Source organism: Ensifer sp. ENS09, from assembly GCF_014852425.1.
Lineage (GTDB): Bacteria > Pseudomonadota > Alphaproteobacteria > Rhizobiales > Rhizobiaceae > Ensifer.
On the sequence record NZ_JACVBP010000004.1, the window covers coordinates 286428 to 401770 of the forward strand.

A 115343-nucleotide genomic window follows, 5' to 3' on the forward strand; every position below is an offset into this window, starting at 1 on the left:
AAGGAGGGCGCTTGATGCTCAGGCGCCTCGTTCTCCCAGCCCTCTTGCTTGCGAGCCTTGCAACCGGCGTGTCGGCGCAGCCGTCGCCTTTCGACATGTCCGGCGAGCGCCCGGCGGATGCTCCGATCCTGCAGCCGCCGGCAGACACCGGAAGCAACGCCGGGCCGGCAGAGCCCATCGTCACGCTCAAGCCGCCGGACGACTTCAAGCGCTTCATCATCCCGTTCAGCGCACTGTCGCTGACCGGCGAGGTCGATGAACGCACCTGGTCCGTCTATCTGACGCCGGCGCAGGCGCAATCTGCCGCCTCGCTTAATTTCGCCTATCAGAACGCGATCGTCGTTGCGCCGGAAGCGTCGACACTGTCGATCTTCGTCAACGGCGAGCTGGCGGGCGAAAAGGCGATCGGCTCGGCGGAGGCGGCCACGCCGCTGAGCTACGACCTGAAGCCCGGGCTGCTGCGTGCCGGCTCAAACGACATTCGCGTCAAGGTTCGCCAGCGCCACCGCACGGACTGCACGGTCGAATCGACCTACGAGCTGTGGACCGAGATCGCGCCGGAATCGGCCTTCATCCGCTTTGCCTCCGGCGATAGCGCGACGCTTTCCAGCCTCGACGACGTACGCGCCGTCGGGCTCGATGCGCGCGGCCGGACACAGTTCAACCTGGTCGTTCCCGGCCTCCAGCAGCCGAGCCGAACGGCAGCGCTGATGCGGCTTGCGCAAGGTTTGGCGCTGCGCGGCCAGATGCCCGCCCAGGAGTTCGCCCTCAGCGAGACCATGCCTGAACTCGCAAAACCCGGGCAAATGACTGCGCTCGTCGGCACCGCGGAGGAAGTGGCGCCGTTCCTCGATCGACTGCCGGAAGGTGCGTCGAGCGGCCCTGTCGCCATGTTCGTGCGCGACGGCAAGACGAAGTCGTCGGTGCTGGTTATCAGCGGTCCAGACTGGTCCGCCGTTCAGGAGGCGATCGAGGGGATCACGCAGCCCATGGACCGCCCGAGCAACGTGCCGCGCGACGTCATCGCCACCGGGCGTTGGCAGCTGCCGGAGACGCCGCTGGTCGTGACGAATGCGCGCCTGCGCTTCTCCGAACTCGGGGTGGAGACCAGCGAATTTACGGGCCGGCGCTTTCGCACGCGTTTCTCCGTCGCCGTGCCGTCGGATTTCTATGCCGACGCCTATGGTGACGCGACGCTTCTGCTCGACGCCGCCTATACGGATGCCGTGCTTCCGGGCAGCCACATCGACATCTACATCAACGGCAACATCGCATCGACGATCCCGCTGAATTCGGCCACGGGCGACATTCTGCGCCACCTGCCGATCAAGGTAACGATGCGGCATTTCAAACCCGGCCCGAACCTGATCGAGGTCGAGGCTGTGCTCTCCGCCGAGCCGGACAAGGCCTGCGCGCCGGGAACGCCTGCTTCCAACGATCCGCGCTTCGCGCTCTTCGATACGTCCGAATTGCGGATGCCGGATTTCGCGCGCATCGGCCGCCGGCCGAATATCGCCGCGATTTCGGGCGCCGCCGCCCCCTATCGCAGCGATAGCGCCGCCGTTCCGCTTTTCCTCGATCGCGCCGACGAAGACACGCTGTCGGCCGCCGCGACCTTCCTTGCCCGCCTGGCCGTTGCCGGCGGCAGGCCGCTGCTGCTGGAGGTCATCACATCGCCGCTTGCAGCCGGCAGCCGCAACGCGATCTTCATCGGCGCCATGCCGCAGTTGCCGAAGACGGTGCTGACACAGGTCGGTATCGACCCCGCCAGGCAGATGTCCTGGGGCAATGCGGAGGACACCGGCCGTCCTGACGATACGCAGAAAGCCATCGACGAGTGGCGCACGCGCCTGAGCGGCGGCGCCTGGCGCAACCAGGTCACGGGGTTCCAGACCTGGGTGAAGCAGGAGTTCGACATTTCGCTGAGTTCGCTGCGTATCCTGCCCGAAGCGCAAGCCGCCTATGTTCCGCCGGAAAGCGCCGGCCTGGTGATCGCGCAAGGGGCCAACCCGAGCGACGACGCGACCTGGACGCTGCTGACTGCGCCAACCGGCAAGCGCCTGCGCGAGGGCACGGCGGCGATCGCCGACGTCACGCGCTGGCAGCAGCTTGCCGGACGGGTCTCGGCCTATGAGCCGGCGACGGACAAGATCGAGGCGACGCCGGTCGCCGGCTTCGATTTCGTCCAGACGCAGCCGCCGTCGCTCACCAACTACCGTCTGATCTTTGCCAACTGGCTGTCCAGCAACATCATGGTCTATGCTCTGCTCTTGATCGTGCTGTCGGTGCTTTTGGGGCTGGCGACATCTTCGATGCTGACCCGCCTGGGGCGGCGCCAATGAGGTGGCGGGCCGCGCTTCTCGCCGGATTGTTTGCGCTGCTGCTGCCGATGGCAGCCGGCGCCGACGAACAGGGGGGCTCGGTGAAGGCTGGCGAATGGGATCAGTACAAGGCGCGGTTCCTCGATTCCGGCGGCCGGATCATCGACGACGCCAATGGCAATGTCAGCCATAGCGAGGGTCAGGGCTATGGCCTCCTACTCGCCGTGCTTGCCGAAAACCCGGCCGACTTCGCGCTGATCTGGTCGTTCACGCGCCGCGAGCTGTTGCTGCGGGACGATGGACTGGCGGCCTGGAAGTGGAGTGCCACCGAGACACCGCACATTATCGACATCAACAATGCCACCGACGGCGATATCCTGATCGCCTATGCGCTGGTGCTTGCCGGTGAACGCTGGAAGCGACAAGACTATCTGCAGGCGGCGTCGCGGATCGCCAAGGCTATCCTCGACAACACCCTGCTCGATCATGGCGGGCGAACGCTGCTGTTGCCCGGCGTTACGGGCTTCGGCACGACCGATCGCCCGGATGGCCCGGTGGTCAATCCGTCCTACTGGATCTTCGAGGCTTTTCCCGCACTTGATCGGGTAGCGCCGTCGCCGCGCTGGAAGGCGCTCTCGGATGACGGCCTGGCCTTGCTCAATGCCCTGCAATCAGGCCCGAGAAAACTGCCGGCCGACTGGGTCAGCCTGCGTGCGATGCCGAAGCCAGCCCAGGGCTTTCCCGCCGAGTTCGGCTATAACGCTTTGCGGATCCCGCTCTACCTCGCCCGGGCGGACATGGGTGGCCGCGATCTGATGGCGCGGCTGCGGGCGGGAATGGCCGGCGACAACGACGCATTGGTCCTCAGCGACGCCTCCACGGGGGCGGTTCAAACCAGCCTCACGGACCCCGGTTATCGATTTGTTAACCATATTCTGGCCTGTGTCTTGGACAGGGTTCCGATACCCGACAGCGTCAAGGTGTTCAGCCCGACGCAATATTACCCTTCCACGCTGCACCTGTTGGGGTTGTCTTACGTGAGGGAGAAGCGTCCGGAGTGTCTATGAAGTCCTCAATCGTTGCCATTGCCGCTGTGATGACTACGGCGATCGGGGTTGCCGGACTGACCGATGGCGGCTTCTTGCGCCAGGACAACAAGAAACTCGGCAGCTTGGCCGGCGAGAGCCAGGAGGCGCCCGCCGTCGGCAGCAGCGCCGGCCAGGGCGCGCGCGGTGCCGCGCCGCAATTTACCGAGGTGGCCCAGGCCGACAGGCCGTCAGAGGCAACGCAAAGCGCAAGCAAGCCGCAGCCGGTCGTCGACGAATCGGCGCTTCGCTACTTTGCAGCCAAGGGCGACACGGCGCGCCTGCAGGCGGAAATCTCGCGCCTGCGCTCGCTCTATCCCGACTGGGTTCCGCCCGCCGATCCGCTGGCCGTGCCGCGCAACAACGACGTCGCGCTCGAAACCATGTGGCGGCTTTATTCTGAAGGCCGCTACGCCGAAGTGCGCAAGGCGATCGCCGAGCGTCAGGCGAAGGAGGCTGCCTGGCAGCCGCCGTCGGACCTGCTTGAGCGCCTCAATGTGGCCGAGGCGCGCGCCCGGCTGGTGAACGCCTCCGAGCTCAAGCAGTATGAAACCGTGATTTCGATCGCCGCCAGCACGCCGAGCCTTCTGACCTGCTCGGAAGTCGATGTGCTCTGGCATGTGGCGCAGGCCTTTGCCGAGACCAAGCGGCCGGACCGGGCCCGCGATGCCTATCTCTATGTGCTGAAGAGCTGCGACGACGCGCCGGAACGGCTCGCGACCGTGCAGAAGGCTGCCGCGGTGCTGCCCTACGCGATGCTGCAGGATCTGCTCGCGCTGGAGCGCACCACGCCCGAGGGCGTGCCGGAGTTCGAAAGCATCCGCGACGATCTCGCCCGGCGCTTCGTTGCCGAAGGCGACGGAGACAAGACGCTCGCGGTTGATCCCAAGTATGTCCAGCGCGTCGAAAAGCTGGCGGAAACCGGCGGCACGGCAAGCGACGCCTTGTTGCTCGGCTGGTATCAACTGCGCCGCGACAACATGAGCGCCGCCGAGCAATGGTTCCGGCGCGCCCACGACAAGGAAGATAGCGCTTCGGCCGCGCAGGGCCTGGCGCTGACGCTGATCGCGCGCAAGGCACCGATCGAGGCTGAGGCCGTGCTCTATCCGTGGCGCGATAGCTCGCCCGACGCGCTTGCGACCTATTTCGCGGCGACGGCCAATCTGCTGGCCATCGATCCGCCGGTCGCCCTCGATGCCGCCGTGCTGGCGCGGATCGCGCAGGAAACGACCAAGGCCCGCGAACCGGCGACGGCCCAGCAGTTCGGCTGGTATGCGCGCGCCCTCAACCAGCCGGCAACCGCCGCACAGTGGTTTGCAACGGCGTTGCGCTGGAAGCCGGACGACGAGCCGTCGGCCTATGGCCTCGCACTCAGCCGCGACCAGTTGAACGACAAGGATGGCGTCGTCGAAATCCAGCGTTTGTGGTCGGGCCGCTCCGAACGCATCGCCCGGCTTGGCGAAGTCAAGGAGAAACTCGACGAAGTCAGCCGCGCGCCGCTTCCGACTGCCGAGGTGCAGCAGCGGACGCAACAGCAGTCGGCTGCGCGCACCACCGTCGTCACCGAGGTGGTCGAGCAGCCCGTCGCTCAGAGGCCGCGCATGGGCGGTGTTGTGCAGAAATCGGTGCGCAGCGGCGCCGGTTGCCGCACCACCATCAATCCCGCCGGCATGGCGCCGCAGGCGGCGCTCGCGCGCGGCTGGTGCCTGATGGACCTCAATCGTCCGCTGGAAGCCGCAGAAGCCTTCGAGGTCGCCTTGCAAGCACCTGCGTCGCAGATCCGCGAAGACGCTGCCTATGGCCAGAGCCTGGCCTATCTGCGCGCCGGCCTCACCAACAAGGCGGCGGTGTCGGCGACGAAGTCGACGCAGAGCCGCGGTCGGGTCGACGAGCTGCAGACGGCGATCCTCGCCGACCGCGCGATTGCCGCCTTCAATGCCAATCGCTACCGCGAGGCGATCCTTTTTCTCGATCAGCTTGGGCAGATTTCGCAGCGCCGCCAGGACCTGATGGTGCTGCGCGGCTACGCCTACATGAACCTCAAATACCACGCGGAAGCGCGGCGCATCTTCGAAGCGCTTGCCGCCACCGGCAATCGCGACGCGATGCAGGGTCTTGCGGCCGTCGACGCCAGCCAGGAAATCTGGCCGAACAAGAACTGATCGTCGATCCCGCGACGTCACGGAGCTCCTTGTCGCCATCTCGGGAATGTAACGCCAACCGTCGGACCCGGCGCGAAGGCGCGTCAACCCCTTCGCGCACAGGATGCAATCGGCGGGCGCCTCCGGATTTGCATATCGTGCTTGGCTTTGCCCCTCTTTGGAAGGAAATTAGCGAAACGCGGTGCTATCGTCCGGCCATGTCGCGGCGTTGATATCATTGCATTCGCCGCGATCCGCGTAGAGGATGGAGCGTTATCGTCCGGCCGCTGTGGGAGGAGACCGCACTGGCCGGAACGGTGGAAGGATAGACATGTTTCAGGGCGGCTTGAGCTTCGCGCTTGGCGAGGACATCGACGCGTTGCGCGAGAGCGTGCGGCGCTTCGCAACGGACCGTATTGCACCTTTGGCGGACGAGACCGATCGCAACAACGCCTTTCCGATGCCGCTCTGGCGCGAGATGGGCGAGCTTGGTCTGCTCGGCATTACCGCTGGCGAGGAGCACGGCGGTGCTGCCATGGGTTATCTCGCCCATTGCGTGGCGATGGAAGAGATCAGCCGCGCATCGGCCTCGATCGGCCTCAGCTACGGCGCCCATTCCAATCTCTGCGTCAACCAGATCAACCGCAACGGCAACGACGCCCAGAAGGCGCGTTACCTGCCGAAGCTGATTTCCGGCGAGTATGTCGGTGCGCTGGCGATGTCGGAGCCCGGCGCCGGGTCCGATGTCGTGTCGATGACGCTGAAGGCCGATAAGCGTGGCGACCGCTATGTGCTTAACGGCAACAAGATGTGGATCACCAACGGCCCGGATGCCGACGTGCTCGTCGTCTACGCCAAGACCGATCCGACCGCCGGCCCGCGCGGCATCACCGCATTCCTCGTCGAGAAGGGCTATGCGGGATTTTCGACCGGCCAGAAGCTCGACAAGCTCGGCATGCGCGGCTCCAACACCTGCGAGCTGATCTTCAAGGACTGCGAAGTGCCGGAAGAAAACGTGCTCGGCAGCATCGGCGGCGGCGTGCGCGTGCTGATGTCGGGGCTCGACTATGAGCGCGTCGTGCTGTCGGCCGGGCCGTTGGGCATCATGGCCGCTTGCCTCGATGTGGTCGTCCCCTATCTGCATGAGCGCAAGCAGTTCGGCCAGGCGATCGGCGAGTTCCAGCTGATGCAGGGCAAGCTTGCCGACATGTATGTGACGGCGAATGCGGCGCGCGCCTATGTCTATGCGGTGGCGGCGGCCTGCGACCGCGGCGAGACCACGCGCAAGGATGCGGCTGGCTGCATTCTCTATGCGGCCGAAAGGGCGACGGCGCTGGCGCTCGAAGCGATCCAGGCGCTCGGCGGCAACGGGTATACCAACGACTACCCGGCGGGTCGCCTGCTGCGCGACGCCAAGCTCTACGAGATCGGCGCCGGCACCAGCGAGATCCGCCGCATGCTGATCGGGCGGGAGCTGTTTACCGAGACTCGGTAGCCGCCAACTGAAACGGCCGAACTCGATCGAAAGAGGACTTGATGACCGTTCTGAAATCTCACATTTCTCCGTCCTCCGATACGTTCAAGGCAAACCAGGCGGCCATGGCGGAGGCGATCGCGACTGTCGAAGACGCGGTGAAGGTGGCCGCCGCCGGTGGTGGCGACACGGCGCGCGAACGCCACGTCAGCCGCGGCAAGCTCCTGCCGCGCGATCGCGTCGCCAACCTCATCGACCCGGCGACGCCCTTCCTCGAAGTCGGCATGACGGCGGCGCACGGCATGTATAACGGCGATGCGCCGGCGGCCGGGCTGATCACCGGCATCGGCCGGGTGTCGGGCCGGGAATGCATGATCGTCTGCAACGATCCGACCGTCAAAGGCGGCACTTACTATCCGCTGACGGTGAAGAAGCACCTGCGTGCGCAGGAAATCGCCGCGGAAAACAATCTGCCCTGCATCTACCTCGTCGATTCCGGTGGCGCCAACCTGCCGAACCAGGACGAGGTCTTTCCAGACCGGGACCACTTCGGCCGGATCTTCTATAACCAGGCCAACATGTCGGCTGCCGGCATCCCGCAGATCGCCGTGGTGATGGGCTCGTGCACGGCGGGTGGCGCCTATGTGCCGGCCATGTCGGACGAGACGATCATCGTCGAAGGCCAGGGCACGATCTTTCTCGCCGGGCCGCCGCTCGTGCGCGCCGCGACAGGCGAAGTCGTCTCGGCGGAGGATCTCGGCGGCGCCGATGTGCACACGCGCCTCTCCGGTGTGGCCGATCATCTGGCGCGCGACGACGCTCATGCGCTGGCGCTTGCGCGCCGGGCTGTTTCGGCGCTCAACCGGCATAAGCCTTTGACGGTGGAGCTCGCGACACCGGAGCCGCCGCTCTATGATCCGCAGGAAATCGCCGGCATCGTGCCGTCCGACCTGCGCACGCCCTACGATATCCGCGAGGTGATCGCCCGCACCGTCGACGGTTCTCGCTTCGACGAGTTCAAGGCGCGCTACGGCACGACGCTCGTCTGCGGCTTTGCCCATGTGCACGGCATTCCGGTCGGCATCATCGCCAACAATGGGGTTCTGTTCTCGGAATCGGCGTTGAAGGGCGCGCATTTCGTCGAACTGTGCGCTCAGCGCAAGATCCCGCTCGTCTTCCTGCAGAACATCACCGGCTTCATGGTCGGGCGGAAATACGAAACCGAGGGCATCGCCAAGCATGGAGCCAAGCTGGTGACGGCAGTGGCGACGGCGCGGGTGCCGAAGGTGACCATGCTGGTCGGCGGCTCGTTCGGGGCCGGCAATTACGGCATGTGCGGCCGGGCGTTTTCGCCGCGGTTCCTGTGGACCTGGCCGAACAGCCGCATCTCGGTCATGGGCGGCGAACAGGCGGCCGGCGTGTTGACGACCGTTCGCAGCGAAGCGCTGAAGCGGGCCGGCACGCCCTGGAACGACGAGGACGAGGCGCGTTTCCGCCAGCCCATCCTCGATCTCTTCGAACGCCAGAGCCATCCGCTCTATGCCTCGGCCAGACTTTGGGACGACGGCGTCGTCGATCCGCGCAAGACGCGCGACGTGCTCGGCCTGTCGCTGTCGGCGGCGCTGAATGCGCCGATCGAAGACACGCGCTTCGGCCTCTTCAGGATGTAGGAACACCGCCATGAAACGCGATAACATCAATGCCCCGAACGCACCGCAGCCGCGCGGCGGCTATTCGCAAGCCGTTCGCCTGGAGAATTTCGAACGTCTGCTCTTCGTAAGCGGGCAGGTGCCGCTGACGCCTGAAGACGCGCTGCCGGAGGGTTTTGAGGCGCAGGCGCGCCAGGTCTGGGCCAATATCGACGCGCAACTGGCCGCGGCGGGCATGACCAAGGCCGATATCGTCAAAGTAACGGTGCTGCTTGCCGACCGCCAATATGCCATGGCCAACCGCGCGGCCCGTGCCGAATATCTCGGTCCGCTCGCGCCGGCGATGACGGTTGCGATCGCCGGCATCTTCGATGCCGGCTGGTTGCTCGAAATCGATGTGATTGCAGCGCAATAGGGCCAGGAGATGCCGATGTTTTCCAAACTCCTGATCGCCAATCGCGGTGAGATCGCCTGCCGGGTGATGCGCACCGCCAAGCGTCTCGGCATCCGCACGATCGCCGTCTATTCCGATGCCGATGTCGGCGCGCTGCATGTGGCGCTCGCCGACGAGGCGATCCGCATCGGCCCGGCGCCGGCGCTCGACAGCTATCTTGTGGCTGAACGCATCATCGCGGCAGCGCACTCCGTCGGCGCGGACGCCATTCATCCCGGCTATGGCTTCCTGTCGGAGAACGCCGACTTTGCCGAAGCCGTCGAGGCGGCTGGCATCACCTTCGTCGGGCCTTCGGCACAGGCCATTCGCGCCATGGGGCTGAAGGACGCCGCCAAGGCGCTGATGGAGCAATCCGGCGTGCCCGTGGTTCCTGGCTATCACGGCGAGACGCAGGAGCCGGATTTCTTAGCCGGGGAAGTGGCGAACATCGGCTATCCCGTGCTGATCAAGGCGCGCGCCGGCGGCGGCGGCAAGGGCATGCGGCGGGTCGACAGCGCCGCCGATTTTCCAGCAGCACTCGAAGCGGCGCGTCGCGAGGCGGAAGCAGCCTTCGGTGACGGCGCGGTGCTGATCGAGAAATATCTGACGAAGCCGCGGCATATCGAGGTGCAGGTCTTCGGTGATCGACACGGCAACATCCTGCATCTTTACGAGCGCGACTGCTCGCTGCAGCGCCGCCACCAGAAGGTGATCGAGGAAGCGCCAGCGCCGGGCATGACCGCGGAAGTGCGGCGCGCCATGGGTGACGCGGCCGTTCGCGCGGCGCAGGCGATCGGCTATGTCGGCGCGGGCACCGTTGAGTTCATCGCCGACGTGACCGACGGGCTCTGGCCCGACCAGTTCTATTTCATGGAAATGAACACCCGGCTGCAGGTGGAGCATCCGGTCACTGAGGCGATCACCGGCATCGACCTCGTCGAGTGGCAGCTGCGCGCTGCTGCCGGCGAAGCACTGCCGAAACGCCAAAGCGAGATCGCCATCGACGGCTGGGCCTTCGAGGCCCGCATCTATGCGGAAGATCCGTCGCGCGGCTTCCTGCCGGCGACCGGGCAGCTCACGACCTTGAGCTTTCCGGAGGAGGGCGTCCGTGTCGATGCCGGTGTCCGGCAGGGAGACAGGATCACGCCGTTCTACGATCCGCTAATCGCCAAGCTGATCGTGCACGGGTCCAATCGCTCGGCAGCCCTTGCAAAGCTCGAAAATGCGCTCAGGGCTTGCCGCATCGGTGGGACGGTCACCAATCTCGATTTTCTGGCCCGCCTCGCGGCCGAACCGGATTTTCGTGCCGGACATCCCGATACCGGCCTGATCGACCGTTCGATCGATCGGCTTTCGGCGTCGCCGGTGCCGAACGATGCGGCCCTGGCGCTTGCAGCCATCATTTCGACCGGCGCCTTACAGCCGGACGGATCGGCCGATCCCTGGTCTTCGCTCGGCCACTGGCAGATCTGGGGTGACGCCAACCGCAACATCGCGATCGAGCACCTGGGCGGACGGACGACCGTGGCGCTGGCTGCGCGTGGCCGGGATCAGTTCGCCGTTCACACCGGGACGGCTGCGTTGCCGGTCGTGATCCTCAATCGCTCGGCCGATGGCGCCCGTGCGGAAATCGCCGGTGCGCAGCAGGAGTTCCGCTTCCTGCGCGAAGGCGAGCAGATCACTCTGTTCCTGAATGGCGAGACCTATGTGCTTCGCTTGCCGGACGCGCTTGGTGCGGGCCATTCCAGCGAGGTCGCCGACGACGCGGTGTCGGCGCCGATGCCCGGCATCGTCAAGCTGATCCGGGTCCGCCCCGGTGATGCCGTCGAGAAGGGCCAGGCGCTTGCCGTCATGGAAGCGATGAAGATGGAACTCACGCTGTCGGCCTCGCGGGCTGGCGTGGTCGAGAACGTGCTGGTCAGCGAAGGCGAGCAGGTGACCGCCGGCGCCGTGCTGGTGATGCTCCAGCCGGAGAGCGCGGAATGAGCGGAGCGGCGGCGCGGCATGTGACGATCGTCGAGATGGCGCCACGCGACGGGCTGCAGAACGAAAGCACGCTGGTCCCAACGACCGACAAGATCCGCCTCGTCGATATGCTTTCGGACTGCGGCTACGAGCGGATCGAGGTGACGAGCTTCGTCAGCCCGAAATGGGTGCCGCAGATGGCCGACGCTGCCGAGGTGATGGCTGGAATCCGCCGGCGCCCGGGCACCCGCTATGCGGTGCTGACGCCCAACATGCGCGGTCTTGAAGCCGCGCTTGATGCAGGCGCCGACGAGGTGGCGATCTTCGCGTCGGCTTCCGAGACGTTCTCGCAAAAAAACATCAATTGCTCGATTGCCGAAAGCATCGAGCGCTTCCGACCGGTTGCCGAACTGTGCCGGGAAAAGGGGCTTCTTCTGCGCGGCTATGTCAGTTGCATCGTCGAATGCCCCTATGAGGGTGCGATAGCACCGGCCAGTGCTGCCCGCGTTGCCGGTCTGCTCGACGAGCTCGGCTGCTACGAGATCAGCCTCGGCGACACCATTGGCCGCGGTACACCAGAGGCCGTGGATGCGATGCTGGCCGCGGTGCTGGAACGCATTCCGGCCAACAGGCTCGCCGGGCATTTTCACGACACATCCTGCCGCGCGCTCGATAACATTGCCGTGGCGCTCGACCGTGGCCTCAGGGTCTTCGACGCTTCGGCGGGCGGCCTCGGCGGCTGCCCCTATGCGCCGGGTGCTGCCGGCAATGTCGATACGCTCGCCGTCAACGCCTTCGTCACGGGCAAGGGCTTTTCGACCGGGCTGGACGTAGCAAAGCTCGAACAGGCGGCCGCCTTCGCGCGCACCTTGAGGACGGGATAATGACCTTCGAGACGATCCGGATCGAAACCGATGCGCGCGGCGTCGCGCGACTGGCGCTGGCATTGCCGCAGAAGCACAACGCGCTTTCGTCGCGGATGATCGGCGAACTGACCGAGGCGGCAGAACAGCTTTCGGCCGACCGTTCGGTCCGCGTCGTTGTCCTTGAGGGTGAAGGCCGCAGCTTCTGCGCCGGCGGCGATCTTGGCTGGATGCGCGAACAGTTTGATGCAGATAGGGCGACCCGCATTGCCGAGGCGACTCGGCTGGCGATGATGTTCAAGGCGCTGAACGAGATCGCAAAACCCGTGATCGGCCGCCTGCATGGCAATGCCTTTGGCGGCGGCGTTGGGCTGATGAGCATCTGCGATGCGGCGGTTGCCTCGGCCGACGCAAAGTTTGGTCTGACCGAAACGCGCCTCGGCCTGATCCCGGCAACCATCAGTCCCTATGTCGTTGCCCGCATCGGAGAGGGCAAGGCGCGGCCACTGTTCATGTCCGCCCGGCTATTCGGTGCGGAGGAGGCGCGCGCCTTGGGGCTCACCACCACCGTTGTTGCCGCCGACGCGCTGGACGCGGCGATTGAAGCTGAAATCGAGCCCTATCTGGCGGTCGCGCCGGAAGCCACCGGCCGGGCCAAACGGCTGGCCCGCTCACTTGGCGCCCCGATCACCGAAGAGACCATTGCCGCGACGATCGAACAGCTTGCCGATTGCTGGGAATCCGATGAGGCGCGTGAGGGCGTCGGCGCCTTCTTCGACAAGCGCGAGCCCACCTGGCGGCAATAGGCTTCCTTGATTTGGGCGTGTTTTGATCTTACTTTGATGATACGATGATCAAAATAAGCGCGGATCATGCCATGGCTGCCGTCGGTCTCAATATCTCCACCGCTCATTACGGCGAAAACCACTCGTCCTTCCTGTCCGCTCGGCTGGTCGCCGAACGCCTCGGTGTCACGCTTGCGGAACTGGCAAAGCTGATCGGTGTCGCACGCAACACGCTGACGGCGAAGTCGAGTGCCCGCAAGGTCGATGCGGCCTTGAGCGGCATTGTTCGTATCCTCGCCATGGCCGGCGAAATGGCGGGCGACGACAGTCGCGCCGTCATCTGGTTCAAGCACCAGCCGATCCCAGGCTGGGCCGGCAAGACCGCCTATGACCTCGTCGGCGAGGGCAAGGTCGACAAGGTGCTCGCTTATCTCGAAGCCGTGCGCTCCGGTGTCTACGCCTGATGGCGATTGGTGAACCGGTGCGCCTGTGGCGCGCCTATGTGCCGCGCTGGGCGCATGCGCCGCTTTCGGGCGAAGGAGCAGGGCGGTATGGTGGGCGGTGGAATCCCGTGGGAACGCCGACGATCTATGCCGCCCGCGAACTCTCGACCGCCTGGGCCGAATACAATCAGGGTTTCGTCCAGCACCCTGCGCTGATCGCCCAGCTTGAACTGCGCTTTTCCCGCCTTGCGGATCTGACGGCGCCGGAGATCCTTTCCGACCTTGGTCTCTCCGAAGATATCCACCAATCCGAATGGCGCGATGCGCTCGATCGCGGCCTCGTGCCGGAAACGCATCGCCTGCAACAAGCGCTGAGCGACCGAGGCTTCGACGGCCTGATCTATCCGTCCTTCATGTCACCCGGCGGCACCTGCGTCGCGCTCTGGCGCTGGAACGCAGGCGAGGGGGCCGAGTTGAAGGTGATTGATCCCGATGGGCGCCTGCCGAAAAATCCGGCCTCCTGGCTCTGAACCCACTTGTTGGAAGGGTTGTTTCCGGGATTGGTCCTTCTAAAGTCGTGGTCTCAGATCACCTTGCCCGGATTGAGGATGCCGTTCGGATCGAGCGCCTGCTTGATCCGCCGCATGAGTTCGATTTCGGCGGCGCTGCGCGAATGGTCGAGGAAATCGCGCTTTAGCGCGCCGATGCCATGTTCGGCCGAGATTGACCCTTTGTAGCGCCGGACGATTTCATAGACGACGCCGTCGACGATATGCGGGGTGTCCGCGTCGCCGTTCGGTTCCGAGAAGGCGATGTGCAGGTTGCTGTCGGCGACATGGCCGAAGAAGGAGACATGGGCCGCCGGGAACCGGGCGGATAGAGCCTCGCCGCATTCCGCGGCGAAACGACCGATGTCGCCGATCGGCAGGCTGACGTCGAGGTTGACGAGATCAGGCAACTGGCTGTCCATCGCATGGCCTTCGCGCACGCTCCAGAAAGAACGGCTTTCCTTCTCCGACTGGGCGATCAGCGCATCGGCAATAATCCCGTCTTCGAGCGCTTCGCCGAGAAAGGCCTCGAAGCCGTCGCGCTCTGGGGCGTCACCGAGCAGATCCTGCTCGACGATCACCGCGAAGGCCGGGACTTCTTCAAAGAGCTTCAGCTTCTCTGCTTCGGCATTGAAGCGGAAGTAGTTTTCCCACATCGCCTCGAAAGCCGAGAGGCCGGGCAGGCGGCGTTGGCAGCGGGCGAGGAAGGCGACGACGTTGTCGTAACCGTCGAGCGCACAGAGTGCCGTCAGCCGGCCGACGGGCAAGGGCCGCAGCCGCAGGACCGCGCGGGTGATCACGCCGAGCGTTCCCTCTGAGCCGATAAAGAATTGCCGGAGGTCGTAACCGGTGTTGTTCTTGATCATCTTGTTGAGCGACGAGATGATCGTGCCGTCGGCAAGCACCGTTTCGAGACCGAGGACGTTGTCGCGCGTCACACCATAGCGCAGCACCCGGATGCCGCCGGCATTGGTGGCGAGGTTGCCGCCAATCTGGCAGGAGCCACGGGCGCCAAGATCGATGGGCAGCAAGAAACCGGCGTCTTCGGCGGCGCGCTGAGCTACCTCGAGCGGCGTGCCGGCCCGCACGGTCATGGTTCCGGCTTGGGGGTCGATCTCTTCGATGCCGGTATATCGCTCGAGCGAAATCACCACAGCGTCACTGTCGGCATTGGCGCCGCCGGCAAGCCCGGTCAGGCCGCCCTGAACGACGACCGCTTGGCGGTTGTCGTTGCAGAGCCGCAGGGCCGTGGCGATCTCTTCGCTGCTTGTCGGGCGGATCACGGCTTGCGGCAGCTCACGGCCGGTCAGGCTGGCGTCGCTGCGATGGCGTTCGCCGATTTGGGTGCCGGTGAGCACGATGTCGCCGAGGGCTTGTTTCAGGTCGTCGACGATCGTCATGCGCTTCTCCCGATTCCGCAGCCATTGTCGGCAGCGGCGTCCTTGCTTATCGCATCCCGAGGCAAACCGATATCCGCGCGGCGACGTTCCACCCGTCGTTTGCCGGCGCGCATGCGCGCCTGGCACGACGAGACAGGCGAAACTGGGCCGGGGAACGGGACCGATCAGCTGCCGGTGCGCGCCAGCTCGAAGGGTTCGGTGGTCTCCACTTCGGTCGGCGCCTCCGGTGCTGCCAGCGTTGTGGCGGTCTTGGGCTGTTCCTCCCTGAACAGCTTCCACTTTGTCGGCCGGAAGGCGATGCGGCTGTGGTCGCCGGCGGCGGCACGTTCGGGGGAGAGTTCGATCTCGACATGCGGATGGTTGCGGCCAAGGTCGAGTTCGAGATGGCGGGTGCCGGCAACGCGGCGGCTGGCGGCAACCAGACCGGCAAGGCAGCCGCCACAGCCGTCGATCAGCTCGATGTCGTGCGGGCGGAAGTGCAGTTTTGCCGGGCCGTCGGCTTCGGACGGCGCGCGCAAGCCGATCGGCCGGTCCTCGAACCAGATCTCGCCGTTCTGGAGTGTCACCGACAGGCAGTTCGACTGGCCGATGAAGCCGTAGACGAAGGGCGAGACCGGATGGTCGTAGATCTCGTCGGGCGTGCCGACCTGTTCAATCACGCCCTTGCTCATGACGACGACGCGGTCGGCCAGCTCCAGCGCCTCGTCCTGGTCGTGGGTGACGAAGATGGTGGTGTGGCCGGTGCGGTCATGGATGTCCCTGAGCCACTTGCGTAGCTCTTTTCTCACCTGCGCATCGAGCGCGCCAAAGGGTTCGTCGAGCAGAAGCACGTTGGGTTCGACCGCCATGGCGCGGGCAAGCGCCACGCGCTGGCGCTGGCCGCCCGACAGCTGGGCCGGATAGCGCTTGTCGAGACCGGAGAGCTGCACGAGGTCGAGCAGATCGAGGGCGCGCTTGCGGATCTCGGCGGCCGGCGGTCGGCGGTTGGCCGGACGCACCTTGAGGCCGAAGGCGACGTTGTCGAGCACGGTCATGTGGCGGAACAGGGCATAGTGCTGGAAGACGAAACCGATGTTGCGCTCCTGCACGGTCTTTTGCGAGGCATCCTCGTCGCCGAAGAAGATCGTGCCTTCGGTCGGGCTTTCGAGACCGGCGACGAGCCTGAGCAGCGTCGTCTTGCCGGAGCCGGAGGGGCCGAGCAGCGCGATCAGCTCGCCGGAGCGGATATTAAGCGAGACGTCGTCGAGCGCCGGGAAGCGGCCGAATTCCTTGCGGATGTTGTGAACGCGCACGTCCATGGCGATACCTTTCGAATGCTGGTCAGTGTCTGCGGCTGGCGGCGATCTCGGCGCTGTAGCGGATCTCCAGCGCCGTCTTCAAAATCAGGGTGATCAGCGCCAGCAGCGCCAGCAACGCCGCCACCGCGAAGGCGGCGACGAAGTTGTATTCATTATAGAGGATTTCCACCTGCAACGGCATGGTGTTGGTCTCGCCGCGGATATGGCCCGACACCACCGAGACGGCGCCGAACTCGCCCATGGCGCGGGCGTTGCATAAGAGCACGCCGTAAAGCAGCCCCCATTTGATGTTGGGCAGCGTCACATGCCAGAAGGTCTGCCAGCCGGATGCTCCCAAGGAAAGCGCTGCTTCCTCGTCGCTCGATCCCTGTTCCTGCATCAGCGGGATCAGCTCGCGGGCGACGAAGGGGAAGGTGACGAAGACGGTGGCGAGCACCAGGCCGGGCACGGCAAACAGGATCTGGATGCCGTGGCTCTGCAGCCAGGGGCCAAGCAGGCTGTGCGAGCCGAACAGAAGCACGAAGACGAGGCCGGAGATAACCGGCGAGACCGAGAACGGCAGGTCGATCAGCGTCGTCAGGAACGCCTTGCCCTTGAACTCGAACTTGGCGATCGCCCAGGCGGCGGCGACGCCGAAGACGAGGTTGAGCGGCACGGCGATGGCGGCAACGATCAGCGTCAGGCGGATGGCGGAAAACGTCTCGGCATCGCCAAGCGCCAGCACGAATTCGGTCACGCCCTTGCGCAGCGCTTCGGTAAAGACGGCGGCGAGCGGCAGAAGCAGAAACAGCGCGACGAAGGCAAGGGCTGCGATCGTCAGCGTCAGCCTTGCAAAGCGGCTTTCGGAGGTGGCGGCGGCCAGTTCCGGCAGCGCCGGCTTCGGACCGGAGGCCGGACTGAGACCGGGACTGGCGGTGAGGCCGGCTGCGGTCAGATCATGCGACATAGACATATCTCCGCCGGCTCCAGGCCTGGATCGAGTTGATGAGGAGCAGCATGGCGAACGAGATCGCCAGCATCACAGCGGCAATCGCAGTCGCAGCCGCATAGTTGAATTCTTCCAGCCTTATGACGATCAGGAGGGGCGCGATCTCGGAGACGTAAGGCAGGTTGCCGGCGATGAAGATCACCGAGCCGTATTCGCCGACACCACGGGCAAAGGCGAGCGCAAAGCCGGTGAGGCCGGCCGGTAGCAACCCCGGCAGAAGCACCCGGCTGATCGTCTGGAAGCGGCTGGCGCCAAGGGTGGCTGCCGCTTCCTCCACCTCCTTGTCGATCTCTTCCATGATCGGCTGCACGGTCCTGACGACGAAAGGCAGGCCGACGAAGATCAGCGCGATGACGATGCCGGCGGGGGTGAAGGCGATCTTCAGCCCAAGCGGTTCCAGGAACTGGCCGATCCAGCCGTTCGGGGCATAGAGCGTCGTCAGCGCAATGCCGGCAACCGCGGTCGGCAGGGCAAAGGGCAGGTCGACCATGGCGTCGATCACCCGCTTGCCGGGAAAGCGATAACGCACCAGCACCCAGGCGAGGATGACACCGAAGACGAGGTTGATGATCGCCGCGATGAAGGCCGTGCCGAAGGATATCTTCAAGGCATTGAGCGTGCGCGGATCGAGCGCCAGCTCGAAGAACTTGGACCAGCCGAGCCCGCTGGCGCGGAACACCAGGCCCGACAACGGGATCAACACGATCAGAACCAGCCAGCTCAGCGTGATCCCGAGCGACAATCCAAATCCAGGCAAAACACTCGGCTGGCGAAATCGCCAGGGTGCAGTCTTCGTCGCATCCGTCAATGGCACTACCTTTGCAGTCTTTACGCGGCACGATGAAACGCGCTTCGCTTCGAGGCCCGCATTGGAGGGGCTGCCCAGGGCGAAGCAAGACGCGCAACCGGGCTTGCCGGCTGCGCGCGCTGTTCGGGTTTATTGGCCCGGCTTGTAGAGCTGGTCGAAGACGCCACCTTCGCCGAAGAACTTCGGCTGGGCTTCCTTCCAGCCACCAAAGTCCTCAATGGTGACGAGCTTCAGCTCGCCGAACCGCTTGATATCAGCCGGATCGGCGGCCGCCGGCTTGAACGGCCGGTAGTAGTGCTTGGCGGCGATCTTCTGGCCGGTATCGCTGTAGAGGTAGCCGAGATAGGCTTCCGCCACCTTGCGGGTGCCCTTGGCATCGACGTTGCCGTCGACGAGGGCCACCGGCGGTTCGGCCTTGATCGAGATCGACGGCGTGACGATCTCGAACTTGTCGGGGCCGAGTTCCTCGAGCGACAGATAGGCTTCATTTTCCCAGGCGAGCAGGACGTCGCCGAGGCCACGCTGGACGAAAGTCGTCGTCGCGCCGCGCGCACCGGTATCGAGCACCGGCACGTGCTTGAAGAGATCGGTCACATATTCCAGCGCCTTGGCATCGTCACCGCCATTGGCGGCCCGGCCATAGGCCCAGGCGGCGAGGAAGTTCCAGCGGGCACCGCCCGAGGTCTTCGGGTTCGGCGTGATCACCTGGATATCGGGCTTGACCAGATCGCCCCAGTCCTTGATGCCCTTGGGGTTGCCCTTGCGCACGAGGAACACGATCGTCGAGGTATAGGGCGCACTGTTGTTTTCGAACTTCGACTTCCAGTCCGCCGGGATCTTGCCGGTTTCCTTCGCGATTGCGTCGATATCCGCTTCGAGCGCCAGGGTCACGACGTCGGCCTGCAGCCCGTCGATCACCGAGCGGGCCTGCTTGCCCGAGCCGCCGTGCGACGTCTGGATCGTTACGGTTTCGCCGGTATCTGCCTTCCACTTTTCGGCGAAGGCAGCATTGAAGTCCTTATAAAGTTCACGTGTCGGATCATAGGACACGTTCAAGATCGTCGTGTCGGCAAACGCGACACTCGCAGCTCCCAGCTGCAGGCCTCCGAGCACGATTGCCAGTCCCACCATTCCGGTAATTCGTCCAAAGACCATTTCGACCTCCATTGGTTACCAGATAAAACTATCAATTTTGTCGACTGCTACAACGTAAACCGATGATGCCAGAGGCAGCTATGGGGAAATGTCCTATCGTTTTGTCGGGCTTTTCGGGAACGGTTTGCCCGCAACCACGCCGGCGGCGGTGCCAACCATCGACAGATAACATGGGAAGCGCGCAGCGGCTGTCCAGTCGAATACCGTGTCGGGCATAAATATTCCTTGACAAGAATATTCCCAATGAAGAATATTTTTGCCTATGGAAAAGATCGTATCAGCCCTCGCAGACAGCGCCCGGTGGCGGATTCTGGAGCTCCTTGCCGAGCGCCCCCGGTCCGTCGGTGAACTTGCGGAACTGACGGGGCTTCGCCAACCGCAAACGACCAAACACCTCCAGACACTGGCGAATGCCGGCCTCGTGACGGTGTTCCCCCTCGGTCAGCGTCGCGTCTACACGATGGAGCCTGCACCCCTGGCAGAAATCGGAGCGCGCCTTCGCCTGCTGATCGAAACGGCGCAAGCAAACAGTGGTGAGCGCGATGTGGTCGCCCGCTATCAGGCGGCCATCGAAGCGGACGCCGCCAAGGCGGACCGGGACCGCTGGGCGGACGGGCGTAGCTTCCTGTTCGAGCGGACCTTGCAGGCACCGCGCAACCTCGTCTGGCGACATTTTACCGATTCTGCGCTGCTCGCATCCTGGTGGGCGCCTCCGTCGCTGACGGTGTCCGAATGCGTCCTCGAGCCGCGGTCGGGCGGCCGGGCGGTTCTCGAATACAGGGATGCCGAGGGGCGCTATCGCTCGGAAGGCCGCGTTCATGCGGCGGACGAGCCCGAACGCCTCGTCTTCGACCTGTCGGTGCTCGACGGGGCTGGCACCATTTCCTTTACCGGCCACTACCACATCGAGCTGAAGGAAGCGGAAGGGGGCACTGCGCTCGGCCTTCGCCTCCACATCAGCGAGACCACCGCCGAGGCCCTGCCCTACATTGCCGGCATCGAAACCGGCTGGCGGCAGGTGCTCGACAATCTCACCCAGGCGGTCAACGCCGCAATGCGCGCGTAGGGCGCCGTGGAACGCAACAAAGAGGAGAAGGATCATGGCTAAGACGAGGGGCCGCCGTGTGGCGGCAAACCTGGCGCTCACGCTCGACGGGCGATACAACGGCCCCGGCGGTGCAGGCGATCTCTCCGCGATCGTGCCCTATGCGGTTACCGATGTCGCGCGCAACCATATGACGCGCATCTGGGAGACGGCGACGACGGCCTTGCTCGGCCGGCTGAACGCCGAAGGCTTCCTCGGTTACTGGCCGACGGTTGCCAGGGACGAGGCAGCCGATCCCCGCGATCGCGGCTATGCGAACTGGCTGGCCGGAGCGGAAAAGGTGGTGTTTTCACGAACGCTGACCGAAGCACCCTGGGAGCGCACGCGGATCGCCAACGGGCCTGTGGCGGATGTCGTTTCGGACCTCAAGGCGTCCGGAAAAGGCGACATCCTCGTCAACAGCAGCGCTAGCCTCATCAAATCGCTTCTTGCGGTCGACATGATCGATCGTCTCTATCTGCTGATCTGTCCCGAGATTGCTGGCGGCGGCGAGCGGCTGTTCGAAGACGGCCTGCCCGGCATGTCCTGGGCGGTTGCGCATCAGGAAACCGGCAAGCGTGGCGAGATCGCTCTCGTCTACGACCGCATTCGGTAACTACCGATAGTACCCGCTGTCGCGTCGCGGCTCTTTCGCTAGAGAACGTGGCCGCGCGCTACCACCGGCCACACATCCTTCAATTTGTCGCCTTCGACGATATGGATGGCGTCCACCATGTTGGTGACGACGCAGGCGTGGTTCGGCACGATCCTCAGCTGGTCGCCGACATTGAGCCCGATCGGTCCGTCGGTGACGAGGCGGCCGTGTTCCTCCGACAGCTGGTCGATGCGGATGTCGTCCCGGCCAAGCACGTGGCCGTAGCCGGTGAGGCCGAGCAGGTCCGAGGTCAGCACTTTGCTGCCGGCATCGATGATGGCGCGGTTTTCGGACGGAACGGATACGACGGTCGCCAGCACCGTCAGCGCGCACTCGTCCCAGCCGGCGACGCCACGCGAAACCAGCGAGCGGTCGTTGTAAATATAGGTGCCGGGGCGGTACTCGCTGGCAACGGGTGCGCCGTCCGCATGCATCATGCTCGGCGTGCCGCCGGAGGTAATCGCCGGCACGGCAATGTCGTCGGCTTCGATCAGCTGCTTCGCCTCGCTCATGAAAGCCTGGACCTTCGCCTGGCCGTTGACGGGCGGATAGGTCATCAGGCCGCCGAAGACGAGCCCCTTTGCCTCTTCGATCCGGTGGGCGAGTTTGGCGGCTTCCGCCGGGGAGCCGACGCCGCAGCGATCGGCGCCAGTGTTGCATTCGACGAACACGCGCAGCGGCTTGTCCTTGCCGGCGAAATAGCCAGCGAGCCCGTCGATGACCGTTTCGCTGTCTGCGACGACCGCGAGCGAAACGCGGTCATTGAGCCGCTCCAGCCGTGCCATCTTGGCGTCGCCGAGAATGTTGTAGGTGATCAGCACGTCCCTGATCCGCTCGCTGCCGGCAACCATTGCCTCCGCCTCGGTGACCTTCTGGCAGGTGATGCCGATGGCGCCGGCTTGAAGCTGAAGCTCGGCCATCTGCGGCAGCTTGTGCGTCTTGATGTGCGGGCGGACGCGAATGCCGTGCTCATCCGCATAGGCCTGAAAGCGCTCGATGTTGCGCTTGGCAATTTCAAGATCGACGAGAACGGCCGGGGTTTCGATCGGCAGGGGCATCGCGACTCAACTCCTCTTGGGCGGCGCAGGATCGGGGCGAAACTACCTCAACTGCCCTTGACAAGATATGACCGCGGGCCTTTGATACGTCAATCCATTATTCAAGATTATGATTCATAGTTATAGAATAATGGTCGGGAGACTAAAAAAGGGAGGAATGAAATGAGCAAGACCGTTTTTGCAGCGGCTGCCCTCGCAGTCATGGCTATGGCCGGTACGGCCGCGGCCCAGGAACCGGCGAGCAAGCTGGACGAAGTGATCGCGCGCGGCCATCTGGTCATGGGCACCGGCAGCACCAATGCGCCGTGGCATTTCAAGAGTGCCGACGACAAGCTGCAGGGCTTCGATGTCGACATGGGCCGCATCATCGCCAAGGCGCTCTTCGGCGATCCGGAAAAGATCGAGTTCGTCAACCAGTCGTCCGACGCACGCATTCCGAACATCACCACCAACAAGGTGGATATCACCTGCCAGTTCATGACGGTGACCGGTGAGCGCGCGCAGCAGATCGCCTTCACCATTCCCTACTATCGCGAGGGCGTGGGCCTGATGCTGAAGGCCGACGGCAAATATGCCGATTACGCCGCGCTCAAGGCCGCCGGCTCGTCCGTCACCGTATCCGTGCTGCAGAACGTCTATGCCGAGGCGATGGTGCATGCCGCCTTGCCGGAAGCGACGGTCGACCAGTACGAATCCGTCGACCTCATCTATCAGGCGCTGGAATCCGGACGCGCCGACACGGTCGCCACCGACCAGTCGTCGCTCGCCTGGTACATGACCCAGAACCCCAACCGCTACAAGGATGCCGGCTACGGCTGGAACCCGCAGACCTATGCCTGCGGCGTCAAGCGCGGCGACCAGGACTGGCTGAATTTCGTCAACACCGCACTGCACGAGGCGATGACTGGCGTCGAGTTCGACTTCTATGCGAAGTCGTACAAGACCTGGTTCGGCAAGGACCTTGCTCCGCCGCAGATCGGTTTCCCGGTCGAGTACAAGTAAGCCTCTCCGGGCGATCCCGCCGCCTGCGGGGTCGCTCTCCGTCCTTCGGCATGGGTGGCTGAAACATGGGCTATACTCTGAATTTTTCCGCGGTCTGGCGCTCCTTCGATCTTCTGCTCGAAGGGCTGGCACTCAGCCTCGGCCTCGCCTTCGCGGCGATCCTTGCGGGCTGCCTGATCGGCCTCGTCACGGCCTTCGGGCTGGTGTCGAAAAACCCGTTCCTGCGCAAGCCGGCCGGTCTCTACGTGACCGTCATCCGCAACACGCCGATCCTGGTTCTGGTGCTGTTCAGCTACTTCGCCTTGCCGCAACTCGGCGTCAGGCTCGGCAAGATCGAGAGCTTCGTGCTGACGCTGGCGATCTATTCCGGCGCCTATCTCGCTGAAGTTTTTCGCGGCGGGCTGCTCTCGGTTCCGCCGGGGCAGCGCGAGGCGGGGCTGGCGATCGGGCTTACGGAAATGCAGATCCGCACCTCGATCATCCTGCCCTTGATGCTGCGCAACGTGCTGCCCTCGCTCAGCAGCACGATGATCTCGCTGTTCAAGGATACCTCGCTTGCCGCCGCGATCGCCGTTCCTGAACTCACCTTCGAGGCGCGCAAGATCAACGTCGAGACCTTTCGGGTGATCGAGACCTGGATCGTTGCGAGCTGCCTCTATGTCGCCACCTGCTCGGTATTGGCCGCCTTGATGCGCGCGGTCGAGCGCCGTCTCTCCGTGCCGAGGTGATTGCGATGGATTTTCCAGCATTTCTCGATCAGCTCTGGCTCGCCCGCATTCCCTTGCTGAAGGGGCTCGGCGTTTCGATCTCGATCTCCTTCCTGTCGATCGTCGTCGGAACGGTACTGGGCGTCTTCGTCGGCCTCGCGCTCACCTATGGCTACCGGCCGGTGCAGTGGATCGTGCGCGGCTATACGGATTTCATCCGGGGTACGCCGGTTCTCGTGCTCGTTCTTGCGAGCTACTATGTGCTCAGCACAGTCGGCATCGATCTCGGTCCCTTCCAGGCCGGCATCCTGGCGTTGTCGATCTTCTGCAGCTCCCATGTTGGCGAACTCGTCCGCGGCGCACTGCAGGCAATCCCGAAGGGGCAGACGGAGGCGGCGAAGGCCATCGGCCTGACATTTTCGCAGACCTTCGTCTACGTGCTCGGGCCGCAGGCGTTGCGGCAGGCGCTGCCGGCCTGGGTCAATACGGCGGCCGAGATGGTCAAGGCCTCGACGCTTCTGTCGATCATCGGCGTCGCCGAGCTTCTGCTTCGCACCCAGGAGCAGATCTCGCGCAGCTTCATGAGCCTCGAGTTCTACTTCTTCGCCGGCTTCCTCTATTTCGTCATCAACTACAGCATCGAGCGCTTCGGCCGTTACGTCGAACGCAAGACCGCTGTCCCATCCTGAGGCTTCGGCTCCGATGACCCAGATACTGCTTGAAATCCGCGATCTCCACAAACGCTACGGCGCCGTCGAAGTGCTGAAGGGCGTCGACTGCACCATGGCGCAAGGGGAGGTCATCTCCATCATCGGCTCCAGCGGCTCGGGCAAGACGACGATGCTGCGCTGTATCAACATGCTGGAGGAGTTCCAGGGCGGCTCGATCCGCATCGACGGCCAGGAGATCGGCTACGACACCGTGGGCGGCGTTCGCAAACGCAAGAAGGAAAAGGAAATTGCCCGCCAGCGGGCGATGACCGGCATGGCCTTCCAGCAGTTCAACCTCTTTCCGCATATGAGTGCCGCCAGAAACATCATGCTCGGCCTGATGAAGGTCCGCGGCATGGGCCGCGACGAGGCGCGGGCGGTTGCCGAGAAATGGCTGGACCGCGTCGGGCTGCTGTCGCGCATGGATCACTTTCCCGGCCAGCTCTCCGGCGGCCAGCAGCAGCGCGTGGCGATCGCCCGGGCGATCGCAATGAACCCGAAGCTGATGCTGTTTGACGAGGTGACCTCGGCGCTGGATCCGGAACTGGTCAACGAGGTGCTGCAAGTGATCAAGGGTCTCGCCGAAGACGGCATGAGCATGTTGCTCGTCACCCACGAAATGCGCTTTGCCTATGAGGTCTCGTCGCGGGTGATCTTCATGAACCAGGGGCGCATCGGTGAAGAGGGCAATCCGAAGGAAATGTTCGTGAAGCCGCAGACGGAGCGTCTGGCGGAGTTCCTGAAAAGCTCGTCCTTCAACTGATCCGCGTTTTATGATCGGGCCGGCCGCCGCAAGAGCGATGGCCGGCTCTCATTTTCCGCGAAAGGCTCAGCCTTTCGCGAGCGACCGGCCGCTTTGCGGATCGAAGAGATGCAGCGCATCGGCATCTATGGTGAAGGCGCGCTCGTCGCCGGCAAGCAGCGAACTGCGCGGCGGCAGGCAGGCGGTGATGCGCTGGTCGCCGATCCGCGCCGTGGTGACAAGTTCCGGGCCGGTCAGTTCAACCACCTCGACACGCGCCTTGAATTGCGGCGCAGCCTCGTCGCCGGAGGCCAGTCTTAGCGCTTCCGGACGGATGCCGACCTTGACGCGCTGACCATCGGAGACCAAGCCGCGAAATTGGGGCGGCAGGGCGATCGCCTGATCACCGCCGGCGATCGTCACCCGGCCGTGTGCAACGGTCGCGTCCAGGATGTTCATCGGCGGCGAACCGACGAAGCCGGCGACATAGAGCGTGGCGGGCCGATCATAGATCTCCTCCGGCGTGCCCAATTGCTCGATACGGCCGTCGCGCATGACGGCGATGCGGGTTGCAAGCGTCATCGCCTCGATCTGGTCGTGGGTGACATAGACGACGGTCGTCTTCAGCATCTGGTGGAGGCGCTTGAGCTCGGTGCGCATCTCCATGCGCAGCTTGGCGTCGAGGTTGGAGAGCGGCTCGTCGAAGAGGAAGACCTGCGGATTGCGCACCAGCGCCCGGCCGATGGCGACGCGCTGGCGCTGGCCGCCCGAGAGCTGGCTCGGTTTGCGCTCGAGCAGGTTTTCGATCTGCAGCAGTTTTGCGGTTTCCTTTACCGCCTTCTCGCGCTCGGCGACCGGAACCTTGCGCATCTCTAGGCCGAAACCGATGTTCCGCGCGACGCTCATGTTCGGGTAGAGCGCATAGGACTGGAACACCATGGCGATGTCGCGATCCTTCGGATGCGCGCCGAGAATGGAGCGGTCGCCGATGCGGATGTCACCGCCGGTCGGCTCCGCCAGTCCGGCGATGATGTTGAGAAGCGTGGACTTGCCGCAGCCGGACGAGCCCAGAAGGACCAGGAACTCGCCGCTTTCGAGCGCGATATCGATGCCCTTCAGCGTCTCGATCTCGCCATAGCGCTTGTGGATGTTCTCTATGGCAAGAGCGCTCATGCGCCGGTCTCCTGAAGGTAGGACGAAAGCGGGTGGCCGTAGCTGCGCGGCAGGGTGGAGATCGCCTCGGAGGCGATGGTGACGCCGGTGCGCAGGCAGGCTTCGAGCGGCATTTCGGCGGCAAGTGCCGCAAGGAAGCCGGCATTGAAGACGTCGCCGGCGCCGATCGTATCAACGACGGTGACGGCGGGTGCGGCCGCCGATGAAACGCGGCCTTCCGCGTCGATGGCGATCGCGCCGTGCGGTCCGCGCTTGACGACGACGATCGCGTCCTCGGGCATGTGTTTGCGGAGCTCGCGCGCCGCCTCGGTCGGGTCGGCGACACCCGTCAGGGTCGTCGTCTCGACCTCGTTGAAGAGCGCCAGCCGGCAGCGCTTCAGCCAGCCGATGGTCGCCGCGCAGTTCGCCTCGGTCCAACCATCGAGCGGCCAGCCGGTGTCGAGCGCCACTGCAATGTCGTGGGTCTCGGCCCAGTCGAAGAAGCGGTCATAGTCCGCGGTCAATGCGTCGGTCAGGAACGAGCCGGTCAGAAGCGCGTAACCACCGCGCAGCTTTTCGCCGTCGAGCATGGCACGGACTTCCTCGAAATTGAGGAGCGGCAGATGCCCGCGCGTTGTGAAAAAGGTGCGCTCGCCATCGGGATGGGTGATGCCGACCGAGAGCGTGGTTCCGACAGCCTCAACCGGCCAGGATCTCGACCGTTCGGGAAAGGCGTCTTTTAGCCAGGTTCCGAACTGGTCGTTGCCGACATTGGCGGCAATCGCATAGTCGACGCCGAGCGAATCCCAGGCAAGCGCGCTGTTGCCGGCGCAGCCGCCGACGCGCAGCTCGTCATGGTCGACGATGATTTCGGTTCCGGCCTTGGGCCAGGGGGCCGCCGGCCCGAGGATGAGGTCGACATTGGCGTTGCCGACCACGGCAAGAGGACGCATCGTTATTCGCTCCGGGTAATCTTGGTCGAGCGCACGGGGGTACCGGCATTCTCGACGCGGGACGCCGCAAAGGCGATCATGAAGGATTGGGCGACCGGCAGCATGGCAAAGATTGCCGCCAGGCCGGAAGCCGGCGCAAAGGGAATGGTTGTGACGCCTTCGATCGCCGTCTCGCCGGAAGCGTCGAAGACGACGACCGGCGAACCGGCTTCGGCGGCGGAGATCGCCATGGCGCGAACGAGCCCGGCGGTCGCATCCGCGCCACGGAAGAGAACGACGCCGACCGAAGGGCCGAGCATTTCCATTGGCCCATGTCGAAGCTGGCCGCCTTCGAGCGAGAAGCACGGCAGGCGCGAGAGTTCGGTGAGGCCGAGGCCGATCGCCTCGGCGAGACCCTGCAGACGACGGCCCGAAGTGACGACGGACCGGACGTCCGCCAGCGCCGCAAGCGCTGCGGACGTGTCCGGCGCTTGCGGATTTTCCAATGCGGAAAGCGCGGCGGCGGGATCGTCGCCAAGCGAAGCGAGGACGGCGAGATGCAGGGCGAAGCTGATGGTCAGGCTGCGGGTGGCGGCAAACGCTTTTTCAGTCCCGCCGACACCGACGAGCGACGGCGCGTTGCTAGCGAGGAAGGAGCCGCCCTCCAGCGTCAGCCCGAACGTGTGCGGCGTTCCGCCATTGGTCTCGCCGAACCAGCGCAGCACTTCGGCACTTTCACCGGACTGAGAAGTGATGAGGATCGTCTTGTCTTCAATTGACAGCGGCTGGCCGAGCTGCTCCGAGAGCGGCAGGGCAACGGCGTCGATGCCATGGGCGCGGTAGAGCGGTTCGACGGCGCGGCCGACGGCATGCGAGCCACCCATGCCAAGCAGGAGGAGTTTGCCGGTCGCCTTCAGCGAGCGGGCGATCTCCGCGGCGCGCGGCGCTGCGCCGCGGACCGAGGCGACGGCGTCGGCGGCCTGGCGCGCCATTTCACGATCGATTGCGATGAGCCCAGCGGGGCGTTCCGAAGTGGTCATAGCCGTCATCCCTTCACACCGCCGCTGGTAAGCCCGGAGATCAGGGCACGTTGCATGACGAGGCCGATCAGGACCGGGGGCAGGGCGGCCAGCACCCCGGCTGTGGCGATCAGCCCGTAATCGGAGACACGGCCGCCGGCGAGATCGGAAATGGCAACCGTAAGCGTCTTGGCGCGCAGGTCCGACGTGAAAAGCAGCGCGTAGAAGAATTCGTCCCAGGCGAGCAGGAAGGCAAAGAGCGCCGATGTCGCCATGACGGGTGCCGCGAGCGGCAGCGTGATGAGCCGCAGGATCTGGTCGAGGCGCGCGCCGTCGATCATCGCCGCACTCTCGATTTCCTTGGGGATGGAATCGAAGCCGGATTTCAAGAGCCAGGTGGTGAAGGGGGCGAGAATGGTGAGGTAGACGAGCGCCAGGCCGAACACCGAATTCAGAAGTCCGAGATAGGCAAGCCCCATATAGAGCGGCACTGCGAGCGCCACCGGCGGCAGCATGTAGGTGGCGATCACCGCATAGAGCGACCAGGAGACATTTGACGTGCGCGAAACCGCCCAGGCGGCCGGAATGGCAACCGCGATCGCTGCCAGCGTCGCCATGCCGGCGACCTTCAGGCTGTTGAAAAGCGAAGCGGTAAACGCCGCGCCTGCGCTGTTTTCGACCGTCGAAAGCAGCAGCCGGTAACGCGAAAGGTCGATCTCCTCCGGCCACCAGTTGAGCGGCTTCGCCGAGAGGTCGGCAGCCGACGAAATGCTCATGACGAAGAGCCAGAGGATCGGGGCGAGAATGATCGCCGCCAAGAGCAGTGCTGCCGCATAGACGAAGACGGTAAAGAGCGGGCTTTGGCGTTCCATCACGAGGCTCCTGCGGCTTTGCGCACCATGGCCGCGTAGGCGACGGCGAGCACGGTGACGAGCAGGGTGACGATCAGCGCCAACGAGGCGCCGGATCCCGCCCGCTGAAAGGAGAAGGCTTCCTGGTAGACCAGGATCGACAGGGTGCGGGTACTGTTGGCCGGTCCGCCACGCGTCATCACCCAGATGAGGTCGAAGACCTTGAAGGCCTCGATGGTGCGCAACACCAGCGCAACCAGCAGCGGGCCCGCCAGATAGGGCATGATGACGTAGCGGAACCGATTGAACGGCCCGGCGCCGTCGACGAGCGAGGCGGCGGTGATGTCGCGCGGTACGGCCTGAAGGGCGGCGAGCGCGATCAGCGCGACCAGCGGGAAGTTCTTCCAGCAGTCGGCGACGATCAGCGCCACCAGCGCCGAACCGGGTTCTCCGAGCCAGGAGCGGTAGCTGTCGATCAGCCCGATCTGGGTCAGGGCGGCATTGAGCGCGCCATATTCCGGATTGTAGATCAGCCGCCAGAGCGTGGCGTTGACGACGGTCGGCAGCGCCCAGGGCAGGATCATCAGGGCGCGGAGCGCCGTGCGGCCACGGAATTGCTGGTTGAGCAGCAGGGCCGCGAGCACGCCGAGCACCATTTCGGCGGTGACGGAGACGACCGCGAACCAGGTCGTCGTGATGAACGCACGCTGGAAATTCGAGCCACCAAGCATCTTGGCATAGTTGTCGAAGCCGACGAACGTGCCTTCCGTGCCGACGAGCTTGGCGTCGGTGAAGGAAAGCCTGACCGTGTCAATCAACGGCCAGCCGATGACGGCGATCATCACCGCCAGCAGTGGCAGCATGAGCAGCCATGCGCGCGTTGTTATCCAGGTGCCGGACATAGGATGGAAACCTTCTCGGGCCCAGGGAGCCCCGTCATGCTATCGCATATTGCCCCGGATCGTCATCGACCCAAGCGAATGATGCGCCAAATCAAAGTGTTGAAGCGTGGCGGTGCTGCCGCCAGTTCCCGCGGTCCCCGGGCGGTTTCCCGCCCGGGGCTTGGGAGGGCGGCTCAAAGGCCGCTGTTTTCGGCCGCCGTCTTCAGGGCGTCTTCGGCCGAAGCCTGGCCGAGAAGCGCTTCCTGGATCGCCTGTTGAAGGGCGGTCGAAAGTTCCTGGTATTTCGGGGTCGTCGGACGCGGATACATCGCCGCAAGGCCGAGCTTGGCAGCGCCGATCAGCTCTTCCTGGCCCTTGGTGACGCTGGCGTCCTCATAGGAAGAAGCCCAGATCGGAAGGCTGAGCTTGGCATAGGCGTTCTGCGTCTGCTGCGAGGTCATGTAGACGATGTACTTCCAGGCCTCGTCCGGGTTCTTGCTGGTCGAGGTGACGCCGAGGCCCATCGAGCCGTTGACGGCCGAGACTTCGCTCTTGCCGGCCACACCCGGTGCCGGCACGACGCCGACCTTGCCCGCGACCTTGCTTTCCTTCGGGTCGTTGGCGAGGTTGTACATGTAGGTCCAGTTGAGCGCGAAGGCGGCTTCGCCGTTCTGGAACACCTTGCGCACGTCCTCCTCCAGGAATTCCTTGGAGTTCGGATTGGTGAGCCCCGAGGTGTAGCTCGTCACCATGTAGTTGAGCGCATCGAGACCGCCGCCCGAGGTGAAGGCCGGCTTGCCGCCGTCGATGAACTTGCCGCCATAGGCGCTGACGAGGGTGGTATAGTCGCAGATCGCGGCTTCCGCCTGCGACCAGCTCCAGGCGATCGGGGTGGCGAGCAGGCCCTTGTCCTTGATGACCTTGGCCTGTTCGGCAAGCTCGTCCCAGGTCTTCGGCGGCGCCTTGATGCCGGCCTTCTCCAGGATTTCCTTGTTGTAGAACAGGTATTTGGTGTCGAGAATCCAAGGCATGCCGTAGCGCTTGCCGTCATATTCGACCGTCGTCCAGGCGCCGGGCAGAACGCCGGACTTCATGTCGTCGGTGATGCGGTCGGTGACGTCGACGAGCACCTTATTGGCTGCATATTCGGCCGGCCAGATCACGTCGAAGAGCACGACGTCGTAGCCGCCACCGGAACCCTGCGCCAGCACGGTCTTGTCGTGCAGGCCTTCGTAGGGAACGAATTCGAGATTGACCTTCACATCCGGGTTGGCTTTGGTGAAGGCCTCGGTCATGGCGCGCACATCCGCCTCGCTATAGGCGGCCTGGGCCATGAACAGTGCGTTGAGCGTCGTTTCCGCATGCGCGTGGCCAGCAAAGGAGACGCCGGCAAGGGTCGCGCAAAGCAGCGTCGTTCTTATGGATTTCAACATTCCTACCTCCCAATGACATAAGCGTTTCAGATTTCCCGGCATGCCATATGCGGCACCCCGCATGCGAGAAGTCCGCCTTTCGCGAAGCGGCCGTCGACATATCAATTGGAGCGCTCGCGGTGGTGTTGCCGCCGCTGTCGTTCCCCCGAAGCTCTTTTCGGCTTCTATTAAGTCAATTGTCTTGACTTATTTTTTGTTCAATATTCTAACAGTGTCAAGAGGGGTTTTTGGATGAACGATATGCGCCTGATCCGGGCGAAGAGCGGCACCAATCAGGAGGGGACGAGCGCGCATAACCGCCGCGTCATGATCGACGCGTTGCGGCTGAACGGTCAATTGTCCCGCGCTGACCTTGCCCGCGCGACGGCGCTGACCAAGCAGACCGTTTCCAACATCATCGAGGACCTGGAGCGAGACGGGCTGGTCGAGTCGCTGGAGGCCGTGCGCAATGGCCGCGGGCAGCCGTCCACGCCCTACCGGCTGGTTCCGGAAGGCGCGTTTGCGATCGGGTTACAGATCGACCGGCACGTGACGCGCACGATCGCGGTCGATCTTGTCGGCCGGGTGCTTGCCCGCGGCGAGGCCAACCTGTCGGCCGGCGGGCCGGCGACCGGGGTCAGAACTATCCTCGAGCTGATCGAAAAGACACGCCGCGACCTGACGGCGCTGGCGCCCCATTCGGAGGATCGTCTCGTCGGGCTTGGCGCCGCCATGCCCGGTCCGTTCGGTGTGGACGCCGATGCCGACGACCCCTGGATGATGGCCGCCTGGCAGAACTTTCCGTTGCTCGAAACGCTTGCCGCCGGCACCGGGCTCGATGTCGGCCTGCAGAACGACGCCGCTGCGGCCGCGACCGCCGAGCGGATGGTCGGGGCGGCGCATGGCGTCGATCACGCGATCTGCATTTACTTCGGCTACGGTCTCGGCGCGGGCCTGATCCTCAACGGCGAGCTTTATCGCGGCGCCAACGGCAATGCCGGCGAGATCGGCATGATCCTCAGCCTGCCGCGCGGGGCAAGCTCCGACGACCGCATGCCGCTCGAACACCGTGCCTCGATCGCGTCGCTGTGCAAGCTTCTCGACCTCGATCCGGCCGACCCTAACCTCTATGCGCGCATCGATGCCGTGGCCGCGAGCCCGGACCACAGCCTGCTTTGCTGGATCGACGCGGCCGCCTTCGAAATGCGCGCGGCTGTCCAGGCGCTGGAAACGATCTTCGACCCGCAAACGGTGATCCTCTGCGGTGGCCTGCCGCCGGGCCTTGCGCGCCTGTTGACCGACGCGATGATGCCGCTGCTTCCGTCGATCGCCGAGCGGCGGGACCGCAAACTTCCGAGGCTTCAGGTCGGCTTCACCGACCCCTGGGCGGTGGCGATCGGTGCTGCCGCCGAGCCGATCAGCCGGACCTTCGATCCGCGCTTTTCGGCGATCCTCAAGACCCGGGTCGCCGCCGTCGTCTGACCGCCGGCTTTCGGCGATCAGGTTCGGGGTTCGTCCAGACGGGCAAGTTCCGCAAATTCGGCGCCGAGAAAATCGAGCAGGGCGCGCACGGACGGCAGCAGGCCGCGCCGCGACGGGAAGGCCGCATGAATGATGCCGGCCTTCGGCGCCCAGTCGGGCAGAACGTCCACAAGCGTGCCGTCCTTCAGGTCCTGCCGCACGACCATGGTCGGCAATTGGCAGATGCCGACGCCGTTGAGCGCGGCGAGCCGCAGCGCCACCATATCCTCCGTCACTAGCCGCGGCCGGTGCCGGACGATCGCGGTTGCACCGTCGGGGCCGTCGAGCCGCCACTCGTGGCTCTGGCGATCGGGGTTCCAGGCAAGGCTCGGCAGGCCGCCGAGATCCGCCGGTGCTGGCGGGCTGGCCATGCCGGCAAGCAGCCTGGGGCTGGCGACCAGCCGTTGCTTGCTCTCGGCAAACCGTTTGACGACGAGATCGCTTTCCTCGAGCGGCGGGAAGCGCACGCGGATGGCGACGTCGATGCCCTCGCGCAGGACGTCGACGCGGCGATTGGTGCTTTCAAGCACGACCTCGACCTTCGGGCATTCGGCCATGAAGCGTGCGATCATCTCGCCCACCTGGAAGTAGACGACCGACGACGGGCAGCTGACGTGGACGACGCCCTGCGGTTCGGAACGGGTGCGGTCGATCATTTCCTGTGCGGCCTCGGCCTCCACCAGCATGGCCACGCAATGACGGTAATATTCGCGCCCGATCTCGGTAATGACGAAGTGGCGCGTCGAGCGCTGCACCAACCGCACCCCGAGGCGATCTTCGAGAAGGCCGATGCGACGGCTCAGGCGCGAGCGCGGCATGTTCAATTTGCGGGCCGCGGCGGCAAAGCCGTTCTGCTCGACGACGTCGACGAACAGCTTGAGATCGTTCAAATCCTGCATGGGCGTTTGTCCTGTTTTCAGGACACTATAGACCGATATGGCCGTCTACCGCCAGATTTGGTGCACGCATATCTTCCCTCCAACGCTCTCGCTGACATGACGAGGCCAAGGAGAAACAGCCATGAGAAAGATACTCGGCATCTTCGGGAATGTGCATCCGCATTGGGTTGGCGATGGCTTCCCGGTTCGTTCGCTGCTGGCGCGTGACCGCGCCGGCGATCATGCGAGCCCCTTCCTGCTGCTCGACTATGCTGGGCCGATGAATTTTGCGCCTAGTGTCACTCCGCGCGGCGTCGGTGTCCATCCGCACCGAGGCTTCGAGACCGTGACGATCGTCTACCAGGGCGAGGTCGACCACCGCGACTCCGCCGGCAATGGCGGCCATATCGGTCCGGGTGACGTACAATGGATGACGGCTGCGGGCGGCATCCTGCATGAGGAGTTCCATTCGGAGCGTTTCACCCGAGAAGGCGGCACGCTTGAAATGGTGCAGCTCTGGGTCAACCTTCCGGCCGCCCACAAGAGTGTCGACCCCGGCTACCAGACGCTGCTCGATCGCGACATTCCGACGGTCAGCCTGCCGGACGGTGCGGGATCGCTGAGGGTGATCGCCGGAAGCTACGCCGGAACACAGGGACCTGCGCGCACCTACACGCCGCTCAATCTCTGGGACCTGCGCCTGAAGCAGCAGGGCTCGTTCAGCCTTGACCCGCCCGAGGGCCACTCGCTCGGCCTGGCGGTCCTGCGCGGCAATGTGCTCGTCAACGGCAGCGATCTGGTCGGCGAGGCGCAGTTCGTGCTCTTCGGCCGCGACGGTGGCGGCATCACGCTCGACGCCAGTTCGGATGCGACTGCGCTCATCCTGACCGGCGAACCGATCGACGAACCGGTCGCCATGTACGGCCCCTTCGTCATGAACACCGAGCAGGAAATCAGGCAGGCGATGACGGACTTCCAGTCCGGTCGATTCGGCAAGATCGCGAGTGTTTAACCGCGCGAGACCGCATCGCGAACACGGAATGAACCACGACTGAACAGGAGACCGGGCGGTACCGCCCCTCAATCCCAACGCCGAAGCGCATGCGCTTCGGGGAACCCGAACGCATGCCTACTTCCCGAATGCAGCCATGCAATCAAGCCAACAAGGAGCAAGACCATGACACCTGCAAACTTCAACGGACAGCGCCCGGTTATCGATCCCGATGATGCGGTGATGCTTTTGATCGACCACCAGAGCGGCCTGTTCCAGACCGTCAACGACATGCCGATGCCGAAGCTTCGGGCCCATGCGGCAGCGCTTGCCAGCATGGCGACGCTGACGAAAATGCCGGTCATCACCACCGCCTCCGTGCCGCAGGGCCCGAACGGTCCGCTGATCCCGGAAATCCATGCCAATGCCCCGCATGCCAAATATGTCGCCCGCCGCGGCGAGATCAACGCCTGGGACAATCCGGACTTCGTCGCCGCCGTCAAGGAAACCGGCCGCAAGACCCTGATCATCGCCGGCACGATCACCAGCGTCTGCATGGCCTTCCCGGCGATCAGCGCCGTCCATGACGGCTACAAGGTCTTCGTCGTCGTCGACGCTTCGGGCACCTATTCGAAGATGGCTGAGGAGATCACCCTTGCCCGTGTCGTTCAGGCCGGCGTAGTGCCGATGGATACGGCAGCGGTCGCCTCCGAACTGCAGCGCACATGGCACCGCGACGACGCCCAGCAGTGGGCCGAGATCTACACCAAGATCTTCCCGGAATATCAGCTGCTGATCGAAAGCTACCTCAAGGCCCAGCAGGTCGAGAAGGACCAGGAAAAGCTGGACTCGCAGCGCGGCTAAGATCATCGCGAGAGCAAACGAAGCACCCACGGCAGACATTCTGCCGTGGGTGTTTTGTATTGATGATCAGCGGCGGTCGATTTCCAGGATGGTCTGGAACAGCACTTCGGCGCCGCGGGCGCATTCCTCAGGTGACGTGTATTCCGCCTCGTTGTGCGACAGCCCGTCCTTGGACGGCACGAAGATCATGGCGGTCGGGGTGATCGTCGCGATATGGGCCGCATCATGGCCGGCGCCGGAGACCATGTCGGTTGACGAATAGCCGAGCGCCTCCGTACTGGCGCGCACGGCGTTCACGATCGTCGGATCGAAAACGACCGGCGCCTTCGACCAGATGTGTTCCAAGGCGACGCAAGGGCCAGCCTTGCGGATAGCGTCTTCAAGAGCCGCCTGCATCTGGTCGAGCCCGGTCTCGGACGGATGGCGCATGTCGATCTGCAGCCGGACGGAACCCGGCACGACATTGCGCGAATTCGGGCCGACCTCGACGAAGCCGACGGTGCCGACGCCCGGCGGATTTTGGCGGGCGATGTCGCGGACGGCAAGGATGATCTCGGCCGCGGCCACGAGCGCATCGTCGCGCTGCGCCATCGGCGTGCTGCCCGCATGCGCCTCCGTGCCGGAGACGGCGACATCGAACCAGCGCAATCCCTGGATACCGGTGACGACGCCAATCTCGGTCGCCGACGCTTCGAGGAGCGGCCCCTGCTCGATATGGAGCTCGACATAGGCGGCAAAGGCAGACGGATCGATCTTTGCCCCGCCGCGATAGCCGATCGCATCGAGGGCCGCACCGACGGTTACGCCTTCGCGGTCGGTGCGCGCCTGGGCGTCATCGAGCGCCATCGCGCCGGCAAAGACGCCGGAACCCAGCATTGCCGGCGAGAAGCGGGAGCCTTCCTCGTTCGTCCAGTTGACGACCATGAGCGGATGGCGGAGCCGGGTGGCGCTTTCCTTGAGCGTGCGCAGGATTTCGACCCCGGCAAGCACGCCGAGAATACCGTCGAAGCGGCCGCCTTGCGGCTGGGTGTCGAGATGGCTGCCGACGGCGATCGCCGGCAGCGACATGTCCTCGCCTGCATAGGTCGCGAAGATGTTGCCGATGGCGTCGATTTCGACGGTGCAGCCGAGCGCTCGGCATTCGGCAACGTACCAATCGCGGACCTCGCGATCCTCCTCCGTCAACGTCAGTCGCGTGACGCCGCCCTTGTCCGACGCGCCGAAGCGCGCGGTCGAGACGATGTCGGCCCACAGCCGGTCGCCGTTGGTCGCCGGCGTGTTGATGCGGCTCGGTTCGCTGCGCATGGCTTCCGCGTTCATTTCGACTGCTCCGGCGCGTCCTTGTTGAGCCGGTAGCGGAAATCGCAATGGGAAGCGCCCTGCATCACCGTTTGGGTGCGCTCCAGCGTGATGCGCGGATCGTAGCCGGTGCAGAAGACGCCGTCGCGGTTGCAGGACAGCAGGTGTCCGATATGGCCGAGCCCCATCTCGCGATAGGTCTCGGCGTAGCGACAGCGCTTCACGTTGTAATGGAATTCGTCGTCCGTCGCTTTCGTCACCTCGATGACGAGGGCGTCGTCCTGGGTCCAGAGATCCTGCAGTTCCTGGAAGGTGCGCAGGTTGGTGCCGCCGGGGGTCTTTGCGGCAAAGGTCTGGCCGGCCTCGATCGCGGCCTTGGTGATTGCCTTGTCGAGGATCGCCTGGGCGCGTTCCTCGCCGATCTCCTCGCGCATCGCTTCATAGATCGGCGCGATGATGCCGGCCTCGATACGGCGGCGTGCGAGAATGCCGATCTCGCCGTCCATCGCCGCGCGTGAATCGGTGTTTTGTTTGTCCGTCTTGTCCATGCAATGCCTCCCTGTCTGCCTCAGGGCAGATCGACAGGGGAAAGGATACTACGCCGAACATGCCTCGGTGTTGCAAATCTGTGCCGGAGCTGTTTCTCCAGGTGCAAATTTTTTGCGTCAAATTGCCGTTGTGCAGGAATCGATCGCGAGCTTGTCGAAAAGCCACGAGCAGCAGGTGCGTGGAAGCGCGGGATTCTGCGGCGCGATCAGTGCTCGCTGCTTGAAACGAACCAGCGATAGTAGGGATTGTCCGGCTCAACGCGCATCAGCAATTCCATGTCGCGCGCCCACTCGTCGCGATAGCCGGCATAGGCGTTGAGCGAGGCCTGGTAGAACAGCATCAGCCGGTTGTGGGCATCCGTCACGGATTTGTCGAACGCCGGGTCCGCGCCGAGAAGCGGAGCCTTGCTGCGGAGGGCAACCAGGGCCGGCAGCGTGCGCTGCAACTCGTCGGGGCGAACCCAGCTTGCATATTCGATCCGCGGTTGGTCGTCGGTGACCGGCAGGGCCGAACCGGCATAGCGCTCCAACCCGGTGCGATCGGACATCCAGGTCGCGAGCAGGTCGGCCGGTCCGGAAATGCCGACGTCGCGAAGCGCTGCCGCAAGCGTCGGGTCGGAGAGCCGGGCGGCGATGCGGGAAGCGTCAAGTTCCTGCGGCTCGAGCGAGCCGATGAGCAGCATCTCGTGCAGTTCGGTCGACCAGAGTGTCGCATGCGGGAAACTGTCGAGGAAGCTGCGCACGAGCGCGCGGGTGTCCTCGTCGTTCTGAGTGGCGATCGGCAGCCATTGCGCGACCAGGCCGTTCGGCGCGAGGCGCGCGCGCGCCAGAGCGTAGAAGTCGGAAGAGTAGAGATTGACGACGCCGGCGGCGGATGGCGGCGGCGGTTCGAGTGTGATGAGGTCGTAGAGCTCCTGGCTGCGCATCAGTTCGCGCCGCCCGTCGGCGACACGCACGTCGAGGCGGCTATCGCCAGCCGCGTTGAAGTTGCCGGCAAAGAGCGCCGAGGCGCGGGCGACCGAGGGCAGGAGTTCGGCGGCAACGCGACGGTCGAGACCGGGATAAGCAAGCAGCGAGCCGGCTGTGATGCCGGTGCCAAGGCCGATGACGAGAGCCGATTTCGGTTCGCCCTTATGAATGACCAGTGGCAACAGCGCCTGCAGCCGCATGTAGCGCAGCGACGGCATGGCATCGCCGGTGTTGGAGACACCTTGGATATAGAGCCGGCGGAAGCGGCGGTCGGGCTGGCCCTGTTCGATGACGGCAACAGTGGCGCCGAGGCCTTCTTCATAGGATACGATCGTGCCGTTGCCGCGCGACAGGTTGAGCAGGTTCGCCAGCCGGTCCGACGGCACGACGAGGGCGATCACCACGGTGAGGACGCCGAGCGCCGGTGCGAGAAGCCGTCGGCTGGTCCAACCGCCTTGTCCGCGGCTGACGGCGACGAGGCCGATTGCGGCGGCGGCAACGGCGAGAACGGCAAAGCTCCGGACAATGCCGAGGGACGGGATCAGCACGAAGCCGGTCAGAAGCGTGCCGAAGATGCCGCCGAGCGTGTTGAGCGCCAGAACCCGGCCGGTGTCGCGACCGGCATGTTCCGGATCGACCGCGAGCCTGAGGGCGACCGGGAAGGCGGCGCCGAGGATCAGCGTCGGAACGAAGACGGTCGTCAGTGCGGCAACGAGGAATCGTGCACACATGCCGGTAAAGATGCTGCCGGTAAGGCCGGCGACGGCGGCATCGGCGCTGCTCTGCCGCGTTGTCAGCCAGGGGCCGAGCAACGCGAGCTCGGCAAGCGCAACTAGGCCGGCAAGCGTGATCAGCAAGCCGAAACTACTCCAGGGATCGGAGAGGCGCTCGCTCCGGCGCGCGAAAAGGGCGGCGCCGAGGGCAAGGCCAGCGAGATAGGTGGCAAGCACCACCGAAAAGGCGAAGGAGCGGGTGGAGATGAACTGAACGATCGCTTGCGACCAGGCGACTTCATAGCCAAGCGCGATACCGCCGGCGACCGCATAAAGGACAAGGGCCAGCCGCGAACCGCCGGCGCTACGCGTTTCCGCAGGCAACCTCCCTTGAACGGGTTCCCGGGCGGCTGGGGTGTTCAGGAAAAGTGCTACCGCTGCGGCGGCAAGGCCGAGCCCCGCGGCCGCGAGCCCGGTCGCCTGAACGCCGAGAGCGGGAATGAGAACGAAGGAGACCGCGAGGCACCCGGCGATGGCGCCGAGCGTATTGGCGGCATAGAGCCGGCCGCCTTTTGCGGCGACCCCGCCCGGAGCTGCGTTCAGCGCCCGCAGCAGCACCGGCAGGGTGCCGCCCATCAGGAAGGCGGGCGTGGCGATGATCAGGACCAGCAGGGCCCAGGCGGCCAGCGGGCTTGTGCCTTCGATCGCGACGAAGGCCGGCGCAATCCTGGAAAGGATGAAGGTAATGCCGGCGCCGAGCACGGCGACGCCGGTTTCGAGCAGGGCATAGAGGCGGAGCGGCTGTCGGGAACGGTCGCCAGCGCGGCCAAGGGCGAAGCTGCCGAGTGCAAGGCCGAGGAAGAAGGCGCTGACCCCGGTGCTGACTGCATAGACATCGACGCCGGTGACGAGCGAGAGCTGCTTGATCCAGAGAACCTGGAAGACCAGTGCGGCAGTGCCGGAGAGAAAGAGCATGAATGCCGCGACCGCCGGACCGACGCGTGTCCGCTCTGCCGCCACGGCATTTTCATTCGACGCCTCTATGGCAACCGTTCGAGGGGGCGGAATGGTCTTCGTCATTGCGGCACGCCATCTCTAGCAAAGGCAGAAAGGAAGGCGGCGCAGGGCGCGCCGCCTTCGATAGTGTTATTGAGCCGGTGGCGTCTTGGCCAGGATCTCGTTGATCTTGGCATGCACGCCTTCCTCGATCTGGTCGATCGAGAAGCTCGCCGGCTTCTGGCTCGGCGGATACTCGATGAAGGTTTCGAGGAACATGGCGGCCTTTTGAACGCCGAGGAAGTTCAGGTAGACGTTCTTCGTCAGCCAGTCGTTGTACTGGTCCGACACGATGTCGGCCCGCTCGTAGGGGTCCATACGCAGGTTGAACACTTTCGGCACGCGAAGGCACACGAACGGGTCCTGCCAGACGTCGAAGCCGCCGGGCTTGCGCATTTCGCAGAACACGAACTTCCAGTTCTCCGACCGCATGCCCACGAGCTTGGCGTCGTCGTTGAAGTAGTAGAACTCTTTGCGCGCGCCTGTCGGCTGCTCGCCCGTCAGATAGGGAAGCTGGTTGTAACCGTCGAGGTGGACCTTGAAGGTCTTGCCGTCGAGGTCGGTGCCCTTCAGCAGGCGCTCCTTGACGTCCTTGTCGCCGGCGGCCGCAAGCAGCGTCGGGAACCAGTCGAGGCCGGAGAACATCTCGTTGGATACGCCGGGCTTGATCTTGCCCGGCCAGCGGATCATCGCCGGGACGCGGAAGGCGCCTTCCCAGTTGCTATCTTTCTCGCTGCGGAACGGCGTGGTCGCCGCATCCGGCCAGGAGAACTGGTTCGGGCCGTTGTCGGTGGTGTAGACGACGATTGTGTTGTCGGCGATCTTCAACTCGTCGAGTAGGTTGAGCAGCTTGCCGACGTCGTTGTCGTGCTCGACCATGCCGTCGGCATACTCGTTGCCGGGCATGCCGCTCTGGCCCTTGTACTGGTCGCGCACATGGGTGAAGAGGTGCATGCGCGTCGTGTTCATCCAGGTGAAGAACGGTTTCTTGGCTTCCGTTTGCTTCTTGATGAAGTCCATCGCCGCCGCAGTGGTCTCGTCGTCGATGGTTTCCATGCGCTTGCTGTTCAGAGCGCCGGTGTCTTCCACCTTGCCGTCGGCGAAAGAATGCAGCACGCCGCGCGGCGCATAGGACTTGATGAAATCAGGATCATCCTTCGGCCAATAGGGGCGCTCCGGCTCTTCCTCGGCGTTCAGATGGTAAAGGTTGCCGAAGAACTCGTCGAAGCCGTGGGCGGTTGGCAGAAAGCGGTCCTGGTCGCCCAGATGGTTCTTGCCGAACTGGCCGGTCGCGTAACCCTGCGCCTTCAGCGCCTGGGCGATCGTCACGTCGCGGTCCTGGAGGCCAACCGGGGCGCCGGGAACGCCGACCTTGGACATACCGGTGCGCAGCACCGTCTGGCCTGTAATGAAGGTCGAGCGGCCGGCTGTGCAGCTGTTTTCGGCATAGTAGTCGGTGAACATCAGGCCGTCGCGGGCGATCCGGTCGATGTTCGGGGTCTTGTAGCCGACGACGCCGAAGGAATAGGCACTGATGTTGGTTTGACCGATATCGTCGCCGAAGATCACCAGGATGTTGGGCTTTTCCGCGTCCTGGGCAAAGGCCGGCAACGCGGAGGCGGAAATTGTCGACATCAGCACGGTGCCGGCCAGCGCCAGCGCCTTCGGTTTCGCAGCGTGCCCGATGGTACACGCGGCGAGCCGGCCAAGCCGGTTCTTCAGATCGATACTCATCTCATGTCTCCCTGAGGCAGCAAGCAATCGCTGTCGGAATGCAGGCAAAGTTTCGGATTTACCGATTCAACTTCTACCGGTGGGCGTTCGCGGGTAAGTACGTAACAGTTACGAAGGCTCGCGACGGCGCGTAAAATCAGGCCCGGCCGGCAACAAGGTGCCTTGGCGGCTCGGCCTCCAGTCCGGGGTTGAGATCGGGCAGGTCCGATGCCGGGTCGCCGCCATCGACGGAGATTTCCATAAGCCAGCGCTGTCTTGCCGCTTTCAGGCCGCCGCGCATCCGCGGGAGATCCGGCCCGTCCTGATGAGAGCCGGGGCTGCCGTAACGACTGCGTCGAAAAACGGCAAATGCGTTTGCCGTCGCCGGATCGGCAAAGCTGTCGAGCCAGCGTGAGACCGGCGTGTTGCCGGTGCGACGCGACCAGCGGTCGAGCGCCGTCTCCAGCCGCAACGGGTCGTGATCCCGGCAAGCGCCGAGCACATGGCGAAACGCCGTCGCCTCGGATTGCGCCCTCTGTTCGAGTGCGGTTTCCAGCCGGATTTCGAGGCGGCCGAACAGGTTGGCGGCCAGTTGGATAAGCGCCGCAAGGGCGGCGACCGATGCCACGATGCTGAGCCACCACAGCCAGTCGAAGGGCTCCTCGGACGGCGGCGAGGTCGGCGGGGCGAGCGCAGGCTCCACCACTGGAGCCGCACCGACGCTGACGGTAGCGCCAGCCGCTTCGGCCGACTGCATCGATCCGCTCGCCGGATCGAACCACGGCAGGCTGATGGCCGGAAGCGAATAGCTGCCGGGCTTTGCAAAGACGTAGGTCGCCACGTCCTTGCGCAACCCCGCCGTTATCTCCCCGCGTGACGTGCGTTCCTGCGAAAGCACGGGGTCGTGCCGGTAGACCTGCACGCCTGCCGGGGCATCGAAGGTCGGCTCGGGGATCATCATCGGCGCCAGTCCGGCTGCGCGGATGGTGATGGTTCGAACCAGAGCGTCGCCCACCTTCAACCCCGCCGGATCCCGGTCGAACGACTGGGCGATGGTGATTTCTCCGGCGGTGACGCCGGCCTTTCCGCCCGCGCTCTGAGGAACGGCTTCGACCGTGAACGTGAGCGAAGGCAACGTCACCTGACCCTTGCTCGTCTGGCCGGGCACGGCGGCATAGCCGAACGGAATGACCGCAGCCGGCAGCACGTAATCGCCGGGTGTCTGCGGGGTGATCGCGTAGGTCTTGCGGATGCCGGAGAAGGCCTCGCCGTTGACGGTCTCGTTGAGGTTCATGCCGCGTTCGTCGGGCATGGTGACGATAGTGCCGGGAAGATCGAACAGAGGAAACTGTGGCGGCGAAAGGAAGTAGTTCGGGACGAAGACGTCGACGTCGACCTCGATCTGCTGGCCGGCATAGATCGGCCCCTTCGTCGTGACCGTTGCGCGGGCAAAGGGATCGGCGGCGAAGGCCGTGCCTGCAAGCCAAAGCGACAGGCCGAGGAGCCAGATGATCAGCCGCGGCAGGGCGGCGAGGGCTGTCACGGGGCCGCCTCCTTCGCTTCGATCGCAAATTTTCGTGCCAGCAGTTCGGCCGGCGACACCTGGATGTTGCGCATCCACATGTCGGCCGTCTGCGGTCCGCCCTGAACGGTGGCTTCCGTTCCCTTTTTGCCCTTGTCGTCGAACTGGACCTGGTCGGGGTCAATGCCGGCCTGTTCCTGCTGCGCGTCCTGTTCCTGCTTGTCCTTGTCGGTCTTTCTCTTCCGGGCGATGTCGAGGTTCTTCTTGGCGTCCGGCCAGTCGGGACGGCGCTTCAACGCCTGTTCGTAGGCGGCGATCGCCTCCTCGGCCTTGTCGAGGTGCAGCAGCGCATTGCCCTGATTGTAGTAGCTTTCGGCCGTATCGCTCTCGGCAAAGGCGTCGATCGCATCCTGGAAACGACCGGCGCGGTAGAGCGCCGCGCCGCGCCAGGCGGGATCGGCGAACGTTTCTGATGCGCCCTGGAAATCGCCTTGCTCGAAGGCGCGTCGGCCCTGCTGGTCCGGCGTCAGCCAGAGGTCGATAAAGCGGTTGTCCGCTGCCTCTGCCCGATCGTTGCCGATCAGCGAAATGGCGGCGAGCAGATAGACCGCCCAGCGGATGGTCCAGCCACGGCGGAACCAGAAGAGGCCGAAGACGGCGATCGGGATCGTAAGCCACCAACCGAGATCGTGCCAGCGCGTCAGCCCCTCGGCCGTCTTCGCGGCAAAATTCGTCTGGATGCGCCGGACGATCCAGCTGACATCGGCGTCGTCGGTGGTCACCGAGGCGACCTCGGCCCTGGAGGCCGACTGCAGCGCCTTGAGGCCCTCGACATCGAGCTTCGCCCGGACATGCGCGCCGGTGGCGTCGGTCAGGAACCCGCCGTCCGCCGTCTTGACCGGGCCGCCCTCGGCCGTGCCGATGCCGAGTACCATCAATGAGTTGCGCCCCTGATACTCACCGAAGGCCTTGAAGGCGGAACGCTCGACGCCGTCGGTCATGAACAGGATGGTGCCGGGCACCGTTTCGTTGGCGAGTGCTTTCTCGACCGCCTGGAGGGCCTTGGCTGTGTCCTTGCCGTCGACCGGCATAATCTGCGGTGACAGCGCGGCAAGGTAGGACTTCACCAGCGCCGCGTCGTCGCTAAGCGGCAGCACCATGTGGGCGGAGCCGGCATAGGCGAACAAAGCGGTGCGCGAGCCTTTCCGCCGTTCGAGAATGTCCTGGACCTTCAGCTTGGCACGTTCGAGCCGCGTCGGCGAAATATCGGTCGCGTTCATCGTCGGGTTGAGGTCGATGGCGATGGCCAAAGGCGCGGTGTCCTCGACGAAGGGTGGCCGCTCGCGCTGCCAGGTCGGGCCGGCTGCCGCGACCGCCGCAACGGCGATCAGCGCGGCGGTGACGTGTACCGGCTGGAAGCGCCGCTTGCCGCCCTTGTCGATCAGCAGATGATCGAGCAGGTGCGGTGCGATCATGTCCTGCCACTGCGAACGGACATCGCCGCGCCGGGTGACGAGATAGATCAGCAGCGGGACGGCGGCGAGCGCCAGCAGCCACAGCGGCCGCAGAAAATGAAAATCCGCGATCATGGCGCTGCCTCCCGGCGCTGACGGCGATCAGCGAGCGAGGACAGGAGCCACATGGCGGCATGATAGGCGAGCACAAGCAGCAGTGCTGCGCCAAGCGGATAGTGAAACAGCTCGATGCGCGGCCGCCAGGAAAGCGTCTTCTGGTTTGCCGGCGTCAGCTGGTCGAGCAACTGGTAGATGTTTTGCAGACCGGCCTGGTCCTGGCCGAAGAAGTAGCGCCCCTTCGTCGCTTCGGCGATCTGCTGCAGCGCCTTGGTGTCGAGCTTCTGTTCGCCCTGGGCATTGGGATCGCCGATGCCGACCGTGTGGATCACCACCTTTCGATCGGCGGCGATGCCGGCGGCCTTGTCGGGCGGCATCTTGCTGGCGGTGTCGTTGCCATCGGTCAAGAGGATCATCACCTTGTCCGGCGCGGTGCTGGCGTCGAACATCTTGATCGCAAGCCCGATCGCGTCGCCGACGGCGGTGCGCGGACCGGCCATGCCCGGCAGGCTGTCGGCCAGCATCAGCTTGACGGTCTTGTGGTCGAGCGTGAACGGAACCAGAGGATAGGGCGCATCGCCGAAGGCGATCAGGCCGAGCCGATCATTGGGACGCCGCTCGATGAAGTCGGCGACCACCTTGTGCACCGCTTCGGCGCGGGTCTGCAGGTTGCCGGCGGGATCGCGAAAATCGCGCGTGTCCATGGATTGCGAAAGATCGATCGCCAGCATCAGGTCGCGCTGCGGCTCGACCTTTTCGATCGGCGGCTCGACATATTGCGGCCGGGCCAGCGCCAGCACGATCAGCGTCCAGCATAGGGGCGCAATCACCTTCTGGCCGAGATTGGTTCTCGGAACGACGGAACCTTCGGTCGGGCCGAGATTGGCGGCGGCCGTGATATCCTTGAAGAACGGCACCCTGACGGCAGCCGATTGCTCGCGGTATGGCGGAAGCAGCCACCAGACGAGGAAGGGCAACGGCAGGATGATCAGCGCCCAGGCGTGGTCAAGCACGTACATGATGCGCCTCGATCCAATGCCGCGCTGCCGCGATATAGGCCTTTGCCTCGGCCTCCGGAACCGCGGCGAGCGCTCGGCTGCCGTGATACTCGGCTTCCTCGAAAAACCGCGCAGAGGCGATCGGGAAGACAGGCCCGCCGGAATGCGCATCGAGAAATTTGGTCCAGCCGATGCCGTGCAGGCCGGCGATGGCCTCACGCGGCCAGACCGAAAGTGCGGTCCGTTTCAAAAGGACGGGCAGGGCGACGAGCGCCTCGCCACGCGTGCCCGTGGTGGCCAGTCCGGCCTCGATCTTCCTGAGATCAGCGAGCGCCTCGCGGCGGTAGCCATTGGCCTCCCAGCGGCGGTACCAGCGCCAGCAGGCAAGCGCGATCAGCAGCAATATGAAGCCGCCGAGCGCTGCCCATGCCGGGGTTTGAGGCATCATCGAGACCGGCTGCGGCAGGGCGATATCCGCGAGCCCGCGAAGAGCGGCGTCGAGCAGCGGGTCTTTCGGAGGGGCCGCCGTTGCCATCATCGCCTCCGCTGCCGGCTGGCGAGCTGGCCAAGCATGGTGCGCAGCTGCGGCGCCACCTCTTCCGCTGATGAGATAGGCAGCATCGGCAGGCCGAGCTCCTCCTGCCAGGCGCGCAGCGCCCGCCCGCGCTTGCGGGCAAAGCTGTCGATCGCCTCACGCACATTGCCGTAGCCAAACTGCACTTCGGCCTGAAGCAGCCCGCCGCTGAAGACGATATCGCCGTTGCGCGGTAGTTCGAGCAGGAAGGGATCGTAGATCAGAACGCAGATCACGTCGTTGTGGGCCGAGAGCTTCAAAAGCATGTCGCGGGTTTCGAGGCTGTAGCCGTCGAAGTCGCTGATGACGATGACCAGGTGATCGTGCCGGGCGATGTTGGCGACGGTCGTCAGGACGACATCGAGCTGCTCGGCGCCATGCGGCGCCTGCGAACCCGCCTGCAGTGCGGTGTTGTGGCGAGCGATGCTGTCGGCGAGCCGGATCACCGCTTCGCGGCTACGATAGGGGCGTACCTCGGTCACTTCCTCGTCGCCAAAGACGAAGCCGCCGACACGGTCGCCGAGCGCCAGCACGCGCCAGGCGGAAAGTGCCGCGACCTCTGCCGCGGCGACGGACTTCATCGCGCGGCGGCTGCCGAAGAACATGTTGACGCGCTGGTCGACGACAATGAGGGCCGGTCGGTCCTTCTCCTCGTCGTAGACGCGCACGACCGGCTTGCCGGTGCGCGCCGTGACGCGCCAGTCGATCGCGCGGATGTCGTCACCGGGCAGGTAGTTGCGCAGTTCCTCGAAGGACAGCCCGCGACCGCGCATGCGCGATTCGTGACGCCCGGCAAGCAGGCGCCGTACCGGCGCCTTGTGCAGGAACGTCAGGTCGCGGGCCATGGCTTCGAGGCCGACAAGCGCGTCCACGGAGGTATAGACGCCGGTACTGTTGGCGGTGCGGGGCTTTATGATGCCGCGTGAGCGGGCGAGGGCCGGCAAGGATATGGCCATCGACGAACCTCCATCCTCAGGCGACCGCGACGAGCTCGACGATGCGGTCGATCACCTGATTGGCGGTGGTGCCGCCGGCATGGGCTTCGTAGGAAAGCACCAGGCGGTGGCGAAAGACGTCGTGCACGGTCGCCTGCACGTCGTCGGGCGTGACAAAGTCGCGGCCGTTCAGCCAGGCATGCGCCCGCGAAACCTTGTCGAGGCCGATGACGCCGCGTGGGCTGACGCCGACCTGGAGCCATTTGGCGAGATCCTTGTCGACCTTGTCGGGATAGCGCGTCGCCATCACCAGCGCGACGACGTAGTTCTCGATCGCTTCGGAAACGGTGATCGCCGAAATTTCTTTGCGCGCCACAAAGACCGCGTCCTGGGCGAGCTTCTCGGTCGCATGGTTGTTGGACTTGGCGTTGGTTTCCTCCGAGCGCACGAGCCGCATGATGTCCGCCTCCGAGGCCGCATCCGGATAGTCTACCTGGATGTGCATGAGGAAACGGTCGAGTTGCGCTTCGGGAAGGGGGTAGGTGCCTTCCTGCTCGATCGGGTTCTGCGTCGCCATGACAAGAAACAGATCCGGCAAAGGATGGCTCTTGCCGGCGATCGTGACCTGGCGTTCTTCCATCGCCTCGAGCAGTGCCGCCTGCACCTTGGCCGGCGCGCGGTTCACCTCGTCGGCGAGAATGAGATTGGCGAAGATCGGCCCTTCCTGAAACTGGAACGCGCCTTTGCCTGCCTCGGAAAAATAGACTTCGGAGCCGGTGATGTCGGCCGGCAGCAGATCGGGCGTGAACTGGATACGGGAGAGCTCCGCGTCGAGGTTCTTCGCCATGCTCTTGATGGCACGCGTCTTGGCAAGTCCGGGCAGACCCTCGACCAGAAGATGGCCGTTGCTCAAAAGCCCCAGCAGCAAGCGCTCGATCATGCCCTCCTGGCCGATGATCGCTTCGCCGATGCGCTTGCCAAGTTGCTGGATATCGTCGCGTGCACCCATGAGATCCTGCTCCCTTGCCTCGTCGGCAACATCAGTCATCATGAACTTTCGACTGAGCTTATTGTTAAATCAGCCCGATTGGAAAGAACGTAACAGTAACGAAGGACTGCGGGACGCTGGCGGGCATGCCTCATGGCAGGCGGTTTCGCATCCCAGAGGCTTCGGGCCGATTGCGTAACGGTTACGTACTTTGGGCGGCGGGCATTTGGCGCTAATCTGTGCCGGCCGTCTGTGGGTATCTTTGCCGACGGTGCCTAGGGAGATCAGAGCCAGATGCAAATGTCCCCAAAAATGTCCCTTGTCGACGAAACGCCGGCGGCGATCAGCGCCCGCGAGCAGGTCTGGATAGAGGGCGGGACCTTCGTCATGGGTTCGGACAAGCACTATCCGGAGGAAGCGCCGGCCCATCCGGTGAAGGTCGACGGTTTCTGGATCGACGTCACGCCCGTTACCAATCGGCAGTTCGCCGCCTTCGTCGAGGCGACCGGCTATGTGACCGAGGCGGAAAAGACGCCGGACCCGAAGGACTATCCGGGTGCGCTTCCGGAGATGATGCGGGCGGGATCGGTGATCTTCGATCCGCCAAAGCGGGTGGTCGGCAACAGTCCGTCGCAATGGTGGAACTTCAAGTTCGGCGCCGATTGGCGACGGCCCTACGGGCGGCAAAGCAACATCCGCGGCAAGCTCGACCATCCGGTCGTGCAGGTCTCCTACCTCGACGCCAAGGCCTATGCAGCCTGGGCCGGCAAGGACCTGCCGACGGAGGCCGAATGGGAGTTCGCCGCCAAGGGCGGGCTCGAAGGCGCGGAATTTGCCTGGGGAGACGAACTGGTACGCGATGGACGCTTCATGGCGAACACCTGGCACGGCATGTTTCCGACGGAGAACCTGAGGCCTGACGGCTTCGAGCGGACCTCGCCGGTCGCGAGCTTTCCCGCCAATGGCTACGGCCTCTTCGACATGATCGGCAACACCTGGGAATGGACGAGCGACTACTGGTCCACCCGGCATCCGGCGCCGGCGCAAAAGAGCTGCTGCATTCCCGCAAATCCGCGGGGTGGCGACCGGGAGGCAAGCCTCGATCCGCGCCAGCCGACGATCCACATTGCCCGTCGGGTGGTGAAAGGGGGCTCGCACCTCTGCGCGCCCAACTATTGTCGCCGGTATCGGCCGGCGGCGCGTCACGCGCATGAGGAAAACGCGGCGACGACCCACATCGGATTCCGTTGCATTCGGCGGCCTTGATCCGCCCAGAGGACTTGAAACCGTTGCGCGAGGAGGATGGATGATGACGGCAACAGCGATGCGTTCCGGGTTCGTGGTGGACGGCGATGCCCGGAGACTAAGGCGCCGCTCCAGGCTCGCCGGCCTGCTGCTCACGTTTGCTGCGGCCTTTGCATCGCCGAGCGCTCTCGTCGCAGCGGATACGCCGGCCGACACGCTCCCCTCGTGGAACGATGGCGAGGCGAAAACCGAGATCGTCGATTTCGTCACACGGGTCACCAGCGAGAGCAGCGCCGATTTCGTGGCGCCGGCAGAGCGGATTGCCGTCTTCGACAATGACGGCACGCTCTGGACCGAGCAGCCGAACTATTTCCAGGGCATGTTCGCCATCGACCGCGTCAAGGCGATTGCGCCCGAACATCCCGAGTGGAAGGACAAGGAGCCTTTCGCATCGCTGCTGAAGGGTGACATGTCGGGCGTTGCCGCCGCCGGCGAAAAAGGTATCGTCGAGCTCGTCATGGCGACCCATGCCGGCATGACGACGGACGACTTCACGAAGACGGTCAAGGACTGGTTCGCGACCGCCAAACATCCGCGCTTCGATCGTCCGTACAACGAGATCACCTACCTGCCCATGCGCGAATTGCTCGACTATCTCCGGGAAAACGGCTTCAAGACGTTTATCGTCTCCGGTGGCGGCATCGAGTTCATGCGGCCGATGACCGAGCAGATGTACGGCATTCCACCGGAGCAGGTCGTCGGCAGCAGCATCACGACGAAATACGAACTCGACGGCGATACGCCAGTGCTGATGCGCGACCCCAAGATCGATTTCGTCGACGACGGTCCGGGCAAGCCCGTTGGCATCAACACCTTTATCGGCCGGCGGCCGATCTTCGCCGCCGGAAATTCCGATGGCGACTATGAGATGCTGCGTTGGGTAACGGCCGGGTCCGGCCCGCGCCTCGGCATGATCGTGCACCATACGGACGGGGAGCGCGAATGGGCCTATGATCGGCAATCGCCCGTCGGCAAGCTGGACAAGGCGATGACCGAGGCCGAGCAGCGGAACTGGCTTCTGGTCGACATGAAGAACGACTGGCGCAAGATCTACGCCTTCGACAAATAAACGGCTGCGCCGCTGCGGTGTGCGCCAGCGATCGATGTCGAGGCAAAGGCCGGTGCCGAGCGCGACTTGCTGTTCGCGCGGCACCGGCAGGCCATCGCCGCGCGAACGACGGTGCTCTGGCGCGTCTATCTCGCCGAGGAATATTTCCCAGGATCGATCGCGATATCGCCCATGCGGCCGGTGACGGCGCAATTCATGAGGATTCGAGGCGAAGATTGCCAAGACGGCGGCCAATACGGCCCAATGTTACTGTTACGTACTTCCGAAAATCGGCGTTCGTGCCACTTTTCGTTCAGGGGACAGGTAAGCGAGGGCCGGATTGGCCACAAGCGCCGACCGGCGAGCCGGCCCCCGCCCGCAACGGTGTCTGGTCGTCACTGACACCCCCGGGGAATGCCAATGCATGAGCATCGATTGTCGTTCAGGCGGATGGTAACCCATGCCCAGCGCAGCTTTTCAACGGGGACTTCTGAAGCTTATGCTCAAGCTGCCGGCATTGCGCGGCCAGTTGCAATTGATCAGTGCCAAGAACCAGTCCCTGGCAAGCCTCTGCGAAGCCTATGAGGAAGCAAGCTCGATGCTTGACCGGCAAAGGCGTCTCACCCCACTGGATCATTCGATGATCTCGGAGTATGAATTGATCTGTCGCGAGATCGAAGAAGAGGTCATTTCCGTCTGTATCGCCGATACCGGGACATGAGCCTAGTCCGTTGTGATTAACGAATACCTCGCTTGAGCTTGCCAGAGCGACGAAAACCCCACAAGAATTCTATGGGAATTATCGGGTTTTCTGTTCCAATTTAAAATGATTCAATTCTTCGATAAAAATATTTTGTGACGGTGCGATATTCTTCTTTCCGCCACAGAAGCTCTCGTTTAGAGTTCGCCTCGCGTTGCACTCTCTTTGGGGTTGTGGCAGTTGGGAGCGCATCATGGAAGCCAGCAGAAATGCGGGTCATATGAACTGCATTGCCGTTGCAGAATGCGAGGCGCGAGCCGCCCTTGAGCGCATTCTTGCCGATAGCCAGTTTCACGCGACCGAGCGTCATCGCAAGCTGTTGCGGTATCTGGTTGACGAGTTTTTCGCTGGCCGTTCGGGCCTGGTGAAAGCCTACACGATCGCCATCGACGTCTTCGGGCGGCCCGCCTCCTTCGATCCTGCGACCGATCCGATCGTTCGGGTGGAAGCGTCGCGCCTGCGCGCGGCCCTGGCGCAGTATTACGAGGCGCTCGGCGAAAGAGCGGAGCTTCGTATCGAGTTGCCGAAGGGCAATTACGTCCCACAGTTCGTGATTAGCGGCGAGCCCTTGAGAGGGATGCCCGAGACCGCGGCGCCGGTTTCAGAGCCCGCAGCCGAGCAGCCCGTAGAGCCGGTGATTGCACCGGCCGCGATTGCGCGCAAATGGCCCCTGCTGGCCGGCTTCGCGGCACTCGGTGCCGGCGCGGCAGTCATGGCCGGGGCCTTCTACCTGTCCGTGGCCGACCATCTTCCCTGGCAACCGGTTTTCTCGGCCAAGCCGACAATCGTCGTTGACGTGCCGACGCGGCTCGGGGCCGACGACGACGTGCAGAAGAAGGCGGGAGACTATCTGGTCCACGCGCTCTCGCAGTTTTCCGCTGTCCGTACCCTCGCGCCGGTCTCGCCCGCGGGTGTCGACGTGGCCTCGATCACCGGGTGGGTCTCGTCCGCGCCGCCGGTCAAGCTGCAGGGCAGCAAGGAATACAGGCTTTCGATCGCCTACAGCACCGACGAACGCCGGCATGAGGTCTCCTGGCAGGTCATCGACGTGCAAAACAACGAGGCCCTTAGGGCCGGCATTTCGAAGGCGGCGCTCGACGGCGGCGATGCGCGCGAAATACAGGAGAAGCTGCTTTCCCGTCTTGCTCTTTCGCTTGCCGGCGAGGAGGGCGTCATCGTCAGCCTGGAGGCTGCGCGGCAGCTGGTGACGCCGTCGATCGGCTACGGCTGCGTCCTTCAGGCGGATGTGGCGCTGGCACGGATCGATCCTGAGGGCCTGGCTTCGGCTCACGGCTGCCTGGAAAAATCGGTCTCCTACCAGGCCGCCGACGCCGATGTTCTGGCGAGCCTGGCGATGGTCCTGGTTGCGACCGGCGAAGCCAGCGCTGCGCCGACGGTTGCCGAGCGTGCCCTAAAACTTGCGGATAAGGCCGTTGCTCTGGCGCCGCAATCGAGCCAGAGCTATGTGGCCCAGATGCAGGCGCGCTTTGCGGCTGGCGAGACGGAAGCGGCGTTCATCTCCGGTCGTCGCGCGGCGGCGCTCAATCCGCTCGACGATGCCATTCCGGCGCGGCTCGGCCTGCTGCTGTTCGTCAGCGGCGCCTATTCGGACGGTGTGAACCTGGCCCGCGTGGCGGATGCCGGCAGCGAGTATCTGCACCACGACGCCGCGCTGACCCTGGCGCTGGAAGACTATCGCAGCGGCCGTTACCGCGAAGTGCTGAGGCGCGCCCGAGAGCTTGCCAATCCGGCGGACACGGCCGTCAATCTTCTACGCGTGGCAGCGGCAGGCCAGCTCGGCCTGACGCGGGAGGCGACAAGCGCGCTCGACGGATTGCGCCTGGGTAAAACGCGCTCGCCACAGCCATACGAGGCGGAACTCGTCGCTCGCGGCTACGCGCCGGACCTGATCGCACTGCTCGACGACGGTCTCGCCAAGGCCGGCTTGCATCCGGTCGCCCAGCAGTAAGGCCGGGCCTGGGCCTTCTCAGTTTTCGGCGGCGACCCGGATGACGAGCTTGCCGAAATTACGGCCGTCGAGCAGGCCGATGAAGGCCTCCGGCGCATTCCCGATCCCGTCGACGATGTCTTCGCGATATCGCACCTCGCCGCTTTTGATCCAGCCGGCCATCTCCCGATAGAACAGCGGCCGCTGGTCGGCAAATTCGCGCTGGATGAAGCCCCGGATGAGCAGGCTCCGGCTCAGCACTTCACGCATGACGCCGGGCAGCCGGTCGCCCCCGGCTTGCGCGCCTGCGGGCTGGTTGTAGTGCGCGATCAAGCCGCAGACGGGTACGCGGGCGAAGTCGTTCAGCAACGGAAACACCGCATCCCAAACATGGCCGCCGACATTCTCGAAATAGACGTCGACGCCTTTCGGGCAGGCGGCGGCGAGTTGTTCGGCGAAATCCGGCGCGCGATGATCGATCACGGCGTCGAAGCCGAGCGTGTCGCGAACGAAGGCGCATTTGTCCGCGCCGCCGGCGATCCCGACTGCGCGCGCGCCCTTGATGCGGGCAATCTGCCCGACCGCCGAGCCGACGGCGCCGCTTGCGGCCGCCACGACGACCGTTTCGCTCGTTTGCGGTTTGCCGATCGTCAGCAGCCCCGCATAGGCGGTGAAGCCGGGCATGCCGAGAATGCCGAGTGCGGTCGACAGGGGCGCGGCCGCCGGATCGAGCTTGCGCAGGTCAGCACCGCGCGATAGCGCATAGCTTTGCCAGCCGGAGTGGGAAAGCACGAAGTCGCCGTCGCTGAAATCCGGGTGACGCGAGCGGACGACGCGGGCGACCGTACCGCCCTCCATGACCGCACCGATCTCCACCGGCTTGGCGTAGGACCGGCCGGCATTCATCCGGCCGCGCATATAGGGGTCGAGCGAAAGGTAGAGGATCTTCAGGAGAACCTCACCTTCCGCCGGTTCCGGGATTGCCGTTTCGACGACGCGGAAATCGCTGGGCGCCGGTTTCCCGGATGGCCGCGCGGCAAGCAGGACCTGGGTGTTCGTGCTCATTGTCTTTTCCTCCTTGTGCGCGTCTCGATGTGCGGCGGCGACGGACGCGTCCGGCAATATCAATCCGACATGACTGCCCCCTTTTCGCATGAAACGAAACAAAGGCCCATGGGCGTGTCTTGAACCGAAAACGGCTCCGCGGGCTCACCCCTCGTGGATGAGCCCGCGGAAGATGCGAAAGCGTCGCTCGCTCAGGCGGCGTCGATCGCCTGCCTGAGGTCGGCGATGATGTCGTCGGCATGTTCGATCCCGATCGAAAGCCTGACATAGCCAGGCGTCACCCCGGTTTTCAGCTGGTCGATCTCAGACAGCTGCGAATGCGTCGTCGTTGCCGGATGGATGGCGAGCGAGCGTGCGTCGCCGATATTGGCGACGTGGTAGAGCAGCTTCAGCCCGTCGATGAAACGCCGTCCCGCCTCGCGACCGTCCTTCAGTTCGAAGCCGACAAGCGCGCCATAGTGGCCGTTCAGCAGATATCTTTCGCCGCGCGCCTTCGCCTCGCCATCCTGGAACTTCGGGAAGATCACCCGCGCCACTTTCGGGTGGGTGCGGAGGAACTCGGCCACCTTGATGGCGTTCTCGTTGTGCTGCCTGATCCGCAGCGGCAGCGTTTCCAGGCCCTGGATGAACTGGAATGCGTTCAGCGGGCTGATCGCCGCGCCAAGGTCGCGCAGGAGCACGGCGCGGGCGCGCAGGATATAGGGATGAAACGCGATTGCGGCCGCTTTTTCGAGCCAGGTCTTGCCCTGGTAGCTCGGGTCCGGCTCGTGCAGGTTCGGATGCCGTAGCTCATGCTCGTGCCAGGGAAACTGGCCACTGTCGATGATCGCGCCGCCGATCGAGGTGCCGTGCCCGCCGATGTACTTCGTCGTCGAGTAGACGACGACGGCCGCGCCATGGTCGAAGGGACGGATCGTCAGCGGTGCTGCGGTGTTGTCGACGATCAGTGGAATGCCGAAGCGCTTGCCGATTTCGGCGACCTCGGCAATCGGAAAGACCTCGAGCTTCGGGTTCGGCAGGGACTCGGCGTAGTAGGCGCGCGTCCGCTCGTCCGTCGCCCGGGCAAAGGCTTCCGGATCCGCCGCATCGACGAAACGGACCTCGATGCCGAAGCTTTTCAGCGTCGCGGCAAACAACGCCCAGGTGCCGCCGTAAAGGCCCGCGGCGCTGACGACGTTGTCTCCGGAGCGCGCAAGGTTCAGAAGCGCGAAAGCCGATGCCGCCTGGCCAGAGCCAAGTGCGAGCGCTGCTGCACCCCCTTCGATTTCCGCCAGCCGCTGTTCGAAGGCGTCCTGCGTCGGGTTGGAGACGCGGGTGTAGAGATGCCCGGGCGCCTCCAGCGCAAAGAGCTTGTCGGCGCCGTCGGTGCCGGGCAGCTGGTAGGAGGTCGTCTGGTAGATCGGCACGGCGACGGCGCCGGTTGCCGGATCGAAGCGATAGCTGCCACCGTGCAGCGCCAGCGTTTCGGGATGCAGCCGGCCGCTGGCTTCGCGCAGGCCGGTCGGCACCTTGATCTCGACTGCAGGCTCTTCCGGCTTCTGATGGATCGTCATGCCATTTCTCCTTGGCTCTCAGGTTGATCGGCGCTGTCCGGTTGGTCAGGCGGGCACGGCCGCCTTTGGCTGTTCCAGCAGGTCTGCGTGGTGCGCGGCGGCGACATCGGGGTGCGAGCGCAGCCGGGACTTCAGCACGTTGCGGCCGACCTCGTGGAAGAGCGGGTTCTGCGGATCCTGGGTGACGCCGCGGACTTCGGCTTCAAGATGTGGCGGCAGATCGAGGACCGGGATGGTCGATGCGAGATTGGCGCCGAGGAAGAAGGCGACCGAAAGCCGATCGCCGCCGGCCGGCGGCGTCACCACCCGATGGATGTTGGCGAGCAGATAGCCGTTCGACGCAAGCTCCAGGAGTTCACCGACATTGATGACGAAGGTGCCGCGCTTCGGCGGTGCGTCGATCCAACCGCCCTTGCCGTCGTCGACCTGCAGCCCGCCGACCACGTCCTGCAACAGGATGGTGACGAAGCCGCCATCCTTGTGGGCGCCCACGCCCTGGTCGCTTTCGGTCTTGTCGCGGCCGGGATAGCGGATGATCTTCAGCAACTGGTTGGGGCCGTCCTTATAGATTGGCCCGAAGACATCGGGCTTCTGCCCGAGCGCTTCGGAGAAAATCTCGATCAGCCGGATACCGAGCCCGGTGACGGCCTCGATATAGCCAAGGATCGCAGGCTTCAGTTCCGGCAAGGCGTCTGGAAACTGGTTCGGGCCGACGAGCCGCTTCCAAGGCGCATCGCCGGACACGATAGCGAGGCTCTGGCGTTCAGGACCAAAGTCGACCTGTTCGCGCCAGTCCTGGGTGCCGCGGGTATATTCGAGGCCGGCGCGATTGTAGCCGCGGAAGTGCGGCGACTTGCGCATCTCGATCGCCAGCTTGTCATCCTCCGGCAGCGCGAAGAAGCGGCGCGAAAGCGAAAGAATGCCGTCGATCTCTTCCTGCGGAATGCCGTGGCCCTCAAGATAGAAGAAGCCCACCGAGCGGGCAACGCTGCGCAACTCGTCGAGTGCGGCGACCCGCTCGGGGTGGCCCGCCGCAAAGCGCGAGAGGTCAAGGACGGGCAGGGTTGGATTTGTCTGGCTCAAGCTGGTCTCCCTTGGTCGTTCGGGCGTTCGGGGCAGTCGCTCGGACAAGGGCCCTGCGCCGGTTCGCACATGATGGGAGAAGCCTAACCGGAGGTGGCTCGTTCACTCAATATTGTCTATGGAAATTATGGACTAAATTTCAACGAAAGCGCGAAGCGGGCTTTCGAACGGAACTGGTTTGCGGGGAATATCCGTCCCCGGCGTTTGTTTTCCGGATTCTTGGGTGGGCTGACTCATGCGGTGCGAGAGAGTGATCGCTGAGGCGACCAAATCCGCTCGCGGCGAAGCGCCGGGAGGGGCCACCGCGGGTTGAACAACGGCGGCGACCCCGCTTCGCCTTTGGCAAAACGGGGCTATCCGGTTGTCGGCGTCATCGAGGCCATGCCCGCTTATCCGCAAAACTAAAGGTTCGCGGAGGCAGACCAATCGCCGGATGACGGCAATCCCAGAAGCGGCGTGGAACTTAGCAGCGACCGAGGCTCGGGCGCGTCAGCAGCTCGTTGGTCAGATGTGCTCTCTGGCTGCCGCAGTCTTCGGCTTCCTTGAGCAGCGATGCGAGCGCGAGTTCGAGGCAGTATTGCACGCCTTCGACGTTGAGGGTCTTGGCGGAGTCGCGTGCATAGGTGACGAGACGAGCCAGTGCCAAGAGCTCCTTTTCCTTGTCTTTCGGTTCGACCGGTACAGCAAATGAAGATAGCATGATTTTCCCCAGCTTCCATTGGACGCAAAGGCCCAGCCCAGCGTGACCAATCATAGCGTGACTTGGCGGGAGTGCGCGTGACATGAGCGTGACACACGTTGTATCTGAAAACCACACCCTTAAGATGAAGCGTCAGGTTGACCGAACAACCTCTTCCACATGCTGGTGGAATTGAATTTCCAGCTTTGCGATACAACCTTTAGTTGGGTCGGCGTGTGTCGCAGTACGTCCAGCAAATGTCGCGCGTCGATGCCCTTCTGGTCGACGTATTCACGCGCGAGCAGAGCAACGAGACGGGCGCGGTCCGTGCCCGCCGGAAGCGCCACGCGCGCGACGATGCTCGCCCAGTTGCGCTCCTTGTAGAACATGGCGGACGCCGTCGCGCCGATCGACGCGATGAGCTCCGGAGCAAGGGCATGGCTCTGCGAAAGGCGCCTGAGCGTCGCATCGATATTGACCAGCGGTAGCGTCAACGGCAGATAGCCGAGTTCGGCGGGGCCGTGGATCAGCGCAACATCGGCGTCGTCCACACGCTCGCCCTCGGCGTATTGTCGGTAGATCTCGCCAATGCCGACCATGCCGTAGGGCGCGCATTCTGCCGCCCGCAGCGCGCCCATGCTGGCCGCGCCGAAGACCTGCACGCCTCTCGACAGGGCATAGAGGATTTCCTTGTGCCAGACGGGCGCGACATTCTCGAAGTTGCCGTCGATTAGCCCGATCGCGGTTGCGCCGTCCTCAACAGCGCGCAGCACGTCGCCCTGGACGGCGGGCGGGAGGACGAGAACGCTCTTGTCCGCGGCGTTTCGTATGTCCGGCAGGGTCGGGCCGACAAAGACGACGTTCATCCGGCCTCCAGCGCGCGCGCGAGCGCCCGTTCGCCGAAACGGCGCTTGCGCAGACCGTCGGGATTTTCAAGGGCCGGAACGATGACCTTGACCACGGAGAAAGGCGCAACGCCTTCCATCAGCGGAACGACGACAACCGTTTGTATGCCGGCCGCTTCGAGCCGCTGCACGACGTCATCGAGCAGCGCCTTCGGCCCGGCCGGGGCATCTGGCGCCGCTAAGCTTTTCCTGAGCGGCGCGGCGGCAAACAGGCCTCGCGTTTCCTCGGGAAGGTCGCGGGTGAAGGTTTCCGGAAAGACGTCGTCGCGGGCGCCGCTGATATAGGTGAGCCGCGACTGGGCAGCCTCCGTCACCGCACGGATGGCGGCGCGCCGCGCGACCGGATGGGCGCCGTGCCCGATGGTGACGTCGTGATAGCGCGGCTGCCTGGCCGACAGAATGCCTGCTTCTGCAAGGGTCGCGGCATAGCAGGGAATGCCGACGTCGCTCGTCATGTCGAAGAGGCGCAGGTCCAGGCCCGCGGCGGAGATCCGTTCCGCGAGCCCGTCGAGAGCCGGATCCTCGAAGCTTCCCGGATCGACGCAACCGCGGTGCTTGCCGCTCAGCGGCAGCATTCGCCACAGCGTTTCGGCGTCGCGCTCGATGCGCTCGAGCAAGCCGTGCAGGATCGCCTCGGTCTCGGTGTTGCCCGATGCCAGGCCGTCGGAGGATTGCCAGTAGCGACAGCCGACGATCGTACGGTCGAGGATCGCCGCTTCGCGCGGAACCCAGGTGGTTGCGCCGTCAAAGAGGTCGAAGCCCCGGAGCCAGTCGATGGTTTCGTCGTCCTGAAGGTCCCCTTGCCCCGCCGCGATGAGCCCCGGCAGATGCAATGTTCGGTCGCCTGTTTCGAAAAGAGCCCGGCTGGTGGCCGTTCTTGTCGCGGCCGACGGTGCGCAGGCCATTGCGCGCTCGATCGCCTCCATGGCCGCCGAAACCTTGGCGTCGATGTCGGTGATGCCTTTTCCCTGGTTGATGACGATCGATCGGGCGTTGGGCGATACGGCGCTCCACACCGGGATGCCGATCCGGTCGAGGCCCGTCAGTCGCGCAAGCCGGGTGACGCCGAGCGCCGGCAAGTATGCCTCGATCCGCCGGAATGTTTCTTCGGGCGGGCAGGCGCGATCGCTATAGCAAAACGCGCCGGCCGCCGGACGGCTGGAATGCTCGTCCGACGGCCGGCCGGTTTCAGCTGCTTGTGCCACGCGTGGACTAGCCGTCCATGAACCCGCCGGAAACGGAGCCGGACGAGGCCGCAACGACGGCGAGATTGACGCCCTTGTGCACCATGGCCCCACTGTTGTTGCGCAGGTCGTTGGCCGCAGCCAGCGGTCCCTGCGTCGGCGCCGCAATCTGCGTAACCGTGCCCGCATCCAGATCCGCGACCCAAAGGCGGTTGTCGTCCGCCAAACCGATCACCACTACTTTTGCCATTTTCCCCTCCTGGCCGTTGCTGATGTGAGGAATCAGAAGCCTGCCTTGCGCAGACCCTCGCAATAATGAACGCGCTGCCATTCTTCCCTAAAGGGAACGATCGTCATCCACTTGTCGAGATCAAAATCCGGATGCACGTCGAAAGTCTTGCGGACGAACTGGCGTGCTTTTTTCCGGTTGCCGAGCATGCCCCAACTTGCCGCCGCCAGGCGGTCGGCAGGGGTCGGATCGCGCATGCGCTCGATATAGGCGATCGCCTGCTCATACTGGCCAAGCGAGTAGCTGGCGCCGGCTGCGGTCCAGAAATATTCGTCCGGCGCAATCGGGTTGAGATCGATTGCTGCCTGGATCTTGCGCAGGCCGCCTTCAGGGCGCGAGGCCTGTACCAGCGTGTCGGCATAGCTCGCGATCACGTTGGCATGCTGAGGGCTCAGCGCCTCCGCCTTGTCATGGTATTCCATGCTCTCGTCGAACTGTCTCAAGTAGAGCTTGACGACGCCAAGCTCGCGGTAGCCCGTCGCCAGCGTGTCGTCGGCCACAACCGCATCGCGCGCATGCCGTTCCGCAAGCGCCAGCAATTCGGCGTCGCCACGGGCCGTCAGCAGCCATTCGACGAAGTAGCTGCGGGCCAGTCCGCTCATCGCCGGCGCGAAGTCGCCGTTCTGGTAGAGCGCTTCGCGGAAACTCTTGCGGGCGCGCCGTACCTCCGGAAGGTTGAGCTGCTTGAGATAGCGCTGGCCGAGCAGGAAGTTGCGGTAGGAACCGACATTCGTCTCAAAGGTCTGGCGATGCGCCTCGTTGCGCTCCACCTGGTTGGCGATCGCCAGCGCGATCTGGCGGGCGATTTCCCGCCGTGAGGCCATCAAGCCGTCGCCGTCGAGATTGAAACGGTCGGCCCAGATCACCTCGTCATTGGCAAAGAAGATCAATTGCGTGAAGAGCGTCAGCCGGCTGCCTTCGTCGGTGAGGCGCGTGTCGAGAATGTAGCTGATGGCATGCTTCTGGTAGGTGTTGGCCTTGTCGGCCTGCAGGCTGATCTGCGCGGCCGTGTAGGGCGCGATCACCGAAACCGAGCGAAGCGCGCAAAGTCCGATCGTCACGTCCTCGATCAGGGCGCTTGCAAATTGTGTTGCCGGACTGTCGATCGCGCCATTGTTCGGCGGCAGAAGGACGACGCGCGGCGGGCGCGTATCGACGGCCGCGTCCGACGTGGGCGCGATTATCGTCGAGACCGATCGCAATTCCGGCCTGCCGATCGTGATCACGCCGCCGTTATTCGAGACGGCCCGCGCCTCCAGATGGTTGCCCTCGAGCTGAAACGCCTGGGTCAGGATCTTGCGCACGTCCTCGTCGAGCGGGTTGCGCTCGAGCAGACGGGTCGCTGCCGCCTTGACCAGCTTGCGATGGTTGTTCGTCGCCTCCGCTGCTGCGAGCAGCAGGCTTTCGCGCAGCAGCGCCATGTGCTCGCCACGCTGCCGCTCGATCCAGCCATGCAGCGCCTGGCCTTGGGACTTCAGGTCCTTGAGGAAGTCTTCCTGGAACGTTTCGACCGCCCACTGGAGGCGCGAAAGCGGATCTCCCGCCTCGTGCCCGATGGCATCGAGGTCGCTCTTGAGCCGGCTGACGTCGAGGCGCACGGACGACGGCGAGAAACTCAGAAAATGACAGCCGAGCTCTTCCTGGCGCGCGCTGATGCGGGAGATCGTCTTGCGCAGATTGACGAAGGCCTGGCTCGGGACGATCTCGTCCCAAAGGAGTTTGGCGATATCGTTTCTGGACTGCTCGCTGTGGCCGTCGACGATCAGATGACACAGGATCAGCAGACCCTTTTCGGGAAACGCTACCTCACGCCCGCCGTTATCGACGAGCCGCAAGCGCCCGAGGGTCTGCAGTCTGAATGTCATCCGGTCATTCCTGTCGGGCGCTGGCCTGTCGGGCGCGGGTGTTTAGCCGTGCAGGTCCTGAGCGTGGCTCGCGCTTGAGCGGGCGGTCTCGGTCTCCGGCGTCTGGGCAACCGCTGCCACCAGCGAGATGATCTTCTTGCGCAGCACCGGGTCCGTGATCTTCAGGAAAGCGCGGTTGAGCGCAATGCCTTCCTTCGACGAAACGAAGGACGAGATTTCGCTCGGTTCGCGCGTGGTGTCGCCCGCACCGCTGCGTGCGCCGGCCGGGTCTTCACCTTCCTGGAAGAAGAAGCTCGGGTGCACGCCGAGGATATCGGCGATCGCCTGCAGACGGCTCGCGCCAATGCGGTTGGTGCCTTTTTCGTACTTCTGTACCTGCTGGAATGTGATCCCGAGACCGTCGGCCAGCTTCTCCTGGCTCAGTCCGGCCATCAACCGACGCATCCTGACGCGGGAACCGACAAAGACATCGATCTGGCTGGGGGCTTTCGTGTTCACTTGTATTTCCTCCGCACGTAGGAGTGGTCAAATCATGCATATGAGTTTGCTTGAATAAATGACTCTATGCAATCACTACGGGCTAAAACACAAAGATTTGCGACGCTTTGATGATTTTGTCCGGGGAGACGGGATAGCGACCGTCGCGATCGGGACAGAAGCGGGCGACCTGAAGGGCCGTAAGGGGCGGTGAACGGCATGCGCCCCTGCGGCGCTCCGAATCGCTTCTGTGCCGGGCGTATGCTGCGACACACTCCGCGCAGTCGCATCCACCGTCTCGCTGACCCGTTACGGTCGCCGTTACTGTTACGTACTTGCGCTACGGCAGCGGGCAAAGATGCTTATGGCTCAACCGGTTCCGGCGTCAGGTTCGGCTTCAGTCGTTGCGGGCGCGCGTCGGGCCGCCCGGGATCTCGGAGAACCGTTCATGCGCAGACTGACGCTCGCTTTCACCCTCCTCGCGATTGCCACCGTTCCGGCGCAGGCCGGGCCGGCGACGACGAGCGCCTCCGTCAATTTCCGGGAAGGACCGGGAACCGGCTTCAACAGCCTGGGCACGATCGCCGAGGGAGCCGAGGTCGATGTCAAGGAATGCGACGATGCGGGCACCTGGTGCGCGGTGAGCTTCGACGGCCAGAACGGCTTCGTTAGCGGCAAGTACCTGAACGATGCCGATCCCAAGGGGCTCGGCTGGCCGCGCGCCTACAAGACCGACAGTGGCGCGACCATCACGCTCTACCAGCCGCAGATCAACGCCTGGAAGGATTTCACCGAACTCGATGCGCTGATTGCCGCCGAATACAAGCAGTCCGACGACGCCAAGCCGATCTTCGGCGTGGTGGGCATTACCGGCAAGACCGACGCCGACAGTGCGTCGGGCCAGGTCGTCGTTTCCGACATCAAGATGACCGAGATCAACTTCTCCGTCCTCGACCGAAAAGAGCTGGCGGACCTGACGCTTGAGGTTGGAAAGCTGATGCCGGTCGGGACGATAACCGTTTCGGAGGACAAGCTGACGGCGAGCCTTGCCGACTATCAGCGGCTCGGCAATGTCGAGGGGCTGAAGGCCGACGCGCCGCCGATCTTCGTCAGCAAGAAGCCGGCAATCCTGGTGCAGACCGACGGCAAGATCGTGCTCGCCCCGGTCAAGGGCGTCGAGGGGCTCTCCTTCGCGGTCAATACCAATTGGGACCTGTTCAAGGTCGAGGCCGACGCGACCTACTACCTGCGTAACGACAAGTCATGGCTGCTGTCCAAGGATATTTCCTCGGGATGGCAGCCTGCGGCATCGCTTCCCGACATTCTCAGCAAGCTGCCCGACGACGACAACTGGAAGGATGCCAAGGCGGCGATCCCGCCGCAGGCGGACAAGGTGATCGCGCCCGACGTCATCTATTCGGACAAGCCGTCGGAACTGCTCGCCTTCGACAGTGAGCCGAAACTCGATCAGGTTCCGGGCACCGGTCTCAAGGTTGCGACCAACACCGAGAGCGACGTCTTTTACCGTGACGCCGATAGCAGCTGGTACATCCTCGTATCCGGGCGCTGGTTCGCGGGCACTTCGCTCGACGGGCCCTGGACCTTTGCGACACCCAAACTGCCGCAGGACTTCCAGAACATCCCGCAGGATGCGGCCTACTACACGGTGCGCTCATCCGTTCCCGGCACCTCCGAGAATGCAGAGGCACGGCTGAAGGCCAGCATCCCCGAAAAGGCGCGTGTCGCCCTCGACGGTTCGGTCACCGTGGACGTCGCCTACAGCGGCGACCCGAAGTTCGAAAAGATCGACGGGACCTTTCTGACCTATGCGGTCAACACCAACGAGACCGTCATCAAGGTCGGCGACAAGTACTTCGTGCTGAAGGACGGGGTGTGGTTCGTCGGCGATGCACCGACCGGGCCATTCGCCGTGGCGAAGGCGGTGCCGGACGAGATCTATACCGTCCCGCCGTCGTCGCCGATCTACAATGCCACCTATGTGCGCATCTATGATACCGAGCCCGATGCGGTCTGGTTCGGCTATACGATGGGTTATCTCGGCGCCTATCTTGCCTGGGACACCTTCGTCTACGGCACCGGCTGGTACTATGACGACTACTGGGATTACGGCTGGGCCGGTGGCGGCTACTGGCCCTATTATCCGCGCCCGGTGACCTATGGCGTCGGCGCCTTCTACAACCCCGCCATCGGCACGTTCGGCCGTTATGGATATGCCTACGGGCCCTATCGCGGCATTGCTGCCGGTGCGGCCTACAATCCGCGCACGGGCACCTATATTCGCGGCGCGGTCGGCTACGGGCCGAACGGAGACCGCGGCTTCGTTGCCGCCTACAATCCGCGCACCGGCAACGCGGCGATCGCCCGCGGAGGGCATAACGTTTACGGCAGCTGGGGCACGGCGGCCGTCAAGCACGGGTCCGATTTTACCCGCATCAGCGGCGGCTCGACTGCCAACGGCGCCGGCGTCAATTGGCGCACGTCGGACGGCAACCACGGCTTTGTCGCCGGCGGCAAGGGTGGCGACGTCTATGCCGGCCGTGACGGAAACGTCTATCGCCGCGACGACGGACAATGGCAGAAGCATACGCCCGACGGATGGCAGCCGGTCCAGAAGCCTTTGATCCAGGACAGGACCAAGGCGGGCGAGCAATTCTCAACCAACCATCCCGATGCGGCTGCAAACCTCAACCAGCGGATAGAGACGCGCCAGCAGACCGGTCAGGGTGCGGCACGGGCTGCCCGCGAGCACGCTCCTGATCATCTGGCTATCGACAATATCGGCCGGCAGCTGGGCAACCAGCGCACCTTCGAGCGGCAGTCCTTCGATCAGCGGCCGCTGAACTTCCCGACCGGTGGCGCCGGTGGCTTTGACCGCCCTGGCGGTTTCGGAAGCGGCGGCTTTGACGGCGGTGGCTTCCACGGCGGAGGCGGTTTCCACGGAGGTGGCGGGTTCCACGGTGGCGGTGGCTTCCGCCGCCGCTGACCGCATTGAATTTGACGTTGACGCAACAGTCAGGTGGTATGTTAGCCTTTGTAAAGATTGGGAGTCGTGCCGGTCGGGGGACGGGCATGTTCGTCGGGGGTGTTGAGAATGGGCTGTGTCGGGTCGTCGGGTCGTTTGCTTAAGGGGCCGCTTTTCGGTCTCCTGGCTTTTCTTTCCGTAGTCTTCGGGCTGATTTCGCCGGGGATGGCGCAGGAGGTCGCGCCTGCGGCCCCGCCCGCAAAGGTCCAGCAGCTGATCCAGCTTCTCGATGATCCGGAAGTGAAACAGTGGCTGTCGACGAAACAGACGGCGCCGGCCGCTTCGGCTGATACACCGGACGGAACGCCCGCGACCGGCGTCGTGGCGCGGTGGACCGCCGAAATCCGGCGCCACCTGACCGGCATCGGCAACGCGGTTCCGCGCGTCGGCCCGGAAATTCGGGCGGCACAGGGGCGCCTTGCCGGCGACATGGAGAGCCACGGCACTGCGCCCATCCTCAAAGGGTTTTTCCTGATCCTGGTGATCGGCTACGGCGCCGAATATCTTCTGCGCTGGCTGCTTGGACGCAGTCTAAAGGGGGCTGTGCTGACGGGGCCGGCCCGCACCATGCTCACGCGCGTGCTACCGCTCATCGTTTTTGCCGCCGCCAGCATGTCGGTGCTGGCGATCGCCGACTGGCCGACGCGGCTGGAAACGACGATCGCGCCGCTGCTCGGCGCATGGATCGGCGCCCGGCTGTTGATGATCATCGCTTCGGCGGTCCTGACGGGCGGCCCTGTCAGCGAAGAGAGCGCGGACGGGCGCGGGGGCTATATGTCGCTGACGGCGGAGGAGGCCAGTTTCTGGTACCGGCACAGTCTGTGGCTGATCGGCGCCGCCGCCCTCGTCTGGGGTGTCGGCGATGCGATGCGCGCGCTTTCGATCTCCAGCGACGTGCATGATCTCATCACCGCGCTGCTTGGCCTGCTGGTGCTGGCGCTCGGGATACTGACCGTCGTGCGTCGGCCCGCCGGCACCGTTGTCGGTTCGCGCCGCATCGTCGGCAATGTGTTCCTGGTTGCCTTCCTCATCGTGCTGTGGCTGCTTTGGGTCGCCGGCATGGACGTGCTGTTCTGGATCGGCCTCTACGTCATCGGCATACCGCCGCTGTTGCGCTTCACCAGCGCGTTCACCAAAACCTTGCTGCAGGCATCCGCCGAAGACGACTTGCATGTGATGCGCAACATCTTCATCGAGCGCGGCGCGCGCCTGCTGGTCATCGCTCTGGCGGCCGGCTGGCTGGCGCTCGTCTTCAAGGTCAGCGCCACGGCGATGATGCATGACGACGCCTTCAATCGGGTGGTCCGCGGGGCGCTAGCAGGTATCGTCATTCTGCTGACGGCGGATCTGGTCTGGCAGTTGGTGAAGGGGTTCATCAATCTGCGCGTCAAGCAGGCCAATCACGCGACCGACGATCCGGCCGAACGTGCGCGCAACACCCGGCTGATGACGTTGCTGCCGATCTTGCGCAATTTTCTTGCGGCCTTCATCGCGATCGTGGCCGTGCTGATGGTGCTCTCCGGCCTTGGCGTGGAAATCGGCCCACTGATTGCCGGCGCCGGTGTCTTCGGCGTCGCCATCGGCTTTGGCTCCCAGACGCTGGTCAAGGACGTCATCAGCGGCATCTTCTACATGATGGATGACGCCTTCCGGATTGGCGAGTACATCCAGAGCGGCAGCTACAAGGGCACGGTCGAGTCCTTCAGCATTCGCTCCGTCAAGCTCAGGCATCACCGTGGCCCGGTCTATACGGTGCCTTTCGGCTCGCTCGGCGCCGTGCAGAACATGAGCCGCGACTGGGTGATCGACAAGTTCCTGATCAACGTTTCCTTCGATGCCGATGTGGCCAAGGTGAAGAAGCTGGTGAAGGGGATTGGCGCCAAGCTGCTCGAGGATCCAGATATCGGGCCGCTGATCCTGGAGACGGTCAAGATGAAGGGCGTCGAGAACTTTGGCGACTACGGCATGACGTTGAGTTTCGCCATGAAGACGAAGCCTGGGGCGCAGACCCAGGTCCGGCGTCGGGCGCAGGTCATGATCAAGGAATCGTTCAAGGAAAACGGCATCAACTTTGCCTCGCCAACCGTGCAGGTGGCAGGCGACGAGCAGCAGCATTCGGCCGCTGCCGCCGCCGCCGCAACCCGGGACGCGATCGCCAAGAAGAATGCAGCGGCCGCACTCGGCGAGGAGGGCGGGGCAAAGGAGTAGAATTCGCCAACGGGTTTCTCAGGGCTGGGGAGGCCGACCATGAAACGCATTCTGTTGGGGCTGTTGCTGCTTGTGTTTTTTGCGGGCGGCAGCGCCATGGCGCAATCGAGCGAGCAATTCCTCCGCTCGATGTTCGTCCCGCATGCGGATGACTTCGACGGTATGGAGAAGCGGCGGCTGATCCGCATCATCGTGCCGTTCAGCAAGACGATCTATTTCCTCGATCGCGGCCAGCAACTGGGCACGGCCGTCGACTTCGGAACGGCGCTCGAAAACGAACTCAACAAGGGCCGCAAGAAGCAGATAGACAAGATCCGCGTCGGGTTCCTGCCGATGCCGCGCGCACGCCTGCTGTCGGCGCTCGAAGAGGGCCTTGGCGACATCGTCATGGCCAACCTGACGATCACCGAGACACGGCTTGCAAAGGTCGACTTCACCGCGCCGCTCTTCGACGAGGCGAAGGAGGTGCTGGTCACCGGCCCTCTGGCGCCACCGATCACGAGCGTCGACGAGTTGAGCGGACAGGAACTGCAGGTGCGCCGATCAAGCAGCTATTACGAGCACCTGGCGGCGCTCAGTGCCGGCTTCGAAAAGGCCGGCCGCGCGCCGATCGCTCTGAAGGACATGGATGAGAACCTCGAGGACGAAGATGTCCTGGAGATGATCAATGCCGGCCTGCTGCCCTGGACGGTCGTCGACAAATACAAGGCGGACATCTGGGTGAAGGTGTTCACCGACCTAAAGGTGCGCGAGGACATCGTCGTTTCCGACCACGGCGAGATCGCCTGGGCGATCCGCAAGGACAGCCCCAAGCTCAAGGCGGTGCTCGACGACTTCGTCAAGACCCACAGGGTTGGGACCACCTTCGGCAACATTCTGAGGAGCACCTATTACAAGGGCGACAAGATGCTGAAGCGCGCCTATGCGCCAGCCGATGTCGAGCGTTTCAAGCAGCTCGTGGAAATCTTCCGCACGCACGGGAAGACCTATTCCTTCGACCACCTGATGCTGATGGCGCAGGGCTACCAGGAATCGCAGCTCGATCAGTCCCGCCGCAGCCACCGGGGCGCGGTCGGCATCATGCAGCTGCTGCCATCGACCGCCGCCGACAAGGTCGTCAACATCCGCGGCATCGACAAGGACGAGAACCTCAACGTCGAGGCCGGCTCGAAATATCTGCGCTATCTCATCGATACCTACATTAACGATCCGGCCGTCACGCCGAAAAACCAAATGCTTTTCGCCTTCGCGGCATACAATGCCGGGCCGGGAAACCTGCGCAAGTTCAGGGCCAAGGCCAAGGATATGGGGCTCGACCCGAACCTCTGGTTCGGCAATGTCGAGAATGCCGCGGCGGCGATCGTCGGGCGCGAGACGGTGCAATATGTCAGCAACATCTACAAATACTATGTCGCCTATAGCCTGCTGTCGGCGCATGATACGGAAACCGCGGTCGAGAGGGCCGGCAGCACGGGGGTGGTCGCAACGCCTTAGCGGACGCGGCGGCAATATTTCGCGGTCTGGCCGCGGGTTGGAAAACGAAACAAGGAGTGGCGGGCATCGCGCTTTCGGCAGACGGCAATGGGCCCGCCAGGTTATCATGGTGAAAAACATCCGCAGCCTTGGCGGGCTGTTTGGCCTGCTTGCTCTGTCCGCGGTGACGCTTGCGGGCTGTACGACGCCGGACCTTGAGCCGATCCCCGGCAGCATCACCTATGGCGGGCAGCCCCGCACGAAGCTGACGAAAGCGCCCGTCGGCAGCATCGTTCCGCACCGCTTCACGAGCGGCAACAGCTTCGTTCAGGAAACCTATGTCATCCAGCCGGACCGCTCGCTGAAACTGATCCGCCGGGACTACTACGATTTGCCAGTCGACCGATGAACCGGTGGCGGCGGCGCTTGGTATTCCCCTGGCCGCGGACGGTGGCGCGGACGCGTCCTCTTGTTTCCCGCGCTGCCATCGGAAAGCGGCAGGCTTCCGGCGCGGTCGGTTGACAGTCCGCTGCGGAGAAACGATAGCTTTCTGCGGATGAAGATCGCCTTTTACGCACCGCTGAAATCTCCTGACCATCCGGTTCCCTCGGGTGACCGGCTGATGGCGCGCATGCTGGTTGCAGCAGTCTGCGCGGGAGGGCACGAGGTCGCGGTCGTCTCGGACCTGCGCAGCTTCATGGCGACCGCATCGGACGCAGAATTTCATGAGCTGGAGCAAAGGGCGGCAGGCGAGATCACCCGCCTTCGGCAGGACTGGACGCGTGACGGCGCCCCCGATCTCTGGTTCTGCTACCATCCCTACTACAAGGCGCCCGATCTCCTCGGCCCGACACTCGCCGCCGAATTCGCCATCCCCTATGTGACGGCCGAAGCTTCATACTCGGCGCGGCGAAACGACGGCGTTCGCGCGATCGCCCAACGCCACGCGCTCCAGGCCATTAAGCAGGCGGCGGTCAACATCTGCCTGACACGCCGGGACCGGGATGGCCTGCTGGAGGCCGCACCCGATTGCCGCCACGCGATGCTTGCGCCGTTCATCGATGCGACGCCTTTTGCGCTGGCGGGCCGAAGCAAGGATAACCTCTGCCGCATGGTCGTTGTCGCGATGATGCGCAGCGGCGACAAGCTGGACAGTTACCGCATGTTGGCGCAATCGCTGACGCGCATTACCGACACCCGCTGGACCCTGACGATCGTCGGCGACGGTCCGTGCCGCGACGAGGTGCAACAGGCTTTTTCGACCCTGCCGTGCGACCGGCTGGAATGGCTCGGCGAAAGGAGCGCTGCCGATCTGCCGGCTATTCTTGCGCGCCGCGACCTCTATGTCTGGCCGGGCTGCGGCGAGGCATACGGGCTTGCCTACCTGGAAGCCCAGGCGGCGGGCCTGCCGGTCATTGCGCAAAACACTGCCGGCGTGCCGGAAGTGGTCAAGGACGGCGAGACAGGGATACTCACGCCCGACGGTGATGTCGCAGCCTTAGCGGCGGCGATGCGCGCTCTGATAGAGGACCCGGCTCTCCGCCGGAGATTGGGCGCGGCGGCCGGACGGTTCGTCCACGAGGAGCGCTCCTTTCCTGCGGCGACGCGGCGACTGCGCACGATATTCGACGAGCACCTGGAGGCGTTGCCATGACGCAACCCCATTGGCGGCAACTTGCCGTCGCGCTTGAGCGCGTGGCTGCATCCGGGCGACAGGTTGATTTCTGGCTGCGGGACGACGATGCCGCCGAGCCGACGGCAGCGCTCGACCGCCTGCTGTCGCTGGTCGACAGCTACCGGATTCCGGTGGTCATCGCCGTGCCGCCGGCGCTGACGGGGGAGGCGCTTGCGCGCCACCTCGATGGGTACGCCGGCGTCAGCATTGCGGTGCACGGGTGGGCGCATCGCAACCACGCTCCGCCGGAAGAAAAGAAGCAGGAACTCGGCGCCCACCGGCCGCGCTCAACGGTTCTCCAGGAACTCGCCGCGGGCTACACGCGCCTCCGGGCGCTGTTTCCGCAGAGCTTCGTGCCGATGCTGGTGCCGCCGTGGAACCGGATCGATGGCGCGCTTCTGAATGGCCTGCCCGGGATTGGTTTTGAAGCGCTCTCGGTCTACGGCCCCGAAAAGCCCTCGCCGTTCAAGCTCGTCAACACCCATGTCGATGTGATGGACTGGCACGGAACGCGCGGCTGCCGCGACCACGCAGCGATCGTGTCCGACCTTATCGCCCGGCTGCGGCAAGTCTGTGGTGAAGATGAAAAGAAGCGGGATCAGGCCGGGCGAACCATCGGCGTGCTCACCCATCATCTGGTTCACGACGCCGGCGTCTGGTCCTTCATGGAGGCGCTATTCGCCCTGACGGCCGGGAATCCGGCCTGTCGCTGGCGAACCGGTGCCGATCTTACAGCCTGACAAATCTGCGCTGGCAAGTGCTTTGCCGACTGCTGCGAGAAAAAGTACGGCGTCCAGGCGTGGAGGCGAACCCCGATGTCAGGTCGGCGCGGCCGTCGTATGCGACGGCCCTGCTTCGATTGCACACCACCTCAGCCGCTACCGGGAACGATCGCGTCGTCGTCGTTATCCGGCAGCAAGCCGGAGCCGGGCGTCCTACTCTTGTCGGTCAGTCGATCCTTCGCATGGGGACCTGCAGTTGGAAGATTCTGCCCACCCGCGGGTTCCTTGCCGGTTTCTTCGATCGCCTGTTGGGCCTTCTTGTCCTTGTTCATTCGCTACTCCTTCTTTGGAAAGAAGGAATCCGCAGGGCAAGAAATAGTTCCGCCCGGGGATTTTGTGCGCTGGGGAATGTGAGCCTATTCTGACGCGGTATCGGATGCTCAGTCGAGCTCGACGATCTGTCCGTCACGGGCGGCAAAGGCACCGGGGAACGTCGCCTGGACGTCGCGTTCCATGGCGGCCAACGCCTCGTCGGTGCGCGACGGGTCGTGGTGGAACATGGCGAGCTGCTTGACGCCGGCGGCCATTGCCAGTCTTGCGCCATGCATGCCGGTCGAGTGTCCATAGCCACGAAAATGCTCCATCTCGCTTTCGAGATAGGTGCAGTCGTAGACGAACAGGTCGGCGCCGGCGATCAGTTCGAGGACCCCAGGATCGAGAACGCCCGGTTCATGTTCGGTATCGTAGACAAGAGCGACGGCGCGGCCGTTCCATTCGATCCGGTAGCCGACGCAGCCACCGGGATGATTGAGGCTCGTCGTGCGGATGGTGACGCCGGCACGCGGGGTCAGCACGTCACCGGGTTTGAAGTCCATGCCGTCGAGGCTAGCCTGACAGATGTCGGGATCGACCGGGAACCACGGCGGGCGCATGAAATCGCGGATCATCTCCCGCGTGGTCATGGTGCCGTGTAGATGGCCAGACCAGAAGCGCACCGAATTGCGACACTTGTAGATGGGTTTGAAGTAGGGAAGACCGATAATGTGGTCGTAGTGGCTGTGGGTGAAGAACAGATCAAACTCTTCGACACCTTCGGCGATCAGGGCATAGCCCGCCTCGCGCAGGCCGGAACCGGCGTCGAACAGCAATACATCCTTGCCGCATCGAATCTCGATGCAGGATGTATTTCCCCCATAGGCGACGTATTGTTGGCCGGAGACCGGCAAACTTCCTCTTACGCCCCAGAACCGCACTCGAAAGTTGTCGTCACGCATTCAGTTTCGGCTTCACTACGCACGCTTGGATCATTTTGATCCTTGTGTGACTGTTAAACAAGCACAGATGGCCACACCCCTGCAATGCCATGGGTTATTATTTGGAAACTAACCTTCGCGTCGCCAAGTCCCGCTCCATCCAAATCCGCTCCTCGCATGTCTTCTAGGCCATCGAACCAGAAAGAGGTGTCCCCGTGGTAACAGCCAATGAAACTTTTTGTTGCGCTCCTGCGTGAATTATCTATCGAACGTTAAGGGCGAGCGAAGATCGAGGCGCTGATGGCTGAGGCAATGAAAGGGCGATTTTACGATAGCGTGCCGCTGTTTGACGCCTTCGAAGGGGTCGCGGACGAGGCGAATTACCGGCCGTTGCCGGACGGCTGGGTGGTGGCAGTGGCCGATATCGTCAATTCGACCGGTGCGATTGCCGACGGCCGCTACAAGACGGTCAACATGGCCGGCGCGAGCGTCATATCCGCCCTGATGAACGTGCTCGAAGAAAAGACGATGCCCTTCGTATTCGGGGGGGATGGCGCCTTGGCGGCGCTGCCGGCCTCGATGGCCGACCGGGCGCGGGATGCGCTGGCGGCGGTGAAGACCTGGGTGGCGGAGGAACTTGACCTTGAGTTGCGGACCGCGCTCGTTCCGGTCAGCGACATTCGCCAGCAAGGACTCGACATGCGCGTCGCCCGCTTCAAAGCGAGCGACGAGGTTTCCTACGCGATGTTTGCAGGCGGCGGCGCAAGCTGGGCCGAAGCGGCAATGAAGGCTGGGCGCTACCACGTCGCGGCGGCCCCTGCCGGAAGCCGGCCGGACCTGACCGGCCTTTCCTGTCGCTGGAACCCGATCGAGTCCCGACATGGCACCATCGCCTCGATCATCGCGGTGCCCGGGGCGAAAGGCAACGGCCCGGAATTTCAGGCGCTGATCGCCGACGTCGTCGCGCTTGCCGGCGAGGAAGATCGCGGGGGGCACCCCGTCCCCGAGCTCGGGCCGACCGCGCGGTTCTCCTTCCAGGGGATCGACACCGAGACACGTGCCGCTGCGCCCCCGGGGCGACGTTTCCTGAAACGCTGCTTCATCACCGTGCAGACGCTGGCACTTTTCGTCTGCCTTCGCATGGGCTGGAACCTCGGGCCCTTCGATACGAACCGTTACCGCCGCGATCTTGCCGACAATACCGACTTCCGCAAATTCGACGACGGCCTGAAAATGACGATCGATATCAGCGCCGCGCGGCTTGAGCGGATCGAGGCGCGGTTGCAGCGGGCAGAGGCAGAGGGCGTCGGGCACTATGGCCTGCACCGGCAGGATTCGGCTCTGATGACCTGCATCGTGCCGACGCCGATGGCCCGCGACCACATGCACTTCGTCGATGGGGCCTCCGGCGGCTATGCGGTGGCGGCGAGCCATCTCAAGGCTGCGCTGGCGCGCAACAAGGCCGCTCCCCCCGTCGCGGGTGGCACTGCCTAACCTTTGCAGACAAAGGGGCGCGCGTCGACCGTTGCGCTTAAGCCTTGATGATGTGGCTGCCTGTCAGGCCGTTGCGGTGGAAGACGTTGCGGGTATCGACGATGAGCGGCGCCCACTTGGCGAGGGCCGCGTAGTCCACCTGATCGTGGTCGGTGGCGATCAGCACGGCGTCGAACGCCGCCACCGTGGGCTCGTCGAGCGTCACCGAACGGCGGCCCTTCAGAGCAGCATATTCGCGTGTCGGCGGGATCTCGGCGACGTAGGGGTCGTGATAGGCGGTACGGCCGCCACGCTCCTCGATCAGTTCGATCAGGCGCAGCGAAGGGCTCTCGCGAATATCGGGAACGTTCTTCTTGTAGGCGAGGCCGATGACGAGGACGTTGGAGCGGCTGAGCGCCTTGCCCGCGTGCCGGTCCAGTGCTTCGGCCAGCCGGCTGACGACGTGGCGCGGCATGGCCGAGTTGATCTCGCCGGCAAGCTCGATGAAGCGCGTCGGCAGTTCGTACTCGCGCGACTTCCAGGTGAGGTAGAAGGGGTCGATCGGAATACAGTGGCCGCCGAGGCCGGGGCCGGGATAGAACGGCATGTAGCCGAACGGCTTGGTCTTGGCCGCCTCGATCACTTCCCAGACATCGATGCCCATCGCCTCGTAGACGATCTTCAATTCGTTGACGAGCGCGATGTTGACCGAGCGGAAGATATTCTCGGTGAGCTTCACGGCTTCCGCCGTGGCGTTGGACGAGACCGGCACGACGGTCTTGACCACGGAGGCGTAGAACGCCTCCATCAGCTTTGACGCCTCGGGCCCGTCGCCGGCGACAACCTTCGGAATGCTCACGGTCTCATAGACCGGATTGCCGGGGTCTTCGCGTTCCGGTGAAAAGCCGACGAAGAACTCGGCGCCGGACTTGAGCCCGGTTTCCTCGAGGATGCTGCGCACGATGCCATCGGTCGTGCCGGGGTAGGTGGTCGATTCCAGGACGATGAGTTGGGCGGGGCGCAGGGTCGCGGCGATCGCGCTAGACGTCTTTTCGACGAAGGAAAGGTCCGGGTCACGATATTTGGTCAGGGGCGTCGGCACGCAGATGACGATCACGTCGCAACGGGACAGTTCGAGAAAATCCGTCGTGGAACGGAAGCGGCCGGCACTGCTCTCCTGCGCAAGAACAGCATCCGAGACCGCGCCGATATAGGATTTGCCTGCGTCGAGCGCGACGATTTTGCCGGGATCGATGTCGAAACCGATGACGGAATAGCCCGCGCGAGCCGCGGCGATCGCCAATGGCAGGCCGACATAGCCGAGCCCGATGACGCCGACCTTGGCGCTCCGGGCGGAGATTGACGACAGCAGGCTTTCGAAATGAGGTGAGGTCAAGTTTCGGTTCCGGATCTCGTGGACAGACAGGCGCGGCGCGCGAACATGTCGTGGTTTGTTGGAGAGAAACAAGCCCCAAGTCAAGCGAGGTGCGGCGCTGCCGCCGTCGGTAGGCCGTTGAGCCGGCTATCAAATCTTCGTGCTGCAACAGGTCGGAAAAATCTTCGTCCGCCTCTGGAAATTGGCGGCGCGCGTGAATATCTGCAACATATAAGTGCCGCATTTCGGGTGCCTGCACGTCATCGACGCCGGAATCGGTTGGAGCATTTTCTTAACGGGCACGGCTCATCATCATCATCCACCGCGAACATGAACCGGCAAATTGCCGGGGCGTTCGCCGTCTCCGGATGCTGACGTGGGACGGTCTGTCATGCGAGGACGCGAAATGGGCCCGACGAACGACAACGTATCCGAAATCCTCATCGACAAGGTCGCCGACTGGCTGATGCGCACATCGCTGAGCGACGCGCCGCTGGAGACGATCGTCAAGGGCTTCTGCGAGCGGTTGGCGGCCGCCGGCCTGCCGCTGATGCGTGTCCATCTTTCCTTCTCGATGCTGCACCCGCTTTATGATGCGCTGGGGTTCACCTGGGTGCGCGGCAAGGGCGTGGAGGTCAGCGGCCTTCGGCACGAGGAACTGGCGCTCAATCCCGAGCGCTTCCTGCAGAGCCCCTATTACTACCTTCTCAATAACAATCTCGAGCATGTCCGCCGACGCCTCTACCAGGATACGCCGTCCGAATTTCCGATCTTCGACGACCTCAAGGAGATGGGGGCAACGGATTATCTAGCCTTCATGCAGTCGCTGGGCGCCGATTCAGGCCACGGCATGGTCGGCTCCTGGACGACCGATCGCCACGGCGGTTTTACAGATGACGTGATCGGCGCGCTTTTGAAGCTGCAATATCACCTGGCGGTCGCCGCAAAGATGGCGGTGCTCGGCAAGCTCGCCGACAACATGCTGACCACCTATCTCGGCTCCAGCGCCGGCCGACGCGTAATGAGCGGCCAGGTTCGCCGCGGCGACGGCGAGACCGTGCGCGCCATCCTCGTCATGGGCGACATGCGCCGCTCGACGATGCTTGCGGAAAAGGAAGGGCGTCAGTCCTATATCGAGACGCTGAATACATATTTCGATGCGATCGCAGCCCCCTTCAACCGCAACGGCGGTCATATTCTGAGTTTCGTCGGTGACGGCTTCATCGCCGTCTATCCCTGTGGGCGCCACAAGGAGCCCTCGGAATTTGCCGCTCGCGAGGCCTTTGCCGCCGTGCGCGCGGCAACCGCCCGCATGGACATGCTGAACGGGGAGCGGCGTAAGCAGGCACGCGATCCGATCGGCTACGGCATCGGCCTGCATGTGGGCAACGTGATGTTCGGCAATGTGGGCCTGCGCGACCGGCTAACGTTCTCGGCCTTCGGTTCCGCCGTCAATGAAGTCCAGAGGCTGCAGAACCTGACCAAGAAATACGCCCACAGCGTCGTCGCAAGCGAAGCCTTCGTCAATTATTGCGGCGGTGACTGGACGGCCCTCGGCCAGGAAAAGCTCCGGGGCGTCCGGCAGAAATTCACGATCCTCTACCCCAACGACGCGGCCTTGCTCGCAAGGGCCGACGAACGCTTCGACGACGTGTTGCAGGATGGACTTTCCGAGGCGGAGCATGTCATGCTGCTTCATCGCAATACGCGTCCGCTGCAGCCGCCGCGCGGCCTGATCGACAAGATGCTTCAGTAGGGTGAAGAATGTTTCGTACCGTCCTTTTCGCCGCTTCCATCCTCATGGCCGGGAGCGCGATGGCGCAGCCATGGGAAACCAAGCTTTCCGACGGCTTTGAGGGGCGGGATTTCGCGCCTGAGGGCGGGCTCTACTATCGCGAGAATTTCGAACAGACCGCCGGCACGGTGGAGTTTCAGGGCGACGTCAAGCACAACGGCAACGGCGCGCTCAAGCTGAGCGTCGTTCCGACCTGTCCTGATTCGCTCGACGGTTGCAGCGAGCGGGCCGAGATCTGGGAGAAGACGGCACTGCGTGTGCCCTACGACCAGGGCGTTTGGTATGGCTTTGCCGTCAAGTTTGCCGACCCGATCCCGAACGAGGACCATCGTTATCTGATCGCCCAGTGGAAGCGCGAGATCGACCCGGGTGCGGAGGGCGATTTCAGCCCGTTCCTCGCCCTGAGGCTCGAGGCTGGCAAGCTCTTCGCCACGGTGGAAACGAACTATATCGCGCCACTCTCGGCCGGTCCTGAGGGAAAGCCGGCGAGCTGCAAGCCGGGTGAAGTTCCCGTTTGGGGACGGCCGGGCGTCAACCAGATGCGCATGCTGGTCGCGGCGGACAACAATTGGGAGCTGATTGACGGCAGTCTCTTCAATGCGTGCACCGATGCGATCAAGGTGACGAGCCACGGCAATCCGTTGCCCGACCCGAAGTCCGGCTGGATCGATTTCGCGATCTACACGCTGCCGGGAGCCAATGGCACGGGGCGCATCGAACTGTTCGCCAACGACAAGCCGATCATCACGGTGACCGGCCATATCGGCCACGACGATAAGGGGCTCGGCAAGAACCAGTACTTCAAGTTCGGCCCCTACCGGGCGGCCGATGACGCCAACTGGACGCTGTTTTACGACGACTTTCGACGCTCGCCCAATTGCGCCGACGTGTTGAAGGGCGGTGCCTGCCCTTCGTTCTAACCATCTGAAGATGCAGGTGGGTATGGCCTCGTCTGCCACCGGGTGTGCTGGACAGCCCTTAGAAGCTGCGCTAGTCTTTTTTTAGAGGCGGCGGATAAAAAGCAATGAGGGAAGCGTGCTGCTATGACATCTGGGGCGGACCTGCTACGAGTTGAAGGTCTGCGGATCACATTCTCGGTGCTCGGCGGCGAAGTTCAAGCCGTCAATAACGCGAATTTCAGGATTTTGCCCGGCAAGGTGACGGCGCTCGTCGGCGAGTCCGGATCGGGGAAATCCGCAATCAGCCAGGCGGTGATGGGCATTTTGCCCAACGTCGCCAAGGTTGGTGGCAAAATTTTGTTCAACGACCCGACGACGGCGGCAAAGCCGATCGACCTGCTCTCGCTCGAGCGGGAAGGGGAGGAGATTCGTGCCCTGCGCGGCACGCGCATCAGCAAGATTTTCCAGGAGCCGATGACATCGCTGTCGCCGCTCCACACGATCGGAAACCAGATTTCCGAAGTTCTGAAGATCCACACGGACGCGGAAAAGGCGGAACGTCGGGCGCGAACGGAAGAGCTGCTCGGCTATGTGGGTTTTGCCAACCCGAAGCGCGCCTACGACATGTATCCGTTCGAGCTTTCGGGCGGCATGCGCCAGCGCGCGATGATCGCGATGGCATTGATCTGCCGGCCGGCGCTGCTGATCGCCGACGAGCCGACGACGGCGCTCGACGTGACGGTTCAGGCGCAGATCCTGAAACTCCTGCGCGAGCTTCAGGTCAAGCTCAACATGGCCATGCTGCTGATCACTCATGACCTTGGCGTTGTCGCCAACATGGCCGACGAAGTTGTGGTGATCTATCACGGCCAGATCGTCGAGGCCGGTCCGGTCGAGGCGATTTTCCGCAACCCGCAGCATCCCTATCTCAAGGGGCTGATGGCCGCGGTACCGCATTTCGACATGAAGCCTGGCGAACGGCTGAAGGCGCTGCGCGAAGTGCCGGTCAAGGCCGGCACGCTGCTCGGGACCTCGGCGGCCGACCGGCGCACCGGTCCCGATGTGCTGTTGTCCGTCCGTAATGTCTCGAAGACCTACGGAACGCGGAAATCGTCCTGGTTCGGCGGTGGCGAAAATACGCTGCATCGCGCCGTCGACGATGTCAGCTTCGACATCCGCCGTGGTGAGTGCCTTGGCCTCGTCGGGGAAAGCGGCTGCGGCAAGACCACTGTCAGCAAGATCCTGATGCGCGCCATCACGCCCGACCGGGGCTCGGTGACCTTCGACAATGGCGAGGGACCGGTCGATGTCCTGAAGGTGCGGGGCGACGACCTCAAGGCCATGCGATCCAAGATCCAGATGGTCTTCCAGGATCCGGTCTCCTCGCTCTCGCCGCGCATGACCGTCAAGAACATTCTCAGCGAGCCGCTGGAGATCCACAGCCGCGGTACGGCGAAGTCGCGCGTCGAGACGGTGCGTTCGCTGTTGCAGGCCGTCGGCCTCGACCAGCGCTTCATCAACCGCTACCCGCATTCGTTCTCGGGCGGCCAACGCCAGCGCATCGGCATTGCGCGTGCGCTTGCGCTCGTGCCGGAACTGCTGATCTGCGACGAGCCGGTGTCGGCGCTCGACGTTTCCGTCCAGGCGCAGATCCTCAACCTGCTCAAGGATCTGCAGAAGGAGCTGGGGCTGACCTGCCTGTTCATCTCGCACAATCTCGCGGTCGTCGACTACATGGCCGATCGTATCGCCGTGATGTGCGCCGGGCGGATCGTCGAACTGGCGCCGCGCGAGGTGCTGATGCGCAATCCGGTTCATCCCTATACCAAGTCGCTGCTGGCGGCGGTCCCTTACCCGGATCTCGACCGGCCCCTTGATTTCGAACGGCTGAAGGACAGCGAAGGTTCGGACATGCGGCGCTGGGGGCCACAGTTCCGGGACGACGATGCCGGCGACGCGCTGATCCCCGCGGATCTCGGCGGTGACCACATCGTGCTGGCACGCCGATCCGTGGATGCAAGGGAGTTGCGGCCATGATCACCCGCCGAACTGTACTGGCATTGCTTGCGACCGTGGCTCTGCCGACGCGGCTCTTTGCGGCTTCGGGCGAGCCCGCGTTCTGGGAAAAGCAGATTGCCGACGGCAAGCTGCCGCCGCTTGCCGAGCGTCTGCCGAAGACGCCGCGCGTCATCAACGTCGCAGCCATGGGGCGCCAGCCCGGCAAGTATGGTGGCGAGGTGCGGATGCTGATCGGCAGCGCCAAGGACATCCGCCTGATGACGATCTACGGCTATGCCCGCCTGGTCGGCTTCGACGAGGCGCTGAAGATCGAACCGGACGTTCTCGAAAGCTTCGAAACGGTCGAGGACCGCATCTTCACCTTCCACATCCGCGAAGGCCACAAATGGTCCGACGGCACGCCGCTGACGTCGGAAGATTTCCGCTATTGCTGGGACGACGTTCTCAACAACGAAAAGCTGAGCCCGGCCGGGCTGCCGACGGCGCTGGTCATGGATGGCGAGGCTGCCAAGTTCGAGATCATCGACGAACGCACCGTGCGCTACTCCTGGTCGACGCCCAATCCCGACTTCCTGCAGAAGCTCGCCGGCCCCCAGCCCATGGTGGTGGTGATGCCGTCGGCCTACCTGAAACAGTTCCATGAGAAGTATCAGGAAGAAGACAAGCTCAAGGCGCTGATGAAGGAAGAGCGGGTCAAGAAATGGAGCCAGCTGCATATGCGCATGGCCCGTTCCTACCGCCCGGAAAACCCGGATCTGCCGACGCTCGATCCCTGGCGCAACACGACGCCGCTTCCGGCCGAACAATTCGTCTTCGAGCGCAATCCTTACTACCATCGCGTCGACGAGAACGGCCTGCAGCTACCCTATATCGACAAGTTCGTGCTCAGCGTCAGTTCCTCGGCGTTGATCCCGGCCAAGACCGGCACCGGCGAAAGCGACCTGCAGGCGACCGCCATCGACTTCGTCGACTATACCTTCCTCAAGGATTCCGAGAAGCGCTATCCGGTGAAGGTGCTTCTGTGGAAGAAGACGCAGGGCTCGCGCCTGGCGCTGCTTCCCAATCTCAATTGCTCGGACGAGGTTTGGCGGGCGCTGCTACAGGACGTACGCGTTCGCCGCGCTCTATCGATTGCGATCGACCGCACCGAAATCAACAAGGCGGTGTTCTACGGCCTGACCAAGGAAAGCGCCGATACCGTTCTGCCGGACAGCCCGCTCTTCCGGCCGGAGTTTGCCAGTGCCTGGGTCGCCCATGATCCGGAGCAGGCCAATGCACTGCTCGACGAGGCGGGCCTCACCAAGAAGGGCAGCGACGGCATCCGCATTCTTTCCGACGGGCGCGCAGCGCAGATCGTCGTGGAGACGGCGGGCGAGAGCACGCTCGAGACGGACGTGCTGCAGCTCATCACCGACTATTGGCAGAAGGTCGGGATATCGCTCTTCATCCGGACATCGCAGCGCGACACGTTCCGCAGCCGCGCCGTCGGTGGCGAGATCATCATGTCGATGTGGTTCGGCATAGACAATGGCGTGCCGACGGCCAGCATGAACCCTGGCCAGCTTGCGCCGACCGCCGACGACCAGCTGCAATGGCCGGTCTGGGGGCTGAACTATCTTTCCCACGGCGAAATGGGCCAGGCTCCGGACCTTCCGGCAGCCGTCGAACTGACGGAACTGCTGCAGCGCTGGCGGCATTCGGCCGAGGACGCCGAGCGGACGGAGATCTGGAGCCGGATGCTCTCGATCTACACCGACCAGGTGTTCTCGATCGGCATCGTCAACGCCTCGCTCCAGCCGATCCTCGTGGCAAAGAAGCTGAGGAACGTGCCTGACACTGCGCTCTACGGCTTCGACCCCACTTGCTATTTCGGTGTCTACAAACCCGACACCTTCTGGATCGAACAGGAAGGCTGACATGCTGCGATATATTCTCTGGCGTATCGCGGCGATGGTTCCGACCCTCCTCATCATTTCCGCTCTTGTCTTCACCATCATCGAGCTGCCGCCGGGTGACTACTTCGAAAGCTATGTTGCCGAGATCAAGGCGCAGGGCGAAGGCGTCGACATGGAGCAGATCGAGGCGCTTCGGAAGGAGTATGGCTTCGACCAGCCGCCGGTGCTGCGCTACGTTTACTGGCTCGGCGGCATGCTGCAGGGCGATTTCGGCTATTCCTTCGAGTACGAGCTTCCGGTCAGCGCCGTCGTCGGCGATCGCCTGTGGCTGACAATCCTCGTTTCCTTCGTCACCATCATCTTCACCTGGCTGATCGCTTTCCCGATCGGCATCTACTCGGCGACCCATCAGTACAGCTGGGGCGATTACGGCCTCTCGCTGATGGGCCTGATCGGCATCGCCATCCCCAACTTCATGCTGGCGCTGATCCTGATGTACTTCGCCAACATCTGGTTCGGGATTTCCATCGGCCACCTGATGGACCAGAAGTATCTCGCCGAACCCATGAGTTGGGAAAAGGCGAAGTCGATCCTCGAACACATCTGGATTCCGGTCATCATCGTCGGCGCGGCGGGTACTGCCGGCATGATCCGGCGCCTGCGCGCCAACCTGCTCGACGAACTGCAGAAGCAGTATGTGGTGACGGCGCGGGCCAAGGGCCTGTCACCGATGCGCACGCTGGTGAAGTATCCGTTGCGCATGGCGCTGAACTTCTTCATCTCGGATATCGGCTCGATCCTGCCGGCGATCATCTCCGGCGCGGAAATCACCGCGATCGTGCTGTCGCTCGAGACCACCGGCCCGATGCTGATCAAGGCGTTGCAGAGCCAGGATATGTATCTTGCCGGGTCGTTCCTGATGTTCCTGGCCTTCCTGACGGTGATCGGCGTGCTGATCTCCGACATCGCGCTCGCCATTCTTGATCCTCGAATTCGGCTGCAAGGCAGGAGCACCAAGTGACGTCATTTCTCCCGGCGCCCGGCGAGCCCATGCCGCACTACGTATCGACGGCCCCGTTCGATCCCTATTCCGTCGAGGCGATGACGGACGAGCAGGTGCGGGTCAACCAGGCTTCGCAGCTGCGACTGATGTGGTGGAAGTTCCGCCGCCACAGGCTCGCGCTTGCGTCGGGCATCTTTCTTGCAGTGCTGTACCTGATGATCGTCGTCTGCGAGTTTCTGGCGCCCTACAACCTGCACACACGCAACATGGACTACATCTATGCCCCGCCGCAGGGGGTGCATCTTTTCCATGAGGGCAAGTTCGTCGGACCCTTCGTCTACGGCCGCACGATGACGCTGGATATGGACACGCTGAAGCGCAACTACGCCGACGATACCAAGGACGTGCAGCCGCTTCGCTTCTTCTGCCGCGGTGACGGTTATCGCTTCTGGGGGCTGTTCGAAAGCAACGTGCATCTCGTCTGTCCGGCAAAGGGCGGCCAGGCCTTCTTCCTCGGAACGGACCGCCTCGGTCGTGACGTGCTGTCGCGCATCATCTATGGCGCGCGGATTTCGCTGACGATCGGCCTGCTCGGCATCACCGTCAGCTTCGTGCTCGGCATCGTCATCGGTGGTCTCGCCGGCTACCATGGCGGCGTCTTCGATCTCATCGTCCAGCGCGTGATCGAGGTGCTGCAGTCGATCCCGAGCATTCCGCTCTGGCTGTCGCTGGCGGCGATCATGCCGGCGACCTGGAGCCCGATCTTCATCTATCTGGCGATCACGATCATCCTCGGCCTGCTCGACTGGACCGGGCTTGCGCGCGCTGTCCGTTCGAAGTTGCTGGCCTTGCGCGAGGAGGATTATGTGCTTGCGGCCCAGCTCATGGGCGCAAGGAGCAGCCGCATCATCGGCCGGCACCTCGTACCCGGTTTCATGTCGCATCTGATTGCCACGGCGACGATTGCGATTCCCGGCATGATCCTGGGCGAAACGGCGCTCAGCTTCCTTGGCCTCGGTCTCAGGCCGCCCATCACCAGCTGGGGTATTTTGCTGACAGAGGCGAAAAGCGTCAGCGTCATTGCCTTCTATCCCTGGCTCCTATTTCCCACAATTCCGGTCATTTTTGTGATTTTGGCGTTCAACTTCTTGGGAGATGGGTTGCGTGACGCCGCCGATCCCTACAAATGAAGCCCGGTTTGACGCAGCCATACGGCGCGCGTGAAACGGTTCATCGTACCCTGAGTGAAAGGTTTCTTGCATGATGCGGCGTTTTGAAGATGCCCGGATCCTCATGTATAGCCATGACACGTTCGGGCTCGGACACCTCAGGCGCTGCCGCACGATCGCGCATTCGCTGGTGGAAGACTATCGCGGCTTGAACATCCTGATCATTTCCGGGGCGACGATTGCCGGCGCGTTCGACTATCGCGCGCGCGTGGATTTCGTGAAGATCCCGAGCGTGATCAAGCTGCACAATGGCGACTACACCTCGCTCGACCGCCATATCGAACTCGACGAGACGCTGAAGATGCGCCAGGCGATCATTCGCCATACGGCAGAGACCTTCAAGCCGGATATCTTCATCGTCGACAAGGAGCCGATGGGCCTGCGCGGCGAGGTCGAGGAGACGCTGACCTATCTGAAAGCGCACGGCACGACGCTCGTCCTCGGCCTGCGTGAGGTCATGGACGCGCCGCACCTGCTCGAGGCCGAGTGGAAGCGCCGCGACACCATGCGCAAGATCGAGCAGTATTACGACACGATCTGGGTCTACGGCCCGCCCGACTTCTACGACCCCCTGACCGAACTCGACGTGCCGCCGGCGGTGCGCGAACGCATGAACTTCGTCGGCTTCCTGCAGCGTAGCGTTCCGCGCGAGGAACTGCCGGGCCATAAGCCTCAGGGCGACTACATTCTCGTCACCACGGGCGGCGGCGGCGACGGCGCGGACCTTATCCACGACGTCATCCACGCCTATCAGCAAGATCCCGAGCTCACCCACAAGGCGCTAATCGTGCTTGGGCCCTACATGCCGGTGAAGAAGCGGGAGAAGCTGATCCGCAAGGGCAGCAAGATCCCCTTCATCAAGATCATCGAATTCGACAATCGCATGGAGGAACTCATCGCCGGCGCCAAAGGCGTCGTCGCCATGGGCGGCTACAACACCTATTGCGAAATCCTCTCCTTCGACAAGCCGGCGCTGATCGTGCCGCGCATCCAGCCGCGTGAGGAGCAATTGATCCGCGCGCGCCGGGCTGCCGAGTTGGGGTTGGTCGAGATGCTCCTGCCGGACGAGGCCGAGGATCCGTTGCGGCTGGCGGCGGCGCTGAAGGCGCTGCCCTATCGCGCGCCACCGTCGAAGAGCAGCGCCAACGGCCTGCGGTTGGAAGGCCTCGTGCACATCTCCGAAATCGTCGGCAGATGGCTCGATCGGCCATCGAGCAACCACCTGAACATCGTGAAGAAATCGAGCTGAAGCATTGCCGACAGACCGCAAGATTGCAGTCGTGCTGAAGGGCTATCCGCGTCTTTCGGAAACATTCATCGCCCAGGAACTGCTTGGCCTCGAACGCGCCGGGATGGAACTCGTCCTGATCTCGCTTCGGCGTCCGACGGACGGCAAGCGCCACCCGGTTCACGACGAAATCCGCGCCGACGTCCATTACCTGCCGGAATATCTGCACGAGGAGCCGCTAAGGGTCCTGCGCGGGCTCGTGCGCTGTCTGCCGAAGCCAGGGTTCTGGCGCGCCTTGGGCCTGTTCCTCAAGGACCTGCCGCGCGATTTCAGCCGCAACCGCTTTCGCCGCCTCGGCCAAGCGCTGGTGCTCGCCGCCGAATGGCCGGGGCAGCCGCGCTGGCTGCACGCGCACTTCATCCATACCCCTGCCTCGGTGACGGCCTATGCCAGCGTGATTGCGGGCACGCCCTGGACCTGCTCGGCGCATGCAAAGGATATCTGGACCTCGCCCGACTGGGAACTGTCCGAAAAGCTTGACCTTGCGCGCTGGACCGTGACCTGCACGCGCATGGGGTACGAGCATCTCCGCAGCCTTGCGCGCGACAAGTCGAGGGTTCATCTGAGCTATCATGGCCTCGACCTCGATCGCTTCCAGCGTTTCGACGGCACGCATTCCAACCGCACAGGCTCCGATCCTTCGGATCCCGTCCGCATCGTCAGTGTCGGGCGTGCCGTTGGCAAGAAGGGCTACGATGTGTTGCTGAAGGCGTTGGCCAAGCTTCCCTCGGAGCTTCATTGGCGGTTCGAGCATATCGGTGCCGGGGAACTGACCGGCCAGTTGAAGACGCTCGCCACGGAACTCGGCATCTCCGACCGTATCGTCTGGAAGGGCGCGCTCGACCAGACCGATGTGCTTGCGCACTATCGGGCAAGCGACATCTTCGCGCTCGCCTGCCGGATCACCGCGGATGGTGATCGGGACGGCTTGCCGAACGTGCTTGTCGAAGCATCGAGCCAGCGCCTTGCCTGCGTCTCGACGGACATATCCGGCGTGCCGGAACTGCTCGAGGATGGCGAAAACGGTCGTGTCGTTCCGTCGGAAGACCCGCAGGCGCTTGCGGTCGCGCTAGAGGAACTGATCCGCAATCCGGCCCTTCGCCACCGGTTCGGCGATGCGGCGGAGCGGAAGGTTCGCGGCCAGTTCGACCACCACACCAGCATCGAACAACTCGCCGGCCTGTTTGTCCGCGAATGGAGAGCCGCCTGATGTCCGCCCGTCGCGTCTTCTTCTACGTACAGCACCTGCTCGGCATCGGTCACCTGGCGCGGGCAAGCCGGATCGCGAGCGCCTTGGCGGCCAAAGGCTATGACGTGACCGTCGTGACGGGCGGCAGCCCGGTGCCGGGATTCCCGGCAAACGATGTGAAACACGTGGCCCTGCCGCCGGTGCTGGCGGGCGACAAGGGGTTTAGCGGACTTGCCGATGGCGAGGGAAATCCGGTCAGCGAAGCTTTCAAGCAAAAGCGCCGGGACCTTCTGATCGAGGCCTTTCTTGCCTGCAAGCCCGACATCGTCATCTTCGAAGCCTTCCCTTTTGGCCGTCGCCAGATGCGTTTTGAGTTGATGCCGCTACTGGAGGTGATCGAGAAGCAGGAGCCGCGACCCCTCGTTGCCGCATCGCTGCGCGATATCCTGCAGGAGCGCACGAAGCCCGGTCGCGCCGAAGAAACCCTCGACGTGGTCAGGGCCCATTTCGATCTCGTGCTCGTGCACGGAGATCCGGCCTTCGCGCGGCTCGAAGAGACCTATCCCTATACGGCGGAGATCGAAGACAAGATCGTCTACACAGGCCTTGTCGCCGGCCATCCCCCTGAACCCCCGGCTGAAAGGTTCGACGTGCTTGTTTCGGCCGGCGGCGGCGCGGTCGGCAAGGAACTGATCGGCGCGGCATTGCAGGCGGCCGGGCTGCTTGCGGGCGACCTGAAATGGTGCCTGATCACCGGGCCGAACCTGCCGCAGGACGACTATGACGGCTTGGCCACCGCAGCGCCCGCAAACGTGCATCTCTTCCGCTTCCGCAAGGATTTTGCGAGCCTCTTGTCGGGTGCGCGGCTCTCGGTCTCCCAGGCCGGCTACAACACCGTCTGCGATATCTTCCGTGCCGGCTGTGCGTCGCTGCTCATTCCCTTCGTCGCCGGTGGCGAGACCGAGCAATCGACGCGCGCGGAAAGGCTCGAAAAACTGGGCCTTGCCGGCGTTCTGCCGGAAGCGGACGTAACACCGGAGCGGCTGGCCCGCGACGTCGAGATGATGCTGGCGCGGCCAAGGCCGGAGATCCCCCCGCTCGACCTTAACGGCGCCGCTCGAACGGCCGAGATACTGGGGCTTCAGACGGTTCGCTAGCCCGTGCTCGGTGGTGCCCCTTCGGTCTTCGGGGAGGGCGCGATGGAGCGGAACCACCGCCGTAGAAAAGTCGCTCGGCAAACCAACGCTCGGGCGACCGCTCGTTTGTCTGCCAGTATGGAGCCTGGATATATTACTCGCGCTCTGCGTGTTCCTGCTGGCTGCCTCCGGAATCGTATGTTAGGTAAATAAATAATACCGATTCTGAATATATTGCGGTGCATTTCCACCGAACGATAATCTGGGTTCCCTTGTGCACGAAACTCAAGGTCTCGCGAGGACTGGGTCATTCTCTTGGCGAAGTGTTTCCCGCACGGCTCTCCTGCCTTTTCGACCTCTCCAACATCCGCTGGCCTCTGGCGCACGGCATCGCCTGTGCGCTGAACCGGTGCCGGCTGGCGGGCGTAGAGGCAGTGGCGCAGTCGCGGCGAACGTCGGTCGCAGAGCAATGCCGGGGGATTTCGGCGCGTCGAGCGCGTAAGGCAGGAGGGGCAGTTGAGAAATCTGATTGCGCTGTTGATCTCAGTGACCCTGGCGTTGGGGGCCGGGGAGGTAATGCTGCGCGTGTTCACGCCGTTTCCGATCGGAACGCAATCGCACCGAACCACCGACGAGAAGTACGGCTATCGTCTCGATCCTACCCTTTCCGGAGTTGACGAGGACGGCTTCCGCGACCCGGTAGGCGCACGGCGGGACTTTCACGTCGCCGCAATCGGCGACTCGATGACCTATGGCAACAACGTCGAGAGCGGCCAAGCCTGGCCGGCCGTCTTCCAGGCCATCACCGGCGAGCACACCTACAATTTCGGTGTCGGAAGCTACGGCATCTACACCTACCACGCGATCATCCACGACGCGCTGGCAAATGGAGCCAAAGGCGCGATCGTCGCCATTTTCCCGGGCAACGATTTCGCGATCGTTTTTTCGGCCTGCGATATCATGAACGCGCGTTCCGACTTCTGGCTCGCAGAGCAGGCGCGGCTTCACCTGCAGGCTCTCTTCAGCCCGACCGGAAGCCACACGCAATGCACCAAGGCACGATCGGCGAGCATCAAGACGAAGCTGTTCGAGAACGTCGCGCTTCTGAGCGCTTATCAGTATGCGATTAAGGACCGTGTGACGAGTTTGTACGCGCGCCTCCTTGGCGCGGGCGGCGATGAAACCTCCGACTATTACCGGTTCCCGGACGGGATCCCGCCCGTGTCGCGGCGCTATGTGGATGATGCCGGTCGCATGAGCGATCTGGCTTCGTCCGAAACAGCGGCGATGTTCGGGGACTTTGAACGTTTTGCTGCCGACTGGGCCGCGCAGGGACGGGGTAGGGTCGGACTGTTGCTCATTCCGTCCAAGGAGCGTGTGGTTTTCGAGCATCTTCGGCGCGGTGGCCAGCTGGCCGTTGCCGATCCCGGCTTCATCCGCAGTGTCGAACGTCAGATCGCACTTGAGGATAAAATTCGGGAAGTCGCCGGCCGGCTTGATCTGCCGTATCGCAGCGCGGTTGATGCAACGACCGATGCCTTGCGGGATGCGATCCTGGCCGGGCAGCGCTTTTATCCTGATAACGACGGACACCCGTTTGAAGCAGGCTACAGGGCCTTCGCCGGAACCGCGTCGTCGCTCTGGAACGAGATGAAAGCAAGAGCTGTCGAGACGCATGACTGAACGTCGAGGAGCGGCGGTAGCCGCCGCTGCCGAAGACGGGCAACGGTGCCGGAGCGCACGGGTGCCGGCCGGTCAAACACGTGCACTTCCGATCGGTTCAGACCGTGCCGATCAGCATGAAGCGGGTGTATTTTTTGGTCGGCAGCGCGCCAGCGAATTCGACCGTCTTCAACGCCGCCTGTTTGGCGAATTCCTCGACCGAGGCCACGCAGTTGATATGCGTCGGCTCGCTGAAATAGTTATTGGACTGGAGAAGCACCCGTGTGCCGGCCGGTATGCGATCGAGCCACGCCTTGAGGTCTGCGATATGCTCGCAGCTGGTGTTGATCACCACGTCTGCCGCGAGCGTCGCGTAGTCGATCGCGTACATGTCCGCCGTAACGGCATGAAACTTGTCCGGAAAGGCGGCATTCAGCGTCCGCGCCACAGCTTCGACATCGGGGTCGATGTCGAAGCTGTCGACCGCTGCCACGTCAAAGCGCTGGTCTTCCAGCAGCATGGCGCCGAGAATACCGTACCATCCACCGAGGATGGCGATCTTGCCGTAAGAGGGGCCGGCCACCTCAAACAGCGTATCGCGCGCCCAGACCTTACAGGCGACCTGCTTGTGGTTGAAGGCATTGGCGATGTGTGCGTCGGGATGCTTGGCGATCACCCGTCCGATCCCTTCGATCAGCGGACTGCGCGTATAGGCGGCGATGCCACGCGCGAGATCGAAGGCATGCTCGTACCAGTCGCTGGTTTGGGCAGGGGGATGGCTGGTGTGTTTCATGCGGCCGTTGTAAGCTGCACATTGAGCGAGTGCAATAACGGCGTGTTCCTTTGGGAACGTCGACCTCTGCGTCGATAGTATATAAGCCGCCTGTTGGAAACCGCGTCCATTGCAGATTTCCCTCGCACCTGCATAATCGATCAGCCGGATTCGGCGCCGGGCGGAATATGCAGGCGTCCCTTCAGGAGCGTGCCGTGGGGCACCCGTCCGAAGGTGTCGCCGAAGAGTGATGCGTGCTGGGGACATGTGGCAACCCGGCCCGCCAGCAGCAGTCGTGTTCAATAAGGTCCTATCGCCAGTAACATGGAACCACGCCTTTCCCGCTATATCTGGACCCACACGCGCAAGGACCAGCTTTGGATCCTGGTTGTCGTCGCGCTGTCGATGATCCCTTACTTCCTGTCGTTCGATCTGCCGAAGCAGATCGTCAACGGGCCGATCCAGGGCGATGGCTTCGACAGTCCGGAGGCCACGCAGGCCTTTCTGCCGATTTCCTTCGACCTGCCGTATTTCGGCACGATCAACGTTTTTGATGGCTTCCAGCTCGGCCGCGAAGGCATGTTGCTCGCTCTCAGCCTGGTGTTCCTGGCGCTGGTGGTGGTCAACGGCCTCTTCAAGTTCTACATCAACACGTTCAAGGGGCGGCTCGGCGAGCGGCTCTTGCGGCGCATTCGTTTTGAACTTGTCGACCGGGTGCTGCGCTTTCCGCCCAGCCATTTCAAGCGGGTGAAGCCCGCCGAAATCGCGACGATGATCAAGGACGAGGTCGAGCCGCTCGGCGGTTTCACCGGCGATGCCTTCGTCTCGCCCGCGTTGCTCGGCGGCCAGGCCTTGACGGCGCTGGTGTTCATCCTGCTGCAGAGCTTCTGGCTCGGGCTGATCGCAACGCTGATCGTCGCGGTTCAGGCGATCATCATTCCGCGCATGCGCAAGCGGCTCCTCGTGCTTGGACGCGAGCGGCAGTTGACGGCGCGCGAGCTCTCCGGCCGCGTCAGCGAGATCGTCGACGGCATCGGCGCGATCCGCGGTCACGACACGTCGAACTACGAGCGCGCCGACATTGCGGCTCGCCTCGGCCGGATCTTCCAGATCCGCTACGACCTCTACCAGTGGAAATTCCTCGTCAAGTTCATCAACAACTTCCTGGCGCAGGTCACGCCCTTCCTGTTCTACGCGATTGGCGGCTATTTCGCCCTGCAGGGTCGCCTCGACATCGGCCAGCTCGTCGCCGTCATCGGCGCCTACAAGGACCTGCCGGGTCCGCTGAAGGAACTGATCGACTGGGACCAGGCCCGCCAGGACGTCCAGGTGAAATATGCGCAGGTGGTCGAGCAGTTCAGCGTCGACACGCTGCTCGATCCCAAAGTGCAGGCGGTGGCGACGACCGCTGCGGCGCCGCTCGCCGGCCCGCTTGCGGCCGTCAATCTGACCGTGATCGACGACGGCGGCTCGACGTTGCTCGACCATGTCTCGCTGCAGGTCCAGCCCGGCGAGAAGGTGGCGCTGATGGGCGGCGGCGAAGTGCTCGCCGAGGCCTTTGGCCGCCTCGTCTGGCCGGCAAGCGGCAAGGTGATCGTCGGTGGTCAGGACATTCTGGAGCTGCCGGAATCGGTGACCGGCCGGCGGATTGCCTACGCTTCCTCCGACGTCTACGTCTTCCAGGGCAGCCTCGGCGACAACATCCTTTACGGGCTGAAACATGCGCCGCTCACGAACGAGGTCTATGAGGGCGAGCGTGCCACGCACCGCAAGTGGGAGGTGACCGAGGCCCGGCTGGCCGGCAACCCGTATCTCGACGTCAACAGCGACTGGATCGACTATGGATCCGCCGGGGCGAACGGTCCGGACGATCTGCTCGTGCAGATCCGGCCGGTTCTCGACGCGGTACTTCTGACCAACGACGTCATGGCGCTGGCCGTGCGTTCGACCATCGATCCCCATGAGCATGCGGAGTTTGCCGCTGGCATCGTCGAGATGCGCAGTGCGCTCCGGCAGCGTCTCGAAAAGGAAAAGCTCAGCGACCTCGTCGTGTTCTTCGAGCCCGGGACCTACAACGTCGAGGCGACGATCGGCGAAAACATGCTGTTTGGCACCATCACCGATCAGGTGGTGTGGGCAGACGCGCTGGAGAACCATCCGTTCTTCAAGACGATCCTGCAGCGGGTCGGCCTGCGCGATGTCTTCTACGAGATGGGCATCGAGATCGCCGAGAACGTCGTCGAACTGTTCCGCGACTTGCCGCCGGATCACCCGTTCTTCCAGCAGTTGACCTTCATGACCGCCGAGGAAATCCCGGTCTATGAGGCCATTCTCCAGAAGGTTCGCACCAAGGGCAAGGCCGAAGTATCGGAAGACGATCAGATCAAGGTGCTGAGGCTGTGCTTCGACTATATCGAGCCCCGGCATCGTTTCGGTCTCTTAACCGATGAGGTTATGGCGAAGATCGTTGCCGCCCGGCGCGAGTTCGACGAAGGCCTGCCGGCCGATCTCGCAGGCATGATCGAGCACTACCGTCCGAACCGCTTCATCGCGTCCGGCAGCATCATCGACAACGTGCTCTTCGGACGTATCGGTCACAAACACGCCGACGGCTCGGAGAAAATCCGCGCCATCGTCCGGGACCTCTTCGAGGCCGGCGGCCTCTACAACGAGGTGCTTTCCTTCGGTTTCGATTTCAATGTCGGCGCCGGCGGCAAGCGACTGACGGCCGCGCAGCGGCAGAAGCTCGACCTTGCACGCGCGTTGATCCGCAATTGCGATTACTACATCTTCAATCAGCCGCTCCTGGCGCTCGACCAGCGTGTCCAGGAACAGGTCGTCCGCAACGTTTTTGCGATGCTCGATCAGGGCGGGCGCGATCCTGCGGTCATCTGGGTCCTCGCCAATCCGGCGTTGACGGACCTCTTCGATCGCGTCGCCCGGTTCGAGAACGGGCGCCTGCTGCACGACGCCAATGTGGATGAACGACCTGACTATAAGGAAATGGCATCTTGATGTAATATTAATGTCAGGGCACGAGCATATGGTCCCGCCGCGATGCGGGAGGCAAGTTGCCCCCGACAGGAACTCGGAGACACGGATTGTGATGTTGCTCAAAGACGAAGTCGAAATGCTGCGCCGAATAACCCTGTTCTCGGGATTGCCGCCGGCAAAGCTGAAACTTCTGGCCTTCACGTCCGACAGGGTCATGTACAGCGCCGGCGAAGCGCTGTTCTATCAGGGTGATATCGGCGACGCGGCCTATGTCATTCTTTCCGGCAAGGCGGAGGTGCTCATCAATACGGCGGGTGGGCCTTTCAAGATCGCGGAATTAGAGCAGAATTCGATCGTGGGCGAAATCGCCATCCTCTGCAACACGCCACGCACCGCGACGGTGCGCACCAGCACGCCGCTCGAGGCCCTGCGCATCCGCAAGGACGATTTCCTCAAGCTTCTGGCCGATTTCCCCGAGATGGCGGTGGAAATCATGCGCGTTCTCGCCGACCGCCTCACACAAACGACGGCGGAGCTTAGCGAGGCCCGCGGTTCGATGGAGCCGGTGGACGCCTAACGGCGGCGGCTCCCTTGTACGGGCGGTCCTTCCCGAAAATGCAGGCGGCGATGCGCCGGGGGCAGTCATTCGCCTCGGGCATGCGAGCCCTTCGCAAAATCGATTCCGCTTCGTCCGGATATGGGTTAGAGAAGCGCCATGCGTTCGATAACCTATTTCCACAAGACCGTTCAGTTTCCCGACAAGCCGGAAAAGAAGCGCTTTTTCGCGCGGCTGCAGAACGGTGACTGGGAGCCCTGCACGTTCCAGAACATCGAACGCCTGGTCGACGCGAAGACGACCTTCATCGACATCGGCGGCTGGATCGGCGTGACGCCCTATTGGGCGGCGCAGATTGCCGACAACGTCATCACTGTCGAGCCCGACCCTGTCTGTTTCGGCATCCTCAAGGAAATGCAGCCGGAGAATTGCGGCGAAGTGCGGGTCATCAATGCCGCACTGTCGGAGGATGACGTTCTCGTGCTGCATTCCGTCGGTGGCGGTTTTGGCAGCTCCGAAACATCGGCCCTGATCGCCGACGACGACGGCGAGGCGATCCGTGCGCGCACCGTGACGATCGCAGCCCTTCAGGACATGGCGCGGACCGAAAGGCTCTGTTTCAAGATCGACATCGAAGGTTACGAGTATCGCGCGCTGAACCAGTTCCGCACGATCGATCGGATGCGGACGGCCGGCGTGCTGCTGGCGGTTCATCCGCAGATCCTGTTTGCGTCGCTGACGGGCTCCAGGCTGTCGCGCGTCCTTCGCACCATGACCGCCACTATCGGATTGATCCGCAGCTTCAAAGGTTTCCGCCTCGACAATCCCTCGGCCATCTGGACCGCGCTGCGCAAATCGATCGCGCGCCGGGAGTTCCGCGGTTTCGACCTGTTGTTCGTGGCCCACGAGGGCAGCCGCTGAGGACTGCTGGCAGCTCAAATTCGTTCCGTGTCTTGAGAACGCGAATGGCAATGCTCCGGGCATTCGCCGAGAACCGAAACGATCCCCGGTTCGGTTAACCATGCCTCCGCTTAAAGTTAATTCTTCGTTTCAAGATGTTACTTCCGGTGGTATAGGTTCACTGCTGCTATTTCCTGGTTTTGGTTGTGGCGCGTCGCGGAGGGCGGTTGCATGTCCTGGTTATACGTTGCCGGTGTCGCTTATGGCCTGACGGCGTTTTTTCTCGTGGGGATGACCTATCTTGAAGGATTGCAGGCGCATGCACCTTGGAACATGTACCGCGTGGCCGGGCTTCTGGTCTGCGTTTTCTGGCCGATCCTGTTTCTGTATCTGATGCTCAGGATGGCATCGAAAAGACGAATTCCGGAGCGCTGACGTCAAGGGCCAGCGGTGCTTATCCTCAACGCGGCGCCTGAACGGCGGTATTTACCATACAACTAGAAAATGCCGGAGATTAACCCATGATTCCGTCATGCGGTTTATGGTCCGGCAGTGATCGAACGGTGTGAAAGTATCTCGGCATGTGCGGTTACGGTGGCTATTTCGGGTCGGTCCCGGAGGCGGAAATCCTTCTCAAAAGGATGGCCTCTGCGATCGCGCATCGCGGCCCGGATGAAAACGGTATTCTTGCCGCGCCTGAGGCCGGGCTCGCCCATGTGCGGCTCTCGATCGTCGGTCTCGGCGACGGCCAGCAGCCGATGTCCGACGAAACCGGCGACCTTTCGATCGCCTTCAACGGCGAGATCTTCAACTACGTCGAATTGCGCGAGGAACTGCGCGCCAAGGGGCGGCGGTTCCGCACCGCGAGCGACACCGAGGTCATCCTGCATCTCTACGCCGTGATGGGTGAGGACTGCCTGTCCGTCCTCAACGGCGACTTTTCCTTTGCGATCTGGGATCGACGCCGCCAGCGCATGCTGTTGGCGCGCGACCGCATGGGCGTGCGCCCGTTGTTTTACACGACCCATGCCGGGACATTCTATTTCGCCTCCGAAATCAAGGCGCTGCTCCAGGTCCCCGGCATTTCCGCCGAACTCGATCCCGTTGCGCTCGACCAGATTTTTACCCTTTGGGCGCCGATCGCGCCGCGGACCGGCTTTCGAGGCATTCACGAGCTCGAGCCGGCTCACCTGATGATCGTCGAGAAGGGCAAGACGTCGATCCGCCCCTACTGGCAACTCGACTATCCGGACCACGACGCGCCGCCATTGTTTGCCGATGAGCGTAGTGCGGCCGAGGAACTACGCGCCCTTCTTACCGATGCGACCCGGATCCGCATGCGGGCCGACGTGACCGTCGGATCCTATCTCTCGGGCGGGCTCGACAGCTCCATCGTCTCGGCGCTTGCTGCCGGAATGGCGCCGCAGGGTCTGCGCACGTTTTCCGTGACGTTTGATAGCGTCGAACATGACGAGAGCGCCTTCCAGATGGAAATGGCAAAGGCGCTCGGCACGCATCATAGCGCGGTCGCCTGTCGCGCCGGCGACATCGCGAAAGTGTTCCCGCAGGTCGTCCGCTTCGCCGAACGTCCAATCATCCGCACGGCGCCGGCTCCGCTTTACCAGCTCTCGGGCCTCGTGCGCGAGCAGGGATTGAAGGTCGTGCTGACAGGCGAGGGCGCCGACGAGGTCTTCGCCGGATACGATATCTTCAAGGAGGCGCGGGTGCGCCGCTTCTGCGGCCGCCAGCCCGGCTCGCGAATCCGGCCGCACCTGTTCCGCAAGCTCTACCCCTATCTGCCGGGCCTGCAGCAGCAATCGGCGGAATATCTCGCCGCTTTCTTCGGCGCCGGCGACGTGCCGCTCAACGACCCGCTGTTCTCGCACCGCCCGCGGTTCAAAAGCACGGCCGCGACCAAGATCTTCTTTTCTCCCGACCTACGCGCCACGCTGAAGGACTACGACGCGGCCGAGGATCTGGCGAGCCGGCTTCCTGCCGCCTTCGGTCGCTGGCATCCGCTGCACCAGGCGCAGTATCTCGAAAGCCGTTTCCTTCTGCCCGGCTACATTCTCTCCAGCCAGGGCGATCGCATGGCCATGGCGCACGGGATCGAAGGACGCTTCCCGTTCCTGGACCATCGGCTCGTGGAGTTCGCGACGCGCCTGCCGCCGGAAATGAAGCTGAAGGGGCTGGTGGAAAAACACATCCTGCGCGAAGCGACGAAGGATCTGCTTCCGCCGACGATCGGCCAGCGCACGAAGCAGCCCTATCGTGCGCCCGACAGCCATTCGTTCACCGGCGCCGGCGAACTGGATTACGTTCGCGATGCCATGAGCGAGACGCGCATCGGTGACAGCGGTCTGTTCAATGCCAAGGCCGTGAGCAAGCTCTACGAGAAATGCCAGTCGCAACCGACCACCGGCTTTAGGGACAATGCCGCCTTCGTCGGCATCCTGTCGACGCAGCTCTGGCTGCAGACCTTTACCGGCACCAGCATCCGCGCCGCTTAAGCGGCCTGAAACCCATTGGGAAAGGAAATGAAATGACGGAAACCATCAAGGACAAGGTCAGGGCCTTTGTCATCGAGAACTTCCTGTTTGGCGATACCTCGTACGATCTCGCCGACGGCGCCTCTCTGATCGAGAACGACATCATCGACTCGACCGGCGTTCTCGAACTCGTCGCCTTTATCGAAGACCAGTTCGGCATTGCCATGGCCGACGCCGACATCGTGCCTGCGAACCTCGATTCGCTCGCCCGCATCTCGGCCTTCATCGAGGCGAAGGCCGGAGTGCCGGCCACGGCCTAACCAAGACCCGAGGGCGTTCCATGCGGTTCGAACAATTTCTCATCGGCAATGCGGCAAGGCATGCGGCCAAGACGGCGCTCGTGACCGATCGCAAGCGGCTCAGCTACGGCGAGTTCGACGAGCTGTCGAGCCGGCTGGCGGCCGCGCTGGCTAAGGCGGGCGTCAAGCGCAACGACCGCGTCCTCGTGTTCATGGACAATTGCTGGGAGGCGGCCGTCTCGATCTTCGCGATCCTGAAGGCAGGCGCGACCTTCAGCCCGATCAACGCCTCCACCAAGGCGGACAAGCTCGCCTACATTATCGATGACTGCGAGCCGGCCGCGATCCTGACGCAGGCCAAGCTGATGCCGGTGGTGGCGGAAGCCCAGGCGCAAAGCAGCGGCAAGGCCGACATCTTCGTTGCATCGACCGCGGCGCCAAATGGCCAGTCGCCTGCCGGCGCGGTGCCCTTCGAGGGCTGCCTGTCGGCGGCGGAGGCGATGCCGGTGCCGCATCGCGGCATCGACGTCGATCTGGCGATGCTGATCTACACGTCGGGTTCGACCGGGCGCCCGAAGGGCGTGATGATGACCCATCGCAATATCGACGCGGCCTCGGAATCGATCACCACCTACCTGCGCAACGAGCACGACGACATCATCCTCAACGTGCTGCCGCTCGCCTTCGACTATGGCCTCTACCAGTTGCTGATGGCGATCAGGCTCGGCGCGACGCTGGTGCTCGAAAAGTCCTTTGCGTTCCCGCATGCGATCTTCGAGCGCATCCGCGAGGAGGGCGTCACCGGCTTCCCGCTGGTGCCGACGATGGCGGCGATGATCCTGCAGATGCGCGATCTGGAGCCGGGGTTTCTGCCGAGCCTGCGTTATCTCTCCAACACCGCCGCGGCGCTTCCGCCGCCGCACATCGCCCGCCTGCGTGAGCTTTTCCCGGGCGCGCGGCTCTATTCGATGTACGGGCTGACGGAGTGCAAGCGTTGCACCTACCTGCCGCCGGAGGAACTGGATCGCCGGCCGGGCTCGGTCGGCATCGCCATTCCGAATACGGAAGCCTTTGTCGTCGACGACGAGGGCAGCCGCGTGCCGCCGGGCGTTCCTGGCGAACTCGTCATCCGCGGGCCGCATGTGATGCAGGGCTACTGGCGCAACGACGCGGCGACCGAGCGCATGCTGCGGCCCGGACCGAACCCGTGGGAAAAGGTGCTCTATACGGGCGACCTCTTCCAGACGGACGAAGAGGGCTTTCTCTATTTCGTCGGCCGCAAGGACGACATCATCAAGACCCGTGGCGAGAAGGTGGCGCCCAAGGAAGTCGAGACCGTGCTCCATGCCCATCCCGGCATCGCCGAGGCCGTCGTGGTCGGCGTGGCCGATCCGGTGCTCGGCCACGCGATCGCTGCCCTTGTGGTGCTTACGGATCCTGGCTTGACCGACAAGGACATCATCCGCCACTGCACCCGCCACCTCGAGGATTTCATGGTGCCGAAGATCATCGAATTCCGCACCGAACTGCCGAAGACGGATACCGGCAAGGTCAGCCGCCGACTTGCCGCCGAGACGATGGAGCCTGCACAATGAACATCAGAACAACCGGGGGCACGGGCCTGTTTTCGGCCGAAACCCTGACGATCGACCATGCGCTCGAAACCGACCGCATCGTTTCCGGCTTGCGCGGGCAGGTGCGCTCCATGAAGAAGCGCGGTCTGGTGCTCGGGCTCTCCGGCGGCATCGACTCGAGCGTCTCGGTGGCGCTTGCGGTGCGCGCGGTCGGCGCCAAGAACGTCTTCTGCCTGTTCATGCCGGAAAACGATTCCGATCCGGAAAGCCTGCGCTTCGGCCGGCTGGTCGCCGAAACCTTCGGCGTCGAGGCGATCGTCGAAGACATTGGGCCGACGCTCAAGGCCATGGGCTGCTACGAGCGCCGCGACGCCTTCATCCGCGAACTGGTTCCGGACTATGGCGACGGATGGGCCTCGAAGGTCGTCATCGCCAATGCGCTCGAAGGCGAAGGCTACAACATCTCCTCGCTGGTGGTTCAGAGCCCTGAAGGCGTGCAATCGAAACACCGAATGCCGCCATCGGTCTATCTCGGCGTCGTCGCTGCCACCAACATGAAGCAGCGCACCCGCAAGCAGGTCGAGTACTACCATGCGGACCGGCTGAACTTCGCCGTGCTCGGCACGCCGAACCGGCTGGAGTACGACCAGGGCTTCTTCGTCAAGAACGGCGATGGCGCCGCCGACGTCAAGCCGATCGCCCATCTCTACAAGTCGCAGGTCTATGCGCTTGCCGCCCATCTCGGCGTTCCCGCCGAAGTTTGCCGTCGCCCGCCGACGACCGACACCTATTCGCTGGAGCAGACGCAGGAGGAGTTTTATTTCTCCCTGCCTTACGATCGCATGGACCTCTGCCTTTACGGCCTCAACCACGGGATCGAGATTGACGCCGTCGCCAAGGCGGCCGGCCTGACCGTGGTGCAGGTCGAACGGGTCTGGGCCGATATCGCTGCCAAGCGCAAGGCGACGCGCTACCTGCATCTCGGGCCGCAACTGGTGCAGCCCGTGGAGGAGATCGCCGGCTATTGAGGCCTGGCCGGACCGCCGGTCACGCTCAAGAGAAGCTGCCGCCGATCAGCCGGCTCCAATATTCGCCGGAAATACCGTTGAAGAAGCCCTGTCCGTCGCGGCAGGCTTCGACAATCTCCTGGTCGCGCGAGTGCACGACGCTCGAGGCGACGTGCACGAAGGCGATGCGTCGGCCGAGCATGGCTTCCATCAGCGCCGGCTGCGTGCGTCCGCGCAAGCCCGCAAGGCCCCGTCTCGACGCCTCGTCGACCAGGCAGTCGATGACCGGCCCGGCCTGCCCGGGTCGCGCCAGGATCTGCAGGACCCGACCAATTTCACCGGCCTTGGCGTAGTAGGCGAAGGCTCCGACGACGGTGCCCGTGCGGGCCGTTACCAGCGCGTAGACGAGCTCGCCTTGCTCCGGCTTCTTTTCAGCATCGGCAAGGATGTGGTCGAGCTGGCCATCGCTCCATTCGGGGCGAAGCGGAAACTGCGCGGTGAACTGGTCGACGACGGCGGCAAAGCCGCTGCGGTCCGTCTCGGTCGCGGTGAAGCCGGCCGGTGCCGCTCCCGCTTCGGGCAGGGCGGACCAGCGCTGCTCGCCCTGGACCATGCGCTTGCGATAGAAATTGTCGAGCACACGCGCGAAGGGGGCGGCGAGCCGGGCGGGCTTGATACGGTTCGAGGCGACGCTGAGGCTGAACGTCGCCGGACGGATGACGCGCACCCAGTCGAGGCTGTACTGCGGCAGAACCACGCCGCGGAGCCGCGTCCACATCTGCACCGAGACTTCGCTTGCCGTCTCGCTGAACGATAGATCCTGCGGACCGGCGAGGAACGCCTTCATGAGGCGCGCTCCCGCCAAGGGATCGCTTTCACGGTCTTCCGCCATCAGCGATCCGCAGATCGCGGCGCGCAGATGCCGGCCGTTCAGTGTCATCGGCAGCGCGTTGACGCCGACGAAACCGGTGATCCGGCCTTCGTCGTTCACATGTACCAGCGGTCTGATTTCCGCATCGGAGTTCGGTCCGTCGAGATAGAGCTGCCGCATATAGTCGGCAAGGGCTGGCGAAGTGGTGCGCTCCTCGCGGAACACCCGCTGGAACATTCCGGCGACCGCTGGAACGTCCGCGTATTCTAGCGAACGGATTTCGCTCATCGGACGAGCTCTCCGGTGCCCGCCGCCGCCGGGTCGGCGATTTTCTGGACGATGGCGACGCGCGGTTTGCCGTCGCGGTCGGTCGCGAAGGTGACCGGTGCATAGGCTTTCGCCCGTGAGAGAAGGGCGGCTGCCTGCCGCTCCTGGCCCTCGCCGAACTCGAACAACAGCCAGCCTCCCGGTTTCAGGAAGGCGTGCGCATCTCGGATCAGGCGCTGATGGATGGAAATGCCGTAGGGGCCGCCATCGAAGGCTTCGCGCGGCTCGCTCTCGAGCAGATGGGCGCGGTCGCCCTCCAGCCGGCCGGTCGAGATATAGGGGGGATTGCAGACCACGACGTCAATCTTGCCTTGCAGATCGTCGCTTTCAAGCGCCGCGAAAAGATCGCCCTGCCGGATGGAGACGCGCGAGCCGAGGCCGAGCCGATCGACGTTGCGGCGGGCAAGCGCGACGGTGCTGTCCGTCAGATCCGCGCCCCAGACACGCGCCGAGGGGATCTCGCTGGCAATGCCAAGGGCGAGGTTGCCGGAGCCGCAGCACATGTCGATGATGGTGACGTCCGAAGGGCCGCCTTCAAGAATCGAAACGGCGCTCCTTCCAAGAAGCTCCGTTTCTTCCCGCGGAACCAGGACGTCGGGCGCAAGTTCCAGTTCGACACCCATGAACCGGTGCAGTGTCGCGGCCCGGTCTTCGGTCGGTCGGTCGGTCGGATTGATGTCGTCGTGCGCCACGGCCGCTCCTCATGTCGCTGGAAAACTCTGTAGACGTGCGGACCGTAGCCTAGTGTAATTGAGTAAACGGAAGCTGAAATACAATTGCTGCGAGCACGTTAACCGCGCAATCATTTCTGCCTGTTACCGTGCGCGTGATCAGAGGCGGGTGCTCGCTGTCATTGAACGCTTTTTGAGCGTAACAATGAGCGGTTGAGGTCAAGGGCAGATCGGAATGGCTTCGGAAGGTGTGAAGGAACGCGCGCACAAACCGTTCCTCTCGATGATCATATCCTATGCTGCATCCGGCGGCAGCCTTGTCATTGGCTCGGCTGCGCAACTCCTGACCTTTGCGATCCTCGCGCGTTTTCTCGGCGTGCATGAGTTCAGCGTCTTCGTCGCAATCACGGCCGTTGCCAACATCGCAGTTCATCTGTGCGGTCTCGGCGCGATGGAGTGTCTGGTGCGCCGCGTCGCGCGCGACCGTGGCATGTATCCGCAGATGCTCGGCCACAACATCATCCTGACTGCGATCAGCGGCGTGCTGCTGGTGTTGCTTGGCGCGGCGGTGTTGCCGTTCTTCTTCACGCTTTCGCCCGATCCCGTGACCAATGTCACGGTGATCACCTTGATGCTCGTGACCAACATCATCTTCGTGCGCGTCATCGTGCTGGCGGAGCAGATCTTTCTCGCGCATTCGAATTTTGCCTCGGCCAACAAGGTGGTCGTCGGTTTCGCCCTGGCGCGCACCATCGCTGCAGCGCTCGCCTGCATCGCCTTCGGAGTGGCATCGGTTGCCTCCTGGGCCGTGTGGCAGTTCGTGTGCCATGTGATCGTGGCCCTTGGCTGCTGGCGGGCGGTTAAGGGACTGGGACGTCCGACCTATGGAATCGTGCGGGAAGAGCTGCCGCTCGGGCTCTATTTCAGTATCCCGTTCATCCTGCGCGCTGTCCGGCAGAACGCCGACCTTCTGGTCCTGAGCCTGGTTGCAAGTGCGGAGGTCATGTCCAGCTACAGCGTCGCGCGGCGCATGCTGGAGAGCAGCTACCTCTCGGTCGAGGCCTTGAACCGGTTGATCTATCCCGGTTCGGCAAAGGCGACCGCAGCCGGCCTGCATCATGCCTTCGAGCGCGTGCGCAAGGTGCTGTTCGCGGCCACCTCGATCAGCATTGCCGCGGCCGTCGCCGTCTTCGTGCTGGCGCCAGTGCTGCCCTATCTCTTCGGCAAGGACTACGTCTCTCTCGTTTCCTTCGTTCGCATCCTGTGCTGGGTCGTCGTGCCGCTTGCCATGTGGTCGGTGGCGATGGAGGCGCTTGGCGCGTCCGGCCACCATCCGGCGCGCGCGTCGGTCATGGGGCTTGGCAGCGTGCTTGGGGCGGCACTCACCGCTTGGGCGACCTGGTACGCACCGCCGACAGGCACGTTCATTTCCTTTTACGTGATCGAGATCGCGATGGTGATCGTCTCATGGGCGGTCTTCCTGCGTTTCGTGCGGCGCGATCGGGAGCAGGCCGGCGCAGCTTCCCTGTCGACGGGGGTGGCGCATGGAGGCTGAACTGGGGAAAATCCAGGCTGCACGGTCGCTCGGACGGGAAATGCCCCGGATGGGCAATGTGCGCGCCATGGAACCCCGAGATATCCCGGCCGTCAGCAGCATGTTCACCCGGATCTTTCGCAAGCGGGAGCAGGACGCGAGCCCGGAACTGCAGAAATATGTCGAGACCATCTTCTTCGGTAGCCCGCTATACGCGCCGGAACACGGCAGCATCGTTTACGACGACGGCTCCGGCAGCCTCGGCAGCGCCATCCTGGCGCTTCCCATGGAGTTCACGGTCAACGGCCGCCGGACGGTGGCGAAGCTTCTCTGCGCCTTCATGTCCGAAGGCAAGGCCGGTGCGGTCGGCGCCGCCTGCCTGGCGCGCGCCATGCGGGCGACACGCCAGGACATGTGTTTTTCCGACAACTCGTCTCCGGTCAGCGCCGATCACTGGGTTGCCGGCGGTGGCGTCGTGCTGCCGATCCAGAGCCTCGACTGGCGTCGCTCCTTCCGGCCGTTCAAAGCCTGGGGGTTGACGGTTGGTCGGCAAGTGCGCCCGCTCCGATCCCCGATCCTTTCCAAGCCGCTCGCGCTTGCCGACCGGCTGTTGCGGCGCCGCCGCCCACGTACGAAACCCGATCCGGTGGCCGGCTGCACGACGCACGCCATCGACCCCGCCGCCTTCGTCGATCTCGCAGAACCGATGCTGCAGCGCTTTTCCGTCAGGCCGGTCTGGTCGCGCAGTGAGTTCGACTGGCTGGTGATGGTCGCGCGACTGAACACGCCGCTCGGCGATCTTCTCTGCCGAGAGGTTCGAGACGAGAGCGGGCGCGTCATCGGCGCCTATCTCTACTTCGGCAAGGCCGGTGAGCGGGCGACGGTGCTCAATGTCGTCTGCGAGGCCGGCCGCGAGTTCGCCGTTACTTCGCAGATGTTCCACGCGCTTGACGCGGAGGGTTATGCGCTCGCCGTCGGCAGCTCGCAGCCGTTCCTCATGAATGCGATCTCGCGCCAGAGATGGCTGTCCTTCCACCATCGCGGCTACTTCTGCATGGTGACGCGGCATGCAGATCTGAAAGACGCGGCCCAGCGCAACGATATCTATGTCGGCGGTCTGGCATCGGAGAGCTGGAGCCGGTTGTTGACCGACTTCTGAAGCCATGGGTTAAGCGACAATCCTGCCGTTTAACGGAATATTCACCGTACAACCTTAATTCTGCGCTAGAAGGCGGCTCGCGGGGTCACGATCTTCGCGTCTTGATGGGCGTGCGTGAGGGATGCTTATGTATAGGCCGGACGAGGCCGGAAAACAGGGGGTCAGTCAACCGGCACGCGAGCAGCGTGCGCCGGTCGAAAGAGGTTCGTTGCTCGATCTGCTCTCGTCGGACCTTCACGAAGCGGAGACTGCCGCCGACAGGTCGGCAACAGACAGGCCCGCCGAAATCCAGCGCCAATCCAGAGATATTCCGAACGCCACGCCCCAGCCCACTGACGTGGCGCGTCCCGTGTCCAGTGCGGCCGGCGCGACGCGCGATAGCTACTTTCCCGGGTTGAGCGGCCTTAGCAGGATCGGCATCGATGATATCATCGGCTGGTTGCGGGACGGGCTCATCTGGATCGTGCTGGCGCTCGTCCTGTGTGTGGGGGGGGCGCTCGCCTATGCTATGACGGCGACGCCGCGCTATACGGTCTACACCGATATCGTCGTCGATCCGTCCAACCTCAACGTCGTCAGCGATGACGTCTTCACCAGCAACCCGCAGCGCGATGCGCAATTGCTGGAAGTAGAAAGCAAGCTGCGCATCCTGACGTCGCGCAATGTGCTATCGCGGGTGATCACACAACTGCGCCTCACCGAGGATCCGGAATTCGTGAAGCCCTCGGCCTTTAGCTCGTTGAAGAACCTCTTCTCCACGAAGGCGGAGCAGCAGGCCGGAAACGAGCTTGCCGCCATGCGCGCCTTGTCGGAGCGGGTGGAAGCCCGGCGCGAAGAGCGGTCCTTCGTGGTGGTGATGAAGGTCTGGAGCGAAGAGCCTGCGAAAGCGGTGACGCTGTCGGATGCGATCGTCGCGGCCTTCGAGCAGGAGCTGTTTCAGTCCGCCGCCGAGAGTGCCGGTCGCGTCGCGCAGAGCCTCAACGCCCGGCTCGATGAACTTCGCCACAACGTCACCGAATCCGAGCGGGCGGTCGAGGATTTCCGCCGCAAGAACGGGCTGCAGTCGACCAATGACGGCCAGCTCGTCAGCAATCAGCTTTCGAACGAACTCAACACCCAGGTCCTCGACGCCCAGCAGCGCTTCATCCAGGCCGATACCCGCTACCGGCAGATGAACGATGCGATCGCGCAAGGGCGGACCGCAAGCGCCTCCGAGTTCGAATCCGTCAACATGACGAACCTGCGCGAGCAGTACAACGTGCTGCAGCAGCAGATCGCCTCCATGCAGCGCACCTATGGCGAGCGCCATCCGCGCCTCGTCAATGCGCGCTCGGAGCGCGCGAACCTGGAATCGGCCATGGCCGACGAGGCGCGCCGCATCCTGGATCGCGCCAAGGCGGACATGGACCGGGAGCAACAGGCCTTTTCGGCCTTGCGCGCCAAGGCGAGCGACGAGAAGTCGAATGTATTTTCCGATAACGAAGCCCAGGTACAGCTGCGCGATCTCGAAAGGGACGCGCGCGCCAAGGCCGCCATCTATGAGACCCACCTGGCGCGTGCCCAGCAGATCACTGAACGCCAGCAGATCGACACGACCAATGTTCGTGTGATCTCGCGCGCCTTGCCGCCGAATGCACGCAGTTGGCCGCCGCGCACCGTGGTTCTGCTCGCCGGCGGCGGCTTCCTCGGGATCGTTCTCGGCATATCGCTCGCGCTTGCCCTCGGTCTGTGGAGATACATCCGTCGTCCGCAGCCCCTGGCGCCGTGAGAGGGCGGCCATCGTGCCCGATCTCAGCGGTAATCCGGTCACTTCTGCAGAAGCCTTGAGGGTCCGCGTCGGGACCTTCCTGTTCCTGGCGATTTCCATCTACTACTGGATTCCCTTCCATTCCTTCGTCGACCTGACCAAGGAAAGCCTGCTGGAGCCGGGCGGTGACAATTCCAGCCGGCTGAACCAGATCGTGGCCTTGCTGCTGTTTGCCGGCGCCTCTTGTTACGGTGTGCTGCATCCGATGCGGCGCGGGCTGATGCAGCCGCGGGTGCTGCTTGCGGTCCTGCTTTTGTGGGTGCTCTTTGCTTGCTTGGTTTCCGCTCATCCGGCCAACGGCATCAAGGCGATCATCCTGACGACGATGGTCGCGGTCAACGCCAACGTCTATCTGCTGTTGCCGGCCAACGAGCGGCACTTCGCCAAGATGTTGGCGATCTCGACGCTCGTCATGCTCGCGGTTGCCTATTACGGCGTACTGTTCAAGCCGCTTCTGTCCATTCACCAGGCCAACGAAGTGCTGGAGCCGATGCATGCAGGGCTGTGGCGCGGCCATTTTCGTCACAAGAACGAAGCGGCCGTCGCCATGGTGCTGGCCTCGTTTCTCGGCCTTTACGTCCTGCATCGGTGGTCGAAGCTAGTCGGCGTGACCATCGTTGGCCTCGCCTTCTTCTTCCTCATCCACACGGGAGGGAAGACCTCGACGGCGATGCTGCCGGGCATCCTGCTTCTGGCATGGCTGTTCGAACGCGTACGCCTGCTGCGCATCCCGATTGCAATCGGCGGCGTGGCCCTGTTCAACCTTTTCGCCGTCGGGTCGGCCGTCTTCCGGCCACTTGGCGAATTCGTCACGTCGCTCGGCATCGACGCGACCTTCACGAACCGCGCCGACGTCTGGCGCTTCGCCTTTTCGGTAATCGCTGAACAGCCGTTTATCGGCCGCGGCTTGAAGGCTTTCTGGCAGACCGAGGAAGTGGTCTTCAGCGGCGGCGGCATCGAGACCTGGGCGGTTCGCGCCGCCCATGCGCATAATTCCTATCTCGAGACGCTTCTGGTCATCGGCATACCCGGATTGATCCTCACGCTGCTCTGGCTGGTGGTGCTCCCGCTCTATCATATCTCGCGCATACCGCCGGCCCGGCAGCACAGCGACCTCACGCGGCTGTTCCTGCGGATATGGCTCTATTCGATCTACAGCGCCAGCCTCGAGGCCTTCTTCTTCGATGGTCCGAACGTGCTGTGGTTTACCTTGCTCTTCGCAATTTGCGGTTTGCGCCTGCAGTCCTCGGCAGCGCTTGCAACCGAACCACGCCCGCTTGCACAAAGGATGGTGGCGCATGCCTAGTTTTTCACAGGCTCTGTCGAGGGTCGACGGCCTTGTCGATCGCGTCGCCAACCGGCTGATCTGGCGTCTCGCGGCGAAACCGCGTGACGTCATAACCGATGCGCCGCTCGTCTCCTTCACCTTCGACGACGTGCCGGACACAGCACTGCACAACGGCGCCGCGATCCTCGAACGTCATGGCGTGCACGGAACGTTTTATATCGCCGGAGGGCTTGGGGGGCGGGTCGAGACGGATCGTACCCTGATCTCGCCGGAGGGCTGCGCCGAGCTCGCTCGTCGGGGTCACGAGGTCGGCTGCCACACCTATTCCCACAGCAAAATCAGGCGTCTGGGCGGAGGTGGGCTCGCCCGGGATCTCGACCGGAATGCCGCCTATCTCAGCCAGAGCGGCGTCAATGCCGCTGCAACCAACTTCGCCTTTCCTTACAATGCCGCCTGGCCGCTGGCGCGGCGGGAGCTGGGGCGCCGCTACCGCACTTGTCGTGCGGCTGGCGAGAGCGTCAACCGCACGGCCGTCGATCCGCTGATGCTGAAGGCCGTCGAGATCCGGCAGCCGGAGGCGGACGCTCGAGCGCTCACGGGCTGGATCGACGATGTCGTTGATCGACCGGGCTGGCTCGTATTTTTCACCCACGACATCGCCGCGCGTCCGACGCCCTATGGCTGCACGCCCGAGACTTTCGAGACCCTGGTTCGCTACGCGGTTGAGAAGGGCTGTGTCGTGTTGCCGGTCGAGCAGGCGCTCGACAGGCTCGGCTGGTAGGAGGGGGCATGTCGGGGCAGGGGAACGGCGGCAACAGGCTGCTCGCCATCAACAACTACTTCTATCGCCGCGGTGGCGCGGAGGCGGTCTTTTTCGACCATATGAAGATGTTTTCGGATATCGGCTGGGACGTGGTGCCCTTCGCCATGCAGCACGAGGATAACGAAGCCTCGCCATGGTCCGACTATTTCGTCTCCGAGATCGAGTATGGCCGGCGCACCAACCTTCTGCGCAAGGTCGTTCAGGCGGCAAGCGTCATCTACTCGCGTGAAGCGCAGAAGAACGTCAGCCGGCTGATCGAGCGCGCCCGGCCCTCCGTCGCCCATGCCCACAACGTCTACCACCATCTTTCGCCGGCGATCTTCTCAACGCTGAAGGCGGCCGGCATCCCGGTCGTCATGACCGCTCACGATCTGAAGCTTGCCTGTCCTTCCTACAAGATGCTGCGTCACGGTGCCGTCTGCGAGGACTGTCGCGGCGGGCATATCTACAACGTCTTGCGGCATCGCTGCATCAAGGGGGAGACGACGCTGAGCGCCGTCGTGCTCGCCGAAACCGTCGTTCACCGCGGGCTCGGTCTCTACCGCAACAAGGTGGACCGCATCGTCGTACCGAGCAAATTCTACGTCGAGAAGCTGGTCGAATGGGGCTGGCCGCGGGAACAGATGGTCCATATCCCGAACTTCGTCGATGTCGACGACTATTCGGCCGACTGGGTCGAGGGCGACTATTTCGTCTTTGCCGGACGGCTGGCCCCGGAGAAGGGGTTGGCGACGCTGATCCGCGCGGCGGCCGCATCGGGCCAACGGCTGGTGATCGCCGGAACCGGGCCCGAGGAAGCGATGCTGCGGCAACTGGTTGCGCAAACCGGCGCCGACGTAACCTTTGCCGGCTATCTCTCCGGCGAGGCCCTGCACCGCCTGATCGGGCAGTCGCTGGCGCTGGTTCTGCCTTCCGAATGGTATGAGAACGCGCCGATCAGCGTGCTTGAGGCCTATGCGTTGGGGCGGCCGGTGATCGGAGCCTCGATCGGCGGCATTCCTGAAATGATCCGCGAGGGCGAGACCGGCATGACCGCGATTTCGGGGGACGCCGACGATCTCGCCCGCGTGCTGTCGACGATGGCCGGTCTGCCGGCTGCCGAACGCGCTGCGATGGGGGCTTCGGGCCGACGCTGGATCGCAAACGAGTTCTCCGCCGCCGCCTATCGGCAAAGGACGATCGACCTCTATTCCAGGCTGGGCGCGCTCTGAGCGCGTCCGCCATTAACGTTACGATACAATTTGTAGTAACCTGGGCTCGCGCTATGGTTTTCGGTCATTTATATGAGGGGTGAGTGAAATATCTTGGCGGTGATTAAGTATATCGCCCTAGTAAACGGAACGGGCAACCTTCGAGGCGACACATGAGCAGAAAGTCTGATGTTTCGCGAAGTCATCGCCAGCAACAGCCGGTGATTGCGCAGGAGATGGTACAGACCGGACTGTCGGACGGCGCCGGCCGGCTACCCCTGCCTAGCGCCGCACGCGCTGGCCGACAGCACGGCCACCCCGCTCAGAGCGGCGCGCTGGCCGCACGCGGTGAGCGCAAGCGCGTGATGATGCTGGGCCTGCGCGGCATCCCCAACGTTCAGGGCGGCGTCGAGAAACACGTCGAAATGCTGGCGAGCAAGCTGCTCGGATACGGCTGGGACGTCGAGGTGGTCGGACGCCGCCGCTATCTGGAGGATCGCAAGGCTTACGCCTGGAACGGAGTGGACGTCGTTCCTCTCTGGGCGCCGCGCCGTATGGCGCTGGAAGCGATCGTCCATACCTTCCTCGGGGTCTGGCTCGCCGCCTGGCGGCGCCCGGATGTCCTGCACATTCATGCCATCGGCCCGGCGCTGATGGCGCCGCTTGCGCGCTTGCTCGGTCTCAAGGTCGTGGTGACCCATCATGGCTACGATTATGACCGGCAGAAATGGGGCGGATTCGCCAGGCGCACGCTGAAGCTCGGCGAGCGCCTCGGCATGCGGTTCTCGAACGGACGCGTGGCGATCTCGAAGGACATCGCCGAGACGATGCACGCCCGGCACCATGTTGCGATGACGCTGGTGCCGAACGGCGTCCAGGTCACCCCGCCGACGGGAGAGGCCGGCATTCTCGCGGAGTTCGGCCTTGAACGGCGGCGCTATATCCTGCTCGCCGCCCGGCTGGTTCCGGAAAAGCGGCAGCTCGATCTCATCCGTGCTTTTGCCAAGTGCGGCCTCAGCGATACGAAGCTCGTTCTTGCCGGCGGCGCAGAGTTCGAGACGCCTTATGCCAAGGAGGTGAGGGCGCTTGCGCGCGACGTGCCGGGTGTCGTGCTCACCGGCTTTCAGACGGGCGACAGGCTGGCGGAACTCTTCGACAATGCCGCCCTCTTCGTGCTGCCTTCCAGCCACGAGGGCATGCCGATTGCACTGCTCGAGGCGATGGCCTACGGGCTGCCGGTTCTGGCAAGCGATATCGTCGCCAATCAGGAACTGGAGCTGGCGCCCGACGAATATTTCCCGTTGGGCGATATCGATGCGCTGGCGTCCGGCATCGTGGACAAGCTCGCAGCCCCGCTCAGCGACGAGGAGGTGCGCGAGCGCGCCGCGCACGCCGAAGCCGCCTATAGCTGGACAAATGTGGCGCAAAGGACCGCGGCGGTGTATAGCGCGTTGCTGGCGAAGTAGCCGGGCGTTCGCGTCCGCCGTGTCGCCGGCCGGAGCCTGCCTCGTGCGTTCACCGCACACCGCTCTCCTCAAGAATGCGACCGCGCCCCCGCAACGCGATGAACGCGCAGGCGCCATCGCCGATCGTTCGATAATTGCCGTGCCTCGCACGCCGCCTGGAAGACAAGCCGACAATGACTATCAAACGCGCCGCCAGCCTTTTCGCATGGATCCTGTTTGCCGTGATCGCCTATTCGACGATGTCGCCGCTCGACCTGCGGCCGCGCATCGGGCACATGGTCCATCTCGAACGTTTCGGGGCCTTCGGCCTGCTGGGCCTGCTGTTTGCGATCGCCTATCCGCGGCGGCTGGCGCTCGTGCTGGTTCTGGTCTTTGCGACCGCCATTGGCTTCGAACTGTTGCAGATGGTTTCTGCTGACCGCCACGCACGCCTGACGGATGTGATGGTCAAGCTTCTCGGCGGCGCCTGTGGCGTCTTTGGCGGCTGGTTCCTCTATCGCTTTCGTTTGCCGCTGCTGCGGCTGCTGGGGCGGTAAACCAAAACGCAAAATATCGCCGGTAAGATCGGCGGCAACCGGAGCAGGCCTGCGCTCCGTCGAGACTGGGGGATCGCGTGGCAGTATCCGTCATCATCAAGACGCTGAACGAAGAAAAGCGCATCGCTGCGACGATCGAAAGCGCGTTGAAGGCGCTCGAAACAGTTGGCGGCGAGGTCATCGTGGCCGACAGCGGCTCCAGGGACCGGACAGTGGAGATCGCGTCGCGCTATCCTGTTGTCATCGCCCAGATCAGCCCACCGGCGCTTCCGAGCTGCGGCATCGGCCCGCAACTCGGCTTCCAATATTCGCGCCACAAACATATCTGCCTGCTCGACGGCGACATGTTGCTGGACGACGATTTCCTCGAAGTGGCAGAAGCGTTCCTCGCCGACGATCCCACAGTGGCTGGTGTTACCGGCCATGTGCAGGAGATGCTGACCTCCAACCTCGAATTTTCCCGGCGGGTCACCCGTAATTCACCGGAAAACCGGATCGGCGCGATCGACCGCATGAACGGCGGCGGGCTTTATCGCCGGTCGGCGATCGAGGCAGTCGGCTATCTCTCCGACCGCAACCTGCACGGCTATGAGGAGTTTGACCTCGGCATCCGGCTCAGAAGCGCCGGCTTCAAGCTGCATCGCCTTGACCGGCGCTTCGTCCAGCATTTCGGCCACACCGACAATTCCTACCGCCTGCTCGTGCGCCGCTGGAAGAGCAAGTACCTGTTCGGCATCGGGGAGTTGCTGCGCGCCTCGCTCGGCCAGCCCTATTTCTTCCAGCTCGTCCGGGAACTGCCGGAGCTCAAGCTTTGGGCGCTGGTCTATCTCTGGTGGGCAGCGTCGCTGGCGATCCTGCTGTTCGTGCCCGACAAACTCCTTGCGCTCGGCATCGTCCTTGCGATCCTTACCGGCGTCGTCGGGCTGATGAGCCTGCGCAAGGGCGGTTTCAGCATGGGGCTCTACACTGTCGTCGCCTGGTTCTTCCACGCGGCGGCGCTGCCGGTCGGCTTCTTCCGGGCACGGCGAAAGCCTGACGCGCCGATCGAAAGCAAGCTGCTCGGAGCCCCGGCATGAGGTGGCAGCCACTGCCGGCGGCAGCCGTGGCGCTTGCTGCCGTCTGCTCGCCGGCGCAGGCATCGGACCCGTGGCTTCCCGTGCGGGAAATCTCGCTTGAGTTCGAGGCTGGCAGCCCTCTCGATTTTTCCTCTTTCCTGCCGAACGGCACGATCGATGCGGATCACCGCCTGGTCGCCGGTGCCGGCGGACGGCTTGCCTTCGCGAAGTCACCGGACAAGCCGGAGCGCATGCTCTGTGCGTCGCTTGCCTGGAGCCCGGCCTCCGGCGGGTTTCCCGATCACGAAACCGCCGATCGTTACGCCCGGCAACTGGCGATGCGCGGCTACAATCTCGCCCGGCTGCATTTCGTCGACGGCAGCCTGATGTTCGGTCGCGACCGGGACTTCGATTTCGACCCCGAGACGCTCGACCGCATCCACTATCTGCTGGCGGCGCTGAAGCGTAACGGCATCTACTGGATGATGGACGGCCTGTCGTCCCTGCGCGGCGTTTACGGCGGCTTTGACGATCGCTGGGACGATGGCGGCAACCTCAAGCTCGAGCTGTTTGTCGACGAGCGGGCGTTCGATCACTGGAAGCGCATGCAGGAGGCGATCCTCGGGCGCGTAAACCCCTATACGGGCTTGGCGCCGATCCGCGACGACGCGCTCGCGGTCGTCATTCTCGCCAACGAGAACGGCATGGAGTTCGACACGGTCGTGCACGATCGGCCGGGCAAGCCGCCCTATGATCCGCAGCTTGCCAAGCCGTTCAACGCATGGCTGGCCAAACGCTACGGATCGACCGCGGCGCTTGCCAAGGCGTGGCCTGATCTGCGCCCAGACGAGACGATCGAAGCGAGATCCGTGGCGCTGCCGGCGGACCGCTACGTTCCCGGCCCGCGGCTGCGCGATCTGCAGGCGTTCTTTACCGAGACGGAAGCGGCGACGGCCGCGCGCATGGGCGAGGTGCTACGCGGGCTCGGCTACCGCGGCCTGATCAGCAACTACAACAATTGGCCGACGGTTCAGGCGTCGCTCAGCCGGCGCGGCCTCGAAGCCGTGACCATGAACACCTATCACGACTGGGTCAGCGGCTATGCGCCCGGCAGCAAGACCACACAGGTCAGTTCGATCGCCGACGGGGTGAATTACATCCGCATGATCGCGGCAACGCGCTGGCTCGACCGACCGTTCCTCGTCAGCGAGTACGATCACCTCTTCTGGAACCGCTACCGCTACGAGGCCGGGCTGGGGATGCCGGCCTATGCGGCCCTGCAAGGCTGGGATGCGCTCTGCCGCCACGGCCATGGCCCGATCGTTCTTTCCTATGGCGAACCGTTCCCGCACAAGAAGGCAATGCTGCCCTACGCCATTGCGCTCGATCCCGTCGCGCGCGCCGGCGAGACGCTGTCGGCGCTTCTCTACCGCCGCGGCGACGTGGCGACCTCAGCCGCTACCGTCCCGTTTGCGGTGCGCGGAGAAGAGGATCTTTCCGACGACATGCAGGCGCGCGAACCGGAGCGCCTGACGGACCTCGCGCTGGTCGGGCGGGTCGGTCTTGAAGAGGCGAACCGGCTCGGCGATGTGCCTGCGGTAAAGCAACCGCGCCAGCAGGACAGCGAAGGGATACTCGACAGCCTGCGCCAAGACGGTGCGCTTTCGGATGATAACGGCACCAGCATCGATACCGGCATTTACCAGAGCAGTACCGGTGAAATCCTGTTGAACCGCCTTGCCGGCCAATTGCGCGTCGTCACCGACAGGACCGCGGCCGCCGCCTTCTCGACGCTGCGGGAGCCGATCGATCTCGGTCTGCTCAGG

98 protein-coding genes (2 of these 98 cut by a window edge) are annotated in these 115343 nt (G+C 63.9%); 60 read left to right on the forward strand and 38 right to left on the reverse strand.

The features are described from left to right. The 12 genes from bcsA to IB267_RS21765 form a co-directional block, all read left to right on the forward strand. Window positions 1-15 carry the 3' end of a UDP-forming cellulose synthase catalytic subunit gene (gene bcsA / locus IB267_RS21710; protein ID WP_192449523.1) on the forward strand. 2163 nt of this gene lie to the left of the window's left edge, so only the last 15 of its 2178 coding nucleotides appear in the window; its start codon lies beyond the left edge, outside the window; it ends in the stop codon at window positions 13-15. Then, window positions 15-2342, forward strand: coding sequence for a cellulose biosynthesis cyclic di-GMP-binding regulatory protein BcsB (locus IB267_RS21715; RefSeq protein WP_192449524.1), 2328 nt, complete (start codon window positions 15-17; stop codon window positions 2340-2342). Before bcsA ends, IB267_RS21715 begins: the two co-directional genes overlap by 1 nt. Further along, the gene (locus IB267_RS21720; protein ID WP_192449525.1) at window positions 2339-3388 is read left to right on the forward strand and encodes a glycosyl hydrolase family 8; all 1050 of its coding nucleotides are present in this window, start codon (window positions 2339-2341) and stop codon (window positions 3386-3388) included. The genes IB267_RS21715 and IB267_RS21720 overlap by 4 nt, the downstream gene beginning before the upstream one ends. After that, window positions 3385-5568 carry a cellulose synthase gene (locus IB267_RS21725; protein WP_192449526.1) on the forward strand — a complete coding sequence of 728 codons (2184 nt, stop codon included), beginning with the start codon at window positions 3385-3387 and terminating at the stop codon, window positions 5566-5568. Before IB267_RS21720 ends, IB267_RS21725 begins: the two co-directional genes overlap by 4 nt. Window positions 5569-5878: 310 nt before the next feature. Beyond that, window positions 5879-7042: an isovaleryl-CoA dehydrogenase gene (locus IB267_RS21730; protein ID WP_192449527.1), complete on the forward strand. Its 1164-nt coding sequence runs from the start codon at window positions 5879-5881 to the stop codon at window positions 7040-7042. A gap of 41 nt (window positions 7043-7083) precedes the next feature. Further along, entirely contained in the window at window positions 7084-8691 is a 1608-nt protein-coding gene (locus IB267_RS21735) for a carboxyl transferase domain-containing protein (protein WP_192449528.1), read from the forward strand. Between the two features lie 10 nt (window positions 8692-8701). Next, window positions 8702-9085 (forward strand): RidA family protein, encoded by a 384-nt coding sequence (locus tag IB267_RS21740; RefSeq protein WP_192449529.1) that lies wholly within the window; start codon window positions 8702-8704, stop codon window positions 9083-9085. Between the two features lie 15 nt (window positions 9086-9100). After that, window positions 9101-11089, forward strand: a complete 1989-nt coding sequence (locus IB267_RS21745) for an acetyl/propionyl/methylcrotonyl-CoA carboxylase subunit alpha (RefSeq protein WP_192449530.1) — start codon at window positions 9101-9103, stop codon at window positions 11087-11089. After that, complete coding sequence (locus tag IB267_RS21750) at window positions 11086-11952, forward strand: hydroxymethylglutaryl-CoA lyase (RefSeq protein ID WP_192449531.1); 867 nt, start codon at window positions 11086-11088, stop codon at window positions 11950-11952. The genes IB267_RS21745 and IB267_RS21750 overlap by 4 nt, the downstream gene beginning before the upstream one ends. Further along, a complete protein-coding gene (locus IB267_RS21755; RefSeq protein WP_192449532.1) occupies window positions 11952-12737 on the forward strand; it encodes a crotonase/enoyl-CoA hydratase family protein in 786 nt (261 codons plus the stop codon). The genes IB267_RS21750 and IB267_RS21755 overlap by 1 nt, the downstream gene beginning before the upstream one ends. A gap of 71 nt (window positions 12738-12808) precedes the next feature. Further along, window positions 12809-13180, forward strand: a complete 372-nt coding sequence (locus IB267_RS21760) for an antitoxin Xre/MbcA/ParS toxin-binding domain-containing protein (protein ID WP_192449533.1) — start codon at window positions 12809-12811, stop codon at window positions 13178-13180. Continuing rightward, window positions 13180-13689, forward strand: a complete 510-nt coding sequence (locus tag IB267_RS21765; RefSeq protein WP_192449534.1) for an RES family NAD+ phosphorylase — start codon at window positions 13180-13182, stop codon at window positions 13687-13689. Before IB267_RS21760 ends, IB267_RS21765 begins: the two co-directional genes overlap by 1 nt. Before the next feature lie 53 nt (window positions 13690-13742). On the opposite strand, the gene IB267_RS21770 is transcribed toward IB267_RS21765, so the two are convergent. From IB267_RS21770 to IB267_RS21790, 5 genes are all read right to left on the reverse strand, one after another. Continuing rightward, a complete protein-coding gene (locus IB267_RS21770; protein ID WP_192449535.1) occupies window positions 13743-15107 on the reverse strand; it encodes an FAD-binding oxidoreductase in 1365 nt (454 codons plus the stop codon). Between the two features lie 164 nt (window positions 15108-15271). After that, window positions 15272-16405 carry a sulfate/molybdate ABC transporter ATP-binding protein gene (locus IB267_RS21775; RefSeq protein WP_246810784.1) on the reverse strand — a complete coding sequence of 378 codons (1134 nt, stop codon included), beginning with the start codon at window positions 16403-16405 and terminating at the stop codon, window positions 15272-15274. 22 nt (window positions 16406-16427) lie between these two features. Further along, window positions 16428-17351 carry a sulfate ABC transporter permease subunit CysW gene (gene cysW / locus IB267_RS21780; RefSeq protein WP_192449536.1) on the reverse strand — a complete coding sequence of 308 codons (924 nt, stop codon included), beginning with the start codon at window positions 17349-17351 and terminating at the stop codon, window positions 16428-16430. Next, window positions 17341-18201: a sulfate ABC transporter permease subunit CysT gene (gene cysT, locus IB267_RS21785; RefSeq protein WP_210335960.1), complete on the reverse strand. Its 861-nt coding sequence runs from the start codon at window positions 18199-18201 to the stop codon at window positions 17341-17343. Before cysT ends, cysW begins: the two co-directional genes overlap by 11 nt. 129 nt (window positions 18202-18330) lie before the next feature. After that, window positions 18331-19368, reverse strand: coding sequence for a sulfate ABC transporter substrate-binding protein (locus tag IB267_RS21790; protein ID WP_371742610.1), 1038 nt, complete (start codon window positions 19366-19368; stop codon window positions 18331-18333). Window positions 19369-19618: 250 nt separating this feature from the next. Here IB267_RS21790 and IB267_RS21795 point away from each other — a divergent pair, with 250 nt between their 5' ends. Then, a complete protein-coding gene (locus IB267_RS21795) occupies window positions 19619-20422 on the forward strand; it encodes a metalloregulator ArsR/SmtB family transcription factor (RefSeq protein ID WP_192449539.1) in 804 nt (267 codons plus the stop codon). Between the two features lie 34 nt (window positions 20423-20456). Continuing rightward, entirely contained in the window at window positions 20457-21056 is a 600-nt protein-coding gene (locus tag IB267_RS21800; protein WP_192449540.1) for a dihydrofolate reductase family protein, read from the forward strand. Window positions 21057-21094: 38 nt separating this feature from the next. Here the strand turns inward: IB267_RS21800 and IB267_RS21805 are convergent, their stop codons facing one another. After that, complete coding sequence (locus IB267_RS21805; RefSeq protein WP_192449541.1) at window positions 21095-22153, reverse strand: D-TA family PLP-dependent enzyme; 1059 nt, start codon at window positions 22151-22153, stop codon at window positions 21095-21097. Between the two features lie 162 nt (window positions 22154-22315). On the opposite strand from IB267_RS21805, the gene IB267_RS21810 reads away from it, so the two are divergent. The 4 genes from IB267_RS21810 (at window position 22316) to IB267_RS21825 (ending at window position 25335) form a co-directional block, all read left to right on the forward strand. Continuing rightward, window positions 22316-23155, forward strand: a complete 840-nt coding sequence (locus IB267_RS21810; protein ID WP_192449542.1) for a transporter substrate-binding domain-containing protein — start codon at window positions 22316-22318, stop codon at window positions 23153-23155. A 65-nt stretch (window positions 23156-23220) separates the two neighbouring features. Continuing rightward, on the forward strand, window positions 23221-23883 hold the full coding sequence (locus IB267_RS21815) for an amino acid ABC transporter permease (protein WP_043613628.1): 663 nt from the start codon (window positions 23221-23223) through the stop codon (window positions 23881-23883). A 5-nt stretch (window positions 23884-23888) separates the two neighbouring features. Then, entirely contained in the window at window positions 23889-24551 is a 663-nt protein-coding gene (locus tag IB267_RS21820) for an amino acid ABC transporter permease (protein WP_043613630.1), read from the forward strand. Between the two features lie 13 nt (window positions 24552-24564). Further along, window positions 24565-25335, forward strand: a complete 771-nt coding sequence (locus IB267_RS21825) for an amino acid ABC transporter ATP-binding protein (protein WP_192449543.1) — start codon at window positions 24565-24567, stop codon at window positions 25333-25335. A 66-nt stretch (window positions 25336-25401) separates the two neighbouring features. Here IB267_RS21825 and IB267_RS21830 read toward each other — a convergent pair whose 3' ends face one another. From IB267_RS21830 to IB267_RS21855, 6 genes are all read right to left on the reverse strand, one after another. After that, window positions 25402-26487 carry an ABC transporter ATP-binding protein gene (locus IB267_RS21830; protein ID WP_192449544.1) on the reverse strand — a complete coding sequence of 362 codons (1086 nt, stop codon included), beginning with the start codon at window positions 26485-26487 and terminating at the stop codon, window positions 25402-25404. Further along, window positions 26484-27419, reverse strand: a complete 936-nt coding sequence (locus IB267_RS21835) for a carbohydrate kinase family protein (RefSeq protein WP_192449545.1) — start codon at window positions 27417-27419, stop codon at window positions 26484-26486. Before IB267_RS21835 ends, IB267_RS21830 begins: the two co-directional genes overlap by 4 nt. A gap of 2 nt (window positions 27420-27421) precedes the next feature. Further along, complete coding sequence (locus IB267_RS21840) at window positions 27422-28447, reverse strand: SIS domain-containing protein (protein WP_192449546.1); 1026 nt, start codon at window positions 28445-28447, stop codon at window positions 27422-27424. Beyond that, window positions 28444-29289: a carbohydrate ABC transporter permease gene (locus IB267_RS21845; RefSeq protein WP_192449547.1), complete on the reverse strand. Its 846-nt coding sequence runs from the start codon at window positions 29287-29289 to the stop codon at window positions 28444-28446. Before IB267_RS21845 ends, IB267_RS21840 begins: the two co-directional genes overlap by 4 nt. Then, on the reverse strand, window positions 29289-30170 hold the full coding sequence (locus tag IB267_RS21850) for a carbohydrate ABC transporter permease (protein WP_192449548.1): 882 nt from the start codon (window positions 30168-30170) through the stop codon (window positions 29289-29291). The genes IB267_RS21845 and IB267_RS21850 overlap by 1 nt, the downstream gene beginning before the upstream one ends. Before the next feature lie 173 nt (window positions 30171-30343). Further along, window positions 30344-31582 (reverse strand): extracellular solute-binding protein, encoded by a 1239-nt coding sequence (locus IB267_RS21855; protein WP_192449549.1) that lies wholly within the window; start codon window positions 31580-31582, stop codon window positions 30344-30346. Between the two features lie 231 nt (window positions 31583-31813). Between IB267_RS21855 and IB267_RS21860 the strand changes: the two genes are divergently transcribed. After that, window positions 31814-33043 (forward strand): ROK family transcriptional regulator, encoded by a 1230-nt coding sequence (locus IB267_RS21860; RefSeq protein WP_192449550.1) that lies wholly within the window; start codon window positions 31814-31816, stop codon window positions 33041-33043. A gap of 17 nt (window positions 33044-33060) precedes the next feature. Here IB267_RS21860 and IB267_RS21865 read toward each other — a convergent pair whose 3' ends face one another. Further along, window positions 33061-33981 (reverse strand): LysR substrate-binding domain-containing protein, encoded by a 921-nt coding sequence (locus IB267_RS21865; RefSeq protein WP_192449551.1) that lies wholly within the window; start codon window positions 33979-33981, stop codon window positions 33061-33063. 121 nt (window positions 33982-34102) lie between these two features. Here IB267_RS21865 and IB267_RS21870 point away from each other — a divergent pair, with 121 nt between their 5' ends. Next, on the forward strand, window positions 34103-34972 hold the full coding sequence (locus IB267_RS21870) for a pirin family protein (protein ID WP_192449552.1): 870 nt from the start codon (window positions 34103-34105) through the stop codon (window positions 34970-34972). Between the two features lie 165 nt (window positions 34973-35137). After that, on the forward strand, window positions 35138-35815 hold the full coding sequence (locus tag IB267_RS21875) for an isochorismatase family protein (protein ID WP_192449553.1): 678 nt from the start codon (window positions 35138-35140) through the stop codon (window positions 35813-35815). A gap of 66 nt (window positions 35816-35881) precedes the next feature. On the opposite strand, the gene IB267_RS21880 is transcribed toward IB267_RS21875, so the two are convergent. The 10 genes from IB267_RS21880 to IB267_RS21925 all read right to left on the reverse strand — a co-directional run bounded on the left by IB267_RS21880 (window position 35882) and on the right by IB267_RS21925 (window position 48722). Beyond that, the gene (locus tag IB267_RS21880) at window positions 35882-37135 is read right to left on the reverse strand and encodes a Zn-dependent hydrolase (RefSeq protein ID WP_246810785.1); all 1254 of its coding nucleotides are present in this window, start codon (window positions 37133-37135) and stop codon (window positions 35882-35884) included. After that, complete coding sequence (locus IB267_RS21885) at window positions 37132-37662, reverse strand: L-2-amino-thiazoline-4-carboxylic acid hydrolase (RefSeq protein WP_192449554.1); 531 nt, start codon at window positions 37660-37662, stop codon at window positions 37132-37134. Before IB267_RS21885 ends, IB267_RS21880 begins: the two co-directional genes overlap by 4 nt. 206 nt (window positions 37663-37868) lie before the next feature. Further along, window positions 37869-40424 carry a fused MFS/spermidine synthase gene (locus IB267_RS21890; RefSeq protein WP_192449555.1) on the reverse strand — a complete coding sequence of 852 codons (2556 nt, stop codon included), beginning with the start codon at window positions 40422-40424 and terminating at the stop codon, window positions 37869-37871. A gap of 66 nt (window positions 40425-40490) precedes the next feature. Continuing rightward, the gene (locus IB267_RS21895; RefSeq protein ID WP_210335961.1) at window positions 40491-42134 is read right to left on the reverse strand and encodes an arylsulfatase; all 1644 of its coding nucleotides are present in this window, start codon (window positions 42132-42134) and stop codon (window positions 40491-40493) included. Between the two features lie 136 nt (window positions 42135-42270). Then, entirely contained in the window at window positions 42271-43656 is a 1386-nt protein-coding gene (locus IB267_RS21900; protein WP_192449556.1) for a BatD family protein, read from the reverse strand. Continuing rightward, window positions 43653-45224, reverse strand: coding sequence for a VWA domain-containing protein (locus IB267_RS21905; protein WP_192449557.1), 1572 nt, complete (start codon window positions 45222-45224; stop codon window positions 43653-43655). The genes IB267_RS21900 and IB267_RS21905 overlap by 4 nt, the downstream gene beginning before the upstream one ends. Then, window positions 45221-46225 carry a VWA domain-containing protein gene (locus IB267_RS21910; protein ID WP_192449558.1) on the reverse strand — a complete coding sequence of 335 codons (1005 nt, stop codon included), beginning with the start codon at window positions 46223-46225 and terminating at the stop codon, window positions 45221-45223. Before IB267_RS21910 ends, IB267_RS21905 begins: the two co-directional genes overlap by 4 nt. Beyond that, window positions 46212-46739 carry a DUF4381 domain-containing protein gene (locus IB267_RS21915; RefSeq protein ID WP_246810786.1) on the reverse strand — a complete coding sequence of 176 codons (528 nt, stop codon included), beginning with the start codon at window positions 46737-46739 and terminating at the stop codon, window positions 46212-46214. The genes IB267_RS21910 and IB267_RS21915 overlap by 14 nt, the downstream gene beginning before the upstream one ends. Then, a complete protein-coding gene (locus IB267_RS21920) occupies window positions 46739-47734 on the reverse strand; it encodes a DUF58 domain-containing protein (protein ID WP_192449560.1) in 996 nt (331 codons plus the stop codon). The genes IB267_RS21915 and IB267_RS21920 overlap by 1 nt, the downstream gene beginning before the upstream one ends. Before the next feature lie 16 nt (window positions 47735-47750). Next, entirely contained in the window at window positions 47751-48722 is a 972-nt protein-coding gene (locus IB267_RS21925) for a MoxR family ATPase (RefSeq protein ID WP_192450015.1), read from the reverse strand. 279 nt (window positions 48723-49001) lie between these two features. On the opposite strand from IB267_RS21925, the gene IB267_RS21930 reads away from it, so the two are divergent. The 4 genes from IB267_RS21930 (at window position 49002) to IB267_RS21945 (ending at window position 53783) form a co-directional block, all read left to right on the forward strand. Beyond that, window positions 49002-49967, forward strand: coding sequence for a formylglycine-generating enzyme family protein (locus IB267_RS21930; protein WP_192450016.1), 966 nt, complete (start codon window positions 49002-49004; stop codon window positions 49965-49967). 43 nt (window positions 49968-50010) lie between these two features. Then, window positions 50011-51075, forward strand: coding sequence for an HAD family hydrolase (locus tag IB267_RS21935; protein ID WP_371742624.1), 1065 nt, complete (start codon window positions 50011-50013; stop codon window positions 51073-51075). Between the two features lie 439 nt (window positions 51076-51514). After that, window positions 51515-51775, forward strand: a complete 261-nt coding sequence (locus tag IB267_RS21940; protein ID WP_192449561.1) for a hypothetical protein — start codon at window positions 51515-51517, stop codon at window positions 51773-51775. A gap of 232 nt (window positions 51776-52007) precedes the next feature. Next, window positions 52008-53783 carry a tetratricopeptide repeat protein gene (locus tag IB267_RS21945; RefSeq protein WP_192449562.1) on the forward strand — a complete coding sequence of 592 codons (1776 nt, stop codon included), beginning with the start codon at window positions 52008-52010 and terminating at the stop codon, window positions 53781-53783. An 18-nt stretch (window positions 53784-53801) separates the two neighbouring features. Here the strand turns inward: IB267_RS21945 and IB267_RS21950 are convergent, their stop codons facing one another. The 9 genes from IB267_RS21950 to IB267_RS21990 all read right to left on the reverse strand — a co-directional run bounded on the left by IB267_RS21950 (window position 53802) and on the right by IB267_RS21990 (window position 62883). Then, window positions 53802-54827: an NADP-dependent oxidoreductase gene (locus IB267_RS21950; RefSeq protein WP_192449563.1), complete on the reverse strand. Its 1026-nt coding sequence runs from the start codon at window positions 54825-54827 to the stop codon at window positions 53802-53804. A 191-nt stretch (window positions 54828-55018) separates the two neighbouring features. Beyond that, on the reverse strand, window positions 55019-56380 hold the full coding sequence (locus tag IB267_RS21955; RefSeq protein WP_192449564.1) for an O-acetylhomoserine aminocarboxypropyltransferase/cysteine synthase family protein: 1362 nt from the start codon (window positions 56378-56380) through the stop codon (window positions 55019-55021). A gap of 45 nt (window positions 56381-56425) precedes the next feature. Beyond that, a complete protein-coding gene (locus IB267_RS21960) occupies window positions 56426-57463 on the reverse strand; it encodes an isopenicillin N synthase family oxygenase (protein WP_192449565.1) in 1038 nt (345 codons plus the stop codon). A 463-nt stretch (window positions 57464-57926) separates the two neighbouring features. Further along, window positions 57927-58163, reverse strand: a complete 237-nt coding sequence (locus IB267_RS21965; RefSeq protein ID WP_192449566.1) for a hypothetical protein — start codon at window positions 58161-58163, stop codon at window positions 57927-57929. A gap of 119 nt (window positions 58164-58282) precedes the next feature. Further along, window positions 58283-59008, reverse strand: a complete 726-nt coding sequence (locus IB267_RS21970) for a TfuA-like protein (RefSeq protein ID WP_192449567.1) — start codon at window positions 59006-59008, stop codon at window positions 58283-58285. Then, on the reverse strand, window positions 59005-60252 hold the full coding sequence (locus tag IB267_RS21975; RefSeq protein ID WP_192449568.1) for a YcaO-like family protein: 1248 nt from the start codon (window positions 60250-60252) through the stop codon (window positions 59005-59007). Before IB267_RS21975 ends, IB267_RS21970 begins: the two co-directional genes overlap by 4 nt. A 7-nt stretch (window positions 60253-60259) precedes the next feature. Next, window positions 60260-60481: a hypothetical protein gene (locus IB267_RS21980; protein ID WP_192449569.1), complete on the reverse strand. Its 222-nt coding sequence runs from the start codon at window positions 60479-60481 to the stop codon at window positions 60260-60262. Between the two features lie 32 nt (window positions 60482-60513). After that, window positions 60514-62385, reverse strand: coding sequence for an SARP family transcriptional regulator (locus IB267_RS21985; RefSeq protein ID WP_192449570.1), 1872 nt, complete (start codon window positions 62383-62385; stop codon window positions 60514-60516). A gap of 42 nt (window positions 62386-62427) precedes the next feature. Continuing rightward, window positions 62428-62883 carry a helix-turn-helix domain-containing protein gene (locus IB267_RS21990; RefSeq protein ID WP_192449571.1) on the reverse strand — a complete coding sequence of 152 codons (456 nt, stop codon included), beginning with the start codon at window positions 62881-62883 and terminating at the stop codon, window positions 62428-62430. 427 nt (window positions 62884-63310) lie between these two features. On the opposite strand from IB267_RS21990, the gene IB267_RS21995 reads away from it, so the two are divergent. The 6 genes from IB267_RS21995 (at window position 63311) to IB267_RS22020 (ending at window position 72001) form a co-directional block, all read left to right on the forward strand. Then, window positions 63311-65866: an SH3 domain-containing protein gene (locus IB267_RS21995; protein WP_192449572.1), complete on the forward strand. Its 2556-nt coding sequence runs from the start codon at window positions 63311-63313 to the stop codon at window positions 65864-65866. A gap of 108 nt (window positions 65867-65974) precedes the next feature. Beyond that, window positions 65975-68113, forward strand: a complete 2139-nt coding sequence (locus IB267_RS22000) for a mechanosensitive ion channel family protein (protein WP_192449573.1) — start codon at window positions 65975-65977, stop codon at window positions 68111-68113. Between the two features lie 39 nt (window positions 68114-68152). Next, complete coding sequence (locus IB267_RS22005; RefSeq protein WP_192449574.1) at window positions 68153-69607, forward strand: lytic transglycosylase F; 1455 nt, start codon at window positions 68153-68155, stop codon at window positions 69605-69607. Window positions 69608-69713: 106 nt separating this feature from the next. After that, entirely contained in the window at window positions 69714-69995 is a 282-nt protein-coding gene (locus IB267_RS22010; RefSeq protein WP_246810787.1) for a hypothetical protein, read from the forward strand. Window positions 69996-70142: 147 nt separating this feature from the next. After that, window positions 70143-71240, forward strand: coding sequence for a glycosyltransferase family 4 protein (locus IB267_RS22015; RefSeq protein WP_192449575.1), 1098 nt, complete (start codon window positions 70143-70145; stop codon window positions 71238-71240). Then, on the forward strand, window positions 71237-72001 hold the full coding sequence (locus IB267_RS22020) for a polysaccharide deacetylase family protein (RefSeq protein ID WP_192449576.1): 765 nt from the start codon (window positions 71237-71239) through the stop codon (window positions 71999-72001). The genes IB267_RS22015 and IB267_RS22020 overlap by 4 nt, the downstream gene beginning before the upstream one ends. Window positions 72002-72132: 131 nt before the next feature. Here the strand turns inward: IB267_RS22020 and IB267_RS22025 are convergent, their stop codons facing one another. Both IB267_RS22025 and IB267_RS22030 read right to left on the reverse strand, forming a co-directional pair. Continuing rightward, on the reverse strand, window positions 72133-72315 hold the full coding sequence (locus IB267_RS22025) for a hypothetical protein (protein WP_192449577.1): 183 nt from the start codon (window positions 72313-72315) through the stop codon (window positions 72133-72135). A gap of 108 nt (window positions 72316-72423) precedes the next feature. Beyond that, on the reverse strand, window positions 72424-73257 hold the full coding sequence (locus tag IB267_RS22030; RefSeq protein WP_192449578.1) for an MBL fold metallo-hydrolase: 834 nt from the start codon (window positions 73255-73257) through the stop codon (window positions 72424-72426). Between the two features lie 279 nt (window positions 73258-73536). Here IB267_RS22030 and IB267_RS22035 point away from each other — a divergent pair, with 279 nt between their 5' ends. Next, window positions 73537-74730 (forward strand): DUF3095 domain-containing protein, encoded by a 1194-nt coding sequence (locus IB267_RS22035; RefSeq protein WP_192449579.1) that lies wholly within the window; start codon window positions 73537-73539, stop codon window positions 74728-74730. A 37-nt stretch (window positions 74731-74767) separates the two neighbouring features. Here IB267_RS22035 and IB267_RS22040 read toward each other — a convergent pair whose 3' ends face one another. Next, the gene (locus IB267_RS22040) at window positions 74768-76105 is read right to left on the reverse strand and encodes a nucleotide sugar dehydrogenase (protein WP_192449580.1); all 1338 of its coding nucleotides are present in this window, start codon (window positions 76103-76105) and stop codon (window positions 74768-74770) included. A 385-nt stretch (window positions 76106-76490) separates the two neighbouring features. On the opposite strand from IB267_RS22040, the gene IB267_RS22045 reads away from it, so the two are divergent. From IB267_RS22045 to IB267_RS22090, 10 genes are all read left to right on the forward strand, one after another. Continuing rightward, window positions 76491-77840 (forward strand): adenylate/guanylate cyclase domain-containing protein, encoded by a 1350-nt coding sequence (locus IB267_RS22045; RefSeq protein ID WP_043613693.1) that lies wholly within the window; start codon window positions 76491-76493, stop codon window positions 77838-77840. An 8-nt stretch (window positions 77841-77848) separates the two neighbouring features. After that, window positions 77849-78799: a polysaccharide lyase gene (locus IB267_RS22050; RefSeq protein ID WP_192449581.1), complete on the forward strand. Its 951-nt coding sequence runs from the start codon at window positions 77849-77851 to the stop codon at window positions 78797-78799. 123 nt (window positions 78800-78922) lie between these two features. Next, on the forward strand, window positions 78923-80815 hold the full coding sequence (locus IB267_RS22055) for an ABC transporter ATP-binding protein (protein ID WP_192449582.1): 1893 nt from the start codon (window positions 78923-78925) through the stop codon (window positions 80813-80815). Continuing rightward, window positions 80812-82713 carry an ABC transporter substrate-binding protein gene (locus tag IB267_RS22060; RefSeq protein ID WP_192449583.1) on the forward strand — a complete coding sequence of 634 codons (1902 nt, stop codon included), beginning with the start codon at window positions 80812-80814 and terminating at the stop codon, window positions 82711-82713. Before IB267_RS22055 ends, IB267_RS22060 begins: the two co-directional genes overlap by 4 nt. A gap of 1 nt (window position 82714) precedes the next feature. After that, entirely contained in the window at window positions 82715-83713 is a 999-nt protein-coding gene (locus IB267_RS22065; RefSeq protein ID WP_043613700.1) for an ABC transporter permease, read from the forward strand. After that, window positions 83710-84885: an ABC transporter permease gene (locus tag IB267_RS22070; protein WP_192449584.1), complete on the forward strand. Its 1176-nt coding sequence runs from the start codon at window positions 83710-83712 to the stop codon at window positions 84883-84885. The genes IB267_RS22065 and IB267_RS22070 overlap by 4 nt, the downstream gene beginning before the upstream one ends. A gap of 70 nt (window positions 84886-84955) precedes the next feature. Beyond that, complete coding sequence (locus IB267_RS22075; protein WP_192449585.1) at window positions 84956-86173, forward strand: glycosyltransferase family protein; 1218 nt, start codon at window positions 84956-84958, stop codon at window positions 86171-86173. Between the two features lie 4 nt (window positions 86174-86177). Continuing rightward, window positions 86178-87422 carry a glycosyltransferase family 4 protein gene (locus IB267_RS22080; RefSeq protein ID WP_192449586.1) on the forward strand — a complete coding sequence of 415 codons (1245 nt, stop codon included), beginning with the start codon at window positions 86178-86180 and terminating at the stop codon, window positions 87420-87422. After that, entirely contained in the window at window positions 87422-88558 is a 1137-nt protein-coding gene (locus IB267_RS22085; protein ID WP_246810788.1) for a glycosyltransferase family protein, read from the forward strand. The genes IB267_RS22080 and IB267_RS22085 overlap by 1 nt, the downstream gene beginning before the upstream one ends. 495 nt (window positions 88559-89053) lie before the next feature. After that, a complete protein-coding gene (locus tag IB267_RS22090) occupies window positions 89054-90220 on the forward strand; it encodes a hypothetical protein (protein ID WP_192449588.1) in 1167 nt (388 codons plus the stop codon). 97 nt (window positions 90221-90317) lie between these two features. On the opposite strand, the gene IB267_RS22095 is transcribed toward IB267_RS22090, so the two are convergent. Further along, window positions 90318-90992 (reverse strand): class I SAM-dependent methyltransferase, encoded by a 675-nt coding sequence (locus IB267_RS22095; RefSeq protein ID WP_192449589.1) that lies wholly within the window; start codon window positions 90990-90992, stop codon window positions 90318-90320. 303 nt (window positions 90993-91295) lie between these two features. Between IB267_RS22095 and IB267_RS22100 the strand changes: the two genes are divergently transcribed. The 8 genes from IB267_RS22100 to nadE all read left to right on the forward strand — a co-directional run bounded on the left by IB267_RS22100 (window position 91296) and on the right by nadE (window position 100811). After that, a complete protein-coding gene (locus IB267_RS22100; protein WP_192449590.1) occupies window positions 91296-93986 on the forward strand; it encodes an ABC transporter ATP-binding protein in 2691 nt (896 codons plus the stop codon). A 91-nt stretch (window positions 93987-94077) separates the two neighbouring features. Next, window positions 94078-94542, forward strand: a complete 465-nt coding sequence (locus IB267_RS22105; RefSeq protein ID WP_192449591.1) for a cyclic nucleotide-binding domain-containing protein — start codon at window positions 94078-94080, stop codon at window positions 94540-94542. 138 nt (window positions 94543-94680) lie between these two features. Further along, the gene (locus IB267_RS22110; RefSeq protein ID WP_192449592.1) at window positions 94681-95442 is read left to right on the forward strand and encodes an FkbM family methyltransferase; all 762 of its coding nucleotides are present in this window, start codon (window positions 94681-94683) and stop codon (window positions 95440-95442) included. A gap of 210 nt (window positions 95443-95652) precedes the next feature. Beyond that, a complete protein-coding gene (locus IB267_RS22115; RefSeq protein WP_034799207.1) occupies window positions 95653-95856 on the forward strand; it encodes a hypothetical protein in 204 nt (67 codons plus the stop codon). A gap of 146 nt (window positions 95857-96002) precedes the next feature. Beyond that, on the forward strand, window positions 96003-97931 hold the full coding sequence (gene asnB / locus IB267_RS22120) for an asparagine synthase (glutamine-hydrolyzing) (RefSeq protein WP_192449593.1): 1929 nt from the start codon (window positions 96003-96005) through the stop codon (window positions 97929-97931). Between the two features lie 32 nt (window positions 97932-97963). After that, window positions 97964-98230, forward strand: coding sequence for an acyl carrier protein (locus IB267_RS22125; protein ID WP_034799210.1), 267 nt, complete (start codon window positions 97964-97966; stop codon window positions 98228-98230). A gap of 20 nt (window positions 98231-98250) precedes the next feature. Further along, entirely contained in the window at window positions 98251-99804 is a 1554-nt protein-coding gene (locus IB267_RS22130) for a class I adenylate-forming enzyme family protein (protein WP_192449594.1), read from the forward strand. Then, complete coding sequence (gene nadE, locus IB267_RS22135) at window positions 99801-100811, forward strand: NAD(+) synthase (RefSeq protein ID WP_192449595.1); 1011 nt, start codon at window positions 99801-99803, stop codon at window positions 100809-100811. The genes IB267_RS22130 and nadE overlap by 4 nt, the downstream gene beginning before the upstream one ends. A gap of 25 nt (window positions 100812-100836) precedes the next feature. On the opposite strand, the gene IB267_RS22140 is transcribed toward nadE, so the two are convergent. Both IB267_RS22140 and IB267_RS22145 read right to left on the reverse strand, forming a co-directional pair. Further along, entirely contained in the window at window positions 100837-101949 is a 1113-nt protein-coding gene (locus IB267_RS22140; RefSeq protein WP_192449596.1) for a hypothetical protein, read from the reverse strand. Next, the gene (locus IB267_RS22145; protein WP_192450019.1) at window positions 101946-102611 is read right to left on the reverse strand and encodes a HemK family protein methyltransferase; all 666 of its coding nucleotides are present in this window, start codon (window positions 102609-102611) and stop codon (window positions 101946-101948) included. The genes IB267_RS22140 and IB267_RS22145 overlap by 4 nt, the downstream gene beginning before the upstream one ends. Window positions 102612-102894: 283 nt before the next feature. Here IB267_RS22145 and IB267_RS22150 point away from each other — a divergent pair, with 283 nt between their 5' ends. The 10 genes from IB267_RS22150 to IB267_RS22195 form a co-directional block, all read left to right on the forward strand. Then, window positions 102895-104214 carry a lipopolysaccharide biosynthesis protein gene (locus IB267_RS22150; protein WP_192449597.1) on the forward strand — a complete coding sequence of 440 codons (1320 nt, stop codon included), beginning with the start codon at window positions 102895-102897 and terminating at the stop codon, window positions 104212-104214. A gap of 49 nt (window positions 104215-104263) precedes the next feature. Continuing rightward, window positions 104264-105352, forward strand: coding sequence for a GNAT family N-acetyltransferase (locus IB267_RS22155; protein WP_246810789.1), 1089 nt, complete (start codon window positions 104264-104266; stop codon window positions 105350-105352). Window positions 105353-105479: 127 nt separating this feature from the next. After that, window positions 105480-107120, forward strand: a complete 1641-nt coding sequence (locus tag IB267_RS22160) for a GumC family protein (protein ID WP_192450020.1) — start codon at window positions 105480-105482, stop codon at window positions 107118-107120. A gap of 13 nt (window positions 107121-107133) precedes the next feature. Continuing rightward, on the forward strand, window positions 107134-108465 hold the full coding sequence (locus tag IB267_RS22165) for an O-antigen ligase (protein ID WP_192449599.1): 1332 nt from the start codon (window positions 107134-107136) through the stop codon (window positions 108463-108465). Continuing rightward, window positions 108458-109228, forward strand: coding sequence for a polysaccharide deacetylase family protein (locus IB267_RS22170; protein WP_192449600.1), 771 nt, complete (start codon window positions 108458-108460; stop codon window positions 109226-109228). Before IB267_RS22165 ends, IB267_RS22170 begins: the two co-directional genes overlap by 8 nt. Window positions 109229-109236: 8 nt before the next feature. Beyond that, window positions 109237-110481, forward strand: a complete 1245-nt coding sequence (locus IB267_RS22175) for a glycosyltransferase family 4 protein (RefSeq protein WP_192449601.1) — start codon at window positions 109237-109239, stop codon at window positions 110479-110481. Between the two features lie 344 nt (window positions 110482-110825). Next, complete coding sequence (locus IB267_RS22180) at window positions 110826-111926, forward strand: glycosyltransferase family 4 protein (RefSeq protein WP_246810820.1); 1101 nt, start codon at window positions 110826-110828, stop codon at window positions 111924-111926. Between the two features lie 173 nt (window positions 111927-112099). Continuing rightward, window positions 112100-112462, forward strand: coding sequence for a VanZ family protein (locus IB267_RS22185; RefSeq protein ID WP_192449603.1), 363 nt, complete (start codon window positions 112100-112102; stop codon window positions 112460-112462). Between the two features lie 77 nt (window positions 112463-112539). After that, window positions 112540-113538 carry a glycosyltransferase gene (locus IB267_RS22190; protein ID WP_192449604.1) on the forward strand — a complete coding sequence of 333 codons (999 nt, stop codon included), beginning with the start codon at window positions 112540-112542 and terminating at the stop codon, window positions 113536-113538. Next, window positions 113535-115343, forward strand: the 5' portion of a protein-coding gene (locus IB267_RS22195) for a glycoside hydrolase (RefSeq protein WP_192449605.1). Its footprint extends 360 nt past the window's final position; 1809 of the gene's 2169 nt are visible here — the first part of the coding sequence; the start codon lies at window positions 113535-113537; the stop codon falls past the right edge of the window. The genes IB267_RS22190 and IB267_RS22195 overlap by 4 nt, the downstream gene beginning before the upstream one ends.

Excerpts from the sequence above, each read along its gene's own strand:
- IB267_RS21765 (WP_192449534.1), top strand. The coding sequence starts at position 13,180 with ATGGCGATTGGTGAACCGGTGCGCCTGTGGCGCGCCTATGTGCCGCGC.
- IB267_RS21805 (WP_192449541.1), bottom strand. The coding sequence starts at position 22,153 with ATGCCCCTGCCGATCGAAACCCCGGCCGTTCTCGTCGATCTTGAAATT.
- IB267_RS21905 (WP_192449557.1), bottom strand. The coding sequence starts at position 45,224 with ATGATCGCGGATTTTCATTTTCTGCGGCCGCTGTGGCTGCTGGCGCTC.
- IB267_RS21835 (WP_192449545.1), bottom strand. The coding sequence starts at position 27,419 with ATGCGTCCTCTTGCCGTGGTCGGCAACGCCAATGTCGACCTCATCCTC.
- cysW (WP_192449536.1), bottom strand. The coding sequence starts at position 17,351 with ATGTCGCATGATCTGACCGCAGCCGGCCTCACCGCCAGTCCCGGTCTC.
- IB267_RS21920 (WP_192449560.1), bottom strand. The coding sequence starts at position 47,734 with ATGGCCATATCCTTGCCGGCCCTCGCCCGCTCACGCGGCATCATAAAG.
- IB267_RS22065 (WP_043613700.1), top strand. The coding sequence starts at position 82,715 with ATGCTGCGATATATTCTCTGGCGTATCGCGGCGATGGTTCCGACCCTC.
- IB267_RS22180 (WP_246810820.1), top strand. The coding sequence starts at position 110,826 with ATGATGCTGGGCCTGCGCGGCATCCCCAACGTTCAGGGCGGCGTCGAG.
- IB267_RS22105 (WP_192449591.1), top strand. The coding sequence starts at position 94,078 with ATGTTGCTCAAAGACGAAGTCGAAATGCTGCGCCGAATAACCCTGTTC.
- IB267_RS22150 (WP_192449597.1), top strand. The coding sequence starts at position 102,895 with ATGGCTTCGGAAGGTGTGAAGGAACGCGCGCACAAACCGTTCCTCTCG.
- IB267_RS21885 (WP_192449554.1), bottom strand. The coding sequence starts at position 37,662 with ATGGACAAGACGGACAAACAAAACACCGATTCACGCGCGGCGATGGAC.
- IB267_RS21985 (WP_192449570.1), bottom strand. The coding sequence starts at position 62,385 with ATGACATTCAGACTGCAGACCCTCGGGCGCTTGCGGCTCGTCGATAAC.
- IB267_RS21770 (WP_192449535.1), bottom strand. The coding sequence starts at position 15,107 with ATGACGATCGTCGACGACCTGAAACAAGCCCTCGGCGACATCGTGCTC.
- IB267_RS21875 (WP_192449553.1), top strand. The coding sequence starts at position 35,138 with ATGACACCTGCAAACTTCAACGGACAGCGCCCGGTTATCGATCCCGAT.
- IB267_RS22170 (WP_192449600.1), top strand. The coding sequence starts at position 108,458 with ATGCCTAGTTTTTCACAGGCTCTGTCGAGGGTCGACGGCCTTGTCGAT.
- IB267_RS22185 (WP_192449603.1), top strand. The coding sequence starts at position 112,100 with ATGACTATCAAACGCGCCGCCAGCCTTTTCGCATGGATCCTGTTTGCC.
- IB267_RS21745 (WP_192449530.1), top strand. The coding sequence starts at position 9,101 with ATGTTTTCCAAACTCCTGATCGCCAATCGCGGTGAGATCGCCTGCCGG.
- IB267_RS21715 (WP_192449524.1), top strand. The coding sequence starts at position 15 with ATGCTCAGGCGCCTCGTTCTCCCAGCCCTCTTGCTTGCGAGCCTTGCA.
- IB267_RS21870 (WP_192449552.1), top strand. The coding sequence starts at position 34,103 with ATGAGAAAGATACTCGGCATCTTCGGGAATGTGCATCCGCATTGGGTT.
- IB267_RS21940 (WP_192449561.1), top strand. The coding sequence starts at position 51,515 with ATGCCCAGCGCAGCTTTTCAACGGGGACTTCTGAAGCTTATGCTCAAG.
- IB267_RS22155 (WP_246810789.1), top strand. The coding sequence starts at position 104,264 with ATGGGCAATGTGCGCGCCATGGAACCCCGAGATATCCCGGCCGTCAGC.
- IB267_RS22115 (WP_034799207.1), top strand. The coding sequence starts at position 95,653 with ATGTCCTGGTTATACGTTGCCGGTGTCGCTTATGGCCTGACGGCGTTT.
- IB267_RS22055 (WP_192449582.1), top strand. The coding sequence starts at position 78,923 with ATGACATCTGGGGCGGACCTGCTACGAGTTGAAGGTCTGCGGATCACA.
- IB267_RS21955 (WP_192449564.1), bottom strand. The coding sequence starts at position 56,380 with ATGACGATCCATCAGAAGCCGGAAGAGCCTGCAGTCGAGATCAAGGTG.
- IB267_RS21860 (WP_192449550.1), top strand. The coding sequence starts at position 31,814 with ATGAACGATATGCGCCTGATCCGGGCGAAGAGCGGCACCAATCAGGAG.
- IB267_RS22085 (WP_246810788.1), top strand. The coding sequence starts at position 87,422 with ATGTCCGCCCGTCGCGTCTTCTTCTACGTACAGCACCTGCTCGGCATC.
- IB267_RS22110 (WP_192449592.1), top strand. The coding sequence starts at position 94,681 with ATGCGTTCGATAACCTATTTCCACAAGACCGTTCAGTTTCCCGACAAG.
- IB267_RS21800 (WP_192449540.1), top strand. The coding sequence starts at position 20,457 with ATGGCTAAGACGAGGGGCCGCCGTGTGGCGGCAAACCTGGCGCTCACG.
- IB267_RS21925 (WP_192450015.1), bottom strand. The coding sequence starts at position 48,722 with ATGGGTGCACGCGACGATATCCAGCAACTTGGCAAGCGCATCGGCGAA.
- IB267_RS21970 (WP_192449567.1), bottom strand. The coding sequence starts at position 59,008 with ATGAACGTCGTCTTTGTCGGCCCGACCCTGCCGGACATACGAAACGCC.
- IB267_RS22020 (WP_192449576.1), top strand. The coding sequence starts at position 71,237 with ATGACGCAACCCCATTGGCGGCAACTTGCCGTCGCGCTTGAGCGCGTG.
- IB267_RS21820 (WP_043613630.1), top strand. The coding sequence starts at position 23,889 with ATGGATTTTCCAGCATTTCTCGATCAGCTCTGGCTCGCCCGCATTCCC.
- IB267_RS21825 (WP_192449543.1), top strand. The coding sequence starts at position 24,565 with ATGACCCAGATACTGCTTGAAATCCGCGATCTCCACAAACGCTACGGC.
- IB267_RS22130 (WP_192449594.1), top strand. The coding sequence starts at position 98,251 with ATGCGGTTCGAACAATTTCTCATCGGCAATGCGGCAAGGCATGCGGCC.
- IB267_RS22140 (WP_192449596.1), bottom strand. The coding sequence starts at position 101,949 with ATGAGCGAAATCCGTTCGCTAGAATACGCGGACGTTCCAGCGGTCGCC.
- IB267_RS21790 (WP_371742610.1), bottom strand. The coding sequence starts at position 19,368 with ATGGAGGTCGAAATGGTCTTTGGACGAATTACCGGAATGGTGGGACTG.
- IB267_RS22035 (WP_192449579.1), top strand. The coding sequence starts at position 73,537 with ATGGCTGAGGCAATGAAAGGGCGATTTTACGATAGCGTGCCGCTGTTT.
- IB267_RS21725 (WP_192449526.1), top strand. The coding sequence starts at position 3,385 with ATGAAGTCCTCAATCGTTGCCATTGCCGCTGTGATGACTACGGCGATC.
- IB267_RS21735 (WP_192449528.1), top strand. The coding sequence starts at position 7,084 with ATGACCGTTCTGAAATCTCACATTTCTCCGTCCTCCGATACGTTCAAG.
- IB267_RS22175 (WP_192449601.1), top strand. The coding sequence starts at position 109,237 with ATGTCGGGGCAGGGGAACGGCGGCAACAGGCTGCTCGCCATCAACAAC.
- IB267_RS22010 (WP_246810787.1), top strand. The coding sequence starts at position 69,714 with ATGGTGAAAAACATCCGCAGCCTTGGCGGGCTGTTTGGCCTGCTTGCT.
- IB267_RS21980 (WP_192449569.1), bottom strand. The coding sequence starts at position 60,481 with ATGGCAAAAGTAGTGGTGATCGGTTTGGCGGACGACAACCGCCTTTGG.
- IB267_RS21865 (WP_192449551.1), bottom strand. The coding sequence starts at position 33,981 with ATGCAGGATTTGAACGATCTCAAGCTGTTCGTCGACGTCGTCGAGCAG.
- IB267_RS21890 (WP_192449555.1), bottom strand. The coding sequence starts at position 40,424 with ATGACGAAGACCATTCCGCCCCCTCGAACGGTTGCCATAGAGGCGTCG.
- IB267_RS21775 (WP_246810784.1), bottom strand. The coding sequence starts at position 16,405 with ATGGACGTGCGCGTTCACAACATCCGCAAGGAATTCGGCCGCTTCCCG.
- IB267_RS21995 (WP_192449572.1), top strand. The coding sequence starts at position 63,311 with ATGCGCAGACTGACGCTCGCTTTCACCCTCCTCGCGATTGCCACCGTT.
- IB267_RS21945 (WP_192449562.1), top strand. The coding sequence starts at position 52,008 with ATGGAAGCCAGCAGAAATGCGGGTCATATGAACTGCATTGCCGTTGCA.
- IB267_RS21930 (WP_192450016.1), top strand. The coding sequence starts at position 49,002 with ATGTCCCCAAAAATGTCCCTTGTCGACGAAACGCCGGCGGCGATCAGC.
- IB267_RS21845 (WP_192449547.1), bottom strand. The coding sequence starts at position 29,289 with ATGGAACGCCAAAGCCCGCTCTTTACCGTCTTCGTCTATGCGGCAGCA.
- IB267_RS22045 (WP_043613693.1), top strand. The coding sequence starts at position 76,491 with ATGGGCCCGACGAACGACAACGTATCCGAAATCCTCATCGACAAGGTC.
- IB267_RS21855 (WP_192449549.1), bottom strand. The coding sequence starts at position 31,582 with ATGTTGAAATCCATAAGAACGACGCTGCTTTGCGCGACCCTTGCCGGC.
- asnB (WP_192449593.1), top strand. The coding sequence starts at position 96,003 with ATGTGCGGTTACGGTGGCTATTTCGGGTCGGTCCCGGAGGCGGAAATC.
- IB267_RS21755 (WP_192449532.1), top strand. The coding sequence starts at position 11,952 with ATGACCTTCGAGACGATCCGGATCGAAACCGATGCGCGCGGCGTCGCG.
- IB267_RS22100 (WP_192449590.1), top strand. The coding sequence starts at position 91,296 with ATGGAACCACGCCTTTCCCGCTATATCTGGACCCACACGCGCAAGGAC.
- IB267_RS21760 (WP_192449533.1), top strand. The coding sequence starts at position 12,809 with ATGGCTGCCGTCGGTCTCAATATCTCCACCGCTCATTACGGCGAAAAC.
- IB267_RS21750 (WP_192449531.1), top strand. The coding sequence starts at position 11,086 with ATGAGCGGAGCGGCGGCGCGGCATGTGACGATCGTCGAGATGGCGCCA.
- IB267_RS22160 (WP_192450020.1), top strand. The coding sequence starts at position 105,480 with ATGTATAGGCCGGACGAGGCCGGAAAACAGGGGGTCAGTCAACCGGCA.
- IB267_RS22125 (WP_034799210.1), top strand. The coding sequence starts at position 97,964 with ATGACGGAAACCATCAAGGACAAGGTCAGGGCCTTTGTCATCGAGAAC.
- IB267_RS21720 (WP_192449525.1), top strand. The coding sequence starts at position 2,339 with ATGAGGTGGCGGGCCGCGCTTCTCGCCGGATTGTTTGCGCTGCTGCTG.
- IB267_RS21815 (WP_043613628.1), top strand. The coding sequence starts at position 23,221 with ATGGGCTATACTCTGAATTTTTCCGCGGTCTGGCGCTCCTTCGATCTT.
- IB267_RS22000 (WP_192449573.1), top strand. The coding sequence starts at position 65,975 with ATGGGCTGTGTCGGGTCGTCGGGTCGTTTGCTTAAGGGGCCGCTTTTC.
- IB267_RS22145 (WP_192450019.1), bottom strand. The coding sequence starts at position 102,611 with ATGGGTGTCGAACTGGAACTTGCGCCCGACGTCCTGGTTCCGCGGGAA.
- IB267_RS21840 (WP_192449546.1), bottom strand. The coding sequence starts at position 28,447 with ATGACGGCTATGACCACTTCGGAACGCCCCGCTGGGCTCATCGCAATC.
- IB267_RS21915 (WP_246810786.1), bottom strand. The coding sequence starts at position 46,739 with ATGGCAACGGCGGCCCCTCCGAAAGACCCGCTGCTCGACGCCGCTCTT.
- IB267_RS21950 (WP_192449563.1), bottom strand. The coding sequence starts at position 54,827 with ATGAGCACGAACACCCAGGTCCTGCTTGCCGCGCGGCCATCCGGGAAA.
- IB267_RS21740 (WP_192449529.1), top strand. The coding sequence starts at position 8,702 with ATGAAACGCGATAACATCAATGCCCCGAACGCACCGCAGCCGCGCGGC.
- IB267_RS21850 (WP_192449548.1), bottom strand. The coding sequence starts at position 30,170 with ATGTCCGGCACCTGGATAACAACGCGCGCATGGCTGCTCATGCTGCCA.
- IB267_RS22050 (WP_192449581.1), top strand. The coding sequence starts at position 77,849 with ATGTTTCGTACCGTCCTTTTCGCCGCTTCCATCCTCATGGCCGGGAGC.
- IB267_RS21830 (WP_192449544.1), bottom strand. The coding sequence starts at position 26,487 with ATGAGCGCTCTTGCCATAGAGAACATCCACAAGCGCTATGGCGAGATC.
- IB267_RS22095 (WP_192449589.1), bottom strand. The coding sequence starts at position 90,992 with ATGAAACACACCAGCCATCCCCCTGCCCAAACCAGCGACTGGTACGAG.
- IB267_RS21730 (WP_192449527.1), top strand. The coding sequence starts at position 5,879 with ATGTTTCAGGGCGGCTTGAGCTTCGCGCTTGGCGAGGACATCGACGCG.
- IB267_RS21895 (WP_210335961.1), bottom strand. The coding sequence starts at position 42,134 with ATGAGTATCGATCTGAAGAACCGGCTTGGCCGGCTCGCCGCGTGTACC.
- IB267_RS22015 (WP_192449575.1), top strand. The coding sequence starts at position 70,143 with ATGAAGATCGCCTTTTACGCACCGCTGAAATCTCCTGACCATCCGGTT.
- IB267_RS22025 (WP_192449577.1), bottom strand. The coding sequence starts at position 72,315 with ATGAACAAGGACAAGAAGGCCCAACAGGCGATCGAAGAAACCGGCAAG.
- IB267_RS21910 (WP_192449558.1), bottom strand. The coding sequence starts at position 46,225 with ATGTACGTGCTTGACCACGCCTGGGCGCTGATCATCCTGCCGTTGCCC.
- IB267_RS22075 (WP_192449585.1), top strand. The coding sequence starts at position 84,956 with ATGATGCGGCGTTTTGAAGATGCCCGGATCCTCATGTATAGCCATGAC.
- IB267_RS21880 (WP_246810785.1), bottom strand. The coding sequence starts at position 37,135 with ATGAACGCGGAAGCCATGCGCAGCGAACCGAGCCGCATCAACACGCCG.
- IB267_RS21810 (WP_192449542.1), top strand. The coding sequence starts at position 22,316 with ATGAGCAAGACCGTTTTTGCAGCGGCTGCCCTCGCAGTCATGGCTATG.
- IB267_RS21935 (WP_371742624.1), top strand. The coding sequence starts at position 50,011 with ATGACGGCAACAGCGATGCGTTCCGGGTTCGTGGTGGACGGCGATGCC.
- IB267_RS22060 (WP_192449583.1), top strand. The coding sequence starts at position 80,812 with ATGATCACCCGCCGAACTGTACTGGCATTGCTTGCGACCGTGGCTCTG.
- IB267_RS21795 (WP_192449539.1), top strand. The coding sequence starts at position 19,619 with ATGGAAAAGATCGTATCAGCCCTCGCAGACAGCGCCCGGTGGCGGATT.
- nadE (WP_192449595.1), top strand. The coding sequence starts at position 99,801 with ATGAACATCAGAACAACCGGGGGCACGGGCCTGTTTTCGGCCGAAACC.
- IB267_RS22005 (WP_192449574.1), top strand. The coding sequence starts at position 68,153 with ATGAAACGCATTCTGTTGGGGCTGTTGCTGCTTGTGTTTTTTGCGGGC.
- IB267_RS22030 (WP_192449578.1), bottom strand. The coding sequence starts at position 73,257 with ATGCGTGACGACAACTTTCGAGTGCGGTTCTGGGGCGTAAGAGGAAGT.
- IB267_RS21965 (WP_192449566.1), bottom strand. The coding sequence starts at position 58,163 with ATGCTATCTTCATTTGCTGTACCGGTCGAACCGAAAGACAAGGAAAAG.